Raw genomic sequence first — 114,370 nt, forward strand, 5'->3', positions numbered from 1 at the left:
CTCGCTCGCATCGACCGACGTCGCGGCCGTGCACGCGGGTTACCGGCGCTATCGGCGCGATCTCGTCGAGGCCGGCGTGCGGCTTTACGAGCGGCGCCCGTCCGGCGACAAGAGCATCTCGAAGCGGGTCATCATCGGCTCGTCGCGTGCGTCGCTGCATGCAAAGACGTATGTGTTCGATCGCAAGAGCATCTTCATCGGATCGATGAATCTCGACCCGCGTTCGCTGAACCTCAATACCGAGATCGGCGTTTACTGCGAGAGCCCGGCGATTGCATCCGAAGTCGCGGCGGACCTGGAGCCGCGGCTCGATCGAATCGCGTGGCGAGTCGAAGCGAGGACCGATCCGGGCGGGAAGGGGCGCCTCAAGTGGATTCAGACCGACGCGGACGGGAAGGTGACCGAACTCGATCACGAACCGGAAGTGTCGGCGGCGCGGCGCATGGAAGTGTGGTTTCTCGGCTTGTTTCCGATCGAATCGCAGCTGTGATTTCGCCTGCGCGCGACAGCCGCGGGCGACGTGTGCCGACGGTCGTCGTCGATCGGGACGCGCCGCGTGCACTGTCGCCGACACGGTTCCGGGCGCGCGAAATGACCCGCACCCGGAACCGCACCGCTCATCGCACGATCAGCGCGCGAAATCCGCCGTGCTCTGGATGAACGCGTTCAGCTTCGAGATGTTCACGCTGCCGAAGCCCGTCGTCGCATCCCAGCCGGCCTTCGCCTTGTAGCCGTACGTGCCGCTGCCGTTGTTGCCGGACGTCACGTCGTGCAGCAGCGCCGCATTGCTCGGAAAGTACTTGTAGATGCTCGACGCCGGGAACCCGAGCGCGTTGTTGTTCGCCGATTGCAGCCGCGCCCAGATGCCGGTGAAGATCGGCGCGGCGAGGCTCGTGCCGCCTTCGTTGTTCAGGTAGCCCGAGCCCCACAGCGTGTCGGACGTCTGGCCGTTCACCACGAGGATCGCACCGGTGCGCAGGTCGGCGTCGAAGCCGACGTCCGGCAGCGCGCGCTTGGTCGACCCGGTGAGGCTCGACGATTGCCACGCGGGCGCGGCTTCGTACTTGCTGTAGCCGCCGCCCGTCGACCACACGGTGCCCGGCTGCCAGCTCGGATCGTTCCAGACGATTTCGCTGTTGTACGCATTGGTCGACGTGTTGGTGAACAGCGTCGTGCCGCCCACCGCGATTACGTACGGCGACGTCGCGGGCTCGCTCACGGTGTAGGTCGAGCGCGACGGCGTGCCGCTCGCGCATTCGTACGCACCGTGGTCGCCGGCCGACACGGAGAAGGTCTGCCCCTGCGCGACGGCCTGCTTGAAGATCGTGTCGTCGGTCGCTTGCGAGCCGGTGCTGTACGAGGACGATTCGCACACGCCGAGCGACACGTTGATGACTTTCGCGACATTGTCGCTGACCGCCTTGTTGTACGCGGCGGTGATTGCCGTGAGCGTCATCGACGGTGCCACGTAGAACACGACCTGCTTCACGCTGCCGCCGGCGGCGCCGACGATCGACTGGCTGTCGAGGTTCCATTCGACGGTGCCGGATGTATCGGTGTACGAACTGCCTGACGGACCCGTCGGCACGACGCTGCTGCTGATCGTGCCGAGGCCGTTGTTCGCGGCGAACGTGTTGAGGTCGCTGACGGTCTGCGACAGGTCGCCTTCGGCGATGATGCCGACCGTGGTCTGCGAGGCCGTCGGCGTGCCGTCGCCGCCGTAGAGCGACGAGAATTCCGTCGGGTTGTGCGGCACCGCGGATGCGCCCGCGGGGATCGTCAGGTTGCTGGTGTTGCCTTGCGGCTTGCTGCCCGCGCCGGTGTGCATGAGTTCGACGTTCTGCAGACCCAGCACCGCGCCGACGATGCCGCCGATCGTGTTCGGCACCTGCGCGGCATCGGTGTTCGCGTAGACGCTGCGGCCGTTGCGCGTGAAGCGCTTGAGCGTCGTGCGGAACGCTGACTTGATCGTTGCCGCGGTGCCGGAGGCGGACACGAGCAGGCGGTTCGGCGCAACCACGATGTTGACGAAGCCGGCCTGGCGCAGGTGCGCGACGACGGAGGCGACCTGCTGGTCGGTCGGCGCGTACTGCGCGGCGAACTGCGCCGGCGTGAGGAACTGCTTGTAGTGCGGCGAGCCGGGCGTATGCAGGTCGTGCAGGTACTGGTCGAGTTGCGCTTCGTTGCGCAGGTTCAGCCCGAGCACGATGTCGACCGATTCGCCGGGCGCCATCTCGGTGGCAGCCGCGGCAGCGGCGGCGGTGCTGGCCGCCGGCGCGCCGGCGGTACTGCTGCTTTCACCTTGCTGGACGAGCGGCAGGAAGCCCTTGGTGCGCGTTTCCGTCCAGCCGGCGGCCGGTGCGGCATGGACGCTCGCCATGCCGAACGAAGCGGCTGCCGCGGCGGCGAAGGCGAGCTTGACGATGCGGATGTGCTTTTGTTTCTTGTCTGCAACCTGATTCATGTTGAATTACCCCTCCGGTTGAACATCGAACGGCGCGAACAACAACGGTCGACAGCGGCGCGGATCGTGCGCCGCCGATATCCGCCGCGCTCGCGCGGATGGCGCGGACGCGACGGGGCCTTTCGCCCGGTCCGCAAGGGTGGTGATCCTCCGGGGGCGAAATGCTGGAATGCTCGGCAATGGAGGCGCTGCGCCGCGAAGCAGGGCGGCCGCGCCAGCGGGTTTGATGCAGGCGGGATGACTAGAGCAACAGTTTCGGTGTCCTGCTCATTCGGTTCGATCCTTCGGCCCGCTGCCGGACGGCAGCTGCCCAATCAATTGCATCGGGATGTTGCATGCGCCAACGGAAGAAGAGGCGGTCGGCGGCGAGAACTTCGGTGCGGCGCAAGCGCAATGCGTCGAGCGGAATCGATTGCGTGGTGGACAATTCGTCAGATTGCTTGAATCGGACGGTATCAAGAACGAAAGTTCGATGTCAAACTTTTTCTGATTATATGAAACAAAATTAAATTGAATAAGCTGAAATGATTTTGAAAAATTGCGGGGTATTTTGTAATTTTCAAAGACGATTTCGGATGTAATGACGGATCGGAGCGCCGGATAATTGACGATTCCATTCGTAATGAGCGAATGGTTGTGGAGGAAACATTCGAGCCGTAGACACCGGCTGAGCCGGTCATGCGTCGCGCAGCGCGCTCGCCGGCGAATGCGTAACGCAATCCGGTCTGCCATCCGCACGGAAACTTCAACGGCGCTCCCGTCGCCGAAGCTCGAGCTTCGGCGTGTCGTGCCGCTCGACGGCCTGCAGGTCGTCGACGAGCCGGAACAGGCCGTCGATACAGTGCAGCAGGCGTTCGTCCGGCGCGTCGCCGCTTGCCGACGCAAGTGTCTTGATCTCGTCGAGCCGCGCTTCGAGTTCCGCAAGCGGCGCGCGCACGATGCGGTCCGCATCGGCGGGCGAGATCGTTTCGAAGGTAGTCGCGTGCTTGAGGCGAACGGTCATGGCATTGAAGTCCTCGATGAATTGCGACATGGCGCTCGGGCAACCGTCGCGGTAAGCCGCGCGCACCGAAAGATCGTCGGCGACGATCCGGCCGGCAGCGTGCGCGGCGACGAGCGGGATGCCGGCGCGACGCGGGCCGCGCCGGCGAACGCAGCGAAGTGCGTTCGGCGCGCGAAGAAAACCGCCGCGCGTTGAGCGCGGCTATCCGTCGTTCGATGGCGCGCGCACGGCGCGACCGGCGGTGGTCGCGCCAGCGGCATCCGTACGATCAGTCCGGCTTGCGCGCCGGCGCAACGGGCGGTGGCGGTTCGGCGTCCGGCGTGCCGGCGGCGTGGTCGCTGTTCTCATCGTTCTCGGGCGCAACGGGCCGCGAACCGTCGTCATACGCGACGAGGCTGCGCTGCGGATTCGCGATCCGGATTCCGCGTTCGCGGAACAGCACCGCGATGCGCCGATTGAATTCGCGCTGCACGCCCCAGCGCGCCGAGTCCTTGCACTGGATCTGTCCTGCCAGCGCGATCGCCGCGCCGTCGACCTGGTCGATGCCCCAGTAGCTGAAGTCCGACAGGATGCCGTCCTTGTAATCCGGATCGTCGCGCAACGCGGCGCCGATCTCCTTCAGCGTCGCGATCGCGCGATCGATGTCCTGACCGTAGGCGATGCTGACCTTGACGGCCGCGTTGCCGAGCCCGCGATTCGTATTGTTGACGGTCGTCACCGAGCTGAACGGGATCGTGTACAGCGATCCGTCGCCCGCGCGCAGCCGCACGGTGCGGATCGACAGGTATTCGACCGTGCCCGATACGCCGGCGAGCGTGACCCAGTCGCCCACCTGCATCGCATTCTCCATCAGCAGGAAGATCCCTGTGATGAAGTCCTGCACGAGCTTCTGCGAGCCGAAGCCGAGCGCGACGCCGAAGATGCTGGCGCCGGCGAGCAGCGGACCGATGTTCACGCCGATTTCGCTGAGGCCGGTCAGCACGACGACGAGCGCGATCATGATGAACAGCAGCGAACGCAGCATCGGCAGCAGCGTGCGCAAGCGCGCCGCGCGCACGAGGTTGCCTTCGCGTGTCCACTGCTGCAGGCGGCGCTCGATCGCGATGTTCGCGGCTTCCCAGACGATCAGCGCGACGACGGCTGCAATCGCGATCGTGATCAGCGCCGACGCGAGCCGATGGCCGATCGTGCCGGTCGCGAACGCGTGGAAGATCGGCACGCCCCAGGTCTGCAGCAGCAGCACGACGGTCACGACGGCGATCGCCGCCGACACGACCTGGCGCACCAGCGGGTAATAGCGGTACGCGTGCAGGTGGACGAGCGTGCGGTCGTCGTCGCGGCGCTGGAACACCCGCCCGAGCGCGCCGAACACGACGATCGACACGATCCGCATGCCGATCATCACGGCGATCGAGCGGCCGCCGAGCGTGATCAGCACGCGGTAGCCGTTGTGGACGTCGAGCGCCCACACGAACCACAACGCCATCACGACGAACACGGACACGGGCGCCCACGCGTCGGCGAGCGCATTGCCGACCATCGCGAAGGCCGGCCGATCCTCGCCGGCCGCGCGGATGCGCGCGGCGACCGGCTGGCGGCACCGGAGGATCAGCGCCGAGATCATCAAGTGGCCGACGAGCGCGACCGCCTTCAGCAGCGCGACGTGACCGGCGTCGCTGAGGCCGAAGCTCGCGGCGATCTCGACCGCGGCCGTGCTGGCGCCGACGACCATCACGATCCGCGCGATCGAGCGCTGCGCGAACGCGGCCCATGCGTCGCTGATGTGCAGCAGCCGCAGCTGCCGCGCGTCGGGCTGGAAGAACAGCCGGCTGACGATCGTCACGAGGCGGCAGATCACGTAGATGTCGATCAGCGATTCGAGTGCCGTTTGGGTCGGCGTGCCGGCGCCGTCGAGGACCGACATCGTCAGGCTCGCGATGCCGACGAATACCAGCAGCGGTATCACCCGCAGTGCGAGGCTGACCAGCGCGCGCGGCATCCGGCGCAGCAGCGTGGTGTGGCGCCGCGCATGGCCGCGACCTTGCGACGACGTATCGGGCGTGCCGGTGCCGTCGGCGCGGGCAGCGGCGGCGGCCGGTTCCGGCGTCGAAGTGCGGTCGCCGGGACCGGGCGGTTCGGGTTCAGGTGAATCGGCGTTGGCATCTGCATTGGCATCGGCATCGGCATCGGCATCGGCATCGGCATCGGCCCGGTGCGACGATCCGGTGCGGCGCGCGCTCAGCGCGGCCAGCGCGCGCCGCAGCAGCCGCTTCGCGAACCATTCGACGGCGAGTGCGGGCACGAGCACGGCGAGGATGATCAAGATCGCGCGCGTGAGATCGGTACGTTGGTCGGCGCGTACGAGCCGCTCGTGCCACCAGTTGCCGACCGAGCCGACGTCGAGCAGCGAGCGCAGCGATTCGTTCAGCGCGCCGCCGATTTCACCGGCCCAGTGCGATCCCTGCCGCACGAGCATCGACGCGAGCCCGTTCGTCGTGAGTGCAGCCGGAGCGGTGCCAGCCGATGCTGCGCTGGCCGGCGCCGCGGCGCTCGCCGCAAGCGCGGGCGTGCTCAGCACGCCGACGGCCGCGATCGCGCGCAACGTCGTTTCGACCTGCTGGCGCTCGCGCGGGTTTTGCAGGACGGAGAGGGCCTGCTGCGCCTGCTGCGGCGTCAGCGCGGGCACGGCGCCGGAGGCGGCCGAGGCGGCGGCCGGGGCAGGGGCGGCCGCGTGGGCGGCCGATACGACGGCGGCGAGCAGCCAGCCGAGCAGGAAATATCGCATGGGTAGGCGTGCGGGCGCGCATCGGAACGCGGCCCGCCGGTCTGGACGATGGACGGAAGTTAACATGATTGCCATCGGAACCGGATAGTTCCATCGACGAATATTCGAATCGGGCATGCGGCAGGCGGTGCGGGCGTTTGCGCGCTGCCGTGCGGTTCCTTTCGCGTGGCGGTGTCTCGCGCCGGCCGTTCACGATCCGTGATGCGGGCAGGTCGTCGGGTGTTGGCATGCGGTCCCGCCGCAAGCGAAAGCGCAGGATCGGGAACGAAACGTGCTCGCCGGTGATTCGATGGGTGGCCAACCGTGGCTTCGACTATGGGCTATGGGTGGATAATTCCGGATTCCTGATGAATCAACCCTGATCGTCGTGAAAGACCGGCAATACATGCTCGGCGATTTCCTCGATGACCTCGCGCACGGGCCGGTCCGAGCCGGGATTCAGCGTGACGTGGTGCGTGCCGGCTGCCCGCATGTCCCGCAGGATGTCGATGAGCGCATTCCGACCGGTCGCATAGCCGAGCGGCAGCGCGGTGGGCGGTGCATCGCGATTCGCATCGAGATCGAGCCGCATCGATACGCCGAACGCGCGAAAGCCCGGCGGTGCAAGCCGGTCGACGGCCGCGCGCCACATCGAATAACGCGCGCGCTGCGTGTCCGGGTCGCGATGATAGGTCATCCAGCCGATCGCGTTCCGTGCGATCCAGTCGACGCTCTGTCCGCCGGAGCCGACGGCAAGCATCGGCACCGCGTCGTCGCCGCGCGGCAGCAGCGTGAACTCGGGCGCGTCGGGTGGCGTCTCGTCGGGCAGCACACGGGACGGCACGCCGAGCGCGGCCGCGACGATGTCCCAATGCCGGCGATACCGGTCGCGCCGCGTTTGCGCGTCGACGCCGAACGCCGCATATTCGGGCGGCCGGTCGCCGGAGCCGAGGCCGAGGAGGAAGCGCCCGCCGGACAGCGTCGCGACCGACAGCGCGCCTTTCGCGATATGCAGCGGATGACGCAGCGGCAGCACGATCGCGCCGCTGGCAAGCACGATCCGGCGCGTGCGCGACGCGAGCGCGCCGAGCAGCACCCACGGATCGAGATGCCCGACCGGGTCGGGATAATCGGCGCTGTTGAGCGGCACGTCGCGAACCCACAGTGCGCGAAAGCCGAGCGAATCGGCCAGCGCCGCGAGTTCGAACTGCTCGTTGAAATCCGCGACGGTATGGCCGCTGCGCAGCAGCGGCAGCGTCAGGCCGATCGACAGCCGCTCGGCCGAGAAAACGCGCCGCGCGACGTCGGCGCGGCCGGAGGCGGGCAGGGTCATGTCCATTCCTTGGAGACGAGGCGAAGCCGGTGCGCGCGCCGCACCGTGTCCGAATGCTAACGTGTTTGCGCGCCGCTTGCGGCGCGCGGCGGCATCGGCGGTATTGGCATGATCGGCACCTTCGGTCATCCGGCAATCAATCGGCATGAACGTACGTCAGCGCGTGGTGGCCGGTCTTGCGGCGAGCAGCGTGCTGTCCGTGGTTGCAGGTGGTGCTCACAGGTTAGACGAGCGCGTTCGACCATGCATGCGCGGCCAGGGTCGCGCGACTGTAAGCGGATCGTCGGCATCGAACCGACGCAAACGCGCCGCCGGCGCACGCGTCACATGCGTGCAACACCGGCGTCGCGTCCGGTGCGATCGATCGCGCGGGCCGTTTCCCCTCGTTTCACTTTCGAAACGTTCGCGCCTGTCTGTCGTCGTGCGATTTGCATCGGGGTCGTTTCACGGCCCGCGCGGCCTTGCACGGCGAAGCATGGTGCGCTCCTTGCATGTCTGTATGCGCCGTGAGCGCGATCGCCGGGCGCAGCAAGGGCCCGGCCGTCGCTTCAGTAGGTCGGACGCATCGAAGACGGGGACAAGAGAATGAGAACAGACCGAATCGCAACGTGCCATGTTGCAAACATGAATCGCCGACCTGCCCGTGATTTCGCGTCGCCGTTGATTACGGCGACATGAGCGCGCGGCTTTTCGCTTCATCCGGACCCATCCGGTTCGTTCCGAACGACGACGTGCAGGTATGACGCACGAGGCCGACCCGTGCCGGTCGGCCGTCGGGGATGAACCGCCGGTGCGCGCGGATGGGCGACCATGACTTCCGGATCGTCATGCCGGCGCGCGAAACGCAGGCGCGCCGCACGCGAAGCATGCGTGCGTGTGCCGTGCGCCGTGCCGCGCGGCGATCCTCGCAAACATCAGGGCAATTTCAGGAATTCGAAGGTGTAGTCCCGGGGAAGGTCTGCCGGCGGCGCTGCGGCGGATCCGACGACATTGTGCTGTCAGTTGATCCACTACCCCGATGGATCAATTGTTGATGCGCCCATCGCCATGTGGTCGATGGGCGTCTTTTTTTGCGGCGCCGGTGTCGCGCGCGGACCGCCGGCCGGATCGCGCGGCGTTCTGTATCATGTGCTGGCGCGCCGGCCGCTCGGCCGGCCACCGCGCCCGATCACGCGCCGCCAACATGAACGACATCACCTTGCCCGACCCCTCATCCGCCAGCATCGAACCGGCCGCGCTCGATGCGTTGCACGCGTTCGTCGAGCGCTATCCGCGGCTGCTCGTGCTGACCGGTGCGGGCATCAGCACGGATTCCGGCATTCCCGGCTATCGCGACCGCAACGGTCAATGGATGCGCTCGCCGCCGATCCAGCTCCACGAATTCCTCGGTTCCGACGCTGCGCGCCGCCGCTACTGGGCGCGCAGCATGATCGGCTGGCCCGTGGTGGGCCGTGCGCAGCCGAACCGCTCGCATGTCGCGCTCGCGCGGCTCGGCGGCACCGGCCGGATCGAGCGCCTCGTCACGCAGAACGTCGACGGGCTGCACCAGCGCGCAGGCAGCGGCGACGTGATCGAACTGCATGGCGGCATCAACGGCGTCACGTGCCTCGACTGCGGCGCGCATCACGCGCGCGCGACGATCCAGGCCGTGCTCGAAACGGACAACCCCGAGCTGCTCGGCGCGCACGCGGAACCCGCCGCCGACGGCGACGCGCATCTCGAATGGGCCGCGCTCGACACGTTCCGCATTCCTGCCTGCCCGGCCTGCGGCGGGCTGCTGAAGCCGGCGGTGGTGTTCTTCGGCGAGAACGTGCCGCGCGAGCGCGTCGCGCTGGCGTCGCAGGCGCTCGATGCGGCCGATGCGCTGCTCGTCGTCGGCTCGTCGCTGATGGTGTATTCCGGCTACCGGTTCTGCGTGTGGGCCCAGGCGCAGAACAAGCCCGTCGCCGCGCTGAACCTCGGCCATACGCGCGCCGATCCGATGCTGACGCTGAAGGTCGAGGCGCGTTGCGCGCCCGCGCTCGACGCGCTGAACGCGCGGCTGGGCGTCGCCGGCAGCGCGCCGGAGCACGCATCGTGACCGGGCCGACGTCTTCGTCCGATCCGTCCGCGCGGCTGTCGGCGCCGGCGGCCGAGCGCAATCGCGGGCCGATCCTCGACGTGTTGCGTCGCGTGCTGCCGGCTACCGGCGACGTGCTCGAGATCGCGAGCGGCACCGGGCAGCATGCGGTCCATTTCGCGCAGGCGCTGCCGGGGCTGCGCTGGCAGCCGAGCGATCCCGACGCGCACGCGCGCCGCTCGATCGCCGCGTGGGTCGCGCATGCCGGCCTCGCGAACCTGGCCGAGCCGCTGGCATTCGACGTGCGCGACGCGTCGTGGCCGGCCGCGGCGTTCGACGCGATCGTCTGCATCAACATGATCCACATCTCGCCGTGGGCCTGCACCGACGCGCTGTTCGCCGGCGCGTCGCGCGTGCTGCGTCCGGGCGGCGTGCTGTTCCTGTACGGCCCGTATCGCCGCGCAGGCCGGCACACGGCGCCGTCCAACGAGGCGTTCGACCAGCAGTTGCGCAGCCGCGATCCGTCGTGGGGCGTGCGCGATCTCGAGGCGGTCGTCGCGCTCGGCCTCGACCGCGGGCTCGACTGCATCGAGGTCGTCGACATGCCGGCGAACAACCTGAGCGTCGTGTTCCGGCGCCTGCCGCACGCGGAGCAATGACACGCAAGCGCGCATCGCGGCCGGGTTTCCACTATCCTTTCGCCTGTGCGCGCGGCCCGGCTCGGGTCGCGCCCCGTTTTTTCCGGAGAATTGACTAATGGGCAAACAAGCAATCGGTGTGATCGGGCTGGCGGTGATGGGCCGCAATCTCGCACTCAATATCGAGAGCCGCGGTTACGCGGTGTCGGTGTACAACCGCAGCCGCGAGAAAACCGACGAACTGATCGCCGAATTCCCCGGCCGCAATCTGGTGCCGACCTATACGCTCGAGGAGTTCGTCGCGTCGCTCGAGACGCCGCGCCGGATCCTGATGATGGTGAAGGCGGGCGAAGCGACCGATGCGACGATCGCATCGCTCAAGCCGCTGCTCGAGAAGGGCGACGTGCTGATCGACGGCGGCAATACGCACTTCACGGACACGATCCGCCGCAACCAGGAGCTCGCGCAATCGGGCCTGCATTTCATCGGCACCGGCGTGTCGGGCGGCGAAGAGGGCGCGCTGCGCGGCCCGTCGATCATGCCCGGCGGCCAGCGCGACGCGTACGACCTGGTCGAGCCGATCCTCAAGCAGATCGCCGCGAAGGCGCCGTCTGACGGCGAGCCGTGCGTCGCGTACATGGGGCCGGACGGCGCGGGCCACTACGTGAAGATGGTCCACAACGGCATCGAATACGGCGACATGCAGCTGATCGCCGAGAGCTATGCGGTGCTGAAGGACGTCGCGGGCCTGACCAACGACGAACTCGGCGCGGTCTACACCGAATGGAACCAGGGCGAGCTCGACAGCTACCTGATCGAGATCACGTCGAAGATCTTCGGCAAGAAGGACGAAGAAACCGGCAAGCACCTCGTCGACGTGATCCTCGATCGCGCCGCGCAGAAGGGCACCGGCAAGTGGACCAGCCAGAACGCGCTGGACCTGGGCGTGCCGCTGCCGCTGATCACCGAGTCGGTGTTCGCGCGCGTGCTGTCGTCGCTGAAGACCGAGCGCGTCGCGGCCAGCAAGATCCTGTCGGGCCCGGCCGCCGCGCTATTCGACGGCGATCGTGCCGCGTTCGTCGAAGCCGTGCGCCGCGCGCTGTACCTGAGCAAGGTGATCTCGTACGCGCAGGGCTTCGCGCAACTGCGCACGGCATCCGAAGAGTACGGCTGGAACCTCGATCTCGGGACGATCGCGAAGATCTTCCGCGCGGGCTGCATCATCCGCGCGCGTTTCCTGCAGAAGATCACGGACGCGTACGCGAAGGATCCGGCGCTCGCGAACCTGCTGCTCGACCCGTACTTCAAGGACATCGCCGCGAATTACCAGGCGTCGCTGCGCGACGTGGTGGTGGCCGCGGTGAAGGCAGGCGTGCCGGTGCCGGCGTTCGCGTCGGCGGTCGCGTACTTCGACAGCTACCGTTCCGAGCGGCTGCCGGCGAACCTTGTGCAGGCGCAGCGCGACTTCTTCGGCGCCCACACGTTCGAGCGTACCGACAAGCCGGGCAGCTTCCACGCGAACTGGTCGTAACCGGCAGGCGAGGCCGGTATTGTTGCGAAATTCTATTCTTTGAGTAGGGTTTTTCGTTCCCGGATCCCGCAATTGTTGGTTCCGAGGAAACAGTGTTTTCGCTCTTTCATGGTTTTCCCTAGGTGATCTCGGGGCTAAACTTTGTTCCATCGCTGCAGACATGGTGTGTGCGGCGGAGCAAAAAAATCCCGGAGGTAATCATGAAATCGCTGATCGCAACGTTCGCTGCAGCTGCCGTCCTCGCCGTTCCCGCCGTCTCGTTCGCCCAACAGAACGCCCCCGTCACCCGTGCGCAGGTGAAGGCCGAACTGGCCCAGCTGCAACAGGCCGGCTACAAGCTGGGCAGCGACCGTACCGACTACCCGGCAAGCATCCAGGCAGCTGAAGCCCGCGTGAACCCGCAACAGAACGTCGCTGCTGCCGATACGAGCGGCTACGGTGCGCAACCGGCCGCCCAGCAAGAATCGGGCGCCCCGGCCGCTGCCAAGACCGGCTGGCAGGTCAAGCGCGTGTCGGACGGTGCACCGGTCTACAAGGGTCGTTGATCGTCATCGATCGCCGGCCGCATGGGCGGCCTGATCTGACCCCCGCGCAGTACACACAGCCCATCGTTCCGAATCACGGAACGACGGGCTGTTTTTCATTGGCGGCGCCCGCCGCGTCAGTGCAGCGGCCGCGGGCCGCGGCCGATGTCCCGGAACAGCGCGTCGCCCGGTTCCAGCGCCTGCAGCCATGCTTGGTCGTAGCCGCTCAGCGTGTCGAGCGCGTCGCGCAGCCGCTCGATTGCGAGTACCGGCAGCTCGACGCTGTGCCGGGTAGCGCCGCTCAGGTGCGCGACGCTCGCCAGCTGGACGAGGGCGTCCGCGGCTTCGGCGACGTCCGTCGCGAACAGCAGGTGCCGGTTGAGCAGTTCGACGAGGCCGCTGGAACCGGCGAAATCCTCGGCGTTGAGCTGCACGGACAGAAACGTCGCATTGTTCATGGTTTTCTCCTCGTTATCGCTGGAACGTGCGGTGCTCCTCCGAGTATAGGAGGCGGCCGGCAGCGGCGCGGCGCTCATGGGCGCGATACGGCTGCCCGCCGCGGGACGGGACGGCCGGCCCGAAGTCCGCGGGACACCCTGCGCGGCGTGGCGCGCAGCCCGCCGGCACCCGTTCGTGGCGCCGCAAGATTGTTGCCGGCCGGGGCGCCTGCCGCGGTCCTGACCGCGACAAATGGTATCTTTGCCGGGTCGGGACGACGCAGAAATGGCGCGAAAAAGGGGCCGGTGAGCCCTTTCGCGTCGACGTCCCGCGGTGGAAACTGACGGCCGCGAGAGCGGTCGGATACTGGTTGGTCCGGCCGTTCGGCCGGACATCGTGCGTCGCACGCCGGAGGGCGGTGGGCGGCGCAACGACGCAAATCCGGGAGGACCCTTGAGAAAAACGATTCCGATCCACGATGCGCTGGCGCGCTGGTTACCGCAGGCGGCGTTCGTCGCCGCGGCCGCCGCGCTGACGGGCTGTACGATGACGCCGTGGACCGACAGCTGGCAGCCGGTGCGGCAGTCGACGCCGGCGTCGGTTGCCACGCCGGGCGTGATCGCCGGCTATTACCGCGTGAATCCAGGCGACACGCTCGCCGGCATCGCCGCCGCCTACGGGCAGCGCGTGCAGGACCTGGCCGGCTGGAACCACATGTCGCCGAATGACGCCGTGTATCCCGGCCAGGTGCTGCGCGTCGCGCCGCCGCCTGCGGCGACGTCGCTCGGGCAGCCGTCCGCGGGGGCCGCGCAGCCGGGCTCGCTGGCATGGCCGGCCACGGGCATCGTCGCGACGCCGTTCTCGGCCGGCAAGACGCGCGGCATCGTGATCGCTGCGTCGGGGCCCGACCGTTCGGTGCGGGCCGCGGCCAACGGGCGGGTGGTGTACGCCGGCTCCGGCGTCAAGGCGTATGGCCCGCTCGTGATCCTGAAGCACGACAACGGGCTCATCACGGCCTACGGGCACAATGGCAGGCTGCTCGTCAACGAAGGCGACGCGGTGCGCGCGGGCCAGCCGGTCGCCGAGATGGGCACCGACGCGAGCGGCCGCGCGACGTTCGAGTTCGAAGTCCGGCAGAACGGCAAGGTCGTCGACCCGATGAACTTCCTGCCGCGCAACGGCGGCTGACGCGCCGCTTCACGACGTGTGCGCCGTGCGGCGCACACGCTCCCGCCTTCACCCTTCCTCGAGCGCCGCGGCGTCGGACTGCCTCGCATGATTGCCGAGCCAGCGGATGCCCAGCGCGAGCCCTGCCGCGCCGAGCGCGATCAGCGAGCACTGGATCGCGACCGGCAGGTAGCCGTGCGGCCGCGGATCGACGAACGGATAGGGATACCAGTTCTCCAGCGCGCCGCGCACGAGCGTATAGCCGAGATAGATGACCGGAAAGCCGAGCCACGCGACCGCGCTGCGCCACGGGATCGGCGAGCGCGGCTCCACGTACAGCCAGTCGCACAGCACCACGAGCGGCACGATCCGGTGCAGGACCCAGTTGTTGAGGGCCGGCGTGACGTGGCGCAGCGCATCGAGCCGTGCGAGCAGCAGTTCGTAGACGATCGCGGTGATCAGCACGTAGAGCACGGCGGCGCCGCGCATCGATTCGTAGCGGGCCGAGCCGGGACGCGTGATGCGCGACAGCCCCGCGACCAGCATGGCCGCTGCATACAGGCTGCTCAGTTGGGTGAAGTAGCTGAGGTAGTTGCCGAGATGGAAGGCCGGCAAGCCCCAGTTGCCGGCGACGCTGTGCAGCGTGGTGGACACCGCGAGCAACGCGGCGATCAGCCGGTAGGCCGCAACGAAGATCGCTTTGCTCATGATGCCCGCGCAACGTCGCACCAAAGCTTCATCGTGCCACAGCCGCGCACACGCGCGATGCGGATTTTCCATATGGCGGCACCGTGGAACGGGCCGCGCGGATTCGTCGGATATTTGATCCGGTCGCACAACGCCGGCCACGCGCGAGGCTACAATCGGGGCAGCCGCCGGGCCCCGGCCAGCCCGGCACTGGCCTCCCCGCATACCACACGAGAAACACGAGACAACGCATGAAAAACATCCTCGCGAAACAGACGCGCTACAGCGCGCCCGCAATTTTCTTCCACTGGGTCATCTTCCTGCTGGTGGCACTCGCCTACCTGGCCATCGAGATTCGCGGACCGAAAGGCAGCGACAGCCGCGTGTTCTGGATGAACGTGCACTTGCTGGCAGGCACGTTCGTGCTCGTGCTGTCGGTGCTGCGCGTGCTGTGGCGGATGGTCAGCCGCGTGCCGGAGCCGATTCCGCAGGCGACGCTGCTCAAGTGGCTGTCGATGCTCGCCCATGTCGCGCTGTATGTCTTCATCATCGCGCAGCCGCTGCTCGGCATCATGCTCGTCAACATGGGCGGCAAGCCCGTGTCGCTCGACTGGATCGGCGTGTCGTTCACGCTGTTCGGCCCCGACAAGGCGCTGCGGCCGACGATCAAGGAAGCGCACGAACTGATCGGCAACGCGTTCTACTTCGTGATCGGCCTGCATGCGCTGGCCGCGCTTTACCACCACTTCATCCGGCGCGACGACGTGCTGCGACGCATGGCGCCGTGATCGCCGCGCGCTGAAGCCGCGCAGCATCCGGGGGCGCATGGTTGTTGACGCAACCATGCGCCCCCGATCCGTTTACCCCGATGCGCGGCTGGCCATCGCGGCGAACATTCTGTAACATCTCGGCTGTTTTTACGTTCCGCTTACGCATCGCCGCGCATGCTGCACCGACATCGTCACCTGACCGCCTGGCTCGGCGTGTTCGCGATCTGGCTCGCGATCGCGGCGCCGCTGGTGTCGCAGTGGCGCATCGCGCAGGCGGCGACCCCCGACGCAATCGTCTGTAGTGCAGAGCATGGTGCGCACCGTGCGCCCGATGCAGGCCACGCGCACGATTACGCGCGGCATCTCGATGCGTGCGGCTACTGCGGCTTCTTCGCGCACAGTCCAGCGATCGGCGGCGCGGCCGCCGTATCGTTCGCCTTCGTCCCCGCTCATGCCGTTTCCGCCGCCGCGCCGCATGCCGTCGCGGCGCGCGCCGACCGCTACCCGCGCGCATATCCACGCGCACCGCCCGAGCGCGCCTGACGCGCTGCCTTCCGTTTCTTTCATCGCCGATATCCGTGCGGTCCGTCGAGGCCGCGTGGAGGGCGTCACTCGGGCTTTCGATCATGACCATGCTTTCCTTGCGCGCGCCGAGGGTGTCGCGCCATTCCCGTGTGCGGCGCGTGCCGCGCATGCTGAAACTCACCGTTCCCGCGCTCGCCGTCGGCGCGATGACCGCGGCGGCGGCCGCGACCGAATCCGCACGTGCGTCCGGGGCGCCGACGGACGACGCGGCCACGCTGCTGCCGCCCGTCGAAGTCGTTGCGTCGCCGCTGACGACGCCGCTCGTCGTCGTCACGGATCCGAAGACGCCGCGCCAGCCGCTGCCGGCGAGCGACGGCGCGGACTACCTGAAGACGATTCCCGGCTTCACGTCGATCCGCAGCGGCGGGACGAACGGCGACCCCGTGCTGCGCGGGATGTTCGGTTCGCGGCTGAACATGCTCGCGAACGGGATGCCGACGCTCGGCGCCTGCCCGAACCGGATGGACGCGCCGACCTCGTATATCGCGCCGGAAAGCTATGACAAGGTCACGGTCGTGAAGGGCCCGCAGACCGTGCTGTACGGCCCCGGCGCCTCGGCCGGCACCGTGCTGTTCGAACGCGTGACGCCGCGTTTCGAGCGTCCCGGCATGCGGTTCGACGGCAGCGTGGTCGGCGGCTCGTTCGGCCGCAACGACCAGAACGTCGACGTGACGGCCGGCACGCCGGACGTCTACGGCCGCGTGACCGCGAATCACGCGCATGCGCAGGACTACGACGACGGCAACGGCAATACCGTGCCGTCGCAATGGGACAAGTGGAACGCCGACGCGGCGCTCGGCTGGACCCCCGACGATCACACACGCGTCGAGCTGACGGCGGGCACCGGCGACGGCTATGCGCGCTACGCCGGGCGCGGGATGGACGGCGCGCATTTCCGCCGCGAGACGTTCGGCCTGTCGTTCGACAAGCGGCATCTCGGCGACGTGCTCGACCGGATCGAGGCGCGCGTGTACTACAACGAAGCCGACCACGTGATGGACAACTATACGTTGCGGCAGCCCGACCCGACCAGCAGCATGCCGATGCGGATGGCATCCGAGGTGCGGCGCCGCACGCTCGGCGCGCGGGCGGCGGCGACCTTCCGTTTCGGTGACGACTTCAAGCTCGTGACCGGCGTCGACGCGCAGTCGAACCGGCTCGACGCGCGCTCGGCGATGGGGCGGCAGAACTACGGCGACCAGCCGTGGGATGCGCAGGCGACGATGTGGAACGCCGGTGCGTTCGGCGAGCTGACGTGGTATGCGAGCGATGCGTCGCGCGTGATCGGCGGCGCGCGGGTCGACTACGCGAGCGCGCGCGACAAGCGTGCGACGACGAGCGGGATGATGGCGAGCAAGCCGAATCCGACTTTCGACGACGATCGCGCGCGCGTGCTGCCGAGCGGATTCGTGCGTTACGAGCGCGATCTCGCGTCGCTGCCGGTCACGTGGTACGCGGGGATCGGCCATGCGCAACGCTATCCCGACTACTGGGAGCTGTTCTCCGCGAAGCGCGGGCCCGCCGGCTCGATCAACGCGTTCTCGGCAGTGCAGCCGGAGAAGACCACGCAGCTCGACATCGGCGCGCAGTACAAGAGCGACCGGTTCGATGCATGGGTGTCGGCCTACGCGGGATATGTACAGGACTACATCCTGTTCAACTACGCGGCCGGGATGATGGGAACGACCACGCAGGCAAGCAACGTCAACGCGCAGATCATGGGCGGCGAAGCCGGCGTGTCGTGGCGGCCGGTCGCGCCGCTGCGCGTCGAGACGTCGCTCGCGTATGCGTGGGGGCGCAACGCGACGAGTGGCGATCCGCTGCCGCAGATGCCGCCGCTCGAGGCGCGCTTCGGGCTCGAGTACACGCGCGGCGCATGGTCGGCCGGCGGGCTGTGGCGGGTCGTTGCACCGCAGCATCGCTATGCGATGAACGAGGGCAACGTGGTCGGCAAGGACTTCGGCCCGAGCGCCGGCTTCGGCGTGCTGTCGCTGCATGCGCAGTACAACGTCAGCAAGAAGGTGCAGATCTCGATCGGCGTCGACAACGTGCTGGACAAGGCCTACACCGAGCACCTGAACCTCGCCGGCAACGCGGGCTTCGGCTATCCGGCGAACGCGCCGGTAATGGAGCCGGGGCGCACGGCATGGGTGCGCGTGAGCGCGAAACTGTGACGTGCGGCGCGCGTGTGCGATGCAGCATGCGTGCGCGTGAATGCAGCCCCCGCCCGAACGGGCAGGGCGCGTCAACCGATTAGAGAACCGTATCTAGTCAGGGCGCAAACGTTCGCGACTCGTGATTCACTCCCGCATTCGATGCACACGGTACCCGCGACCGTTCGCGACGTGCCGTGCGCGTCGATCCGATCTCATTCGCACCGGCAGCACAATAATCAGGAGAACATGCATGGCCAGATCGATGCGTTCTAGGATGGTGGCAGGGGCAGTGGCATGCGCGATGAGCGTCGCGCCGTTCGCGGGGACGACCGCGGTGATGACGCTCGCGACGACGCACGCGGCGATGGCGGCAACCGCGCCGGCGGACAATTACGCGGCGACGCGTTACCCGATCATCCTCGTGCACGGGCTCACCGGCACCGACAAGTACGCGGGCGTGCTCGAGTACTGGTACGGCATCCAGGAGGACCTGCAGCAGCACGGCGCGACCGTGTACGTCGCGAACCTGTCGGGGTTCCAGAGCGACGACGGGCCGAACGGGCGCGGCGAACAGCTGCTCGCTTACGTGAAGACGGTGCTTGCCGCGACCGGCGCGACCAAGGTGAACCTGGTCGGTCACAGCCAGGGCGGCCTCACGTCGCGCTATGTCGCGGCCGTCGCGCCCGATCTCGTCGCGTCGGTCACGACGATCGGCACGCCGCATCGCGGCTCGGAGTTCGCCGATTTCGTGCAGGGCGCGCTCGCCTACGATCCGACCGGATTGTCGTCGTCGGTGATCGCCGCGTTCGTCAATGTGTTCGGCATCCTGACGAGCAGCAGCAACAACACGAACCAGGACGCGCTCGCTGCACTGAAGACGCTGACGACCGCCCAGGCCGCCGCGTACAACCGGAATTACCCGAGTGCCGGCCTCGGCGCGCCCGGCAGTTGCCAGACGGGCGCGCCGACGGAGACCGTCGGCGGCAATACGCACCTGCTGTATTCGTGGGCCGGCACGGCGGTCCAGCCGACCGTTTCCGCATTTGGCGTCACCGGCGCGACGGATACCAGCACGATCCCGGTGATCGATCCGGCGAATGCGCTCGACCTGTCGACACTCGCATTGTTCGGCACGGGCACGGTGATGATCAATCGCGGCTCAGGCCAGAACGACGGACTCGTGTCGAAGTGCAGCGCGCTGTACGGGAAGGTGCTGGGCACGAGCTACAAGTGGAACCATCTCGACGAGATCAACCAGTTGCTCGGCGTGCGCGGTGCGTATGCGGAAGATCCGGTCGCGGTGATCCGCACGCATGCGAACCGGCTGCAGCTCGCGGGCGTGTGATCGATGACGACACATGAAGGACGCGCGCCGCTCGCGCGGCGCGTCGTGGTCTACGGCGCGGTGGGGCTGGTGGCGATCGCCGGCGTCGCGATCTGGACCGGTACGGCATCGCATCGCGGCGCCGACGCGACGCATGCGTCGGCGGATGCCGCAGCCCTCGGCGGCGTGAACGCCGCGCCGTCGCAGCCCGCATTGCCGGCGAGCGCTGGCCTGCCGCCGCCGCTCGCCGGCTCCAGTGCGCCGCGGCTGCCGCTCGACACCGGCGGCCACCTCGCGAAGTCGCGCGCGGTGCGCGATTTCTTCGACTACTGCCTGACCGCGCGGAGCGACTTGAGCGCGCCCGCGCTCGATGCGCTCGTCGTGCGCGAGATCGCCGCCCAGCTCGACGGCACGGTCGCGCAATCCGAGGCGCTCGATGTCTGGCATCGATACCGCGCGTATCTCGACGCGCTCGCGAAGCTGCCGGAGGCGGGTGCGGTCAACAAGTCCGATCTCGGCGCGCTGCAACTCGCGCTCGACCAGCGCGCGTCGATCGCGTATCGGACGCTCGGCGACTGGAGCCAGCCGTTCTTCGGCACCGAGCAGTGGCGGCAGCGCTACGATCTCGCGCGGCTGAAGATTACGCAGGACCCTGCGCTGACGGAGGCGCAAAAGGCGGAGCGGCTCGCGGCGCTCGCGCAGCAGATGCCGGCCGACGAACGCGCGGCACGGCAGAAGGCCGACCGGCAGGAAGCCGCGCTCGACCAGATCGCGCAATTACGGAAGAGCGGGGCGACGCCCGATGCGATGCGCGCGCAACTGACGCAGACACTCGGCCCGGAAGCCGCCGCGCGCGTCGCGCAGATGCAGCAGGAGGACGCGTCGTGGCAGAGCCGCTACGCCGACTATGCGGCGCAGCGTGCGCAGATCGGCGCGGCCGGATTGTCGCCGCAGGATCGCGACGCGCAGATCGCCGCGCTGCGTCAGCGCATGTTCACGAAGCCCGGCGAAGCGCTGCGCGCGGCGTCGCTCGACCGCGGCGCGGCTGCCGCGCAGTAATGCGCGCAATCGCGCACGCGCTCATGCCGCGCGCGTGAAGCGCCGCGGCAGATGCCGTTCGATGGTGGCCGCGAGCGTGTCGAACGCGGGGCCGATGCGTTCGTGCGCGACGCACGCGTAGCCGAGCAGCAGCCCGCGCCGCGCGGTGTCCAGGCTGCTGTAGTAGCTGGTCAGCGGGCGCACGATCACGCCCGCGTCGAACGCGCTTTGCGTGACCGCGCGATCGTCGCACGTGTCGGGCAGGCCGAGCACCAGATGGAGACCCGCCTCGTCGCCCATCACGGGCAGCGCGTCGCCGAAGCGCGCATGGATCGCATCGATCAGCAACTGCCGGCGCTCGCCGTACAGCGTGCGCATCCGCCTGACGTGCGAAGTCAGGTGCCCGTCCATGATGAACTCCGCGAGCACGGCCTGCTGCATCAGCTGGCCCTCGCGATACAGCTCCGACAGCCCGGTGCGGAACGTGTCGACCAGATGCTCCGGCACGACCATGTAGCCCATCCGCAGGCCCGGGAACAGCATCTTGCCGAGGCTGCCGACGTAGATCACGCGGCCGCCGTCGTCGAGCCCCTGCAGCGACGCGAGCGGGCGGCTGCCGTAGCGGAATTCGCTGTCGTAGTCGTCCTCGATGATCCAGCAGCGGTGCTGGCGTGCGTACTCGAGCAGCATCCGGCGGCGCGCGAGGCTCATCACCATCCCGAGCGGATACTGATGCGACGGCGTGACGAGCACGAGCCGCGGCGGATGCTGCATGTCGCCCGCGCTCGGATCGAGGCCTTCCTGGTCGACCGGCACCGGCGTGAGCGCGAGGCCGGTCGCCTGCAGCACGCTGCGCACGCCCCAGTAGCACGGTTCCTCGACCCACGCGCGATCGCCGATGTCGGACAGCAGCCGCACCGCGAGGTCGATCGACTGGTGGATGCCGGTCGTGATGATCACCTGGTCCGGCGTGCATTTGACCGAGCGCGCGACGCGCAGGTAGTCGGCGAGCGCGCGGCGCAGCGGCCGGTAGCCGCCGCCCGGCGCATAGGTCAGCAATTCGGGATTCGCTTCCTTCCACAGGCGCGCCTGCAGGCGGCTCCAGGTGCGGCTCGGGAATTCCGACACGTCCGGCACGCCCGGCATGAACGCGCCCCACTGGCGCCGCGACACGCCCGCGTGCTCGATCAGCTGCCGGCCGCGCATCGACAGACCGCCTTGTGCGTCCTGCTGCAGCGCCGCATCGGCATCGGACGGCGGCGGTGCGGCGGCGCCCGGCACGCGGATCGCGGCCGCGTCCGGCCGCGTGTCGGCCACGTAGGTGCCGCTGCCGGTCGTCGTCAGCACATAGCCTTCGGCCGTCAGCTGGTCGTACACGTGCAGCACGGTATTGCGCGCGATCGACAGGTCTGCCGCGAGCGTGCGCGAACTCGGCAGCTTTGTGCCTGGCCCTAATTCTCCGGTGAGAATGGCCTGCTGCATCAGTTGCAGCAGTTGCCGGTACATCGGCTCGGACGAGCCGCGGTCGAGACGGGCCGAGAGCCAGTCGGCCAGGATCACGGTATCCAAAGTGGTCCTACTAGGAATATTGAAATGGTTCCCTAGTATAGAACCGTGCGCGCCGTATAGTGGCTCGCATCTCAAAAACGTTTGTCGCGCAGCAAGGGGACAGCCACGATGAAGTCCGATGATGTGATCGTCAGCTTTCGCGGCGTGCGGAAGACCTACGACGGCGAGACGCTGGTCGTCAAATCGCTCGACCTCGATATCCACCGAGGGGAATTCCTGACGCTGCTCGGGCCGTCCGGCTCGGGCAAGACCACCTGCCTGATGATGCTGGCGGGCTTCGAGTTCCCGACGGGCGGCGAGATCCGCCTCGACGGGGAACTGCTGAACACCGTGCCGCCGCACAAGCGCAATATCGGCATGGTGTTCCAGAACTACGCGCTGTTTCCGCACCTGACGGTCGAGCAGAACGTCGCGTATCCGCTGACGGTGCGCAAGCTCGCGGCCGCCGAGCGCGCGGAGCGCGTCGCGCACGCGCTGAAGATGGTGCAGATGGAGCGTTTCGCGAAGCGCTATCCGGCGCAGCTGTCGGGCGGCCAGCAGCAGCGCATCGCGCTCGCGCGTGCCCTCGTGTTCGAGCCGAAGCTGGTGCTGATGGACGAGCCGCTCGGCGCGCTCGACAAGCAGTTGCGCGAACACATGCAGTACGAACTGAAGGCGCTGCACGAGAAGCTCGGCGTGACCTTCGTGTACGTGACGCACGACCAGGGCGAGGCGCTGACGATGTCCGATCGCGTCGCCGTGTTCGACAAGGGCATCGTGCAGCAGCTCGATACCGTCGACCGCCTGTACGAATCGCCGTGCAACGAATTCGTCGCGAACTTCATCGGCGACAGCAACCGGCTGCGCGGCACCATCGCGCGCGTCGACGGCGAATTCTGCGAATTCCGGCTGGACGACGGCACGCAGCTCGTCGGGCGCCGCATCGGCGACGCGGCCGAAGGCGCGCCGGCCGTCGCGTGCATCCGCCCCGAACGCATGAGCCTCGCGAATGGGCACATGAACGGCAGCACCGCCAACCGCGTCACCGGCGAGGCGCGCAGCCTCATCTATTTCGGCGATCACGTGCGCATGCGCTGCGCGCTGCCGGGCCAGGACGAATGCTTCGTGAAGGTGCCGCTCGGCACGGGCGCGCTCGACGCGTTCTCGCCCGGCGCGCCGGTATCGCTCGCATTCGCGCCCGAGCACCTGCGCGTGTTCGCCTGACACTGGGTTTTCCCGCTTTATCGCTGCACGTCGTCAACAACAACTGCCCACTTCCACCACGAGAGGAGAGGAACCATCATGAACGGAGCAAGCACTACCGCGCGTCGCACCGCGCTCGCACTGGCGCTCGCCGTCGTCGGCGCATCGGCCACGGCGGCCGAACTCACGGTCGTCAACTTCGGCGGCGCGAACGGCGACGCACAGAAGGCCGCATTCAACCAGCCGTTCGAGAAGGCGACCGGCAACAAGGTCACGGCCGTCGAGTACAACGGCGAGCAGGCGAAAGTGAAGGCGATGGTCGAGGCGAAGCACGTCAACTGGGACGTGGTCGAAGTCGAGTCGGGCGACCTGAACCGCGGCTGCGACGAAGGGCTGTACGAGAAGCTCGACTGGTCGAAGATCGCGAAGAAGTCCGACCTGATTCCGGAATCGCCGCAGGTGTGCGGCGTCGGTTTCTTCGTGTGGTCGACCGCGCTGTCGTACAACGCCGACAAGCTGAAGACCGCGCCGACCGGCTGGGCCGATTTCTGGAACGTGAAGAAATTCCCCGGCAAGCGCGGGATGCGCAAGGGCGCGCGCTACAACCTCGAGTTCGCGCTGATGGCCGACGGCGTTTCGACGAAGGACGTATACAAGGTGCTCGGCACGAAGGCCGGCCAGGATCGCGCGTTCAAGAAGCTCGACGAACTGAAGCCGTACATCCAGTGGTGGGAAGCGGGCGCGCAGCCGCCGCAGTTCCTCGTGGCCGGCGACGTCGTGATGTCGACCGCGTACAACGGCCGCATCGACGCAGCGCAGAAGGAAGGCAAGAACCTGAAGGTCGTGTGGAACGGCAGCATCTACGACCTCGACTACTGGGCGATTCCGAAGGGCTCCCCGAACAAGGCGCTGGCCGAACAGTACATCGCGTACACGCTGACGCCGAAGCCGCAGCAAGAGTATGCGCATCACATCGCGTACGGCCCCGCGAACGTCGCGGCGATCAAGTCGCTCGACGCGAAGACGCTCGCGAACCTGCCGAACTCGCCGGCCAACGGCAAGAACGCGGTGCTGGAGGACATCGGCTTCTGGACCGACCACAGCGACGAGCTCGAGCAGCGCTTCGCCGCGTGGGCGACGAAGTAACCGCTACTCAGGTGTCCTGATGCAACCTGCCGCGCGGCGCGTCGAACGCGTCGCGCGGCATTCCGCCGGATCGAGCCCGGCCGGAGAGAACCGTTGAACACGATGACGATCGCTCCTTCCTCGCCGTCGACAGCCGCGCTCAAGCGCGAGCTGAAGGCCGCCGAGGCCCGCAAGCGCACGATGGCGTTGCTGCTGATCGCGCCGCTCGCGATCTTCCTGCTGCTCATCTTCGTCGTGCCGATCGGCACGCTGCTCACGCGCGCGGTGCAGAACCCGGAGATCGCGACCGCGCTGCCGAACACGGTGGCCGCGCTGTCGGGCTGGGACCGCAAGACACCGCCGGCCGATGCCGCGTATGCCGCACTCGCGGCCGACATGACGAAGGTCGCCGACAGCGAGGCGATGGGCGCGCTCGCGCGGCGCCTGAACACTGAGATTCCCGGCTACCGCTCGCTCGTCGCGAAGACGGCGCGCGCGATGCCGCTGAAGGGCGAGGAGGGCGCAGGCACCGCGGCGCTGACACCCGCGCAGACCCGCGCGAAGCTGATCGACCTCGATTCGCGCTGGGGCGAGCCCGCGTACTGGCAGGCGATCGCGAAGAACGGCAGCCAGGTGTCGCCGTTCTACCTGCTCGCCGCGCTCGACCACAAGCAGGACGGCTTCGGCCAGATCGTGCGGGCCGATCCCGACCAGTCGATCTATCTGGCGATCTTCGGCCGCACGTTCGTGATCGGCGTCGCGGTCACGCTGTTCGCGCTGCTGCTCGGCTATCCGCTCGCGTACTGGATCTCGACGCTGTCCGAGCGCCGCGCGAACCTCGTGATGATCCTCGTGCTGATTCCGTTCTGGACCTCGGTGCTGGTGCGCGTCGCCGCATGGATCGTGCTGCTGCAGAGCGAGGGGCTGATCAACACCGCGCTGATCGGCGCCGGGCTGATCTCGCATCCGCTGACGCTGCTGTTCAACCGCGTCGGCGTGTACATCTCGATGACGCACATCCTGCTGCCGTTCATGATCCTGCCGCTGTACAGCGTGATGAAGTCGATCCCGCCGACTTACCAGCGCGCGGCCGTGTCGCTCGGCAGCCATCCGTTCGCCGCGTTCTGGCGCGTGTACGTGCCGCAGACCTATCCGGGCGTCGGCGCGGGCGCGCTGCTCGTGTTCATCCTCGCGATCGGCTACTACATCACGCCCGCGCTGCTCGGCGGGCCGAACGACCAGATGGTCAGCTACTACGTCGCGTACTTCACGAACGTGACGATCAACTGGGGCATGGCGTGCGCGCTCGGCGGGCTGCTGCTCGCGGCGACGCTGGTGCTGTATGCGGTGTACGGGCGCTTCACGCGCACCAACGTGAGCCTCGGCTGAGCGCCGGGGACAGGAAAATGGGAAGGGGAAGCCGACCATGAAACTCGCCAGGCCGCTGTTCGCGCCGCACATGTCGTTCGCCGAGCGCGCGTGGTACGTCGCGTTGCGCGTGCTCGTCGTGCTGACGCTGCTGTACCTGATCCTGCCGGTGCTCGCGATCGTGCCGCTGTCGTTTTCGTCGAGCACGTTCCTCGTCTATCCGATTCCGGGCTTCTCGACGCGCTGGTACGAGAACCTGATCGCATCCGACGAGTGGCGGATGGCCGCGAAGAACAGCTTCATCGTCGCGCCGTCGGCGACCGTCGTCGCGACCGTGCTCGGCACGCTCGCCGCGATCGGCCTCACGAAGGCGGACTTCCGCGGCAAGGGGCTGCTGATGGCCGTGCTGCTGTCGCCGATGATCGTGCCGGTCGTCGTGGTCGGCGTCGGCATGTACCTGTTCTTCGCGCCGCTCGGGCTCGCGAACACCTACACCGGCCTGATCGCCGCGCACGCGGCGCTCGGCGTGCCGTTCGTCGTGACGACCGTGGCCGCGACGCTGCAGGGCTTCAACCAGAACCTGGTGCGCGCGAGCCTGTCGCTCGGCGCGAACCCCGTCACGACGTTCTTCCGCGTGACGCTGCCGGTGATCGCGCCGGGCGTGATGTCGGGCGCGCTGTTCGCGTTCGCGACGTCGTTCGACGAAGTCGTCGTCACGCTGTTCCTCGCGGGCGCGGACCAGACGACGCTGCCGCGCCAGATGTTCACCGGCATTCGCGAGAACATCAGCCCGACGATCGCCGCGCTCGCGACGATCCTGATCATCTTCTCGACGAGCCTGCTGCTCGCGCTCGAATGGCTGCGCGGCCGCAACGCGCGGCGCGCGGTGTCGTAACGGCGGGCGGACGCGTGACGTTGCGTCGGCCGCCGGGCCGGCGATCGTTGCGTTCTCAACGAAGCCGCGCGCCTGACCGGGCGCGGCGAAGCTTTCGTTTCGCTGACTGACGAAGCGGTTGCCTGCACGTTCGATGCGGCTCTGCAACAATACGGCTCGTGGTGCCGCGCGTTCCGTTGCCGTCGCACGCACGGAGCGCCCGTTGCCGCGCCGCTCAATCCGCGACGCCGCGCGTCGCTCGTCAGTCAGCCGAGCCTCATCTTGTCCGAATTCGCATCCCCCGCCGGCACCCGGGAGCCGGCCGTCAACTGGCGCGCGATGTCCGCCGTGCTGCTGGCCGTCGCGCTCGCGACGCTCGACACCGCGATCGCGAACACCGCGCTGCCCGCGATCGCCGCCGACCTGCACGCGTCGCCGGCCGCATCGGTGTGGATCATCAACGCGTACCAGCTCGCGATGGTCGCGACGCTGCTGCCGTTCGCGTCGCTCGGCGACATCGTCGGCCACAAGCGCGTGTATGTCGGCGGCCTCGCGGTATTCACGCTCGCGTCGCTCGGCTGCTCGCTCGCGGCGACGCTGCCGCAGCTGACGGCGGCGCGGATCGTGCAGGGCTTCGGCGCGAGCGCGATCATGAGCGTGAACGTCGCGCTGATCCGCAACCTGTTTCCCGCGCACCGGCTCGGGCGCGGCGTCGGCTTCAACGCGCTCGTCGTCGGCGTGTCGTTCGCGGTGGGGCCGACGATCGCGTCGCTGATCCTGTCGCTGGCCGCATGGCCGTGGCTGTTCGCGGTGAACGTGCCGCTCGGCGTGCTCGCGCTTGCCGTGGCGATTCCGTCGCTGCCGCAGACGGCGCGGGGCAAGCACGCGTTCGATCCGCTCGCCGCGCTGTTCAACGTGATCACGTTCGCGTCGCTGATCTTCGCGCTCGGAGAATTCGCGCAGCGCGGGCCGCTGTCCGTCGTGTTCGCGGCCGCGGCGGTCGCGCTCGCGTTCGGCTGGCTGCTGATCCGCCGCCAGGCCGGGCACCCGGCGCCGATGCTGCCGGTCGACCTGTTTCGCCGGCCCGTGTTCACGCTGTCCGCGCTGACGGCCGTGTGCGCGTTTGCCGCGCAGGGGCTCGCGTTCGTGTCGCTGCCGTTCTACTTCGAAACCGTCCTGCATCGCGACGCGGTCGAGACCGGCTTCCTGATGACGCCGTGGTCGGCGATCGTCGCGCTCGCCGCGCCGATCGCGGGCCGCTTGTCCGACCGTTATCCGCCCGGATTGCTCGGTGCGATCGGACTCGCGTTGCTGAGCGCGGGGATGGTGTCGCTCGCCGCATTGCCGGCAGCGCCGAGCGTCGTCGACATCGGCTGGCGGATGATGCTGTGCGGCGCGGGTTTCGGCTTCTTCCAGTCGCCGAACCTGAAGGCGCTGATGTCGAGCGCGCCGCCCGAGCGCAGCGGCGGTGCGAGCGGGATCATCGCGACCGCGCGGCTGATCGGGCAGGCGACCGGCGCGGCGCTCGTCGCGCTGTCGTTCGGTGTCGCGGGGCGTCACGGGCCGACGCTCGCGCTGATGCTCGGGGCGGGTTTTGCCGGGGCGGCGAGCATGGCGAGCGGGCTGCGGCTCTTCGCGCCATCGCATCGGGCCGGCGCGCCGGTTGCCTCGGTCGCGACGGCAGCGACGACAGCGACGAACGAGCAGGCGACGGAGTAGGGCTCCGCGCCCGCCCGCTGCCCGAATCTTTCCCGGCCGGTGCGCGGCGAACGACCGCCGCGCACCGGCCTTCGCGTCAGGCTCAGAAGCCGCCCGTCTGGATCAGCTTGTTGAGGTTCGCGATGTTCAGGCTGCCGAAGCCGGTCGTCAGATCCCAGCCGGTGCCTGCTCTGTAGCCATACCCCTGATAGCCGTTGTTCCCTGACACGACGTCATAGCGTACGAGCGACGGGTTCGACGGGATGTCCGCATAGAACTTCGCAGCCGGGAAACCGAGGCCGGTGCCGTTCGCCGCGAGCAGACGCGCCCAGAAGCCGGTGAAGATCGGCGCGGCGAGGCTCGTGCCGCCGATCTGCTGCAACTGGCCGTAGTTGTAGATGTACGCGCCCGTGCTTTGCGCGGCATCGAACGATACGTCGGGCAACTGACGATTGCTGCCCGATTGCCACGCCGGCGCCGGCAGCACCGTGCTGACGCCGCCGCCCGTCGCCCACAGCTTGCCGTTGCCGTCGAGGCCTTCGTTCCACACCGTTTCGTTCGAGAACGCACCCGCCGACGTGGTGTACAGCGTCGTGCCGCCGATCGCGAGCACGTGCGGCGACGCGGCCGGCCACGACACCGTGTAGTTCGCGCCGTCCGGATAGCCGCGGTTGTTGCACTCGTACACGCCTTCGTCGCCCGACGACACCGAGAACGTCTGACCCTGCGCGGCAGCCGTCGTGAAGATCTGCTCTTCGGCGTCGATCGTGCCGTCCGCGTTCGCGTCGGTCTCGCACCAGCCGAGCGACACGTTGATCACCTTCGCGGTGTTGTCCGACACCGCGCGGTTGAACGCCTGCGTGAGCCCCGTGTTGCCGGCGGCGTTCAGGTCCGCCATGTAGAACACGAGCTTGCCGACCTGGCCGCCGGCCGAGCCGACGATCGACTGGCTGTCGAGATCCCATTCACCCTGGCCGTCCTGGTCGTCGCTGTAGCTGCCGGTCGTGCCGGTGCCGTTGGTCTTCACGGTCTGGGTTGCGACCGTGCCGTAGCCGTTGCTCGACGTGAACTGCTTCAGGTCTTGCAGCGTCTGCGATACGCCGCCGATCGTGATGATGCCGACGCTCACGCCTGCCGCGGTCGGCACGCCGGTCGCGTTGTAGAGGCCCGGGAATTCCTTCGGATAGTGGCCGGTGGCCGTGCCGGCCGCGAGCGCCTGCGGCTTCGCGACGTTGCCGATGCGCAGCATCGGCCGTGCGCGCGCGACGTTCTGCAGCCCGAGCACCGAGCCGACGACGTCGCCGAGCGCGCGCGGCACCTGCGCGGTCGACGCGTTCGCGAAGCCCGAGCGGCCCGCGTACTCGAAGTGCACGAGCGACGTGTTGAACGCGGTCTTCACCGTGCCGGCCGTGCCGCGCGCGGACACCAGCAGCCGGTTCGGCGCGACCTCGATGTTCACGAAGCCGCTCTTGCGCAGATAGTCGACGACCGATTTCACTTGCGCGTCGGTCGGCGCGTAGCTGGCGAGGAACTGTTCGTGCGTCAGGTACTGGCGGTAATGCGCGTTGCCGGGCCGGTTCACGTCGTGCGCGAGCTGCTTGAGCTGCGCGGCGTTGCGCAGCTTCAGGCTGACGACGATGTCGGCCGTTTCGCCGGCCGCGAGTTCGAGCGAAGGTGCGGCGCTGCGCGCCATCAATTGCGGGCCGGTCAGAAAGGCCTTCGTGTGGGTGTCGACCCAGTCCGTCGCCGCATGTGCCGCGCCGGCGGCGAGCACGAGCGGCCACGCGCACGCGAGGCGGCGCGGCGACGGAAGGGGAAGGGCAAACCAGGCGTTCCTTTTCATCGGGAGTCCTTTTTAGGAGAGACGACGTTGCTGGAAGCCCCGGCCCTTGTGGGGCCGCGAGCGGTGACGAGCGTAGGGCGTCGGTGCCGTTCAGGTAGCTGCCAGTTTCCATAGCTGTCAGTTCTGACATCGGCGTGCTCGCGTGCCGGCGATGCGTCGGTCGTGCATGCGGCAGCGGCCCGCGGCAAAGGGAACCGGTTCGCCACGTGCCGCGCACCGGTCGCTGGCGTTTGCGCGCACGACTCGTTCGTCGTGGCAGCGGAATGCGCGCGATTGCAGAGCGAAGGGCCGTGTGCGAACGGCGCTTTCGATCGCGCGTGAACGCATTGCGCGTTGCAATATGTGGTCAGGCGTTGCCGCGCGGCGGGCGCGATGACGTACGAATGCGCGAATGCACGAAAACGGAACCCGTCGATCGCGCGCGTTTCCCGAACTGTGGAACGACGTGGTGGCGAGTCTTGCAGCATGCTTTCGGTTGGAGCGTCCGGCGAGCGGATTAGAGGAAACGCTCGAATCGGACGGTGGCGCTGCCTCGACGCGCGCGTGATGTTCTTCGCAAGCCGATTCGCCGCCATTCCGTCCGTTCCGGCGAACGTCCCCGCTGCAGGATCGCCTGATGCTTCCTGCGAAATCGCTCCTTGACGTGCATCGATACGTGGATATTCTTGAATCCATAACTATCGGGTTATGAATCAAGCCATGCAAAACGTCCCCGACATGCTGTTCAGGACGCTCGCCGATCCGACCCGCCGCGCGCTCTTCGAGCGGCTGTGCGAGGAGGGCGAGCTGACGGTTGCCGCGCTGACGGCGCACGCAGGCGTGACGCAGCCGGCGGTATCGAAGCATCTGGGGGTACTGAAGCAGGCCGGGCTCGTGAGCGACCGCCACGAAGGCCGGCAGACGCACTACAGCGCGCAGCCGCAAGCGCTGACTCCGTTGATCGACTGGACCAGCCAGATGGCAGGCTTCTGGCAGAACCGGTTCGACGCGCTCGAAGATCTGCTCAAGAGGATGGATCAGTCATGAACCAGGCCACCACTGACACACGCACCGTCGTCGTCGAACGGGAACTGTCGCATCCGCCGGAGAAGGTCTGGCGTGCGCTCACGCAACCGCATCTGATCGAGGCATGGCTGATGCAGAGCGATTTCGAGCCCGTCGCGGGCCGCGCGTTCAGCTTCCGCGCGGACTGGGGTTCGGTCGACTGCACGTTGCTGACGATCGAGCCGCAGCGCGTGCTGTCCTACACGTGGGCCGCGTACGGACTGGAAAGCGTCGTCACCTGGACGCTCACGCCGACGCCGGTCGGCACGCTGTTGCGGATGGAGCAGGCCGGTTTCCGCGCGGATCAGGAGCAGGCGTACCGCGGTGCGCAGCACGGCTGGACGCAGTTCTTCGCGTCGCTCGAGCGGGTGCTCGCGCGCCCCGATGACGACCAGGAGGGCCGTGCATGAGCGCCTCCGACCTGGAACCGTCGGCCCGCATCGACGCGCTGATCGCAGGCATCGCCGACTGGCGCGGCAAGACGTTCGCCGAGCTGCGCGAGACGATCGTCGCCGCCGACGAAGGCATCGTCGAGGAATGGAAATGGATGGGCAGCCCGGTGTGGTCGTGCGACGGGATGATCGCGGTCGCGAACGCGCACAAGGGCAAGGTGAAGCTCACGTTCATGCATGGCGCGCACCTGCCCGATCCCGACGGGCTGTTCAATGCGGGCCTTGAAGGCAATGCGCGGCGTGCGATCGATTTCCTCGAAGGCGACAAGCTCGACAAACGGGCGCTGAAGCGTCTCGTTCGCGCGGCGATTGACTACAACCGCGCGCACCTGAAGAAGAACGCGCGGCCGGCCGCAGGCGGCAGGACGCGCGCCGACAAGGCCGCATGACGCACCGGCGCGCCGGCACACCGCCGCGCAGGCAAAAAAAGCCCGACACGAGGTCGGGCTTCCAAATCGGCCGCAACCGCCGCGAGGCGGCTGCGGCACCTGCAAAAGCAGGACGCTTACGCTGCGAGCAGCGAGCGCAGCACGAACGGCAGGATCCCGCCGTGCTTGTAGTAGTCGACTTCGATCGGCGTATCGATGCGCAGCAGCACCGGCACGCGGGTCGTTTCGCCGTTCTTGCGGTGAATCACGAGCGTGACGTCCTGCTGCGGCTTGAAGTCGTCGCCGAGGCCTTCGATGTCGTAGGTCTCTTCGCCGGTGATGCCGAGCGACTGGATGCTGTCCGCGCCCTTGAACTGCAGCGGCAGCACACCCATGCCGACCAGGTTCGAGCGGTGGATCCGCTCGAAGCTGCGTGCGATCACGGCCTTCACGCCGAGCAGTTGCGTGCCCTTCGCGGCCCAGTCGCGCGACGAGCCCGTGCCGTACTCTTCGCCCGCGAACACGACGGTCGGCGTGTCGGCGTCGACGTACTTCATCGCCGCATCGTAGATCGACAGCTGTTCGCCGCTCGGCTGGTGAATCGTCAGGCCGCCTTCGACGCGCGTGCCGTCCGCCTTCGCCGGGATCATCAGGTTCTTGATCCGGACGTTCGCGAACGTGCCGCGCATCATCACGTCGTGGTTGCCGCGGCGCGAACCGTAGCTGTTGAAGTCGGCCTTCTGCACGCCGTTCTCCTTCAGCCACTTGCCTGCCGGCGAGTCTTCCTTGATCGAGCCTGCCGGGCTGATGTGGTCGGTCGTGACCGAGTCACCGAAGATGCCCAGCGCGCGCGCACCCTTGACCGTCGGGATCGAATCGGCCGGCTCCATCGAGAAGTCGTTGCCGAAGAACGGCGGCTCCGCGATGTAGGTCGACTTCGGCCAGTCGTAGACCTGGCCCGTCTCGCCCTCGATCTTGCTCCAGAGGTCGCCCTTCTTGGTCAGCTTCGAGTAGTTGTCCTCGAACTTCTTCGGGTCGAGCGCGAACTTGAGCAGCGCGTGGATTTCCTCGCTCGTCGGCCAGATGTCGCCGAGGTAGATGTCGTAGCCGTCCTTGCCCTTGCCGACCGGCTCGGTCATCAGGTCGCGCGTGATGTTGCCGGCGATCGCGTAGGCGACGACCAGCGGCGGCGACGCGAGGAAGTTCGCGCGGATGTTCGGGTGGATGCGCGCTTCGAAGTTACGGTTGCCCGACAGCACGGCTGCCGCGACGATGTCGTTCTTCGTGATCGCTTCGTTCAGTTCCGGCGTCAGGTCGCCCGCGTTGCCGATACAGGTCGTGCAGCCGTAGGCGGCGACTTCGAAGCCGAGCTTCGCGAGGTAGGGCAGCAGGCCCGTCTTCGTCAGGTATTCGGTGACGATGCGCGATCCCGGCGCGAGCGAGGTCTTGATGTGCGGTGCGACGGTCAGGCCGGCTTCGACGGCCTTCTTCGCGAGCAGGCCGGCAGCCAGCAGCACGCTCGGGTTCGACGTGTTCGTGCACGACGTGATCGCGGCGATCAGCACGTCGCCGTTCTTCACGTCGACGCCGTTGCTCGTCGTGTACTGCGCGTTCAGGTCGTCCGCCTTCTTCGCGAAGCCGTTTTCCGCGACCGGCTTCGAGAACAGCTCGGTGAACGTCGACTTGACGTTGCCGATCTCGATGCGGTCCTGCGGGCGCTTCGGGCCGGCCAGCGACGGGGCGACGGTTGCAAGATCCAGCGTGACCGTCTTCGTGTAGTCGATGTCGCCGGCCTTCGGAATGCCGAACAGCTTCTGCGCCTTGAAGTAGTTCTCGAACGCGGCGATTTCCGCCTTCGTGCGGCCCGTGCCTTCGAAGTATTCGATGGTCTTTTCGTCGACCGGGAAGAAGCCCATCGTCGCGCCGTATTCCGGCGCCATGTTGCCGATCGTCGCGCGGTCCGGCAGCGACAGCGACTTCGTGCCTTCGCCGAAGAACTCGACGAACTTGCCGACGACCTTTTCCTTGCGCAGCATTTCGGTGATCGTCAGCACCAGGTCGGTGGCCGTCACGCCTTCGCGCAGCTTGCCCTTCAGCTCGACGCCGACGACGTCCGGCGTCAGGAAGTACACCGGCTGGCCGAGCATGCCGGCTTCGGCCTCGATGCCGCCCACGCCCCAGCCGACCACGCCGATGCCGTTGATCATCGTCGTGTGGCTGTCCGTGCCGACGAGGGTATCCGGGTAGTACACGGTGTCGCCGCCGTCCGTCTTCTTGTGGACGCCGCGCGCGAGATATTCGAGGTTCACCTGGTGGACGATGCCGACGCCCGGCGGCACGACCTTGAACGTGTCGAACGCCTGCATGCCCCACTTCATGAACTGGTAGCGCTCGTTGTTGCGCTGGAATTCCAGCTTCATGTTCAGGTCGAGCGCGTCCTTCTGGCGGAAGTAGTCGATCTGGACCGAGTGGTCGACGACGAGATCGACCGGGACCAGCGGCTCGATCTTCTTCGGATTCTTGCCCGAACGCTCCGCGACGCCGCGCATGGCCGCGATGTCGGCGAGCAGCGGCACGCCCGTGAAGTCCTGCAGCACGACGCGCGACACCACGAACGGAATCTCGTCGACGCGCTTCGCGGTCGGCTGCCAGTTCGCGAGCTGCTCGATGTGTTCTTCGGTGATCTTCTTGCCGTCGTAGTTGCGCAGCACGGACTCGAGCACGATACGGATCGACACCGGGAGGCGCTCGATCTTCGTCTTCAGTTCCTTGCCGAGCTGCGGCAGCGAGTAGAACTTGCCTTTGCCGGAACCGCTGTCGAATTCCTTGAGGGTCTTGTGGAGATTGTGGGCCATGGTGATTTTCCTGGGTTTAAGGCTAGGAAACAAAGAGTCCTGTAGATGACGGCTATATCACATACAAGTCGACGTACTCATCGACCGGCATCGCTTCGAGCTTTGCCTGGTCCAGCGACACGTCGAGAATCGCTTGTTGCTGCTTTGCCGGGAAACGGCGGGCGAGGTTGGTCCGGAACTTCTCGACCAGGAGCGGGATGCCGTCCGCACGGCGTCGCTGATGGCCGATCGGGTATTCGACCGCTACTTCGGCAAGCGTGGACCCGTCCGCGAATTCGATCGTCAGCGCATTCGCGATCGACCGCTTGGCCGGGTCATGGTAATCCTTCGTGAACTGCGGATCCTCGACGCACACGGTTTTCGCGCGCAGCGCGTCGATGCGCGGATCGGCGGCGACCGCGTCTTCGTAATCGGCCGCGGTCAGCCGGCCGAACAGCAGCGGCACGGCGACCATGTACTGGATGCAGTGGTCGCGATCGGCCGGATTGGCGAGCGGGCCCTGCTTGTCGATGATGCGGATCGCGGCCGCGTGCGTGCGGATCGTGATCCGGCTGATCTCGTCGGTCGTGCGGCCCGCCGCGGCGAGCTGCGCGTGCAGCTGCAGCGCGGCCTCGGCGGCCGTCTGCGCATGGAATTCGGCGGGGAACGCGATCTTGAACAGCACGTTCTCCATCACGTACGTGCCGTACGGGCGCTGGAAACGGAACGGCTTGCCGTCGAACAGCACGTCGTAGAAGCCCCAGGTTTTGGCGGTGAGCGCCGACGGGTAGCCCATTTCACCCGTTTTCGCGATCAGCGCGAGGCGCACCGCGCGGGACGTCGCGTCGCCGGCCGCCCACGACTTGCGCGAACCGGTGTTCGGCGCGTGGCGGTAGGTGCGCAGCGCGTGGCCGTCGACGAATGCGTTGGACACGGCGTTGATCAGCTCGTCGCGCGTGAGCCCGAGCAGGCGGCCGACGACGGCCGTCGACGCCACTTTCACGAGCAGCACGTGGTCGAGCCCGACTGCGTTGAATGAATTCTCGAGTGCGAGGCAGCCCTGGATCTCGTGGGCCTGGATCATCGCGACGAGCACGTCGCGCATGGCAAGCGGCTTCCTGCCGGCCGCGACGGCCGTGCGGGACAGCCAGTCGGCCGTCGCCAGGATTCCGCCGAGGTTGTCGGACGGATGACCCCATTCGGCGGCGAGCCAGGTGTCGTTGAAGTCCAGCCAGCGGATCATCGCGCCGAGGTCGAAAGCGGCCTGGACGGGATCGAGCTGGAAGGACGTGCCGGGCACCTTCGCGCCGTTCGGCACGATCGTGCCGGGCACGACGGGGCCGAGCAGCTTGGTGCAGGCCGGGTAGGACAGCGCCTCGAGTCCGCATCCGAGCGTGTCGATCAGGCAATGACGCGCCGTCTCCAGCGCGAGCGCGCTGTCGATGCCGGTGTTCAGCACGTAGTCGACGATATCGACGAGTACCGTATCCGGAGCGGGGCGGACGTTGGAGACCGAGGCGGACATCGAGGAGCTCGGGAGAGCGCGCTTAGTTCGTTGCCGGCTTCAGCTCGTTCGATTGCGTCGGAGCCGGCGTGCCTTGCGCCATTTCCGGCGTCACGCATTCGTCGGCGAGACGCTCGCCGCCGTTCGCGTCGCTGAACAGCATCGCCTTGCTCGGGATCACGACCAGCTTGAAGCCTGCTGCCGGATCATAGAACGTGTCGGCGCCCGTCGTCGTGGCCTGACGCGGCAGCTTGTAGTTCTTCTTCGCCCAGTGAACCGTGACGACCTGGTCACGCTTCATGTCGCCGGCGAGGTCGAACGACAGGCCGTCCTTGCACGCCCACTTGACCGCGCCGTCCGGTACCGGATCGACCTTGGCCGCGGCACGCGCCTGCGCCTTCTTGCTGCGCGGAACGATGCGCTTGGCCGGCGCCGGGCGCTTGGCCGTCTTCTTCGCAGTCGTCGCCGTATCCTGGGCGAACGCGCTCGGAGCCGACACCAGCATCGTGGCGGACAAGGCGCCGATGGCGGTAGCGATCAGGAGTTTCTTCATGGAGTCAGAACCTTTCGATAATCAGTTGACAAGGGCCGGCAGCTGACACCGCCGGCCGGTTTGAAACTGCACGCGCCCCGGAAGCGCGCAGCGGCCGCTATTTTCACCTATTTGGCCGCGCACATATCAGGTTTTCGGGCTCCGTTACGTTTTTTGTCGTTTCGCCAACCCGTCTCGGGTTCGCGCCCCGGTGATTCGATGAAATTCGTGTGTCGGGCGCGCGCTCACCGCGCGTCTCCGGCGGCCGGGCCGAACAGCGGCGCGGCCTCGGCCGGCACCGGCTGGCCGGTCGCCCGCGCGCGGCGCAGCACCGACCAGTAATAGCGGTAGCTCGCGCGATCGTGCAGTGTATCGCCGTGGCGCGTCGGGCCCCAGTCGGCGGCCTGCGCCGCCAGCAGGATCTCGGCGGCCAGCGCGACTTCATCGGTGCGCGGCGCGAACGCGTCGACGATCGGGCGGATCTGCGCGGGATGGATGCTCCACATCCGCGTGAACGCGAACTCGTCGCGCGCGCGGCGCGCGTCGCCGGCGACGACGGCCATGTCGCGCACTTCCGTCGTCACGTTGTGCGACGGCGTCTTGCCGTGCGCGTGGCAGGCGGCGGCGATTTCCAGCTTCGCGCGGCGCACGAGCGGATGGTCGAACTGGCCGGGCGAGCGCATCGCCGCATCGGGAATCGCGCCGTGATGCGCGGACACGAAGTCCATCAGCCCGAAGCTCAGCGTGCCGACCAGCGGCAGCGCGGCGAGCGCGGCCGCCTGGGCGAGCGCGCCGTGCGTCTCGACCAGCACGTCCACCGGAATCGGCTGCGCGAGGCCGAGCTCGCGGCGCGTGCCTTCGATGAACGCGACCATCTCGGCCGCGTCGGCGGCGCTCGCGATTTTCGGCAGCGTGACGTAGGCCGGCGCGCGCGCGGCGCGCAGCACGATGCGCACGTCGTCGCGCCAGTGGGGATGGGAAAAGTCGTGGATGCGGACGCCGACCCGCCCGAAGCGGTTCTCGGCGCCGCCGAGGCATTCGGCGACGAGCTGCGCGTGCGCGGCTTCCTGGCCGACGGCCGCGCCGTCCTCGCAGTCGAGCGTGATGTCGAACACGGGGCCGAGTTCGGCCTGGAGCGCGAGCGACTTGCGCATCAGCTTCTCGCTGCCCGCGTAGTGATCGCAGCAGGGCAGGATCGCGGGCGGGGACGCCCCGTCGTACAGCACTTGTGCAGGAGTGAGCGCGGACATCTCTTCTACGTCAAGGAAGCGGGCAACGTGGAGAAAATCGGATTCGGGCACGTTCTGGGCCGCGCGCTGGGCGCCTGGAGCGGCAAAACGTGCCCGGATCGGATCGGGCGGCGGGGCCGGCTGCAGCCCCGCCGCCCGTGCCGTGGCCGGCCCGCCCGGAGGCGGCCCGACCATGCAGCCTGCTTAGTTCTTCAGCAGGTGGGCGACGCCGTCGCGCTCTTCGAGCAGCTCGGCCAGCGTGCCGTCCATCTTCTCGCGCGAGAACGCGTCGATTTCGAGGCCTTCGACGCGCTTGTACTCGCCGTTTTCGCACGTGACCGGCACGCCGTAGATGATGTCTTCGGGGATGCCGTACGAGCCGTCCGACGGGATGCCCATCGTGACCCACTTGCCGTTCGTGCCGAGGACCCAGTCACGCACGTGGTCGATCGCCGCGTTGGCTGCCGACGCCGCCGACGACAGGCCGCGCGCTTCGATGATCGCCGCGCCGCGCTTGCCGACGGTCGGGATGAACGTGTCGCGGTTCCACACGTCGTCGTTGATCAGCTTCAGCAGCGACTCGCCTTCGACGGTCGCGAAGCGGAAGTCGGGGTACATCGTCGGCGAGTGGTTGCCCCACACGGCGAGCTTCTCGATCGACGCGACCGGCTTGCCCGACTTGGCGGCGAGCTGCGACAGCGCGCGGTTGTGGTCGAGGCGCAGCATCGCCGTGAAGTTCTTCTTCGGCAGATCCGGTGCCGACTTCATCGCGATGTATGCGTTGGTGTTCGCCGGGTTGCCGACGACCAGCACCTTCACGTCGCGGCTCGCGACTTCGTTCAGCGCAGCGCCCTGGACCGTGAAGATCTCGGCGTTCGCCGACAGCAGGTCCTTGCGCTCCATGCCCTTCGAGCGCGGACGTGCACCGACCAGTAGCGCGACGTCTGCGTCCTTGAATGCAACCTTCGGATCGTCGGTGATCACGACGCCCGCGAGCAGCGGGAACGCGCAATCGTCGAGTTCCATCACGACGCCTTTGACGGCGGCTTGGGCTTGCGGGAGGTCGAGCAGTTGCAGGATGACCGGCTGGTCCTTGCCGAGCAGGTCGCCGTTCGCGATGCGGAACAGCAGGGAGTAAGCGATTTGACCTGCGGCGCCGGTGACGGCAACGCGCTTTGCGGGCTTAGCCATTGAAAATCTCCAGGACGGGTGAAGCGGTGGACGCTAGGCAAAACGCCATTCTATGCGCGTTACGCGTAGCGTTGCATTGAAGCAGGGCGGAGGATTCGCGAAAGGCAGACGCGGTGAACCTGGAGACGGCCGTGGCACGTAGCCGGGGACGCATTTTGCACCCGCGAACCCTTGCTCGCCCCGGAGTGTAGGAGCCGATGGACCCAAAGTCAAACGGTATCATATGTCTTATATAAGACAGATGTTTTGCGGAATTTGAGTGGACGGAAAAGCGCGGTTTGTGATGAAATGCGCGCCATGACATCGAACCAGGCGAACAACGCGAATCCGACCGGCGCAGGCGGCCCAGGGCAGCCGGGCGCGGGCGATTCCGTGCCGGCGCCTGCGCCGGCCGCTTCGCCGTCGCCGACATTCAGTCCGTTATACCAGCAGATCAAGTCATTGATCACGCAAAGTCTCGAATCCGGTGAATGGAAGCCGGGCGAGATCATCCCGAGCGAAGTGGAGCTGGCTGCCCGTTACAAGGTCAGCCAGGGCACCGTTCGCAAGGCGATCGACGAGCTGGCCGCGGAAAACCTCGTGGTCCGGCGGCAAGGCAAGGGTACTTTTGTTGCGACGCACAATGAGGATCGCGCGCAGTTCCGCTTCCTGCGGCTGCTGGCTGACGACGGCGCCGAGCATCCGCACGTGAGCCGCCTGCTCGAATGCCGGCGCCTGCGCGCGCCGGCCGAGATCGCGCGGCAGCTCGACCTGAAGCCGGCCGATCCGGTCGTGCAGGTGCGTCGCCTGCTGGAGTTCGAGAACGAAGTGACGGTGCTCGACGAGATCTGGCTGCCGGGCGCGATGTTCCGCGGGCTCACGTTCGAGCGGCTGAGCGAGTACAAGGGCCCGCTCTACGCGATGTTCGAGACGGAATTCGGCACGCGGATGATCCGCGCGACGGAGAAGATCCGCGCGGTGGCGGCGGAGCCGGCGGTGGCCGACCTGCTGCACGTGCCGGCGGGTTTTCCGTTGCTGTCGGTCGAGCGCGTGTCCTATACATACGGAGACCGGCCGGTGGAAGTGCGGCGCGGCTGGTATGTCACAACCGGGTATTACTATCAGAATGACTTGAGCTGACGACGGATCGGCACAAGCAGCGTGCACGCGGGTTTCGCATTTTCGCGTAGCACGTTTCGGGCCGCCTTTATTCCCGTTCGCGTAATGATCCAGAGCAGACTTTCGCTGCAGCGCGATATAAAAAGGCGCTAAAATCGCGGATTAGTGTGACAACATAGTAGGGGTCTAGCATGACTGACGCAGTAAGAAAGCCGAGGCCGGAATACCGGAACATCGGAATCGCCGACATCACCTTGAAATATCGCATGCCGCTGGCGGCGACATTGTCGATTCTCCACCGAGTCAGCGGCGCGCTGCTGTTCCTGTTCCTGCCGTTCCTGCTGTTCCTCTTCGACCAGAGTCTCACCTCCGAGCTCAGCTTCGAAGTCTTCAAGGCTTTCCTCTCCAACATCGTCGTCAAGCTGATCGTCCTCGCGCTGTCCTGGGCGTTCCTCCACCATTTCTGCGCCGGCATTCGCCACCTGCTGATGGACGTCAACCACGACGCCGTCTCGAAGGAAGGCGGCAAGCGGACGGCCGTCGTCGTCTTTGTCGTCTCGATCGCGCTGACGATCGCCATGGCACTCAAACTGTTCGGAGCATTCTAAGAAAATGGCAGCCAATAACCGAATCGGCTCGAAGCGCCTCGTCGTCGGCGCTCACTACGGCCTGCGCGACTGGCTCGCGCAGCGCGTCACCGCCACGATCATGGCGGTCTACACGGTCATTCTGCTCGTCCTGTTCTTCGGAGCGCATGACTTCTCGTACGAAGGCTGGGCATCGATCTTCTCCGCGCAATGGATGAAGCTCGCGACCTTCGTGACGCTGCTTTCCCTCTTCTACCACGCATGGGTCGGCGTGCGCGACATCTGGATGGACTACGTGAAGCCCGTCGGTGTGCGCCTGCTGCTGCAATCGCTGACCATCGTCTGGCTGCTCGCATGTGCGGGCTACGCCGCGCAGATTCTCTGGAGAGTGTAAAGAATGGCTGCAATCAAAACTTCCCTGCCGCGCCGCAAGTTCGACGTGGTGATCGTCGGCGCGGGCGGCTCGGGCTTGCGCGCAGCGCTGCAACTGTCGCGCGCGGGCCTGTCGGTCGGCGTGCTGTCGAAGGTGTTCCCGACCCGTTCGCACACGGTGGCCGCACAGGGCGGCATCGGCGCGTCGCTCGGCAACATGAGCGAAGACAACTGGCACTTCCACTTCTACGACACGATCAAGGGTTCCGACTGGCTCGGCGACCAGGACGCGATCGAGTTCATGTGCCGCGAAGCACCGAACGTCGTGTACGAACTGGAACACTTCGGCATGCCGTTCGACCGTAACGCGGACGGCACGATCTACCAGCGTCCGTTCGGCGGCCACACCGCGAACTACGGCGAGAAGCCGGTCCAGCGCGCATGCGCGGCCGCCGACCGTACCGGTCACGCGCTGCTGCACACGCTGTACCAGCAGAACGTCGAAGCGAAGACGCAGTTCTTCGTCGAATGGATGGCGCTCGACCTGATCCGCGACGCGGACGGCGACGTGCTCGGCGTGACGGCCCTCGAGATGGAGACGGGCGACGTCTACATCATGGAAGGCAAGACGACGCTGTTCGCGACGGGCGGCGCAGGCCGGATCTTCGCGGCATCGACGAACGCGTTCATCAACACCGGCGACGGCCTCGGCATGGCTGCCCGCTCGGGCATCGCGCTGCAGGACATGGAATTCTGGCAGTTCCACCCGACCGGCGTGGCCGGCGCGGGCGTGCTGATCACCGAAGGCGTGCGCGGCGAAGGCGGTATCCTGCGCAATGCGAACGGCGAGCGCTTCATGGAACGCTACGCACCGACGCTGAAGGACCTGGCGCCGCGTGACTTCGTGTCGCGTTCGATGGACCAGGAAATCAAGGAAGGCCGCGGCGTGGGTCCGAACAAGGATCACGTGCTGCTCGACCTGTCGCACATCGGCGCCGAGACGATCATGAAGCGTCTGCCGTCGATCCGCGAAATCGCGCTGAAGTTCGCGAACGTCGACGCGATCAAGGAACCGATCCCGGTCGTCCCGACGATCCACTACCAGATGGGCGGCATCCCGACCAACATCCACGGTCAGGTCGTCGGCACGTCGCGCGGCCACAAGGATCCGGTCAACGGCTTCTACGCAGTGGGCGAGTGCTCGTGCGTGTCCGTGCACGGCGCGAACCGCCTCGGCACGAACTCGCTGCTGGACCTCGTGGTATTCGGCCGTGCGGCCGGCAACCACATCGTCGAGCACGTGAAGAACCAGAAGGAACACAAGCCGCTGCCGGCCGATGCAGGCGAATTCTCGCTGGCGCGTCTGAACAAGCTCGACAAGTCGAGCTCGGGCGAGTACACGCAGGACGTCGCGAACGACATCCGCGCGACGATGCAGAAGCACGCAGGCGTGTTCCGCACGTCGGCGCTGCTGAAGGAAGGCGTCGACCAGATGGCCGGCCTGAAGGCCCGCGTGGAAAACATCCACCTGAAGGACAAGTCGAAGGTGTTCAACACCGCGCGCGTCGAAGCGCTCGAGCTGGAGAACCTGATCGAAGTCGCCCGCGCGACGATGGTGTCGGCGGAAGCGCGCAAGGAAAGCCGCGGCGCGCACGCGCACAGCGATTACGAACACCGCGACGACGACAACTGGCTGCGCCACACGCTGTGGTACAGCGAAGGCGATCGCCTCGACTACAAGCCGGTTCAAATGAAGCCGCTGACGGTCGACTCCGTGCCGCCGAAGCCGCGCACGTTCTAAGCCGAGTCAAAGGAATCCGAAATGGCAAAACGCATTTTTGAAGTCTACCGCTACGATCCGGACAAGGACGCGGCACCGCGCATGCAGACGTACGAGCTCGAGATCCAGCATGAGCGCATGCTGCTCGACGCACTGGTCAAGCTGAAGGCCGTCGACGAGACGCTGTCGTTCCGCCGTTCGTGCCGCGAAGGCGTGTGCGGTTCGGACGCGATGAACATCAACGGCAAGAACGGTCTCGCGTGCCTGACGAACCTGAACGACCTGCCGCAGAAGATCGTGCTGCGTCCGCTGCCGGGCCTGCCCGTCGTGCGCGACCTGATCGTCGACATGACGCACTTCTTCAACCAGTATCACTCGATCAAGCCGTACCTGATCAACGACGCGCCGCCGCCGGAGAAGGAACGTCTCCAGTCGCCGGAAGAACGCGACGAGCTCGACGGCGTGTACGAGTGCATTCTGTGCGCGAGCTGCTCGACGTCGTGCCCGAGCTTCTGGTGGAACCCGGACAAGTTCGTCGGCCCGGCCGGCCTGCTGCAGGCTTACCGCTTCATCGCGGATAGCCGCGACACCGCCACCGGCGAGCGTCTCGACAACCTGGAAGACCCGTACCGTCTGTTCCGTTGCCACACGATCATGAACTGCGTCGACGTTTGCCCGAAGGGCCTGAACCCGACGAAGGCGATCGGCAAGATCAAGGAACTGATGGTTCGCCGCGCGGTTTAAAGTTTGATGAGCGACGAATCGCATCAATCCGACCCGCACCGTCGCGCGCGCCTTCGCTGGCGCGCGCGGCGGGGTCTGCTGGAAAACGACATCGTATTCGAGCGTTTCTTCAGCAGATACGAGCATGACCTCACCGATGCAGACGTAGGCGCGTTGTCGCGCCTGCTCGATCTGAGCGACAACGACCTGATGGACTTGCTCCTCGCGCGCAAGGAACCAGAGGGCGACCTAGACAGCCAGGACATTCACCGGCTGTTGGAGATGCTGCGCAACGTGTAACGCCAAGGTGTAACGCGCTGTGCCCGTTATCGAATCCCGTTTCTATTTTCGATTGAGGATGTGCCATGACTCCGTCTGATGTTAAAGCCACGCTATCGTTCAGCGACAACTCGCCGAGCGTCGAACTGCCGATCTACAAGGGCACGATGGGCCCGGACGTGATCGACATCCGCAAGCTGTACGGCCAGACCGGCAAGTTCACGTACGACCCGGGCTTCATGTCGACGGCAGCTTGTAATTCGGCGATCACGTACATCGACGGCGACAAGGGCGAACTGCTGTACCGCGGCTACCCGATCGACAACCTCGCGCAGAACGCCGACTTCCTCGAGTCCTGCTACCTGCTGCTGAAGGGCGAGCTGCCGAACGCGGCGCAAAAGAAGGAATTCGTCGACACCGTCACGAAGCACACGATGGTGCACGAGCAGATGCACTTCTTCTTCCGTGGCTTCCGCCGCGACGCGCACCCGATGGCGATCCTGGTCGCCGCGGTCGGCGCGCTGTCCGCGTTCTACCACGACTCGCTCGACATCAACGACCCGCGTCACCGCGAAGTGTCGGCGATCCGCATGATCGCGAAGCTGCCGACGCTCGTCGCGATGGCGTACAAGTACAGCATCGGCCAGCCGTTCGTGTATCCGAAGAACTCGCTGTCGTACAGCGCGAACTTCATGCACATGATGTTCTCGAACCCGTGCGAAGAGTACAAGGTCAACGACGTGCTCGTCCGCGCACTCGACCGCATCCTGATCCTGCACGCCGATCACGAGCAGAACGCATCGACGTCGACGGTCCGCCTGGCCGGCTCGTCGGGCGCGAACCCGTTCGCGTGTATCGCGGCCGGTATCGCGTGTCTGTGGGGCCCGGCGCACGGTGGTGCGAACGAAGCCGCGCTGAACATGCTCGAGCAGATCGGTTCGCCGGACAACATCCCCGAATTCATCAAGCAGGTGAAGGACAAGAATTCGGGCGTGAAGCTGATGGGCTTCGGTCACCGCGTGTACAAGAACTACGACCCGCGTGCGAAGCTGATGCGCGAAACGTGCTACGAAGTGCTGAACGAACTCGGCCTGCACGACGACCCGCTGTTCAAGCTCGCGATGCAGCTCGAGAAGATCGCGCTGGAAGACGAATACTTCGTGTCGCGCAAGCTGTACCCGAACGTCGACTTCTACTCGGGTATCGTCCAGCGCGCGCTGGGCATCCCGACGTCGATGTTCACGTGTATCTTCGCGATGGCACGTACGGTTGGCTGGATCGCACAGTGGAACGAAATGATCGCGGATCCGGAACAGAAGATCGGCCGTCCGCGTCAGCTGTTCATCGGCGACACGCCGCGCGAAGCGAAGCCGATCAACGCACGTTAAGTCGTGCGCGGCGCGAACGGCCGCAAGGCCGCTCGCGTCCGGCAACCGCAACGCCCCGACACCCCGGTGGGACATCCCGCCGGGGTGTTTTCATTTGCGCGGCCGACGCTGGCCCGAGCCGGCGCGGCGTTCCAGCGACGGCGGGCGTGTGTCGAGCGGCGGCGAGTCGGTGCCGGTGTCGCTGTCGGGCGCGTGGCCGTGTTGCGCGAAGAACTGCCGGTATGCGCCGGGCGTCATCCCGCGCGCGGCGAGGAACTGGCGGTTGAAGTTCGCGGCGTTCGGAATGCCGCAGCGCGCGGCGACCGTCGCGATCGGCCAGTCGGTGCCGACCAGATGGCGGCACGCATGCGCGAGCCGCAGCCGCTGCATGTAGCGGCCGACGCTTTCGCCGAGGTGCCGTACGAACAACCGCTGCAGCGTGCGTTCGGACATGTGCGCGACGGTCGCGAGCGCATCGACGCGCAGCGGCTCGTGGAACTGCCGGTCGATCGCGTCGAGCACGCGATCGAGCCGCTCGGCTTCGGGCGCGGCGGCGTTCGCGGACGGCGACGCTGCATCGGGTTGATCGTAGGCCTGCGCGGTGGCGAGCGGTTCGCCGCCGGCGTCCGCGAGATCGGCGAGCGTGTCGAGTGCGGCCGCGAGGCGAATGCGCGGCGAAGGGTCGAGCAACTGCGGCAGCCGCGCGCGCATCGCACGGGCCGTATCGGCGTCGAATGCGAGGCCGGGCGCCGCGCGCCGCAGCAGCGAGCGCAGCGGCGCGTACTCGGGGCAGCAGTCGGCCACGCGTCGTGCCCAGTCACCGTCGAACCAGACGACGAGCGCGACTTCCGGCGCCGCGCGATCGATGCGCGCATTCGACGACCACGTATGCGGCAGGTTGGGCGGCACGAGCACCAGATCGTCGTCCGCATAGCGCGCGACGTGGTCGCCGATGAAGCGCTGGCCGCGGCTGTTCAGCGTCAGCGTCAGTTCGTACTCGGGATGACGGTGCCATTCGAACGGAATCCGTGCGAGCTGGCGGTGGTACACGCGGATCGAACAGCCGGGGGCGAACGTCACGTGCTCGTACTGCGGTTTCATCGCGGCCTCCGGGCGAGGGCGGGCAGCGCGCCGTGGCATGATCGTGATTGATCGTCACGACGGAGCGATGCCATGTTTTCACATGTTTGCGTGGGCGTCAGCGATACCGCGCGCGCGTACGACTTCTACGCGCCGCTGTTCGCGGAACTCGGGCTGCGGCTGAAGTTCAGCGAGCCGGACGGCTGGTCGGGCTGGATGCCGGCCGACACCGACCGGCCGCTGTTCTTCCTCGGCCGGCCGCTCGACGGCCGCGCGCCCGAACCCGGCAACGGCCATACGATCGCATTCGACGCGCCGACCCGCGCGCAGGTCGACCGCTGCCACGCGCTCGCGCTGCAGCAGGGCGGCACCTGCGAAGGGCCGCCGGGCCTGCGGCCGCACTATCACCCCGACTACTACGGCGCGTATTTCCGCGACCCGGACGGCAACAAGCTGTGCGTGGTCTGCCATCGTCCGGAGTAGCGAGCGGTTTGTCAGGATTGTATCGATAGTTGGCCGGATAGTGTCGATGGCGGCGATGCGTCCGCCGTACGCTGAATGCTCATCACCACACGATTCAGCGAGGAGACGACGATGCACCTGACGATTGACGATCTGCCGGTTGCGATCCGCACGGCGAAAAGGGCGCTGCGTGCCGATCTGCCCGGTTACGCGGCCACGTTCCGCGAACTGGAGGGCGATATCGCGCGGCAGGTCGACGCGATCCGTCGCGCGTACGCGCACGGCCGCGACGTGATCCCGGTGTTGCGATTCGCGGATATCGCGAACGGCACCGTCGATCCGCAGGCGATCGCCGCGATCCGCACGCACGGCGCCGCGGTGATCCGCGGCGTGTTCGACGCGCAGCAGGCGCGCGACTGGAACGACGAGATCGGCGCCTATCTGGATGCGAACCGCTTCGCCGAGCGGCTGCATGCACGCGCCGAGGACCGCTACTTCGGCAATCTCGCATCGGGCAAGCCGCAGATCTACGGCGTCTACTGGTCGAAGCCGCAGGTGGCCGCGCGGCAGTCGCCGGCCCTCACGCAGGCGCGCGTGTTCCTGAACCGCCTGTGGCGTCATGCGGACGCCGCGCGCAGGCATTTCGACCCGGACCAGGTGCCGGCCTACGCCGACCGGATCCGCCGCCGGCCGCCGGGTTCGACGTCGCTCGGGCTGTCGCCGCATGTCGACGGCGGCTCCGTCGAACGCTGGCTCGGCGCGAATTTCCGGCAGGTCTATCGTCACGTGCTGGCCGGCCGCTGGCGCGCTTACGATCCGTTCGACGCGGCGTTCCGCCCCGACGTCGAGGAGATCCCGTCGCCGGCCGTGTGCTCGATGTTCCGCACGTTCCAGGGCTGGACCGCGCTGACGCCGCAAGGGCCCGGCGACGGCACCCTGCAGCTGATTCCGGTCGCGAACGCGATGGCGTATGTCGTGCTGCGCGCGCTGCAGGACGACGTCGCCGACGACGACCTGTGCGGCGCGCGTCCGGGCCGCGCGCTGTCGATCCTGCCCGCATGGCACGCGCCGCTGCTCGACGCGCTGGTGCCGATCCCGCACATGGAGCCGGGCGACGCGGTGTTCTGGCACGGCGACGTCGTGCATGCGGTCGAGGATGCGCATCGCGGCAGCGGCGACAGCAACGTGATGTATATCGCCGCCGCGCCCGGGTGCGCGAAGAACGACGCGTACCTGCAGCGCCAGCGGCTCGCGTTCCTGCGCGGCGACAGCCCGCCGGATTTCCCGGCCGATCATTTCGAGGTCGACTTCGACGGACGCGGCGGCGAGGGCGATCTCACGCCGCTGGGCTGTGCGCAAATGGGGTTCGCGCCCGTCGGCGCATGACGGACGCGCCGCATGCATCGGCCGCATCCGCACCGCGCGGAACGGCCGTTTGCACCGCGCCCGGCGGCTGTCTGCCGAATCCGCTGCATCCCGCCTGCAATTCGACGCGATCGGCTGCGGGCGCGCCCGAATTCGACGCGAATTGCGCAATTTGGCTTCCGATAATGGTCCGGACACAACGCAGCTGCCCCGTGCGTCGCACGGGGGCAGCGTGACCATGGAGGAGTCGATGCAATTCACGCAAGCGATCGTTCGCCGTCCCGCGCCGTCCTGCGGCGCGGGTCTCACCACCGCCGCGCTCGGCGCGCCCGACTACGACAAGACGCTCACGCAGTTCCACGCGTACTGCGACGCGCTGCGCGGGCTCGGCGTCGAGCTGACCGAGCTGCCGCCGCTGGACGCGTTTCCCGATTCGCACTTCGTCGAGGACGTCGCCGTCGTCACGCCCGAATTCGCGGTGATCACGCGTCCCGGCGCACCCGCGCGGCGCGGCGAGACGGTGCACATCGAAGCGGCGCTCGCCGCGCATCGCGACCTGCTGCCGATGCAGGAAGGCCGTCTCGACGGCGGCGACGTGATGCAGGTCGGCAAGCGCTTCTACATCGGCCTGACGGGCCGCACCGATGCCGAAGGCATCGCCGCGTTCGAGTCGCTGGTGGCGCGCTACGGTTATTCGGTCGTCGCGGTGCCGGTCGGCGCGGGGCTGCATCTGAAATCGGTCGTCAACGCGCTCGGCGACGACACGCTGCTCGTGACCGAGGCGCTGGCCGCGCATCCGGCGTTCGCCGACTATCGCCGCATCGCGATCTCGGCCGCCGACGAATACGCCGGCAACACGCTGCGCGTGAACGGCACGCTGATCACGCCGGCCGGCTATCCGCGCGTGCACGACGCGATTCAGTCGCTCGGGATGCCGCTGCACGTGATCGACACGAGCGAGTTCCGCAAGATGGACGGCGGCCTGACCTGCCTGTCGCTGCGGTTCTAGCCGATTGGCGCGCGGCCGCTTCGGCCGGATAATGTGGCCCCCGCGCGGAACCGGAGGAGACGCTCCGCGCACCAGCCACGACCCGACCGGAGCGAACGCGGATGACCGACAAGAAGATGCAGCTCGACAAGATCGATCTCCGGATCCTCGACATCCTGCGTACCGACGGGCGGATTTCCTACCGAAAGCTGTCCGAGCTCGTGAACCTTACGCCGCGGCCCTGCCAGGCGCGCGTGGAGCGGCTCGAGGCGCTCGGCGTGATCGAAGGCTACCGCGCGGTGATCAAGGCGCCGCGCGCGACCAAGCCGATCGTCGTGATCGCGCAGATCGTGCTGGCCGACCACGGGCGTTCGCAGGCGCCGTTCGAGGACGAGATGCGGGCCAATCCGGCCGTGCTCGATTGCTGGCTCGTCAGCGGCACGTTCGATTTTCTCGTGCGGCTCGCGTGCGAGGATCTCGACGAATACCGGCGGATCGCGAACGCGTGGCTGGAAAGCCCGCGGTTCCGGATCGAGAAGATCGTGACGACGGCCGAGCTGCAGGCGATCAAGCGCAGCGTCGTCTGACGCGGCCGTGCGCGTCCGGGCCGCCGGCATCGGACGCGCGACCCGGCGGCAGGACCATTTTTTGACGCGAATAACCGGGCCGATCGATTGGTATTCCGAATCAATTCGAGCGGCCCGAATCCAACAGGGTGAACACTATGGATGCTTTGCAAGCGGCAGCGCAGACGGCCGCGCCGTCCGGAACGGCGCTCAAGCGCCGGCTGCAGAGCCGCCACATCGCGATGATCGCGATCGGCGGCTCGATCGGCACGGGGCTGTTCGTCGCGTCGGGCGCGTCGGTCGCGCAGGCGGGGCCGGGCGGGGCGATCGCCGCGTATATCGCGATCGGACTGATGGTCTACTTCGTCGTCACCGGGCTCGGCGAGATGGCCGCGCTGATGCCGGTGTCGGGCTCGTTCGCGATCTACGGCGAGAAGTACGTCGACGAAGGCTTCGGCGTCGCGCTCGGCTGGACCTACTGGTACAGCTGGGCCGTGACGATCGCGATCGAGCTGGTCGCCGCGCAGATCGTGATGCGCTACTGGTTTCCGGCGGTGCCGGGCGTGTGGTGGGGCGCCGGGTTCCTGGTGCTGATCTTCCTGCTGAACACGCTGTCCGTGCGCGGTTTCGGGGAATCCGAATACTGGTTCTCGCTGATCAAGGTCGTCACCGTGATCGCGTTCATCGCGGCGGGCTTGCTGATCGCGGCCGGCCTGCTCGGCAACGGGCAGCCGGTCGGCTGGCGCAACTTCAGGACCGGCGACGCGCCGTTCGTCGGCGGCGTGCATGCGATGATGAGCGTCGCGCTGATCGCCGGCTTCTCGTTCCTCGGCACCGAGCTGGTCGGGATCACGGCGGGCGAATCGGAAAACCCGCGCAAGACGATCCCGCGTGCGGTGAAGCAGATCTTCTGGCGGATCATGCTGTTCTACGTGCTCGCGATCTTCGTGATCGGCCTGCTGGTGCCGTACACCGATCCGAACCTGCTCAAGAGCGACGTGACCGATATCGGCGTCAGCCCGTTCACGCTCGTGTTCAGCCATGCGGGCTTTCCGCTCGCCGCGGGCGCGATGAACCTCGTGATCCTGACGGCCGTGCTGTCGGCCGGTAACTCGGGCACGTATGCGGCCACGCGGATGCTGTACAACCTCGCGGCGGAAGGCCGTGCGCCCGCGATGTTCGCGACGCTGTCGCCGGGCGGCGTGCCGCGCAACGCGCTGTACGCGACGATGGCGGTGGGCGGGCTGTGCTTCCTCACGTCGCTGACCAACAACCAGAGCATCTATCTGTGGCTGCTCAATACGGTCGGCATCACCGGCTTCATCGCGTGGCTCGGCATCGCCGTCTGCCATTACCGGTTCCGCAAGGGCTTTCTGAAACAGGGCTACCGGCTCGAGCAGCTGCCGTATCGCGCGAAGTGGTTCCCGCTCGGGCCGCTGTTCGCGATCGCGATCTGCATCGTGATCTCGCTCGGGCAGGATTACCAGGCGTTCTTCGCCGCCCGCGTCGACTGGATGGAAGTGCTGTCGATCTATGTGTGGATCCCGCTGTTCGTCGCGATCTGGTGGGCGTATCGCCGCGTGCGCAAGAGCCGGCTCGTGCGCTACGAGGAGATGGAGATCGGGCCGTGGCTCACGCGCTCGGTCGAGGCCGTCGATGCGGCGGTCGCGCGGCACGGTCAACCGCACTGAGCGTGACGCGGCGCATGCGCGGCGACGGGGCCGGCTCGCGCAACGCGGCCGGCTCCGGTGAAGCAGGCGTGACGACGCGCAGCGGCAGCACGCGTTCAGCGCGCGTGCTGCCGCTGCGCCTTCATGAAATCCACCCACGCGGGAGGCGTGGCGCCACTACTTGTCCAGCTCCGGGTAGTGCCGGAAGATGCCCATGTCGTTGAACGGGATGCGGCGCTCCGACTCGAGATAACGCGCGACGGGCGGATGCGCCGCGACGCGGTCGTGCAGCCCGACGAGCCCCGCGACCTTGCGTTCCTCGCGCTTCATCGCCTTCGGGAACGCGTAGCGCAGGCCTTCGATCAGCTGGAAGATCGACAGATCCACGTAACTGAGCGCGCTGCCGGCGATGTGCCCGCCTTTGTGCGGATTCTGCGCGAGCACGCGATCGAAGTAGCCGAGGAATTTCGGCAGCCGGTGTTCGAGAAAATCGGCCGCGCGCTCGGCGGCTTCGGCCTTCTGGTCCTCGTAGAAAAGGCCGCTGCCGATCGGGTGATGCGTGTCGTGGATCTCGGTGACGAAATCGGCGACGGTCAACTGAAGCTGATGCACCCACAGCCGGCCGGCTTCGTCGTCGGGCGCGAGCCCCAGCCGCGCGCCGAGAAACAGCAGGATGTTCGCGGCCTGCCCGACGACCACGTCGCCGGCCTTCAGGAACGGCGGCGCGAACGGCACGCATTCGGCCTTCGTGCTGTCCATCAGCCGCATCATCGCCGACACGCCCATGCCGCGCCCCGATTCGCGCGCGACGTCGACGTAGTCGGCCTCGGCCGCTTCGAGCGCGAGCCGTACGTATTCGCCGCGGCCCTGGATTTCGGGCCAGTAATAGAGTTCGTATCGCATGCAGTGCTCCTGTCCGGTCGATGCGTCGGGCGATGCCAGCATCGTGATGGCGGGAAGGGCGGTCGCGCGCCGCCCGTTGCGAATAGACAGTCTAGGAGATCGTGCGGGAAGTGCGGTGCTTGCCGCGCGTCACGCACCGCGCTCGTCGCGCTCGCCGCCTTCCGGGCCGTAGAAGAACACCCAGGTCGAGAAGTCGTCGGAGAAGCCGGCGAAGCGGTGCGCCGCGAATGCGGGGACGAACAGCACGTCGCCCGTCGCGACGCCGCATTCGCGCCCGTCCACGATGAACCGCGACGTGCCGGCGGCGATCACGTAGACCTCGTCGCGCGTGTGCGGCGTCTGCAGATCCTCGCCGCGCGGCCGGTACAGCTCGATGTCGAGCGTGCCGTGTCGAAACAGCGTGGTGAACAGCGTGCCTTCATCGTCGAGGCGGGCGAGCGATTCGTTGATGCCGAGCTTCATCGTCGTGGGCTCCGGGGTGCGGATCGTGGGAACGAGGGCATGCGCGTTGCACCATCGTAGCGCGAAATCCGCAGCTCGGCCGGCGGTGTGCGACCCTGCCTGCGAATCGCGTCGCGCGCCATCGATGAAACGGCGGCACCACGATCTCACCACTGATGAAACGAATCGGTCCGCCGGTGAAACGGCGCGGCGATCGTCGGCATGTGTGCGACAGCTTCACCGCAATTTAATAAACGCGCACTACGATCGCGCATCGTCAATCGACGGAGCGTCGTGCTGCGTTTCACGCTTCGACGCTGCCGCCCGTCGCGGATCTCCGCGATTCGCCAGATTGCCATTTCCCGTGACCCCGCGAATTGCACCGCCGCGCCATGCCGCCGCATGCGATTCGCATTGTTTCGCATTTCTTATGAATTCGAATGCATCGACTGCTTCACGCAGAAAATTCCTTGCCGCCGCACCCGGCATCGCAGCGGCGCCGCTGTTGAGCGCATGCGGTGGCGACGACGTCGCGTCGGCGCCGCTCACCGATGCGGCGCTGGCCGCGCAGATGTCCGCGAAGCTGAACGCGCAGCTCGGCGATGCGGCGACGGTCGACGCGATCCTTCCCGCGCTGACCGATGTTGGCTTCACCTGGGACCTGCCGACGGTGCCGGCCGCGCAGATCGGCGCGATCGTCGCGTACAGCTTCGGCAATCGCCCGAACGCCGCGAGCGGCAACACGTCGAGCACGGGCGGCAACCAGTCCGCGCTGCCCGATCCGGGGCCCGTCAACGAAGCGCTCGCGGACGTCGTATACCGCATCCGCCAGCTGAAGCCGGTCAAGGTCTACGCGCAGTGGGAAATCGCGCGCTTTCTCGTGTCGAAATACGGGATGGGCGCCGACGTGCTGTCGTCGGTCGAACCGGTGATCGCGAGCGACGGCACGATCGTGTACCTGAGCACGGCCGGCGTCGCGGCCGAGGCGGTTACGCGTGCGGGCGGTGCGGCTGCGATGGGCACCGTCGCGGTGGTCGGCCATCGCGACCATGCGAAGCGCTGCATCCAGACCTCGCAGCAGGCCGGCATGAAGGCGGCCGCCGTCGCCGAGGTGCCGCTCCCGACCGTGTACGACCCGCAATCGGGCCAGCCGTGGACGCGCAACCGCAGCCTCTACCTCGTGCACGACATGTATGCGCAGATGCTGAGCCGCGCGATCGCCGCGACGATGCAGGCGTTTCCGAAGGGCTGACGCCTGCCGCTCTCCACTCGAATCTCATGACCATGACGACCCGCCGCCATTTCCTCGCTTCCTCTTCGCTGCTCGCTGCATCGTGCGCCGCCGTCGCGCCCGCGCGCGCGAGCGGTGCTCCCGTGTCCGATGCGGAACTCCAGCGCCAGATGCTCGGCAAGCTGACCGACGAACTGAACGATCGCGCGACCGCGGCCGACGAGACCGGCTACCTGCTCGACACGTTGTTCTCATGGACGCCGCCGGGCGTCGATGCGGCCGCCATCAACACGATCGCCGCGTTCGGCTTCGGCAGCCGCGCGGGCGCGTCCGGTGCCGCGCCCGTCCCGGGCCCGGTGAACGAGGCGATCGCCGATGCGGTGTTCCAGCTTCGGCAAAAGGCCGCGGCGCCGATTTACGCGCAGCAGGAGGTCGCGAGCGTGCTCGCGTCGAAATACGGGCTGACGGCCGGCGTGACGTCGATCGCGACGCGGGCACCGGCCGCCGGCAGCCCGATCCCGACCCCCGACGGCGTCGTCGCCGCGATCGTCCGACAGGCCGGCTCGGCCGCGGCGCTCGGCAAGGTCGGCATCGTCACGCATCGGGATCAGGCGTCGCTCGCCGTGCGCGTGTCGAGCGCCGCGGGGATGCAGGCCGCGGTGCCGGCCGGGCTGACGCTGCCGGTGTTCTACGACGCCGCCGCGCAATTGCCCGCATTGCGGCGTCGCGATCTCTACCTGCTGAGCAGCGCGGGCGTGCAGCTCGGCATGCTGCGGCTCGCGCTGATCAACCGCGAATACCCGAACGGCTGACGTTCCCCGTTTGGCTGGTAATGCCGATACAGGTATTGGCACTACCAGCCAAACCACTGTTTTTAATGGGTTTTTTCGCGCCGCGCCCGCGCCGCGGCGCGTTCTGCGTGGCATAATCGACCGCATCCGCAAGGCTTGTAGTCACAACGACCCCGCATACCCATGGCACAGACTCTCTACGACAAACTGTGGAATACCCACGTCGTCCACACCGAGGACGACGGCACGGCATTGCTCTACATCGACCGTCAGCTGCTGCACGAAGTCACGAGCCCGCAGGCGTTCGAAGGGCTGAACGTCGCGCACCGCCCGGTGTGGCGCATCAGCGCGAACCTGGCCGTGTCGGACCACAACGTCCCGACCACGGATCGCAGCCACGGCATCGCCGATCCGGTCTCGAAGCTGCAGGTCGACACGCTCGACGCGAACTGCGATGCGTTCGGCATCACGCAGTTCAAGATGAACGACGTGCGTCAGGGCATCGTGCACATCATCGGGCCGGAGCAGGGCGCGACGCTGCCGGGCATGACGATCGTCTGCGGCGACTCGCACACGTCGACGCACGGCGCGTTCGGCGCGCTCGCGCACGGCATCGGCACGTCGGAAGTCGAGCACGTGCTCGCGACGCAAACCTTGCTGCAGAAAAAGAGCAAGAACATGCTCGTGAAGGTCGAGGGCACGCTGCCGCGCGGCTGTACCGCGAAGGACATCGTGCTCGCGATCATCGGCAAGATCGGCACGGCCGGCGGCACGGGCTACGCGATCGAATTCGGCGGCTCGACGATCCGCGCGCTGACGATGGAAGGCCGGATGACCGTCTGCAACATGGCGATCGAAGCCGGCGCGCGCGCGGGCATGGTCGCCGTCGACGACACGACGATCGACTACCTGAAGGGTCGTCCGTTCGTGCCGACCGGCGCGGAATGGAACCAGGCCGTCGAGTACTGGCGCGAATTCAAGTCGGACGAAGGCGCGCAGTTCGACCGCGTCGTCGAGCTGAACGCGGCCGAGATCGTCCCGCAGGTCACGTGGGGCACGTCGCCGGAAATGGTCACGTCGATCGACGGTCGCGTGCCGGACCCCGAGCGCGAGAAGGATCCGGTCAAGCGCGACGCGATGGAGCGCGCGCTGGCCTACATGGCGCTCGAGCCGAACACGCCGATCGAGTCGATCAAGGTCGACAAGATCTTCATCGGTTCGTGCACGAACGCGCGCATCGAAGATATCCGCGCAGCCGCCTACGTCGTGAAGAAGCTGAACCGCCGCATCGCGTCGAACGTGCGGCTCGCGATGGTCGTGCCGGGCTCGGGCCTCGTGAAGGCGCAGGCCGAGCGCGAAGGGCTCGATAAGGTGTTCACGGATGCGGGCTTCGAATGGCGCGAGCCGGGCTGCTCGATGTGCCTCGCGATGAACGCCGACCGGCTCGAGCCGGGCGAGCGCTGCGCGTCGACGTCGAACCGCAACTTCGAAGGCCGGCAAGGCGCGGGCGGTCGCACGCACCTCGTGAGCCCCGCGATGGCGGCGGCGGCGGCGATCGAAGGCCATTTCGTCGACATTCGCCAGCTGGGGTAACGCGTGACGGCATCGAAGCTCATCGCGCGGCTGGTGGCCGCGCTGGCGCTCGCGGGGCTGGGCTTCGGCCTCGCGGGCTGCAATACCGTCCGAGGCTTCGGCCAGGACGTCAACGCCGCCGGCAATGCGCTGCAGCGCGCCGCGGACTGACGCCCACCGAGAATTTGTCGATGTGCGCCGGCTGAATGCCGGCCCTCCAACCGGATAGACGGATCATGGAAAAATTCACTGTACATACCGGCGTCGTGGCGCCGCTCGATCGCGAGAACGTCGACACCGACGCGATCATCCCGAAGCAGTTCCTGAAGTCGATCAAGCGCACGGGCTTCGGTCCGAACGCGTTCGACGAATGGCGTTACCTCGACCACGGCGAGCCGGGCCAGGACAACTCGAAGCGCCCGCTGAACCCGGACTTCGTGCTGAACCAGCCGCGCTACCAGGGTGCATCGGTGCTGCTGGCACGCAAGAACTTCGGCTGCGGCAGCTCGCGCGAGCACGCGCCGTGGGCGCTGCAGCAGTACGGCTTCCGCGCGATCATCGCGCCGAGCTTCGCCGACATCTTCTTCAACAACTGCTACAAGAACGGGCTGTTGCCGATCGTGCTGACCGAGCAGCAGGTCGATCACCTGTTCAACGACACGTATGCGTTCAACGGCTATCAGCTGACGATCGACCTCGATGCGCAGGTCGTGCGCACGGGCGACGGCCGCGAGTATGCGTTCGACATCACCGCGTTCCGCAAGTACTGCCTGCTGAACGGTTTCGACGACATCGGCCTGACGCTGCGTCACGCGGACAAGATCCGCCAGTTCGAAGCCGAGCGGCTCGCGAAGCAGCCGTGGCTCAACAACAAGCTGGTCGGCTGAGATTGCCTTCGGGCGGGCGCGCGTGACGTGCGCCCGCCGACCTGCCACCCATACCTATCCAGTCAGGAATAACGCATGAAGATTGCAGTGCTGCCCGGCGACGGCATCGGTCCGGAAATCGTCAACGAAGCGGTCAAGGTGCTGAACGCCCTCGACGAGAAGTTCGAGCTCGAGCAGGCGCCGGTCGGCGGCGCGGGCTACGAGGCGAGCGGTCATCCGTTGCCGGACGCGACGCTGAAACTCGCGAAGGAAGCGGACGCGATCCTGTTCGGCTCGGTCGGCGACTGGAAGTACGACTCGCTCGAGCGCGCGCTGCGCCCCGAGCAGGCGATCCTCGGGCTGCGCAAGCATCTCGAGCTGTTCGCGAACTTCCGTCCGGCGATCTGCTATCCGCAGCTCGTCGATGCGTCGCCGCTGAAGCCGGAACTGGTCGCGGGCCTCGACATCCTGATCGTGCGCGAACTGAACGGCGACATCTACTTCGGCCAGCCGCGCGGCGTGCGCGCGGCACCGGACGGCCCGTTCGCCGGCGCGCGCGAAGGCTTCGACACGATGCGCTACTCGGAACCGGAAGTGCGCCGCATCGCGCACGTCGCGTTCCAGGCCGCGCAAAAGCGCGCGAAGAAGCTGCTGTCGGTCGACAAGTCGAACGTGCTGGAGACGTCGCAGTTCTGGCGCGACATCATGATCGACGTGTCGAAGGAATACGCGGACGTCGAGCTGTCGCACATGTACGTCGACAACGCGGCGATGCAGCTCGCGAAGGCGCCGAAGCAGTTCGACGTGATCGTGACCGGCAACATGTTCGGCGACATCCTGTCGGATGAGGCGTCGATGCTGACGGGCTCGATCGGCATGCTGCCGTCGGCGTCGCTCGACAAGAACAACAAGGGTCTGTACGAGCCGTCGCACGGTTCGGCGCCGGACATCGCGGGCAAGGGCATCGCGAATCCGCTGGCGACGATCCTGTCGGCCGCGATGCTGCTGCGCTACTCGCTGAATCGCGCGGAGCAGGCCGATCGCATCGAGCGCGCCGTGAAAACGGTGCTCGAACAAGGCTATCGCACCGGCGACATCGCGACGCCGGGCTGCCAGCAGGTCGGCACGGCGGCGATGGGCGACGCGGTGGTCGCGGCGCTGTAAGCGCGCAGCAAGGCAACGGGCAGTCAAGATGGAAAAGGGCGCGAACCGGCCGCGAAATCGGCCGGTTCGCGCGCGGTTGGCCGTTGTGCGGGCAACCGGCTTTGTGTAGACTCGAACGATGGCGCTGATTTCCCTGATCTCCCCGGTCCTGAAACTCCACGGCAACACTGCCCGTGCGGGTGCGCGCGCCATCGTCATCACGAAAACCATTACCACGAAAACGATCATTAAACGCTGATCGCCGTCGTGCCCGCCTGTTTCCCCGCGCGGTCACGCGGGGACGGAAATGGCGGGGAAGCTCCATTCAAGCAAAGGGTTAGTCATGAACGTAGGTCTCGTAGGTTGGCGCGGCATGGTCGGCAGCGTGCTGATGCAGCGCATGCAGGAAGAAGGTGATTTCGACCTGATCGAACCGGTGTTTTTCAGCACCAGCAACACGGGCGGCAAGGCGCCGTCGTTCGCGAAAAACGAGACTACGCTCAAGGACGCGACCAACGTCGACGAGCTGAAGAAGTGCGACGTGATCATCACGTGCCAGGGCGGCGACTACACGAACGACGTGTTCCCGAAGCTGCGCGCGGCCGGCTGGAACGGCTACTGGATCGATGCGGCCTCGTCGCTGCGGATGAACGACGACGCGGTCATCATCCTCGATCCGGTCAACCTCGACGTGATCAAGGACGCGCTCGTCAAGGGCACGAAGAACTTCGTCGGCGGCAACTGCACGGTCAGCCTGATGCTGATGGCGCTCGGCGGCCTGTTCCGCGAGAACCTCGTCGACTGGATGACGGCGATGACCTACCAGGCCGCATCGGGCGCGGGCGCGCAGAACATGCGTGAACTGCTGTCGCAGATGGGCACGCTGCACGGTTCGGTGCAGGAACAACTCGCCGATCCGGCTTCCGCGATTCTCGACATCGACCGCCGCGTGCTCGCGACGATGAACAGCGACGCGATGCCGACGAGCCACTTCGGCGTGCCGCTCGCCGGCTCGCTGATCCCGTGGATCGACAAGGATCTCGGCAACGGGATGTCGAAGGAAGAGTGGAAGGGCGGCGCGGAAACCAACAAGATCCTCGGCAAGCCGGCCATGGGCGAGCCGGGTTCGATCCCGGTCGACGGCCTGTGCGTGCGGATCGGCGCGATGCGCTGCCACTCGCAGGCGCTGACGATCAAGCTGAAGAAGGACGTCCCGCTCGACGAAATCAACGGCATCCTCGCGTCGGCGAACGACTGGGTGAAGGTCGTGCCGAACGAGCGCGAAGCGTCGATGCGCGACCTGTCGCCGGCGAAGATCACCGGCACGCTGACGGTGCCGGTCGGTCGCCTGCGCAAGCTCGCGATGGGTGGCGAATACCTGTCGGCGTTCACGGTCGGCGACCAGCTGCTGTGGGGCGCGGCCGAGCCGCTGCGCCGCATGCTGCGCATCCTGCTCGACAAGTAAGTCGGGCCGCGCCGCGCGCGGTGCGCGCGTGACGCGAAACGCCTGCCAGCCCTTCGCGGGGCGGCAGGCGTTTTTTTTGTCCGGCGTCAGGTCTTGTGCGGACCGCCCATTGCGCGAAAGTCCCGAACCGCTCGCGCGGCCGGGGCTTTTCCTGCATCGCCATCCTTTGGCACGAGAAATCGATGCGACGCGAAGTACAAGGAGGGGCCGAATTCGTTCCGGAACCCGATGCCGTCGTCCGGTTTTTCATCGATTGATGATCCTCTTTTGACAAAACCGGCGCGTGCGATTCAGTGCCCGGATCGGCGATGCCTTCGCGCGATTCGCGCACCGACGGCCCGACGCGGTCGGCCGTAAGGTCGCGGCGCAGGCGCGGACGGCCGCATCCGCAGGCGACGAATTCGGCCGGAACGCGATCGTGTGAAGTAAACTATGCGGTTACGACGCGCAGAGCCGCCCAAAGCGTCGCGTTCTGCGCGACGCTTTTGCATTTCTGCGGCGACTTTATTGACGCTTCCCTACGCGAATCCGAGCCGCGCCCGCGCGCGGCGATAGAGCCTACGATGTCCCGAATTTCCTTGTTTCCGCGTCAGTCCCGTCTGGCGCGCGCCCTGCGTGGCGCGCTGGCGATCCTGGCGCTCGGCGCGGCCGCTTCGGCCTGGGCGGCCGGTTCCGGCGAGCTGCCGGCGTCCGCCGCCGGCGGTGCCGCGCCGCTCAACGTGACGGTCCAGCCGGGCCAATCGTTGAACGACCTCGCGAAAGCCGCGACGCAATCGCACGATCCGGGCGTGCTCGCGCGCGCCGGCCGCGCGCTGTTCGACGCCAATCCGCAGGCGTTCATGAAGCACGACCCGAGCCGCCTGAAAGTCGGCGCGACGCTGACGGTGCCGGCGCTCGATGCGACCGGCGCGGCGCTCGTGCCGGCTGCTGCGTCGGGGGCATCGGCTGCGTCCGCGCCGGTTGCCGCGTCGGGCACGGCGGCGGTCGCGCAGCATGGCGCGTCCGCGCCGCATCCGGGGTCGGCCGTGCAAACCGCGCCGGCCGTATCGGCCGCGCATACGGCGCCGGTCAGCGGGGCGAGCGTCACGGTCGCAGCCGGGGCAGCGGCAGGCGAGTCGGCTTCGAGCGGCGCGTCCGCCGCGCACGGCGCGTCCGCCGCGCACGGCGCGTCGACGGTCGAATCCGTCCAGTCGCCAGCGGCTGCGGCCGGCGCAAGCGGGCCGCACGTGTGGAACGGCGCGATCCAGTCCGCACCGTCGTCAGCGAGCGAAGCCGTGATGCAGTCCGGACCGGGCGGTGCAGCTCAAGGGATGCACGAACCGTCTGCAGCAGCGCCCGTCGCGGGTGCGTCGCAGCCGCGGCCGTCGAGCCTGCAGCAATTGCTCGCGCTGAAGAACCGCGTGCTGATGGAACTGCAGAAGCACGGGATCGGGAAGCCGGCCGCCACGAACAACGTTGCACCGGCGCCGGCGCCCGCTGCGCCGCGTCCCGCTGCGAACGGCACGAACGGCGCGAACGGCGCGAACGGCACGAACGGCACGAACGGCACGAACGGCACGAACGGCACGAACGGCACGAACGGCACGAACGGCACGAACGGCGCGAACGGCGCGAACGGCGCGAATGATGCGGCGGCGTCAGCTGCCGCGTCGTCGTCGGCTGCGAGCGAAGCGGCGTCCGGCGTGGCCGCGAGTGCGGTGCAGCCGGCATCGGCGCCCGTGCAGCCGGCCGTGCCGGCGGCGACCACTGTGCCTGCACGCGGTTCGGAACAGATCGACTGGCGTCCGGCCGCCGCGGCCGGCGCCGCCGTGGTCGTGCTGGCGGCCGGTTTTGCGTGGCGCAAGCGCCGGAAAGCGCGGCCGACCGACGAAACCGCACCGGCATCCGGCGGGACGGCTGTTGCCGACGACGATGCATCTTCGTCGCCGGTCGCATCCACCGAGCCAGTGCCGCCGATTCTCCCCGAGACGCCGTTGGCCCGCGACGCGGCCGCCGATCTGAGTCTGGTCACGGCCGCCGCCGCAGCGGCGGAGACGTTCGAGACGCACGAACCCGAAATCCCGTCGCCGTCGGAAACGGCGAAGCCGCACGACGTTCAGGCGGAAGTATCGTCCGCGCACGTCGCACCCGACAGCGACGCAACGCCGGCCCCGCACGACGAGAAGCCTGTCGCGGAACCGGCCGCGGACGAGCCGCTCGTCACGCCCGCCGCACCCGCGACGAACGACGCCCAGCACGCAGCGCTGATGCAGAACGCGATCAGCGCGCTCAACAGCCTCGACATGCCGCTGCCGCCGCGTACGGCCGATGAGCCGCCCGCACGCGAAGGGCAAGCCGAAGGTGTGCAAATCGCAACTAACGGTCAATCGGCCACACACCCGCCAGTTGGCGCGACCGATCCGTCCCCGGAACATCCGGCCGACCACGACGACGAGTTCGACTGGGATCCGGACGCGGCAACGCCTGCCTCTCACGCGGGCGGTGCCGCCGCGCCGTCGTCGCTGCCGCCGCTCGGCGTCGCGCAGTTCGGCGCGCTGAAGCTCGATTTCGATCTCGACCTGCCGTCCGCGCCGGGTGCCGCGCTGCCCGCGCTGACGCCGGAGGAACTCGCCCGCATCGCGCGCAACAAGCTGGATCTCGCGTCGGAGTACGTGCAACTGGGCGATCTGTCCGGCGCGCGCACGCTGCTGCAGGAAGTGGTCGACGCGAACGACGCCGCCACGCGCGACGATGCGCGTGCGCTGCTCGCGAAACTCGCGGAAGAGGCGTGATGCGGATCGCGCTCGGGATTCAGTACGACGGCGCCGCGTTCTGCGGCTGGCAGGCGCAGCCGCACGGCAAGACCGTGCAGGATGCGCTCGAGCGTGCACTCGGCGCGTTCGCATGCGTGCCGCTGCACACGACGGTCGCGGGGCGGACCGACACGGGCGTGCACGGGCTCGGACAGGTCGTGCATTTCGATACGGCGCTCGATCGCGCGGATTTCTCGTGGGTGCGCGGCACCAACGCATTTCTGCCGCCGACCGTGTCCGTGCAGTGGGCGAAGCCGATGCCGGACGCGTTCCACGCGCGTTTCTCGGCGTTCGAACGCACGTACTACTATGCGCTGTACGTGCATCCCGTGCGCTCGCCGATGCTGGCCGGCCGCGCGGGCTGGATCCACACGCCGCTCGACGACGACGCGATGCGCGCGGCCGCCGCGCATCTGATCGGCGAGCACGACTTCTCGTCGTTCCGGTCGTCGGAATGCCAGTCGAAGACGCCGGTCAAACACCTGTACCAGATCGACGTGCGGCGCGCGGGCCACTTCATTCATTTCCGCTTCCGCGCGAACGCGTTCCTGCACCACATGGTGCGCAACCTGATGGGCTGCCTCGTCGCGGTGGGGCGCGGCCGCTATCCGGCCGACTGGCTCGCCGACGTGCTGGCCGGGCGCGATCGCAATCTCGCGGCGCCCACGTTCATGGCCGACGGGCTGTACCTTGCCCATGTCGGCTACCCGGCGGAATTCGCCGTCCCGCCCGCGCAGCTCGGCAGCGTGCCGTGGAGCAGCGTCTGGGCCGATCTGGATCCACAACCATGACGGATCACGCCGTATCTTCTTCGACCTCCGCCGCGGCCGGCCTCGCGCCGCGCACGCGCATCAAGCTGTGCGGCCTGTCGCGTCCCGAGGACGTGCTGCATGCCGCCGCGCTCGGCGCCGACGCGATCGGCCTCGTGTTCTATCCGAAGAGCCCGCGCGCGGTGTCGATCGCGCAGGCGGCCGAACTCGCGAGCCTCGCGCCGCCGTTCGTGTCGGTGGTCGGGCTGTTCGTGAACGCGACCGAAGCCGAGATCGAGGCGGTCGTGCGCGACGTGCCGCTCACGATGCTGCAACTGCACGGCGACGAGACGCCCGAGCAGTGCGACGCCCTCGGCCGCGCGGCGCGCCTGCCGTGGTTGCGCGCAGTGCGCGTCGGCCCCTCGACGCAGCCGGCCGATTTGGTAGAATCGGCTCTTCATTATTCGAAAGCGCGCGGCCTCCTGTTCGACACCCTGGTGCCGGATTACGGCGGTAGCGGCAAGGTCTTCGATTGGTCACTTATTCCCGCAGAGCTCGCGCATCGGGCCGTTTTGAGTGGTGGCTTGAACGCGCAAAACGTCGGTGATGCGATCCGCCAGTTGCGTCCGTTTGCTGTCGATGTCTCGAGTGGCATCGAAGTGGAGGGCGCGAAGGGCGTGAAGGATCATGCCCGAATGGCGGCGTTCGTACGCGCGGTGCGCGAAGCGGACGCCGGGTGATGCAAGAAGGTGCGGCCCCGACAGCGGGCGCACCGACCGATCGAGAGTGACACCATGTACAACCTTCCTGATGATCGCGGCCACTTCGGCCCGTATGGCGGCGTGTTCGTCGCCGAAACGCTGATTCACGCGCTGGACGAACTGCGCACGGCGTATGAAAAATTCCGGAACGACCCCGATTTCGTCGCGGAGTACGAGCGCGAACTGAAGTACTTCGTCGGCCGTCCGTCGCCGATCTATCACGCGCAGCGCTGGAGCGAGACGCTCGGCGGCGCGCAGATCTACCTGAAGCGCGAGGACCTGAACCACACCGGCGCGCACAAGATCAACAACGTGATCGGCCAGGCGCTGCTCGCGAAGCGGATGGGCAAGAAGCGCGTGATCGCCGAGACCGGCGCCGGCCAGCACGGCGTCGCGACCGCGACGATCTGCGCGCGCTTCGGCATGGAGTGCATCGTCTACATGGGCGCCGAGGACGTGCGCCGCCAGGCCGCGAACGTCTACCGGATGAAGCTGCTCGGCGCGACGGTCGTGCCGGTCGAATCGGGTTCGCGCACGCTGAAGGACGCGCTGAACGAAGCGATGCGCGACTGGGTCACGAACATCGAAAGCACGTTCTACATCATCGGCACGGTGGCGGGCCCGCACCCGTATCCGGCGATGGTGCGTGACTTCCAGCGCGTGATCGGCGACGAGTGCAAGGTGCAGATGCCGGAACTCGCCGGCCGGCAGCCGGACGCGGTGATTGCGTGCGTCGGCGGCGGCTCGAACGCGATGGGCATCTTCTATCCGTACATCGACGATGCTTCCGTGCAGCTGATCGGCGTCGAAGCGGCCGGCGACGGCCTCGACACCGGCCGTCACGCGGCGTCGCTGATCGCCGGCAGCCCCGGCGTGCTGCACGGCAACCGCACGTACCTGCTGCAGGACGACAACGGCCAGATCATCGAGACGCATTCGGTGTCGGCCGGCCTCGACTATCCGGGCGTCGGCCCCGAGCACGCATGGCTGAAGGACAGCGGCCGCGCGCAGTACGTGCCGATCACCGACGACGAGGCGCTGAAGGCGTTCCACGACTGCTGCCGGATCGAGGGGATCATCCCCGCGCTCGAGTCGAGCCACGCGATCGCGTACGGCGTGAAGCTCGCGCCGACGCTGCCGAAGGACAAGATCCTGCTCGTCAACCTGTCGGGCCGCGGCGACAAGGACATGCACACGGTCGCCGAGCGATCGGGCATCGCGCTCTGACCCCGACCGATGCGTGACCTGATCGAACAACCGGGCGGCGGCGCCGCGAGCGAAGCGGAGGCGGTGCAGCCTGCCGTCGCCGTGCCGCGCGCACGGCCGTCCGGGATCGAGCTGCACAACCGCGATTTCATGACCGAAGCCGCGCGCCTGCCGGATGCGTCGATCGACCTGATCGTCGCCGATCCGCCGTACGGGCTCGGCAAGGACTACGGCAACGACTCGGACAAGCGTTCGGGCGACGATTTCCTCGCGTGGACGCGCGAGTGGCTCGAGCTCGCGATTCCGAAGCTCAAGCCGAGCGGGTCGATGTACATCTTCTGCACGTGGCAGTACGCGCCGGAAATCTTCAGCTTCCTGAAGACGAGGCTCACGATGGTCAACGAGATCATCTGGGACCGGCGCGTGCCGAGCATGGGCGGCACGACGCGCCGTTTCACGTCGGTGCACGACAACATCGGCTTTTTCGCGGTTTCCAAAGCGTATTACTTCGATCTCGATCCGGTCCGCATCCCGTACGACGCCGACACGAAGAAGGCCCGCTCGCGCAAGCTGTTCGAAGGCAGCAAGTGGCTGGAGATGGGCTACAACCCGAAGGACGTCTGGTCGGTCTCGCGCCTGCACCGGCAGCACGCGGAGCGCGTCGATCATCCGACCCAGAAGCCGCTGGAAATCATCGAGCGGATGGTGCTCGCAAGCTGCCCGCCGGGCGGCCGCGTGCTCGATCCGTTCATGGGCAGCGGCACGACCGCGGTGGCCTGCGCACGGCAGGGGCGCGACTTCGTCGGCTACGAGATCAACGAAAGTTATTGCGCGATCGCGCACGAGCGCGTGAGCGCGCTCGTCGCGCCGGCGTGCGCGTGAGTCGCGCCGCCGAGTCGCCGATCGCATCAAGGAAAATTGCCATGTCCTCCCGTATCCAGCAGACCTTCGCCGCACTCGCCGAACAAGGCCGCAAGGGCCTGATCCCGTTCATCACGGCCGGCGACCCCGATCCCGCGAAGACCGTCGAATTCATGCACGCGCTCGCCGAAGGCGGCGCCGACGTGATCGAGCTCGGCGTGCCGTTCTCGGACCCGATGGCCGACGGCCCCGTGATCCAGCGCTCGTCGGAACGCGCGCTCGCGCGCGGCGTCACGCTCAAGAGCGTGCTCGCCGACGTGAAGCGCTTCCGCGAGACCGACCAGAAAACCCCCGTCGTGCTGATGGGCTATGCGAACCCGATCGAGCGGATGGGCGTCGACGCGTTCGCGGCCGAAGCGCAGGCGGCCGGCGTCGACGGCGTGCTCGTCGTCGACTATCCGCCCGAGGAAGCGGGCGTGTTCGCCGAGAAAATGCGTGCCGCGCAGATCGATCCGATCTTCCTGCTCGCGCCGACGTCGACCGACGAACGCATCGCCGACGTGGGCAAGATCGCGAGCGGCTACGTGTACTACGTGTCGCTCAAGGGCGTGACCGGCGCCGGAAATCTGGATGTTTCGAGCATTGCGGGTAAAATCCCGGCCATCAAGTCGCGCGTGCCGGTTCCGGTGGGCGTCGGCTTCGGCATCCGCGACGCCGAAACGGCGCGCGCGGTGGCCGAAGTGTCGGACGCCGTCGTGATCGGCAGCCGCCTGGTGCAGCTGCTCGAGAGCGCCGCGCCGGAGGGCGCCGCCGCCGCGCTGAAGACTTTCATCGCCGAGCTGCGCGCCGCCCTGGACGGCGCCGGCAACACGGCGCGATAAACACAACACAGGAAGCGGGAACGGGCCGGTCGGCCCGCCCCGCCACGGAACAGGAAACCATACGATGAGCTGGCTCGACAAACTGTTGCCGCCGAAGATCAAGCAGACCGACCCGAAAAGCCGCAAGGGCATTCCGGAAGGCCTGTGGGTCAAGTGCCCGTCCTGCGAGGCCGTGCTGTACCGCAACGACGTGGACGCGAACCTGCACGTGTGCCCGAAGTGCGATCACCACATGCGCATCGGCGCGCGCGAGCGCCTCGACGGGCTGCTGGATCCGGAAGGCCGCTATGAAATCGGCCAGGAAATCGTGCCGGTCGACTCGCTGAAGTTCAAGGACAGCCGCAAGTACCCCGATCGTCTGAAGGAAGCGATGGACGAGACGGGCGAGACCGACGCGATGGTCGTGATGGGCGGTGCGATCCACACGCTGCCCGTCGTCGCGGCCTGCTTCGAGTTCTCGTTCATGGGCGGCTCGATGGGCTCGGTCGTCGGCGAGCGCTTCGCGCGCGGCGCGCAGAACGCGCTGGAGCAGCAGGTGCCGTTCATCTGCTTTACCGCTTCGGGCGGCGCCCGGATGCAGGAAAGCCTGCTGTCGCTGATGCAGATGGCCAAGACCACCGCGATGCTGACCAAGCTGGCCGAAGCCAAGCTGCCGTTCATTTCGGTGCTGACCGACCCGACGATGGGCGGCGTGTCGGCGAGCTTCGCGTTCCTCGGCGACGTCGTGATCGCCGAGCCGAAGGCGCTGATCGGCTTCGCCGGCCCGCGCGTGATCGAGCAGACGGTTCGCGAAAAGCTGCCGGAAGGCTTCCAGCGCGCGGAATTCCTGCTGAAGACGGGCGCGATCGACATGATCGTCGATCGCCGCAAGATGCGCGACGAGATCGCGCAACTGCTCGCGCTGCTGCAGCGACAGCCGGCCGACGCGCTGGCCTGATTGGCGCGGCGTTGTGAACTGCGCGCGTCGCCCGGCTGAACCGCCGGGCGGCGCGTTTCGTTTTTTGGCGTAGTGGCGGTACCGATTCAGATTTGATCCGATGAGCACTTTTCCCACTCTCGACGCGTGGCTTTCGCATCTCGAACGCGCGCACCCGGTCGGCATCGACATGGGCCTCACCCGCATCGGGCAGGTCAAGGCGGCGTTGCAACTCGAATTCGCGTGCCCCGTGATCACGGTCGGCGGCACGAACGGCAAGGGTTCGACCTGCGCGTTCCTCGAGGCGATCCTCGTTCACGCGGGCTACAAGGTCGGCTGCCACACGTCGCCGCACCTGCTCGAATTCGGCGAGCGTGCGCGCGTGAACGGCCAGCAGGTCAGCGACGCCGAGCTGCTGCCGCACTTCGAAGCCGTCGAAGCGGCGCGCACGTCGCTGCCGGAGCCGGTGTCGCTCACGTACTTCGAATTCACGACGCTCGCGATCCTGCACCTGTTCGCGTCGCGCGGGCTCGATGCGGTGATCCTCGAAGTCGGGCTCGGCGGCCGGCTCGATGCGGTCAACATCATCGATGCCGATTGCGCGATCGTCACGAGCATCGACATCGACCATACCGAATACCTCGGCGACACGCGCGAGAAGATCGCGTTCGAGAAGGCGGGGATCTTCCGCGCGGGCAAGCCGGCGATCTGCGGCGATCCCGCGGTGCCGAACACGCTGGTCGAGCATGCCGAAGCGATCGGCGCCGACCTGTGGCTGGTCGGCCGCGATTTCCGCTACGAAGCGCAGCCGGGCGCGGAGCGCCAGCAATGGAGCTACCTCGGCCGCGAAAAGCGCTATCCGGCGCTCGCGTACCCGGCGCTGCGCGGTGCGAACCAGCTGATCAATGCATCGGCCGCGCTGGCCGCGCTCGAGGCGCTGCGCCCGGTGCTGCCGGTGTCCGCGCAGGACATCCGGCTCGGGCTCGCGAACGTCGAGCTGCCGGGGCGCTTCCAGGTGCTGCCGGGCAAGCCGGCGATCGTGCTGGACGTCGCGCACAACCCGCATGCGGCGGCCGTGCTCGAGCAGAATCTGGGCAACATGGGCTTCTTTCCGTACACGTACGCGGTGTTCGGTGCGATGCACGACAAGGACATCGACGGCGTGCTGCGGCACCTGAAGGGCGAGATCGACCACTGGTGCGTGACCGACCTGCCGCTGCCGCGCGCGGCGAGCGCGGAGCAGCTCGAAGCCGCGCTGCGCAAGGCCGGCGTGGAGGACGGGGCCGATTCGAGCGTGACGCGGTACGCGTCGCCCGCCGAAGCGTTTCGCGATGCACTAAAAAGAGCATCCGAGAATGATAGAATCGTGGTTTTCGGCAGTTTCCATACGGTGGCGGGTGTGATGGCCTACCGGAAATCGCAGCAACACTGACTGAAGGGCAGTTTCGGACTCAGCCATTCATGGGAATTTTCTCGTTCGGCAAGAAAGACGACGACGCGCCCCCGCGGCGCGGCGGTCGTACCGGGGCCTCCCGGAACGTGCGCACGGAGCGCACTGAACGCGTCGAGCGGCGCACGCGCCGCACCGAGCGTCCGGAATCGGACGCGCTGCTCCTCGATCCGACCCTTCCTGAAAAGCAACGCGCCCGCCGGCGCCTCGTCGGCGCGATCGCGCTCGTCGTCGCCGCGGTGATCGTGCTGCCGATGGTGCTCGATTCGCACCCGAAGCCGGTGACGGACGACATCGCGATCGACATTCCGAACCGGCCCGCACATCAGGCGGTCGCGCCGCGTGACGACGACGCGTCCGACGTGCAGGCGGGCGTCGCGCACGACGAGCCGCCGGCCTCCGACGCCGCGGTGGCGGCCGTTCCGGCCCCCGCGGAGAAGGACACGGCCAAGCCGGCCGCGAAGCCCGAACCCTCGACGACCACGGCGAGCGTGACGCCGCCGAAGCCCGCTGCGAAGCCGGCCGCGGCCGCACCCGCGCCGAAGCCGGCCGCGCCGAAGCCGGCGCCCGCGGCGGTCGCGAACGCCGACGCCGCGGCCGACAGCGGCGATGCGTCGTCGCCTGCGTCGCCGGCCGGTGCGCGCTTCGCGGTGCAGCTCGGCTCGTTCAAGGACGACGCAACGGCCCGTTCGTGGGCCACCAAGTTGAAATCGGCGGGCGTGCCCGCATATGTCGAGCATCGCAAGCAGGCGGACGGCAGCACGGCTAGCCAGCTGCGTGCCGGCCCGTTTGCGGATCGCGCGGCGGCGTCCGCCGCGATCGCGAAGGTGCGCGAAGCCGGACTCACGCAGTAACGTGCGATGCTGACGGCTTTCGACTACGCTGTATTGGCGGTGATCGCGTTGTCTGCGCTGCGTGGCGCGTGGCGCGGTTTCGTCTCCGAGATTTTCGGGCTGATCGGCTGGATCGCGGCGATCGCGATCGCCGCCCGCTATGTCGGACTGGTCGTGCCGTATATCCCGGCGAACTGGCCGGGCGGCGCGCTGACGCAGTGGGTGATCGCGTTCGCGCTGATCGTGATCGGCGTCGTGTTCGTCGCGGGTGTCGCGAACGCGCTGTTGTCGCGGATCGCGCAGGCGACGGGCCTCGGCGGGGTCGATCGCTCGCTGGGCATGATGTTCGGGCTCGTCCGCGGCTGCGTGCTGGTGGTGCTGCTGGTCGCGGCGGCCGGGCTGACCGAATTGCCCAAACAGGATTTCTGGCGCAATGCGCTATTGCGTCCTTTCGCCGAACAGGGCGTGCACGAGCTGAAGCAGCTCCTGCCCGACGGCATGGCCCAGTATGTACGCGTGTGACGACGCGGCCGGGCAGGACGGAACCGATTTTGTCATCTTGAAGGACATGCCATGTGCGGCATCGTAGGTGTTATCTCCCAAGCCCCCGTCAATCAGCTGATCTATGACAGCCTGCTGCTGCTGCAGCATCGCGGTCAGGACGCAGCGGGCATCGCGACGGCGGACGGCAGCAATTTCCACATGTACAAGGCGAACGGCATGGTGCGCGACGTGTTCCGCACGCGCAACATGCGCAGCCTGCCCGGCACCTTCGGCATCGGCCAGGTCCGCTATCCGACGGCCGGCTCGGCGTCGAGCGAAGCCGAGGCGCAGCCGTTCTACGTGAACGCGCCGTTCGGGATCATCCTCGCGCACAACGGCAACCTGACGAACTGGGAACAGCTGAAGGACGAGATGTTCCGGATCGACCGCCGGCACATCAACACCAATTCCGACAGCGAAGTGCTGCTCAACGTGTTCGCGCACGAGCTGCAGCTGTCGACGACGGGCCTCGAACTCGATCCGGCCGCGCTGTTCAAGGCGGTCGAGGGCGTGCATCGCCGCCTGCAGGGCTCGTACGCGATCGTGTCGCTGATCGCCGGCTACGGCCTGGTCGCGTTCCGTGATCCGTTCGGCATCCGCCCGCTCTGCATCGGCAAGCTCGAGACCGAACACGGCACCGAATGGATGGTCGCGTCGGAGTCGGTGGCGGTCGAAGGCATCGGCTTCGAATTCGTGCGCGACGTGCAGCCGGGCGAAGCGATCTTCATCGACAAGGCCGGCAACTTCCACAGCCAGCAGTGCGCGGAGAACCCGACGCTGAATCCGTGCATGTTCGAATACGTGTATCTTGCACGTCCGGATTCGTGCCTCGACGGCGTGCCGGTCTACAACGTGCGCCTGCGCATGGGCGACTACCTCGCCGAGAAGATCAAGCGCGAGCTGCCGAACGTGCCGATCGACGTCGTGATGCCGATTCCCGATTCGTCGCGTCCGGCTGCGATGCAGGTCGCCGCGAAGCTCGGCGTCGAGTATCGCGAAGGCTTCTTCAAGAACCGCTACGTCGGCCGTACCTTCATCATGCCGGGCCAGGCCGTGCGCAAGAAGTCGGTGCGCCAGAAGCTCAATGCGATGAGCATCGAGTTCAAGGACAAGCACGTGCTGATCGTCGACGATTCGATCGTGCGCGGCACGACCTCGCACGAAATCGTGCAGATGGCGCGCGATGCGGGCGCGAAGTCGGTGATCTTCGCGTCGGCGGCGCCGCCCGTGAAGTTCCCGAACGTGTACGGCATCGACATGCCGACGCGCGGCGAGCTGGTCGCACACGGCCGCACGGACGAGGAAGTCGCGAAGATCATCGGTGCCGACCACCTGATCTATCAGGACGTCGACGACCTGCGCCGCGCGGTGCGCGACATCAACCCGAAGCTCGAGGGCTTCGAGGCGTCGTGCTTCGACGGCAACTACATCACCGGCGCCGTGACGCCCGAGTACCTCGATGCGATCGAGCGCGCCCGTCTCGCACCGGCGTCGCAGGCCGATCGCGACACGGCAGGCGACACCGCGCGTTCGCAGATGAACCTGCAGCTGTCGGTCGAGTGATGCCGGCGCACGCTTCGGATGAAGCGTGATAGGATGTGGCCTTGCGTCGATTTGATTCAGCTTGCGGACGCGGGGCGACTTCCCAAAACAGCTAAAGCGAAGGCCGGCGGCAGCCGGCCCGAGTCGATCGCTGTCGTACCGCACCGAAGCCCGCTGATGCCGACGCATAGCGGGCTTTTTGTTTTGGCCTGATTTTGTGGCTGGGCGCGCGCCCGATGCACGACCGTCGGCGCGACCCTCGAATACGGATAACGGAACATGGACGACTCCCTCAACTTCGACACGCTCGCCGTGCGCGCGGGCACGCTGCGCAGCAGCGACTTCAACGAGCACTCGGAAGCGCTGTTCCTCACGTCGAGCTTTTGCTTCACGAGCGCGGCCGAGGCAGCCGAGCGCTTCGCGAATTCGGAAGACTACTTCACCTATTCGCGCTTCACGAACCCGACCGTCACCATGTTCCAGGATCGTCTCGCCGCGCTCGAAGGCGGCGAGGCCTGCATCGCGACGGCGTCGGGCATGGCCGCGATCATGTCGGTCGTGATGTCCGCGCTGCAGGCGGGCGATCACCTCGTCAGCTCGCGCAGCCTGTTCGGCTCGACGCTCGGGATGTTCTCGCAGATCTTCAGCAAGTTCGGCATCACGACGACCTTCGTCGATCCGACCGACCTGAACGCCTGGCAGGAAGCGGTGCGGCCCGAGACGAAGATGTTCTTCCTCGAAACGCCGTCGAACCCGCTGACCGAACTCGCCGACATCGAGGCGATCGGCAAGATCGCGAAGGCCGCGAATGCGCTGTTCGTCGTCGACAACTGTTTCTGCAGCCCGGTGCTGCAGCAGCCGCTGAAGCTCGGCGCGGACGTCGTGATGCACTCGGCGACGAAGTTCCTCGACGGCCAGGGCCGCGTGCTCGGCGGCGCGCTGGTCGGCTCGAAGGAATTCATCATGGGCAAGGTGTTCCCGTTCGTGCGCAGCGCGGGCCCGACGCTGTCGGCGTTCAACGCGTGGGTGCTGCTGAAGGGGATGGAGACGCTGTCGCTGCGCGTCGAGAAGCAGTCGGCGAACGCGCTGGAAATCGCGCGCTGGCTCGATTCGCATCCTGCGGTCAAGCGCGTGTTCTATCCGGGGCTCGAATCGCATCCGCAGCACGAACTCGCGAAGCGTCAGCAGAAGGCGGGCGGCGCGATCGTATCGTTCGAGCTGAAGGGCGACACGCCGGAGCAGCAGCGCGCGAACGCGTGGCGCGTGATCGACAGCACGAAGCTGGTCTCGATCACCGGCAACCTCGGCGACACGCGCACGACGATCACGCATCCGGCGACGACGACGCACGCGCGCATCACGCCCGAAGCGCGTGCGGCCGCGGGGATCACCGAAGGGCTGATCCGCCTCGCGGTCGGCCTGGAAAACGCGGGCGACCTGCGCAACGATCTCGCGCGCGGCCTCGAGGGCTGAGCGCGGCGGCACTGATTTCAGGGCCGGCATGACGACGGGCCGCTCGACATGAACTGCACCCCAAAAGTTGGACTAGATCCAATCTTTGGGGTGCAGTTCAGGACGGCCCGTTTTCTTTTCAGTCGGCGACGAACGCGTGTTGCGTTGCCGGAATCAGCCGGCCCGCGCGTCGCGCATCGCGTCCATCATCCAGCGCAAGGTTTCGTCGAGCGGCGTCACGGGCAGCTCGCCCACCGCGCGCCGCAGCTTGTCGCGCGACCCGCTCAGGCTCTTTACTTCGTTATGCCGAACGAAGCGCGGATCGATCGTCACGTCGATCACGTAACCGGCGATTCGCGACAGCATCGCCAGCACTTCCTTCAGCGAATACGCGCGCTCCGAGCAGATGTTGAACGTCTCGCCGGCCGGCGCGGCTTCGAGCAGCTTCAGATAGGCGGCTGTCACGTCGCGCACGTCGGAGAAATCGCGGCTCACGTCGAGATTGCCGAGCGAGATGCGCGGCGCGTTGCGCGCATAGTGCGATACCAGCTTCGGCAGCAGATAGGCATCGTCCTGGCCGACGCCCGTGTAATTGAACGGCCGCGCGATCACGATCGGCAGGCGGTCGGCCCACAGCTTCGCCGCGTATTCCATCGCGAGCTTGCTGACCGCGTAGTCGTTCGCGGGCGCGGGCGCGACGCTTTCGTCGAGCACGCCGGCCGTCGAATTGCCGTAGATGTTCGCGCTGCTGGCGAGCAGCACCGCCGACGGGCGGCGGTCGAGGCCCGCGAGCGCGGCCAGCAGGTTGCGCGTGCCGACGATGTTGACCGCGTAGGTCTGCGACGGCTCGTCCTGCGCGACGTGCGCGCGCGCGGCGAGGTGCACGACCGCATCGGGCCGCGCATCGGCGAGCGCCGCACGGGTCGCGTCTGCATCGAGCAGGTCGACCGGCAGCAGCGTGCAGTGGGCGAGCGCCGGATCGTCGGGCCGCGCCGCGCCGGGCGCCACGGTGCCCCACACGTCGTAGCCGGCCGCAGCGAGCCGCTGCGCCATGTAGCGGCCGGTGAAGCCCGCCAGGCCCGTGACGAACGCCCGGCGCGACGGGCGCCTGGCTTCAGTACGTGTCATGGTGCCGGTTCCGCGTCAGATCCGCTTCGACCATCATCTGGCAGAGCTGTTCGAGCGTCGTCTCCGGCGCCCAGCCCAGCTTGGCTTTCGCTTTGTCGGCGGAGCCGATCAGCAGGTCGACTTCGGCAGGGCGGTAGAACTTCGGATTCACTTCGACGAGCACGTCGCCGTTCGATGCGTCGAGGCCGCGTTCCTGCTCGCCCTTGCCGGTCCATTCGATCTGGTAGCCGGCGGCCGCGAACGCCATCTGCACGAAGTCGCGCACGGTCTCGGTGCGGTTGGTCGCGAGCACGTAGGTGTCGGGCTCGTCGGCCTGCAGCATCCGCCACATCCCTTCGACGTATTCGAGCGCGAAGCCCCAGTCGCGCTTCGCGTCGAGATTGCCGAGCTCGAGCCGGGTCGCCTTGCCGAGCTTGATCTTCGCGACGGTGTCGGTGATCTTGCGCGTGACGAACTCGCGGCCGCGCAGCGGCGATTCGTGATTGAACAGGATGCCGCTGCAGCCGAACAGGTCGTAGGACTCGCGGTAGTTCACGGTCATCCAGTGCGCGTACAGCTTCGCGACGCCGTACGGGCTGCGCGGGTAGAACGCGGTGGTTTCCGTCTGCGGGATCGCCTGCACCTTGCCGAACATCTCGGACGTCGACGCCTGGTAGAAGCGCGTCTTCGGGCTCACCACGCGGATCGCCTCGAGCAGGTTCAGCGGGCCGACGCCCGTGACCTCGGCGGTCGTCGCCGGCTGGTCGAACGACACGCCGACGAAGCTCTGCGCGGCCAGGTTGTACAGCTCGTCGGGCTGCGTGCGTTCGAGCAGCCGCAGGCTGGAGCCGGCATCCGTCAGGTCGTGCTCGACGAGCGACAGGTTCGGGTGCGTGTCGACGCCGAGCTCGGCGATGCGCCAGAAGTTGACCGAGCTGGTGCGGCGGTAGGTGCCCGTGACTTCGTAGCCCTTGTCGAGCAGCAGCTTGGTCAGGTAGGCGCCGTCCTGCCCGGTGATCCCCGTGATGATGGCCTTCTTGCGAGTTTGGCTCATGGCAATGTCCTGGTCGAAACGATGGATTGAGAAAGTCAGGCGGTCGTGCGCGCGGCGGCGGGTACCGTGCTGTGCGCGGGGCCGCGGGTCAGGCGCCGCTCGAAGCCGTACCAGCTCACGGTGGCGTATACGAGCGTGATGGCCAGCGCGAGCGCGGCCGTGACGAAGCGGTTCAGGTGCAGCGGCCACAGCGCGTACAGCACGCTCAGGTGAATCAGGTAGACGGTGTAGCTGACGGTGCCGACGTACACGAGCAGCGGGTTCGTCAGCACGCGCTGCACGACGCCGCGTCCGCGCAGCGCGATCACGACGATCGACGTGCACAGCAGCAGCGAGATGCTGTAGAGCGCGGCGTTCGACAGCGGCGTGTTCGCGGCGCGGAAACGCGGGAACGACAGGTGCAGCCAGCCGAGGATCGCGAGCGACACGAGTGCGCCGACGATCGCGAGCGGATAGAACGGCTCCAGCGCGCGCCGGTCGCGGCGCAGCACGATCGCGAGCAGCGCGCCAGCGGCGAGCAGGTCCATCCGGAACGGCGTCAGGTAGTAGATCGGCCAGAACGAATCGAACCACGGCGTCGCGATCGCGCGCAGCACGGGCGCCGCGACGATCAGCGCGGCGGCGATCCACAGCAGCGCGCGCTCCGAACACCACAGCACGACGAACGGCCAGAAGATGTAGAACTGCTCCTCGACGGCGAGCGACCACAGCACGTTCAGGCTGTCGTGGCCGATGCTGCCGAGCGACAGCCCGATGTTGGTCGAGAAGAACGCGAACCACGGCCAGTGCGGCAGCCAGCTCGCGCCGAACAGCAGCGTCGACACGACCAGCAGCAGCACGTACGGCGGCAGGATCCGGCGCACGCGGCGCGCGTAGAAGTGGCTGAAGTACGACTGTCCGCGCGCCTTGCGCTCGAGCAGGATGCCGGTGATCAGCAGGCCGCTCAGCACGAAGAACAGGTCGACACCCATCCACAGCGGCGCCTTCAGCGCGTGTTGCAGGAACACGGCGCCGACGGCGATCGCGCGCAGCCCGTCGAGCTGCACGATGCGGCCGTGTTGCGGCGGGGCGAGGTCGGCGGTGCGCGAGATGCCCGTCATCGCGCCACTCCTTCGCGACGCGCGGCCGATGCCGACGCGCGCCGCGTATTCGATGCGTGAACGTAATGCATGCGTTTAAAGGAAATATTGATTCGAAATCGATTCTAGGGAAAAGAAATCGGCAAAAAAACGCATGTCATTTATTCGGCTGAAAACATTCAAATGCCGATCGTTTCAATCGCGAGATGAAAGATTTGCAGGCCAGGTAGCCCGTCGGACGGGCCGGAGCGGAATTTTCTACGGATCGTCGCGTGAAAGGCGGTCGTTATTTCCGCTTCGCAGGGGCTATTCCGGACGATTCCGGTTCAATATTTCAGGTGGAAACATCCCCAAATATTTCCAAATTTCTTGTGATTATTTTTGCTTGTAACCTGCCTCGCGACGTTTGAAACCCACACGCGACAGGTCATCCAGGCACGCAGCACGCCGCGGGCGCCGGTCGCTTTTGCATCGAGTCTGGAGAGCGCATTGCGACGTCTGATTCTGGTTGGCATGACGGTATGCGCGGCGCTGTCCGCGAGCGCCGCACCGGCTGAAACCGTGTTGCCCGCGACCACGTCGTGGATCGGCAACACGTTCGGTTATGGCGACGGCAGCTGGACGCAGATCGACATTCGCGCGATCGCGGTGACGCCCGACGGCAAGGTGTATACGAACGCGCCGTGGGACGAGAGCGGCGCCGAGGCGAGCGTCTACCAGGACGGGAAAATGCTCGGCTTCGCCGGCGGCACGCATGGCTGGGGCAATCTCGGCGGCAACGCGGTCGCGGTGAACGGCAAGTATGCGTACGTCGCGATCGGCGTCGGCAACGAGCGCGGCCATCTGCAGTCGCCCGGCATCTGGCCGGACAAGGGCAAGCAGTGGTACGGCATTTCGCGGCGCACGATCGGCGACATGAAGCAGCCCGCGCCGTTCCGCGCGGCGCCGCAGGTCGCGCCCGGCGGGCGCGCCGATGCCGGCCGGGCGCGGATGGCCGCGAGCTTCATGGTGATGAACGAGGTGGCGGCACCGGCGCGGTCGGAGGTCGGTGAGCTGAAGGCGGAAGTGGGCGGCCTCGCGGCCGACGACAAGACGTTGTTCGCGACGAATCCTTCGCATGACGAAGTCGACGTGTACGACGCCGAAACGATGCAGAAGAAGGGCACGTGGAGTGCGCATGAGCCGGGCCGCATCGCGCTCGCCGGCGACGGCACGCTGTGGCTGCTCACCGATACGCTCAATCGGCCCGCGCACCTCGTGCACGTGCGCGCGGACGGCCGCAAGCTCGACGACGCGCCCGCGCTGCCCGAGGGGACCGATGCGGTGGACGTGGCGGTCGACGCGAAAGGGCGCGTGCTGGTCGCGGACAACGGCCCGCGCCAGCAGGTGCTGATTTTCTCGAAAGGCGGCAACGGCTATGCGCCGTCCGGCACGCTCGGCGAGCGCGGCGGGATCTTCGCGGGCCCGGTGCCGGGCCGCCCCGGGCCGCAACGTTTCAACGGGCTGACGGGTGTGGGCGTCGATCGCGCGGGCAACGTGTACGTGTCGATGAACGGCATCGGGCCGCGCCACGACACGATCGGGGCGGGGCTCGGCGCGGTGCTCGAGAGCTACACGCCGGACGGCAAGCTGCGCTGGCAGGTGCAGGGGCTGCTGTTCGTCGACGGCGCGTGGCTCGATCCCGCACGGCCGAACAGCGTGTACACGGGCAACAAGCGCTTCGAGCTCGACCTGTCGAAGCCGCCCGGCCAGGACTGGAAATACGCCGGCTTCCTGTCGAACCGCTTCAAGTATCCGGACGATCCCGTGTTCCACACGGACCAGTACCCCGGCATGCCGTTCGCGCGGCGCGTCGACGGCCGCACGTTCCTGTACCTGACCGACATGTACGCCGATCACCTGAAGATCTACCGCTTCGACGCGAAGCGCGACGGCGAGGTCGCGATTCCGTCGGGCCTGATCGCGGGCCGTGCGCGGCCGGTCGACAAGGTGCCGAACAAGCCGCCGGGCGGCGACTGGATCTGGCGCGACGCGAATGGCAACGGCCGGCTCGACGAGGACGAGTTCACGACCAACACGACCGGCAAGGCGAAGGCGGGCGGCTGGGGCTGGTGGGTCGACACGAAGGGCGACATCTGGCGCACGAGCGACGTGCGCGGGATTCATCGCTTCGGCTACGGCGGCGTCGACAAGGCCGGCAACCCGATCTATTCGTACGACAAGGTCACGACCTATCCGATGCCGCAGCCGTTCACGCAGCTGCGCCGCGCGATCTACGAGCCGCAGACGGACACGCTGTACGTGACGGGCTACACGGCCGACGCGCCGCCGCAGCCCGGCATCAACAAGGAAGTCGGCCGCGTGCTGGTGCGCTTCGACAAGTGGTCGAGCGGCTCGCCGGTGGTGCGCTACACGGTCGCGCTGCCGTGGCAGCTCGACGCTAAGCCGATCCTCGATCTGATCGGCATCACGGTCGAGGGCCGCTACATCTTCACGGTGGAACCGGTCGGGAAGATCCACGTGTACGACAAGGAAACCGGCAAGGAGGTCGGCGTGATGAGCCCGGGCGCCGAGGTCGGCAAGGCGTCGGGCTGGGTCGACGTGCCGTTCGGCATCAGCGCGTTCCGGCGCGAGAACGGCGAATACCTGGTGTTCGTCGAGGAAGACGCGCGCGGCAAGGTGCTGATGTATCGCTGGAAACCGTGACGGGCGGCGCACCGTCGTTGCAGTCGCCGTCACACAAGGCAGAAGCATGGACAAAGGCATACTCAAGAACGTTTCGATCAACTTCATCGGGCTGATCCTGCCGACCTTCGTGTCGCTGGTGACGGTGCCCGCGTATATCCACGCGCTGGGCGTCGAGCGCTACGGCGTCGTCAGCCTCGTGTGGACGCTGATCGGTTATTTCGGGATCCTCGATCTCGGGATGAGCATGGCCGCGCAGAACCACATCTCCAAGGCGCTCGCGAGCGGCGACGCCGACGAAAGCGCGCGCGTGTTCTGGAGCGCGTTCTGGCTGAATCTCGGCACCGGCGTCGTCGGCGGGCTGCTGATCTATTTCGGCGCGTTCATCTACACCGAGTACTTCACGAAGGTGTCGGCGGCGATGCAGCACGAGGTGTATCTCGCGCTGCCGTGGCTCGCGCTCGCGATTCCGCTCGCGAACGTGTCGTGGGTGTTCGCCGGCGCGATCAACGGCGCCGAACGGTTCGGCGTGTTCAACACGAACCAGACGATCGGCACGTTCCTGTTCCAGCTGCTGCCGCTCGGCGCCGCGTGGTGGATCGCGCCGAACCTGCAGACGGTGCTCGCCGCCGCGGTCGTCGCGCGGCTGATCGCGGCGGTGATGCTCGGTCACGCGAGCATCAAGGTGCTCGGGATCCGGCGCATCGACCCGCCGCAGTGGGGCACCGCGAAAGGGCTGTTCAACTTCGGCGGCTGGATGCTGATCGCGAGCATGGCGAGCATGGTCGCCGATACGCTCGATCGCGTGATGCTCGGCGCCGGCATGGGCGCGAAGTTCGTCACCTACTACACGGTTCCGCAGAACCTCGTCACGCGGCTGAACATGCTGCCGAACGCGCTGGTGCGCACGCTGTTCCCGCGCCTGTCGGCGGTCGGCCGCGATCACGCGGACACGCTCGCGCGCCAGTCGCTCGAATTCCTGAACGGCGTGTTCACGCCGGTCGGCATCGTCGCGATCTTCGCGCTCGCGCCGTTCCTCACGCTGTGGGTCGGCGCCGATCTCGCCGCGCATTCCGCGCCGGTCGGGCGCGTGCTGGTGATCAGCGTGTGGCTCGTCGGACAGGCGAGCGTCACGCGGATCCTGATCCAGTCGCAGGTCAACCCGGCGCGCGCCGCGTTCGCCGGGCTCATCGAGATGCCGTTCTTCGTCGGCGGCCTGTGGTTCGGCATTCATCACTTCGGGCTGATCGGCGCGGCGGTGGTCGTCGCGACCCGCGCGCTGGTCGACTACGGCGTGCTGCTGTACCTGTCGGCGATCCGGATGCGCGCGATCGTGCTCGACATGCTCGCGCATCTCGCCTTCCTGCTCGCGAGCCTGTTTCTCGCGCAAGCGTGGTCGGGGCTCGGCGAGTCGATCGGCCTCTGCGCGGTCGTGCTGGTGCTGAACCTGGCGTGGTCGTTCACGATGACGCCGGCCTTGCGGGCGCTGGTGCGTGACTTGTTCGTCCGTCTCAATGCGAGGAAAACCGTATGAATCGCGATCTGGCGGAACACGCCATCCTGAACCTCGCCACGGCCGATGCCGCCGCGGCCGAAGCCGGTGACGCCGCCACGCTGCGCCGGGGCAAACCGGCCGGGCAGGCGAGCGCACGCGATGCGTCGCGCCCGCTGCGCGTGGCGATCGTCCACGACTGGCTCGTCACGTACGCCGGCGCCGAGCGCGTGCTCGAACAGATCGTCGCGTGCTTTCCCGACGCGGACCTGTTCAGCCTCGTCGATTTTCTCGACGACCGCGCGTTCGTGCGCGGCAAGCCGGTGACGACCTCGTTCATCCAGAAGCTGCCGTTCGCACGCACCAAGTACCGCAGCTACCTGCCGCTGATGCCGCTCGCGATCGAGCAGCTCGACGTGTCGGACTACGACCTCGTGATCTCCAGCAGCCACGCGGTCGCGAAGGGTGTGCTGACCGGGCCGGACCAGATGCACATCAGCTACGTGCATTCGCCGATCCGCTACGCGTGGGACCTGCAGCACCAGTATCTGGAACAGTCGAACCTGACGCACGGGCCGAAGTCGCTGCTCGCGCGGATGATCCTGCATTACATCCGCAACTGGGATACGCGCACCGCGAACGCGGTGGACGGCTTCGTCGCGAACTCCGCGTTCATCGCGCGCCGCATCCGCAAGGTGTATCACCGCGACGCGGCGGTGATCTTCCCGCCGGTCGACGTGGACGGCTTCTCGCTGAACGAGGTGAAGGACGATTTCTACCTGACCGCGTCGCGGATGGTGCCGTACAAGAAGATCGACCTGATCGTCGAAGCGTTCTCGCGCACGCCGGAGCGCAAGCTCGTCGTGATCGGCGACGGCCCGGAGATGCAGAAGATCCGCGCGAAGGCCGGCCCGAACGTCGAGATCATGGGCTACCAGCCGTTCGCGGTGCTGCACGACCGGATGCGGCGCGCGAAGGCGTTCGTGTTCGCGGCCGAGGAGGATTTCGGGATTTCGGTGGTCGAGGCACAGGCGTGCGGCACGCCCGTGATCGCGTACGGCAAGGGCGGCGCGCTCGAGACCGTGCTCGAGCCGCGCTCGCACGCGCAGCCGACCGGGCTGTTCTTCGACGAACAGACGCCGCATGCGATCGTCGCGGCGGTCGACGATTTCGAGCGCGCGCCGCAGCGCTTCACGGCGCACGCGTGCCGCGCGAATGCGGAGCGCTTTTCCGCCGACACGTTCCGGCGGCGCTTTCTCGATTATGTGGAGACGGCGCTGCCCGGCTCGACCGCTCAGCGCGGCACGGCCGTCGCGCCGATGCCGGCCGCGCGCGGCCCGGCGACGCTCGTGCTGGACCAGAGCGGCGTGCTCGGCGGTGCGGAGCTGTCGCTGCTGGAGATCATGAAGCACATGCGCGCGAACGCCGATGTGCTGCTGTTCGACGACGGCCCGTTCCGCGCGGCGCTCGACGAAATCGGCGCGCGCGTCGACGTGCTCGACCAGGGCGCGCTCGCCGGGGTGCGCAAGCAGGGCGGCGTGTCGGCCGGCGCGTTGAAGCAGCTGGTCGCGCTCGTGCGCGACGTCGCGCGGCGCGCACGCCGCGCCGAGGTGATCTACGCGAACACGCAGCGCGCGATGGTGGTCGCCGCGCTGGCCGGGCGGCTCGCGCGCAAGCCGGTGGTCTGGCACCTGCGCGACATCGTCAGCGGCGACCATTTCGGCAGCAAGCAACTGATGGCGATCAAGTACTGCGCGCGGCTCGGCGTCACGCGCGTGATCGCGAACTCCGACGCGTCCGCGCAGGCATTTCGTGCGCTGACGGGCTTCACGCCGCAGCACGTCGACGTCGTGTTCAACGGCATTTCGGCCGAACCGTTCGACGCGCTGGACCATGCGAGCCAGGCCGCGCTGCGCGCGCGCTTCGGGCTGCCCGAGCACGCATGGCTGGTCGGCTCGTTCAGCCGTCTCGCGCACTGGAAGGGGCAGCACCTGCTGCTGGAGGCCGCGGCTCGCCATCCCGGCATGCACGTGGTGCTGGTCGGCGCGCCGCTGTTCGGCGAGGACGAATACGCGGCGCAGCTGCACGAGATCGTCGCGCGTCACGGGATGGACGACCGTGTCCATTTCCTCGGCTTCCAGCGCGACGTGGCCGCGTGCATGAAGGCGGTCGACGTGGTCGCGCATACGTCGATCACGCCGGAGCCGTTCGGGCGCGTGATCGTCGAGGGCATGCTTGCGCGGCGGCCGGTGGTCGCGGCCCGCGCGGGCGGGGTCGTCGAGATCATCGAGGACGGCGAAAACGGGCTGCTCTGCGAGCCGGGCAACGCGGCCGCGCTGGCCGACGCGCTGGGCAGGCTGCAGCGCGACGCCGCGCTGCGCGAGCGGCTCGTCGTGAGCGGGCGGTCGACCGCGGTGCGCCGGTTCGGCACCGAAACCTATGTGGCGCGGGTCGAGAAGATCCTCGCGGATACGGCGAAGGCTGCGAAGGCGAAGAAGCGGTAGGTGATTGGCGGCGGCATGTGAAGCGTGTCGTCGTGAACCGGCGGAACCGGGCCCCCATGCGGTGATGCGCTGCATGGGGGCTTTGCGCTTTGGGCGGGGCCGAGCCTGTCGCGCAGCGGGCACGCCGCACGTGACGAATCCGTAATCTGCGCAAAGCCGAGCGATTGCGTGAGCGTGAGCGGCGGAATGCGGGGCCGGCCCGGGTCGCGGGATGCGGGCTGCAACGACGATGCGCTCGGGCGGCGGAGCGATGCGTCGCAGCGGGCGTGAATCCGGCCGCCGCCGGGTTCGTAATCGCTTCGCGGGACGCCAGGAGCGGCGCCGTGTGGTCCTGCCGCGGATCGCGTGAGGGGTCGGGCGACGCGACCGCCGTTCAGCCGCCCAGGCGGCGCATGACGCCGCGGCTTGCGCACTTCGGTACGTCGTGCCCGCCGCGTCGCGACGCGCAAATGCATCCTCGCGCCGTCCTGCCCGTAAAAAAGCCCCCGCGCAGCCTGACGCCGGGCGGGGGCCGCGAGCGCGCGAACGGCGCCGTTCAGGCGGCCCGTTCGGGGGCCGGTGCGACGACGCGGGCGGTGCGGGTCGGCTTCAGGCTGGCCGCCCACATCATCGCCGGGCGTTCGAACAGCCGGTAGAACACGTAGGCGACCGGAATCGCGGCAGCCATGAACGCGATCGACGGCCAGATCGACAGTTGCAGTTCGGAGTGGAACAGCACCGAGCCGAGGCAGACGAACAGCGGCAGATGGATCAGGTACAGCGAGTAGCTGAAGTCGCCGAACCAGCCGAGCACGCGCAGCAGCGGCGTCGGGCGCGGCGGGCAGGCGAGCGCGCGGTACAGGAAGCACGCGAAGCCGGCCGCCCACAGCTGGAACGCGCCGTACTGGCCGAAATGGAACGCGCCGCAGCCTGCGGCCAGCAGCACGGCCGCCGCGAGGTACCACGCGCGCGACGGCACGGCGGCCGTGCCGCGCACCGGCTGCGCGCGCACGTCGGCGATCCACGCGCCGACGGTCCAGGACAGCCAGTACGACGTGAAGAACTGCAGGTCGTGCCGTTCGAGCAGCCACGCCGACGCGACGTTGACGAGCGCGACGGCCGCGACGATGGCCGGCATGCCGATGCGCCGGCGCAGTGCGAACAGCAGAGGGTAGATCGCGTAGAACTGCACTTCGAGCGACAGCGTCCACAGTGCGCCGTTCGACCCGTACGTGTAGCCGGCGACGCCTTGCAGCGAGAACAGGTTCACGAGGAACGCGGTGATGCCGACGTCGCGGATCTTGTGGCTGACCGGCGCGATCTGCAGGCTGACCGCGTCCATTGCGAGCGTGAACAGCAGCGCGGCGAGCAGCACCGGGTAGATGCGCGCGAAGCGGCGCGCCCAGAAGTTCGGCGCGTCGAGCCGGTACGCGGGGTTGGCCGCGAGCTTGAGCGCTGCATTGCGGTGGATGCAGTAGCCGCTGATCACGAAGAAGATCGGCACACCGGCGGAGCCCCATGCGAACGGGAAGGTCAGGTAGCCGGCGATCGCGCTCGGGCTCAGCGCATGACCGTAAGCGTGATGGAAGCTCTGCATGCCGACCCAGACGACCTGGCGGCAGTGGAAATAAGCGACGAGCAGCGCCGCGAACCCGCGCATCGCGTCGATCACGTGTTCCTTGTGGTCGGCGACGGGCGGCGCAGCCAAAGACGATCCGCTGAAAGCTTGCATGCGATTCGATTCCTTGCGACGGATGAAGGGGATGGTCCAATCGTAATGCGCAAGAATTCGCTCGAATCAATAAAAAAATCGCGCCGGGAAATAGTGCTATTTCAGATAGTGGTGTTATTCCGGTCTGAAAGCGGTTTCGACGCCGCCACAATTATTTGCCGATTTTTTTCTGATAGTTTGAAGCTCCAGTTGATTGATGCAAGGAGCGGCAAGATGGACATGCATTGGATCGCGAGCGCGGCAGTACTGCTGGTCATGGCCGTGCTGTCGGCGTACCGCGAGGCGCTGAAGAACGAGCCGATTCGCCCGGGGCTCGAGCGGGGCGGCGTCCCGTATATCGAGGAATTCGAATCGTAAGAATTTGTATCCGGAAAATCGGTAATTTGTTTCTGTATCGGTGCCGGGTTCGGCAATATCGACCGGATGCGCAGATTATCTCTTTTCCGAAAAACCTGGGCAATCGGTCCATATCGAAAATGAGCGGAGTGGAATTGGCCGTGCCGCCGGTTCTCGATATGCCGTTCGGAAAACAATCGCGCCACGTCGTCCAGCGACGCGGCGCAGTCAACGCAATCAGGATGCGAACATGTTGAAAGTCACCAAGGCCGTGTTCCCCGTCGCCGGTCTCGGCACGCGGTTCCTCCCGGCAACGAAGGCGAGCCCGAAGGAAATGCTGCCCGTCGTCGACAAGCCGCTGATCCAGTACGCGGTCGAGGAAGCGATCAACGCCGGTATCACCGAGATGATCTTCGTGACCGGGCGCAGCAAGCGCGCGATCGAGGATCACTTCGACAAGTCGTACGAGATCGAGGCCGAACTCGAGGCGCGCGGCAAGGAAAAGCTGCTCGAACTCGTGCGCGGCATCAAGCCGAGCCACGTGAACTGCTTCTACGTGCGCCAGCCGGAAGCGCTCGGCCTCGGCCATGCGGTGCTGTGCGCGGAGAAGCTCGTGCACGGCGAGCCGTTCGCGGTGATTCTCGCCGACGACCTGCTGCATGGCGAACAGCCGGTGCTCAAGCAGCTCGTCGACGTGTTCGACCACTATCACAGCTCGGTGATCGGGGTCGAGACGATCCCGCGCGAGGACAGCCGCTCGTACGGCGTCATCGAAGGCCGCGAGTGGGAAGAGGACATCATCAAGCTGTCGGGCATCATCGAGAAGCCGGCGCCGGAAGACGCGCCGTCGAACCTCGGCGTGGTCGGCCGCTACGTGTTCATGCCGACGATCTTCGATCACCTGCGCAAGCTCAAGCCGGGCGCGGGCGGCGAACTGCAGCTCACCGACGCCGTCCAGTCGCTGCTCGCGAACGAACAGGTCCTCGCGTATCGCTACTACGGCACGCGTTTCGATTGCGGCAGCAAGATCGGCTACCTCAAGGCGACCGTCGAACTCGCGCTCCAGCATCCGGAAGTGAGCCGCGAATTCGAGGCGTACCTGCGTACCTGCCTGCCCGCGCTGGCTGCTGTCGCATAAGCAGCCGCGCTGCTCCGCTGTTTCAGGTGGTGGTTGTTCCGTTGGCCCCGGCTGCCTTGTGCGCCGGGGCTTTTTTGCGTGCATTCGCCGCGCAGGCGTGGGGCGGCGGGTGATCGGCGGTGCTGAATCCGGGCGGCGTCGAACAGGTGCGTGCGCGACGATTCAGGTGCTCCGCTCAGCGCGGCGACGTGCCCGGCCGTGCGACGAAGTACCGGGCCAGCATCGCGGCGATCGGCTTCTTGAAGTCGAGCAGGCGTTTTTCCAGATAGCGCCACGACAGATGCGCGAGCAGCACGGCGAGCGCGAACTGCAGCAGTTCCGGCAGCACGTCCCGGGCGATTGCGGGCATCGGCACGCGCGCGAACAGCGTCGGCATCTCGCCGAGACGTGCCGGAATCAGGTTGTGGAACAGGTAGAAGCCGTAGCTGATCGTGCCGAGATAGACGAGCGGCGCCCAGTCGAGCAGTGCGACGGCCGGGTGGTCGGGTTCGGTGACGATCCACAGCATCAACGCGCCGAGCGACGCGGACAGGCCGAGATCCGTGAGCCCCGTGACGACGTCCGGCAGCGTCGTGAGCGCGGGCAGCGCGAGGAAGAACGCGACGCCGGCGGCGCCGAGCCAGCCGGGCGGAATGCGGCGGACGACGTCCTTGCCGCGATCGGCGAGCGCCATTGCGCCGACGCCGCCCAGCGCGATCAGCGCGAAATTCCACGGGGAAAACGCGTAGATCAGCACCGGCGATGCGTCGAGCGCGTAGAGCGCGAGATGCGCGAGCGCGCACAGCGCGACGGCCGCGACGCCGAGCGCGACGTGGCGCGCGGCCGGCACCGCGAGCAGCGTGAGCGGCGCGATCAAATAGAACTGCTGCTCGACCGCGAGGCTCCAGAAGTGCGACGTGGAGCCCGGCCAGCCGTCCTTGACGACGCCGATCCAGTAGTTCGACAGGAACGTGGCGTGCCACGCGAGCCCGAGATTGACGCCGCGCTGGTAGAACAGCGCGTGCGCGATCGCGAGCGCGGCGAGCAGCAGGTAGTAGACGGGAAAGATCCGCAGCGCGCGCTTCGCGAGGAACAGCGCCAGCGCATGGCGGCGCGTCATCGTGCCGCTCTCGATTGCCTGACGGTTGCGATGCAGTTCGCCGACGATCAGGAATCCGCTGATGAAGAAGAACGTCCACACACCGAGCTTGCCCACGTCGACAGCGAGGACGTGGCCCTTGTGGGACAGGAAAACGAGGATGACGGCGAGGGCTCGCAGGCCGTCGAGTCCTTTGACGTATCTGACTTCGCGCATGAAGGCATCCGGGGCACTGAGCGAGGTCAGTATAGGTGCGCAAATATCGAACGTAATTCGCGTTCGGACGCGTTTCGACGTATACGTGAAGGCGTTTTTCGTTGCTCGAGCGTCGGCGAAGTCGGTCGCGCGCAACAAAACCTGCGGGAAACCCCGCGAAAACGCATAAAAGTACTGCACGAAGCGTCACGGCGCTTGTAGAATCCGGCGTTGAAGCGCGCGCGTTGCACGCTTCGTGTATCCAACGACCACACCTGGTAGGAGAAACATGGCGACTTCCGCAAAAAAGGTGGCCAAGAAGGCTGCCGCACCGGCCACCAAGAAAGTGGCTGCCAAAAAGGCTGCGCCCGCGAAGAAAGTAGTGGCCAAGAAGGCTGTCGCGAAGGCAGCACCGGCCGCTCCGACGCCGCTGAAGGACAAGTTCACGAAGGCATCGCTCGCAACGCACATCGCTGAGCGTGCAGCTGTCGAAGTGAAGGCGGTCAAGGCAGTGCTCGTCGCGCTCGAGAACGTCGTGCTGGGCTCGGTCCACAAGAAGGGCGCAGGCGAGTTCACGCTGCCGGGTCTGCTGAAGATCACGGCGCAAGTCGTGCCGGCGAAGAAGAAGCGCTTCGGCAAGGATCCGTTCACGGGCGAAGAGCGCTGGTTCCCGGCAAAGCCGGCCAGCGTGCGCGTGAAGGCACGTGCGCTGAAGAAGCTGAAGGACGCGGCTGCGTAATGCCGCGTAACGGTCGCCGATTGCAGGTCGGCGGCCGTTGCGATGTCCGACGATCCCCGTACGCGAAAGCGTACGGGGATTTTTATTGCGCCGCGTAAATCGCGCGGCCGCTTCGGCATCGCACTGCGCGGATACGGCATGATATGACGCGCATCCTGTGTCGCGGGCCGCTTGCGCCGATGGCCGGATCGTCGTGTTCGTGCCGGCGCGCGGTCTTGCATCGCTGCGCATTGCGCGTGTGTCGCGCGAGTCATCGCGTGATGAACGCAGCGATCGTTCCCGTCGGGATCGCCGACCAGGCGACTGCCGCGTGTGCGGCGATCGAGCGGCATCCCGGCGCGATGCCGCAGGCGACGCATCGGTTCGGGTTCGGCTCGGCACGCGACGGCGCGCAGCGACATCGACCTGCGGGTGACGGTCGCCGCGTTCGTGCGCTACGCGCGACGGATTGTCGAAGCGATGCTGTCGAAGTAGCGTCGCACGAGCGCCCGCTGCCCGCGATTGCGTCGCGGCGCGATGCAATCCGGTGGACAACCGCGGTCGTGCGCGAACCGCGCGCGCTGCACATGCGTGCTGCCCGCGCGAAGGGCACGCAGCGTCCGTGACTTCGTCAGCCCGCCGTGCCGGCGTATGCGGCCTTCAGCGCGGCGACGTCGAACTTCGTCATCTGCATCATGGCAGCGGCCACGCGCGCCGCCTTGACCTCGTCGCGGTCGGCCATCATCGGAATCAATGCGTCGGGCACGATCTGCCACGAGACGCCGAAGCGGTCACGCAGCCAGCCGCAGCCGTCGGCCGTGCCGCCGTTGTCGAGCAGCGCGCTCCAGTAGCGGTCGAGTTCCGCCTGGTCGGCGCAACTGATCATCAGCGAGATCGCATGGTTGAACGTCTCGGTGCGCGGGTGGCTCATCGCGATGAACGGCTGCCCGAACAGCTCGAACTCGACCATCCGGGTGCCGCTGGTGCCGGCGACCGCCGTGACGCGCACGACGCGCGAGTCCGGGAAAATGCCCGCATAGAAGGCCGCGGCTTCTTCGGCTTCCGTCGAGTACCAGAGGAACGGCGTGATCTTCTGAATCGTCATGGAGCGTCTCCTGTCGGGTGTGTCGGTGAGGAACGGGGCAATCTGCGTGCCGCCATCGATACGACGGACGAAGGCCGTCGAAATCGACACGTCGAAGCATAGTGCTTCGCGTCGCGGTAGCGAAATCGGCAGGGTGGACACACATGCGTCCGTTGCGACGCCGGATCCTCCAGGCGCGCGTCAGCAGGAACATGGGAGCGCGGTGGTAGCCAGTGCGGCATGCGCCTGACCGGCCGTATGCCGCGGTCCGACAATGCAGGGTATCCGGATCCTCCGGACACGCTTCCGGCGCGCGACAGGCGGCCCAGGCGCCGCTCCCGGCCGGTTGCCGTACCCACGGGTGCCGGCCACGGTCGCCGCTCGCCACGGCGCCGCCGGCAACGGACGAAAAAAAACCAGCCACGGCCGAAACCGGTGACTGGTTTTGCAGTTCGGCGGCACGGCGTCGGAGACGCCGTGCACACCGGAAACGTACTTCTTAGAACTTGTGGCGAATGCCGAGTGCGACCAGTTCGGCCGAGCTCTTGCCGGCGAAGCCGTACGAAGCGATCGACGCTTGCGCGCTTTGCTGCACGCCGTCGACGAGCTGCGTGCCGCTCGCGTGCTGGTATGCGCCAACCAGGTAGATGTCCGTGCGCTTCGACAGCGAATAGTCCGCGCCGATGCCGACCTGGTGGTACTTCGCGCTCGTGTCGCCGGTTGCCTTCGTGTACGAGTAGCCGAGGCCCAGCAGCAGCGGCGGCGTGACCTGGTACGTCACGAACGCGCGGCCCGTGTTGTACTTTTCGGTCGAACCGAAGCCCGAGAATGCGTCCGGCTTGTACTGTGCGTTGCTGTAGCCGAGGCCGAACGTCACCGGGCCGAGTGCGTACTGGCCTGCGACTTGCGCGATCGCGATCGACTTCGCCGTTGCGTAACCCGAGTTGATCGGGCCGTCGAAGATCGCGTCGGACGTCGTCGAACCCCAGCCTGCGCGGCCGACAGCCGTCGTCGGCGACGGGTTGGCTGCGTAGAAGTAGCCTGCTGCAACGCCGACCGGGCCGTTGTTGTAGGCAGCTGCGACCGACCACGTCTGGCCCGAGCCCGTCTTGCCTGCGACGCCGCCGAGGGCGTACATGCCTTCGACCTGGAAGCCTGCCCAGACCGGCGACGTGTACTTGATTGCATTGCTGACGCGCAGCGAGTTGTCGTTGTTGTCGACGTCGCCCGGCGTTGCCATCACGCTGCCGAAGTAGTTGTCAGCCGTGACTGCCTGGACCAGGTCGACCAGCGGGTCGTACTGGCGGCCGAGCGTCAGCGTACCGTACTGGGCGCTCTCGAGGCCGACGTATGCCTGACGACCGAACATGCGACCGCCCTGGTTCAGGTGGCCCGTGCCCGGATCAAAACCGTTTTCCAACTGGAAGATCGCCTTCAGGCCACCGCCGAGGTCTTCAGCACCTTTCAGGCCCCAACGGCTGCCTTGCAGGTTGCCCGACAGCATTTGCCACGAGTTGTTGGCTTGGCCGTCGTTGCCGTGGACCCATGCGATCGACGTATCGATCACGCCGTACAGCGTCACGCTCGACTGAGCGTGAGCAGCGCCAGCGGCGCCCAGCAGGGCGAGCGAGAGGGTCGAGAGTGCGAGTTTCTTCATCGTTGAGTATCTCCACGCAAATGATTCGTCATTCATTATTTGTTGCGGATTGGAGAATAGCTCAGTGCCATACCTGCAAGAAAGCTTAAAAAATAAAGTGTCTCGAAAAGGTAACAGCGAGAAAAAGTCTATATATATCAAGCACATCAAGGACTGTTCCTCTTTTTGAAATAGTTGACAATTGCTGCGCCGCGATTGTTGCAGCGGTTGGTGCGTTCGGCGGCAGAGGGGCGCGTTTGGCCGGTTGGCGCACGGAAATCGACGCGTGCAAACGTTTGCCGTTGCAGGTCGCATCGCGCGCTGATGCAAAGAACGCATCAACGCGCGGCGGCCGGGTGGGTTGCGGAAGCGAAGGCAGTCGCGTAGGGCGACGATGCGGCGCGCGCGTCGCGCGGCCGCGCGGGAAAAAATACGTGGGGATTCAGTTGCCGCCTGAGCGATCGGCGGTGCGATCCGTCGGCGCGGCCGCAGCCGGGACGTTGCGGTTGCGGCGATGCGCATCGCCGCGCGCGGCCGCGAATTCCGCGCCGAGCAGCAGCACGGCCGCCGAGAAGTACAGCCACATCAGCAGGACCGCGAACGATCCGGCCGCGCCGAACGCACTGGCCGTGCCCGCGTGCGCGAGATACAACGCGAACAGTTTCTTGCCGCCGGAGAACAGGATCGCGGACACGATCCCGCCGATCGTCGCGTCGTGCCATGCGACGCGCGCATCGGGCAGGAACTTCATCAGCGCGGCGAACGCGCCCGCGAGCACCGCGATGCCGACGAAGAACTGCAACAGGTTGGTGATCGCGACATACGGTGAATCGCCGAGCAGCCAGGTGCCGATGAACGTGATCGCGGTATCGAGCACGAGCGACACGATCAGCAGGAACGCGACGCCGAGCACGAGCCCGAACGAAATGAGCCGCACGCGCACGAGCCCGAGCATGCTCGACCAGCGGCTTTCCGTACTCGGCCAGATCACGGAGAGCGCGGTGTTCAGCGACGCGAACGTCGCCGACGCGCCGATCGCGAGCGCGGCGAACGAGATCAGCGTCGCGATGCCGCCGCGCTGGCCCGCGCGATGCGCGTTCTGCACGATCGTCTGGATGCTGGCCGCCGCATCGTCGCCGATCAACTGGTGGGCCTGCTCGAACACCTGGCCGCGTGCGGCATCGTCGCCGTAGAACCAGCCGGCCACGGCGATCACCATCACGAGCGTCGGCGCGAGCGAGAACGCCGAGAAGAACGCGATGCTCGCGGCCATCGCCGAGCAGCGGTCGGAGGAGAAGCGCCTGAACGCGTTGAGTGCCCAGTTGGCCTGTTGTTGCGCGAGGCGGGTCGCCTCGGACGTGATCTGTCGTTTCATGACGGTTCGGTTGTGCGTTGAACGCAGGACATCGGTGGATCGGCAAATCGGTATTGATCCGACGAATCGATCATAGTTGCCTGAACTGTCTATAATTCCTTTCAGTTTCACCCCACCCCACAAAAACGCCGAGACCATCATGCTACAAATGTCCCGGCGCCAGTTCCTGAAGGTGACGGCCACGTCGCTTGCCGGATCGAGTCTTGCCCTGCTGGGCTTTTCTCCAACGGAAGCGCTCGCCGAGGTCCGACAGTACAAGCTGGCGCGCACAGTCGAAACGCGCAACACCTGTCCTTATTGTTCAGTGGGTTGCGGCATCCTGATGTACAGCCTCGGTGACGGCGCGAAGAATGCGCAGCCGAGCATCATCCATATCGAAGGCGATCCCGACCATCCCGTCAATCGCGGCACGCTGTGCCCGAAGGGTGCGAGCCTGATCGATTTCATCCACAGCCCGAACCGCCTGACGCACCCCGAGTATCGTGCGCCCGGCTCGGACAAGTGGGAACCCATCTCTTGGAACGACGCGCTCGACCGGATCGCGAAGCTGATGAAGGCCGACCGCGACGCGAACTTCGTCGAGACGGCGGAAGACGGCGCGAAGGTCAACCGCTGGCTGACCACCGGCATGCTGGCTGCGTCGGCGGGCAGCAACGAAGTCGGTTATCTCACGCACAAGACTGTCCGCAGTCTGGGGATGCTCGCATTCGACAATCAGGCGCGTGTCTGACATGGCCCGACGGTGGCAGGTCTTGCCCCGACGTTTGGCCGTGGAGCGATGACGAACCATTGGGTCGACATCAAGAACGCGGACGTGATTCTCGTGATGGGCGGCAATGCAGCCGAGGCCCATCCGTGCGGTTTCAAGTGGGTGACGGAGGCGAAGGCGCACCGCAAGGCGCGGCTGATCGTCGTCGACCCGCGCTTCACGCGTACGGCCTCGGTGGCCGACTACTACGCGCCGATCCGCACCGGCACCGACATCGTCTTCCTGGGCGGTGTGATCAACTATCTGCTGACGAACGACAAGATCCAGCATGAGTACGTGAAGAACTACACGGACTTCTCGTTCATCGTGCGCGAGGATTTCGCGTTCAACGACGGCATCTATTCCGGCTACGACGCCGAGAAGCACGCGTATCCGGACAAATCGAGCTGGGACTACGAGCAGGGCGACGACGGCTTCGCGAAGGTCGACCCGACGCTGCAGCATCCGCGCTGCGTGTACAACCTGCTGAAGCAGCACTACGCGCGCTATACGCCGGACATGGTCCAGCAGACCTGCGGCACGCCGAAGGAGAAATTCCTGAAGGTGTGCGAGATGCTCGCGACGACGGCCGTGCCAGGCCGCGCCGGCACGATCCTGTACGCGCTCGGCTGGACCCACCATTCGGTCGGCGCACAGATGATCCGCACCGGCGCGATGGTGCAGCTGCTGCTCGGCAACATCGGCATCGCCGGCGGCGGGATGAACGCGCTGCGCGGCCACTCGAACATCCAGGGCTTGACCGACCTCGGGCTGATGTCGAACCTGCTGCCGGGCTACATGACGCTGCCGATGCAGGCCGAGCAGGATTTCGACGCCTACATCAAGAAGCGCGTGCAACTGCCGCTGCGGCCGAACCAGCTGAGCTACTGGAAGAACTACAAGGCGTTCCACGTCAGCTTCATGAAGTCGTGGTGGGGCGACGCCGCGACCGCCGAGAACAACTGGGCCTACGACTACCTGCCGAAGCTCGACAAGCAGTACGACCTGCTGCAGGCGATCGAGCTGATGAATGCTGGCAAGATGAACGGCTACATCTGCCAGGGCTTCAACCCGCTCGCGGCGGCGCCGTCGAAGGTGAAGACGGCGGCCGGCCTCGCGAAGCTGAAGTGGCTCGTGATCATGGATCCGCTCGCGACCGAGACATCCGAGTTCTGGAAGCATCACGGCGACTACAACGACGTCGATGCGTCGAAGATCCAGACCGAGGTGTTCCGGCTGCCGACCACGTGCTTCGCGGAGGAAAACGGCTCGCTCGTCAGTTCGAGCCGCGTGCTGCAATGGCACTGGAAGGGCGCGGAGCCGCCGGGCGACGCGAAGAGCGACCTCGAGATCATGTCGGGGCTGTTCCTGCGCATGCGCAAGATGTATCAGGCGGACGGCGGCAAGTATCCGGACCCGATCGTGAACCTGACCTGGCCGTACGCGAACGCGGAAAGCCCGACGCCCGAAGAGCTCGCGATGGAGTTCAACGGCCGTGCGCTCGCCGACCTGCCCGACCCGAAGGATCCGGCCAAGACGCTCGTGAAGAAGGGCGAGCAGCTCGCCGCGTTCGCGCAGCTGAAGGACGACGGCACGACCGCGAGCGGCTGCTGGATCTTCTGCGGCGCCTGGACGCAGGCCGGCAACCAGATGGGGCGGCGCGACAACTCGGACCCGACCGGCATCGGCCAGACGCTGAACTGGGCGTGGGCCTGGCCGGCCAACCGGCGGATCCTGTACAACCGCGCATCGTGCGACGTCGCCGGCAAGCCGTTCGACCCGACCCGCAAGCTGATCGGCTGGAACGGCAGCGCGTGGAAGGGCCCCGACATTCCGGACTTCAAGGCGGACGAATCGCCCGAGAACGGGATGGGGCCGTTCATCATGAACCCGGAAGGCGTCGCGCGCTTCTTCGCCCGCGCGGGGATGAACGAAGGTCCGTTCCCCGAGCACTACGAACCGTTCGAGACGCCGCTCGCGGCGAACCCGCTGCACCCTGACAATCCGCAGGCGCTGAACAACCCGGCCGCCCGCGTGTTCCCGGACGACCGCGCGTCGTTCGGCAAGGCATCGGAGTTCCCGCACGTCGCGACGACGTACCGGCTGACCGAGCATTTCCACTACTGGACCAAGCATGCGCGGCTGAACTCGATCATCCAGCCCGAGCAATTCGTCGAGATCGGCGAAGACCTCGCGAAGGAAGTCGGCGTCGCGCACGGCGATCGCGTGAAGGTGTCGTCCAAGCGCGGCTACATCGTCGCGGTCGCGCTCGTCACGAAGCGGATCAAGCCGCTGACGATCGAGGGCAAGAAGGTCCAGACGGTCGGCGTCCCGTTGCACTGGGGCTTCAAGGGTCTGACGAAGCCCGGCTATCTCGCCAATACCCTGACTCCGTCCGTAGGCGACGGCAACTCGTACACACCGGAATTCAAGTCGTTCCTGGTGAAGGTCGAAAAGGCGTAAGGGGGAAGAGATGGCATTGCAATCGCTGGATATCAAGCGCGTCTCGGCCACCACGACGCCGCCGCCCACGGCGCGCGAACCGGTGACCGGGAGCGTCGCGAAGCTGATCGACGTATCGAAATGCATCGGCTGCAAGGCATGCCAGACGGCATGCATGGAGTGGAACGACCTGCGCGACGAGGTCGGCACCAACGTCGGCGTGTACGACAACCCGGCCGACCTGTCGGAGCACTCGTGGACGGTGATGCGCTTCGCCGAATACGAGAACCCGGCGGGCGACCTCGAGTGGCTGATCCGCAAGGACGGCTGCATGCACTGCGAGGATCCGGGCTGCCTGAAGGCGTGTCCGTCGCCGGGCGCGATCGTGCAGTACAACAATGGGATCGTCGATTTCCACGAGGAGAACTGCATCGGTTGCGGCTATTGCGTGACCGGCTGCCCGTTCAACGTGCCGCGGATCTCGAAGAAGGATCATCGCGCGTACAAGTGCACGCTCTGTTCCGACCGCGTCGCGGTCGGCCAGGAACCGGCCTGCGTGAAGACCTGCCCGACCGGCGCGATCGTGTTCGGCACCAAGGAGGACATGAAGCAGCACGCGGCCGAGCGGATCGAGGACCTGAAGGAGCGCGGCTTCGAGCATGCGGGGCTGTACGACCCGCAGGGCGTCGGCGGCACGCACGTGATGTACGTGCTGCACCACGCCGACAAACCGTCGCTGTACCACGGGCTGCCCGACAATCCGTCGATCAGCCCGATGGTGAGGCTGTGGAAGGGCATCGCGAAGCCGCTCGCGGTCGCCGGCCTCGCGCTGACCGCGCTGGCCGGGTTCTTCCACTACACGCGGGTCGGTCCGAACGAGGTCAGCGAGGAAGAGGAAGCCGCCGCCCGCGACGAGGCGCGACGCATCAAGGAGGACGCAAAATGAAGCACGACGACCCCAACCTGATCGTCCGCTACACGCCGAACGAGCGCACGAACCACTGGATCACCGCGATCACGTTCGTGCTGCTCGCGCTGTCCGGGCTCGCGCTGTTCCATCCGTCGATGTTCTGGCTCACCGCGCTGTTCGGCGGCGGCCAGTGGACGCGGATCCTGCATCCGTTCGTCGGTCTCGTGATGTTCGTGTCGTTCGCGATTCTCGTGGTGCGCTTCTGGCATCACAACACGCTCGACGCGGACGACCGCCAATGGCTGAAGCAGATCGGCGACGTGCTGACCAACCAGGAAGACAAGCTGCCGCCCGTCGGGCGCTATAACGCCGGACAGAAGCTGCTATTCTTCACGTTGGTGGCGTGCCTGCTGCTGCTCCTGCTGTCGGGGATCGTGATCTGGCGGCGCTACTTCTCGTTCTACTTCCCGATCGGGGTGATCCGCGCGGCCGCTGTCGTGCATGCCGTGGCGGCCTTCGTGCTGATCGCGAGCATCATCGTGCACATTTACGCGGCGTTGTGGGTGAAGGGCTCGATCGGGGCGATGGTGCGCGGCACCGTCACGCTGGGCTGGGCCCGCAAGCATCACCCGAAGTGGTTCCGTGAAAGCGTGAAATAACGCACTGGAGCGGGGCGGCTCGCCGATCGCGGCGGGCCGTTCCGTCAGCCGTCGGAATCGCCTGAAGCGCCGACCTGTCGGCGCTTGTTTATTTGGAAGACATTTTCGTGACACAACGCATTCTCGAACCGACCGAGATTTCGGCGCTCGATCATTCGGCCATTCCGCGCTTTCGCCTGCCGGAGCGCGGCACCGCGTTCGCCGCGCGTGCCGCCCGGCTGCGCAAGCTTGCCGACCTGAACCCGATCAGCGGCTACCTGCGGCTGATGGCGACCGTTGCCGACGCGCAGCACGCGACGCTGCAGGCGCTGGAACTGCCGATGCCGTCGCCCGAAGCGATCGCACGCGCGCAGCAGCATTCGATGCCCCTCGTGCCGGCGCTCGACGGCGAGCGCAACCCGCAGTGGCGGGCCGTGCTGTACGAACTGCTCGATCGCGTCGAAAGCGCCGGGCTCGTCAATCCGTCGCTCGCGAAGCTGCTCGACCGGCTGCGCCTGATGGCGCCCGCCGAACTCGACGCGCAGGCCGACGCGATCCTCGCGTTGCGCTTCGCCGAAGTCGACCCGGCCACCGCGCCGTTCCTGATGGCCGCGCTGCAGGTCGTCTGGACCGATCTCGCGACCCGCGTGGCACCGGCCGACGTCCCGTATCTCGACCAACCGGGGCTGTGCCCCGTGTGCGGCACGCATCCGGTCGCGAGCGTCGTGCGCGTCGGCGGCCAGTACCAGGGCTACCGTTTCCTGCAGTGCGGGCTGTGCACGACCGAGTGGCACATGGTGCGCACGAAATGTTCGCACTGCGATTCGACCAAGGGCATCGCCTACCACGGGATCGAAGGCGGCAGCGAAGCCGTCAAGGCCGAGTCGTGTGACGAATGCAAGACCTATCGCAAGATCGGCTACCAGGAGAAGGACTACGAGTTCGAGCCGCTGGCGGACGATCTCGCGAGCCTCACGCTCGACCTGCTGATGAACGAAGCCGGCTACCAGCGCAGTTCGCCGAACCCGCTGCTGTGGCCGGACATGTCGCGCGAAGCGGAATGACGGTACGGAGCCGGGGCGCGCGCGAGCGCCTGCGCCGGCTGCCTGCCGCGCATGGAATTGGAGCCACCATTACGTGACCGAACCGGGTTTGAATGAACTGAATGCCGTCCTCGCACGCGTGCCGTCGGTGGAGCGCGTGCTGACGTCGGCGCCGCTGCAGCCGCTGCTCGCCGACTATGGACGTACGCGCGTGCTGAACGCGGTGCGCGCCGAACTCGAACGCTGGCGCACCGCCGCGCAGCAGGATCCGCCGGCGGCCGGGCCGCTCGACGAGCCGCGCATCGCGGCGGCCGTCGCCCGCACGCTGGCCGCGCAGAGCGCGGGCACCGTGCGCGCGGTGTTCAACCTGACCGGCACCGTGCTGCACACGAATCTCGGGCGCGCGCTGTTGCCCGACGACGCGGTGCGCGCGGTGGTCGACGCGCTCACGCAACCCATCAACCTCGAATTCGACCTCGCCACCGGCCGTCGCGGCGACCGCGACGACCTGATCGACGATCTGCTGTGCGAACTGACCGGCGCGGAAGCCGCGACCGTCGTCAACAACAATGCCGCGGCCGTGTTGCTCGTGCTGTCGGCGCTTGCGCCGAAACGAGAAGTGATCGTGTCGCGCGGCGAACTCGTCGAGATCGGCGGCGCGTTCCGCATTCCCGACATCATGAGCCGTGCGGGTGCGAAACTGCGCGAGGTCGGCACCACCAACCGCACCCATCTGCGCGACTACGCGGACGCGATCGGTCCGCGCACGGCGATCCTGATGAAGGTGCACTGCAGCAACTACGCGATCAGCGGCTTCACCAAGGAAGTGACGCTGGCCGAACTCGCGCCGCTCGCGCGCGAGCACGGGCTGCCGGTGGCGGTCGACCTCGGCAGCGGCACGCTCGCCGATCTGTCGCAATGGGGCCTGCCGCACGAGACGACCGTGCAGGAAACCGTCGCGGCCGGCGCGAACCTCGTCACGTTCAGCGGCGACAAGCTGCTCGGCGGGCCGCAGGCCGGGCTGATCGTCGGCGATCGCGCGCTCGTCGCGAAGATCAAGAAACATCCGCTCAAGCGCGCGCTGCGCGTCGGCAAGCTGACGCTCGCCGCGCTCGAACCCGTGCTGCGGCTGTACCAGGCGCCGGAATTCCTGCGCGAGCGGCTCACCACGCTGCGTCTGCTGACGCGGCCGCAGCGCGAGATCGCAGAGGCCGCCGAGCGTGTGCGTCCGGCGTTGCAGGCCGCGCTCGGCGGCGGCTTCGACGTGCAGGTCGAGCCGATGTTCAGCCAGATCGGCAGCGGTGCGTTGCCGGTCGACCAGTTGCCGAGCGCCGGGCTTGTCGTGCGCACGCCGGACGGCAGGCGCGGCGGCCGTGCGCTCGCGCAGCTCGAGAAACGGTTGCGCGAATGGCCGCGCCCGGTGATCGGCCGCATCGCCGACAATGCGCTGCGGCTCGACCTGCGCTGCCTCGAAGCGGCGGACGAAGCGGCATTCGTCGCGCAATGCGCGCAGGTCGCGGGGCCGGCTGCATGATCGTCGGTACCGCGGGACACATCGATCACGGCAAGACGACGCTCGTGCGCGCGCTGACCGGCGTCGACACCGACCGCTTGAAGGAAGAGAAGGCGCGCGGCATCTCGATCGAGCTCGGCTATGCGTATACGCCGCTCGAGAACGGCGACGTGCTCGGCCTGATCGACGTGCCGGGCCACGAGAAGCTGATTCATACGATGGCGGCCGGTGCGAGCGGGATCGACTTCGCGCTGCTCGTGATCGCCGCCGACGACGGCGTGATGCCGCAGACCCGCGAGCACCTCGCGATCCTGCAACTGCTCGGCGTCGCGCATGGTGCTGTCGCGCTGACGAAGTGCGATCGGGTCGACGCCGCGCGCCTGTCGGCGGTGCGCGACGAGATCGCCGCGTGGCTGCACGGCTCGACGCTCGATGGCGCGCCGATCTTCGAGACCTGCGCGACGCGCGAGGACGATCCGGGCGTCGCCGCATTGAAGCGTCATCTCGCCGATGCGGCACTCGCGTGGCGTGCGCGCCGCGACGACGGCCTGTTCCGGCTCGCGGTCGATCGCGTGTTCACGCTCGCCGGGCAGGGGACCATCGTGACGGGCACCGCGTTCGCGGGCCGCGTGGCGACCGGCGACACGCTCGCGGTCGTGCGCACCGGCGGCGCGGCGCGCGTGCGCAGCATCCATGCGCAGAACCGGCCGGTCGACGCGGGCCGCGCGGGCGAGCGCTGCGCGTTGAACCTGGCCGGCGTCGACCGTGCGGACGTCGAGCGGGGCGACACCGTCGCGGATGCGCGGCTCGTCGCGACGTCGCCGCGTCTCGACGTCGAACTGACGCTGCTGGCCGATGCGGGGCTCACGCTGACGCACTGGGCGCCGGTGCACGTGCATCTCGGCACGCTGCATCGCGTCGCGCACGTCGCGCTGCTCGACGGCGATACGCTCGCGGCGGGCCACACGATGCGCGTGCAACTGGTGTTCGACGAACCGGTGTTCGCGCTGCCGGGCGATCGCTTCATCGTCCGCAATCCGCAGGCGACGCGCACCGTCGGCGGCGGTCGAGTGCTCGATCCGTTCGGTCCCGCCCGCAAGCGTCGCACGCCCGCGCGCCGCGCATGGCTCGACGCATTGGCCGCGTGGCTCGACGAAGGGCGGCTCGATGCGCTGCTCGCGCAGGCGCCGCTCGGTATCGCACGCGCGATGCTCACGCACCTGACGGGCTTCGCGCCCGACGTGCTGGCGTTGCCGGACGACGCACTGGCGATCGGCCAGCGCGAGCGCGCGTCGAACGACGGCACGGTGATCGCGCGGGTGCATTGGGACGCGCTGCAGGCGCGGGCGATCGATACGCTGCGCGCGTATCACGAACGCGTGCCGGACGAGCAGGGGCTCGATGCGGCGCGCCTGCGGCGGATGGCGGCGCCGCTCGTCGGCGATGCGCTGTGGCGTGCGTTGGTCGATGCGCTGGTGGACGGCGGGGAGGTGGTGCGAAGCGGGCCGTGGCTGCATCTGCCGTCGCATTCGGTGAGTTTCGATGCGCGCGAGGAAGCGCTGGCGCAGCAATTGCTGCCGCTGATTCATGCGGGGCGTTTCGATCCGCCGTGGGTCCGCGATCTGGCGCGCGACACGGGCGCGCAGGAGGAGGCCGTGCGCACGCTGCTGCGCAAGCTCGCGCGGCGCGGCGACGTGCATCAGGTCGTGCGCGACCTGTTCTATCACGCGGATGTCGTGCGCGAGCTGGCCGGGCTGGTCGCGCATCTCGCGCCGACGCGCGGCGGCGGGCTCGACGCGGCGACGTTTCGCGATGCGACGGGGCTCGGCCGCAAGCGCGCGATCCAGATTCTCGAGTTCTTCGATCGGGTTGGGTATACTCGCTTCCACCGCGATCTTCACTTCCTGCGGCCTGACAGCGGTTGGGTGGGTGTACAGGCGTAGGCGCTCGTTGTTCTTTGGTTTTTTTCCCCACGGAAGGCATTCGTATCCGGTGGTACGGCCGGGCTTCAAACCCGGTTGGGGGTGTCAGACACTCCCGGGTCGGTTCGACTCCGGCTGCCTTCCGCCATTCCGCCACCATGCCCGTCATGCAGCGACCATGAAAAAGGCCCGCAAAATACGCGGGCCTCGTGCAATCAGCAATTGCCTTTCTTCGCCTGTCCGGGCGGGCAGAACCCGTTCCCCGGCCCGCCCTGCGGTGCCACGACGACCGGCGGACCCGGCACGTATGCGACGCACCCGCTGAGCGCGCCGACCACGCTCGCCGCGGCGAGCAATGCGATAACCCCTTTCTTCACTTCGTTCTCCCGTTTATTGAGGAAAGGGCCGCGCGGCCCTTTCGATGATGCTGCCGACGCGTCAGAAGCTGAAATTGACGTTCGACTGGCTGGTCGTCGCGTTGACGTTCGTCGATTGCGTTGCGCCCGACGCTGCGTCCGCTTCGATCGTGTATTGTGCCGCGGCGGTCGGCGACGCGGCCAGCGCGACCGGCAGCGAGCCCGAGTACGTGCCGACGATCGGCGCGGCCGTGGGCACGTTGAGCGCATACGTACCCGTATCCAGATTCGCGTTGATCGACGTGATCTCGTACGCGTTCGCAGCGACGGTCTGCAACGCGCGCACGAACGCGTTGGCGCTTGCCGTCACCGTGCCGCCGACCGTGCTCATCGTCGATGCCGGCAGCGTGATCGGGGCAGTCGACGCCGACACGGCCGTGGTCGTGTTCACCACGACCGGGACCGAGCGGACGATGCCGGACGCGAAGTTGTTCTGCACGATCACGACGTCGTAGTTGCCTTGCGTCGAGCTCTGGATCAGCGGCGACAGCACGAATTTTCCGGTGTTGTCGGCAACCGTGCCGCGGACCACCTTGCCGCCTTGTTCCGCATACACGGTCGCGCCGGCTTCGGCCGAGGCGACATAGCCGGAGATCGCGCCGCTCACGACGGTCGGGATCGCGGTGACGACCGGCTTCAGCGCATACGTGCCGTTGCCGCGCTGGACGATCGACTTGCACGCGTTGAAGTCGAGCACGAGGTCGACGAGCGTGTTCGGCTGGACCGTGAAAGGCTGGATGATCTTGTAACCGCTTTGCGTCGCGCTCGGCGTCGCGAGCGCCTGTTCCGTGCCGCCCGTCGGGACGACCGAGTTCGCGAGGGTGTTGCCCTGGTTCGGCGCGAGAACGAGGCGAATCTGCTGATACTGGCCGGCCGGCAAGGCGGTCTGGCCGATATCGGCGAGCACGCCGTTGGTCAGCGACAGCAGGTCGATCTTCTGCGGTGTCGCCAGCGTGATGGTCGACCAGCCGGCGTCGTTATTGGAAGCATTCCCATTCGCATTGACGCGGACCTGAGAAACGGTCACGAATACGTGATCGAAGCCGCATGACGGTGCATCGGTCATCGCGACATGCAGCGTGCCGGTTTGCGGGCTGCCGCCATCGTCGCCGCCGCCGCATCCTGCGAGTGCGAACGGCACCGCTGCCGCGCATAGTGCGGCCTTCCAGAATGTGTTGTTCATTGTTTTGTCCCCCTTCGAGGTTATTGTGCGTGCAACGAAGCATAGCCGCGGGGAACGCCCACAGTATGAGCAGCTTTGAAACGAACCGTAAATCCTGCGTCGGAGCGTAAGAACCGCTGCCCGTCGATCGATATTCGCGACGCAATGGCAGGCAATAAGGCCCACAGCGAAGGAATCCTGTCCGGATCGATCGAGCAGGGCATGAGTCGCCGGGACACGGCATGTTCGCGATCGGCAAAAACTTGATCGGTGAAAGCACTAAATCCGCGCTGATTATTTCGCCGCTATAGTCGAATCACGAATGGTAGATGCGAGCGCCATGCGCCGCCGCCATTCAGGCAAAGACTGTAGACGGGTGCTGTATGAAAAACACAATCGAAAAGACCACCGGACCGGTGTGGGGTGTGGCGGCAGGCGTGTTTCTGGCTGTCGCAGGACTGAGTCTCGGCATCTTCCCGAAATCGCTGAACAGCACGGGAACCGTAAACGACTTCCTGGCGTCCGGCGTCGCGATGCTCGGTATCTTCCTCGCCGTCTATTCCACACACGAACTACGACGAAAGCGCCTGCACTGAGCGCCGGCACGCGCGCGCTCCGCAAAACGCCGCAAAGATGATCCCGGGCCGATCGACGGCTCAGGAATGCGCGCGTCCTTTTGCCTGGCCCGTATCGACCAGCAGATCGTCGACGAGGATTTCGCCGGCCGCGCGGCCTGCGCGCAACGCATTGCGGGTGTTGCGGAACAGGTGGCCGCCGTCGTCGGCGAGACGAATCGGTCCGAGCAGGCGCGGCACGCTGGCGGCCGAGCGCACCTGCACGACCGCGACGAACCCGAACCGCAGCGGGGCGGGCGGCGCGTGGTCGCGCGATTCGTCGAGCCGGAATTCGCAGCGGATATCGATTGTGTATCCGCGGTAGGTGTACGCACTGTTCATCTGCAGCTCGCTCGGAAGGGAACGCGGTGATGGACCGTGGGCGCATCATATCGGCTCGCGCGAGCCGGCGGGGGTGGGGTGTCTACCTACTCGAGGATTTCGTGCTCGTAGACGAGCTCGACGATGCGTTTCGTCGGGATGCTCGCGCGCAGTTCGTCGACGTTGTCGATGCGAAACCACTTGCACTTCTCGATCTCGTTGCTCGCCTGGGCCGTGTGCTCCGGGCCGACTTCGGCGAAGAACACGTGATGCACCTTCGCGAGCCCCGTGAACTGCATCGAATAGACCAGGTCCTGGCCGGTGATGCCGGTCTCTTCCTGCAGCTCCCGATGCGCGGCTTCGAGCGGCGTCTCGCCGCGCTTGATCGTGCCGCCGGGCAGCGCCCAGCGCGACGATGCGCGCGCGACGAGCAGGACCTGCCGTTCGCGGTAGCAGACGACGGTCGCGCGTTCCTTGACGGGAACCGCACTGGCTTCCGGCGCATTCGTGGAGATGGGGGCTTGAGGCATGAACCGATTCTAGCGAGAGTCGGGCGCCCGGCCAAGCCGGGCTCGTCGAGCGCGACGCGACCCGTCGGCCGGACCGCGTCGTCACGGAGTCCGTAGCGTTACTTCTGTTCCGGCAGGAACCAGTTCATCACGAGCGCGCAGATGCCGCCCGTCGCGACACCCGACTCCAGCACGTTCTTCAGTGCATGCGGCAGGCTGTTCAGGATGTCCGGCACTTGCGACACGCCGAGGCCGAGCGCGAGCGACACTGCGATGATCAGCAGCGCGCGGCGATCGAGCTGGACGCCGGACAGGATGTTGATGCCCGACGCGGCCACCGCGCCGAACATCACCATCGCCGCACCGCCGAGCACGGGCTCCGGCACGGCCTGCAGCGCGCCCGCGACGACCGGGAACAGGCCGAGCACCACGAGCATGCCCGCGATCCAGATGCCGACGTAGCGGCTCGCGACGCCGGTGATCTGGATCACGCCGTTGTTCTGCGCGAACACGGAGCTCGGGAACGTGTTGAACACGCCGGCCAGCAGCGAGTTCGCGCCGTTCACGAGCACGCCGCCCTTGATCCGCTGCATCCACACCGGCCCTTCGACCGGCTCCTTCGAGATCTTGCTGGTGGCGGTGACGTCGCCGATCGCTTCGAGCGACGTGACGAGGTAGATGATCAGCATCGGCACGAACAGCGACCATGAGAAGCCGATGCCGAAATGCAGCGGCGTCGGGACCTGGAACAGCGCGGCCTGGTGCACGCCGGTGAAGTCGAGGCGGCCGAGCACGGCAGCCGCGGCATAGCCGATCACGAGCGCGATCACGAGTGCGGTGCTGCGCACCCACACGATCGGCACGCGGTTCAGCAGGATGATGGTGCCGAGCACGAGGCACGACAGCGTCAGGTTCTGGGCGCTCGCGAACGTGCCGTTGGCCATCGCGCCGTAGCCGCCGCCCATGCTGATGAGGCCGACCTTGATCAGCGTGAGGCCGATCAGCAGCACGACGATGCCGGTGACGAGCGGCGTGATCAGGCGCTTCACGAACGGCAGGATGCGCGACACGCCCATCTCGACGAACGAACCGGCGATCACGACGCCGAAGATCGCGGCCATCACGGTCTCGACCGGCGTGCCTTGCTTGACCATCACGCTGCCGCCGGCGATCAGCGGGCCGACGAAGTTGAAGCTGGTGCCCTGCACGATCAGGAGGCCGGCGCCGAGCGGGCCGAAGCGCTTGCACTGCACGAAGGTCGCGATGCCGGAAATCACCAGCGACATCGATACGATAAGGGTCGTATCCCGGCTCGATACGCCGAGCGCCTGGCAGATCAGCAGGCCGGGCGTGACGATCGGCACGATGATCGCCAGCAGGTGCTGCAGCGCGGCGACGAAGGCGACCATCGGCGCGGGCCGGTCGTCGGGACCGTAGACGAGATCGTGCGACAGGTCTGCATCGTCGGCGCCGTGGGCGGCGGATCGGGCGTGGGAAGCGGGTTGCATGGCGAGCGGGCCGGACAAGGTGGAAAGTGCGGCATTTTAGCCGAAGGGCCCACCGGCGCCGCCCGGGGGCGATGCAATAGCCGGAATTCGGAAAGCGGTGCCGGATCCGTGATGTAGAGCGCGCGGGCATCGCCGGCAAGCTGGCCGACACCGATCCGGATCACCTGCTCGCCGCGCTGCAGGAGCGTATTGCCGGGCCGGTCCATGCGATCCGCGCCGCGTTGCCGCTGATGCCCGCGACCGGCTCGATCGTGCTCACCGGCGGACAGCTGGCGGACCGTCCGTCCGGGCAAGGCACGTCGGTCATTGCGGCCGCCGTGCGCGGCGTCGAAGCACTGGCGCAGTCGCTTGCGCTGGAGCTCAAGCCGATTCGCGTGAACGTCGTCGCGCCCGGTTTCGTCGACACGCCGCTGTACGACGCATTCGGCCCGGAAGCGCGCGACGCGATGCTCGGCCAGGCCGCGGCGGCGCTGCCCGGCGGACGCGTCGGTCGCGCCGACAAAGTCGGCGGAGCGATCGCGTTCCTGCTGGGCAACGGCTTCGTGAATGCCGAAATCCTGCATGTCGACGGGGGCGGCCGGCTGGTGTGACGCGCGGGCATTCGACGGCCCTGCCGTGAACCCTTCGCGCGAAGCATGCCGTCGCATGCATGACGCGTGCGCGGCGCAAGCGGCACCGATTCAATACAATGCGACGACGAGGCGTCGGCACCGTGTCGGGCCGCCGACTGCCGCCTTCGACGAGCGACCGCGCATGGTCGAATGACGCCCCGTCTTGACGGGCCGCTGGCGAATACGGAGCGCAGCATGAACGAACCTTACCTGCAGGTCATCGCCCATTTCTTCGCGAAACCCGGCAACGGCGACCGCGTGATCGAATTGCTCGCGGAACTCGCGCCGGCCACGCGGGCCGAGCCGAAGAACCTCGACTATGCGTACTTCCGCTCGCCGGTCGATCCCGACCACATCGTGATCCTCGAGCGTTACCGGGATGCCGACGGCCTCGACGTGCATCGGGATACGCCGCATTTCCAGCGGATCGCTGTCGGCGCGATCATTCCGTTGCTCGATCGCCGCGACGTGACGCGCTACATGGTGCAGCCGGACACCGGCACGGCGACGCCACCGGGAGGCACCCGATGAACCCGTTTCAATTCCGTACCGTGCCGACGCAGATCGTCGAATTCGGCGCCGCGCGCCGGCTCGGCGCGCTGTTGCGCGAACGCTTTCCGGCGCTCGCGCGGCTGTGCGTCGTCACCGACGCGTTCCTGCATCGCAGCGGCGTGCTCGCGCCCGCGCTGGAGAGCCTCGCCGCGCACGGCTGGCAGGTGACCGTGATCGACGACGTGATCGCCGATCCGCCCGAGCACGTCGTGCTCGAGGCGACCGCGCGGGCGGTGGCGGCCGATGCCGAGATCGTGCTCGGCCTCGGCGGCGGTTCGTCGATGGACGTCGCGAAGCTGATCGCGGTGCTCGCGCCGGGGCGGCAGGCGCTGGCCGACATGTACGGCGTCGACAAGGTTGCCACGTCCCGGCTGCCGCTCGTGCAGATGCCGACCACGGCCGGCACCGGCTCCGAAGTGACGGCCGTGTCGATCGTCACGGTCGGCGAGGCGCGCAAGATGGGCGTCGTGTCGCCGCAGCTGTTCGCGGACGTCGCGATCCTCGACGCCGAGCTGACGCTCGGGCTGCCGCGCGCGGCAACCGCCGCGACGGGCATCGACGCGATGGTGCACGCGATCGAAGCCTATACGTCGTCGCGGCTGAAGAATCCGGTGTCCGACATGCTGGCCGTGCACGCATTGACGCTGCTGTCGCGCAACCTGCTGAAGGCATGCGACGACGGCAACGATCGCCGCGCGCGCGAAGCGATGCTGGTCGGCGCGATGTTCGCCGGCCAGGCGTTCGCGAACGCGCCGGTCGCGGCCGTGCATGCGCTGGCCTATCCGGTCGGCGGCATGTTCCACGTGCCGCACGGGCTGTCGAACGCGCTCGTGCTGCCGCACGTGCTGCGCTTCAATGCGCCGGCTGCCGCGCCGCTGTATGCGGAACTCGCGGCGATCGTCGCGCCGTCGGCCGCGGGGAGCGACGAAGCGAGGACGCAGGCGCTGATCGACGAGATCGATCGCCTGATCGTCGCGACGGGCATTCCGCGCACGCTGCGCGAGGTCGGCATCGGTGAGGGCGACCTGCCGAGGATGGCGTCGGATGCGATGCTGCAGACGCGCCTGCTCGTGAACAATCCGCGCGAGGTGACGGAAGCCGACGCGCTGGCGATCTATCGGCAGGCGTGGTGACGCGGCGCGCGTGACTGCGTGGCGGCTGCACGGGCAACGACGCGACGGCGCCGGCAAACGCGTGGCCGCATGGAATCGAATCGGATCGAATCGACGGACGGGTTTCGAGGCGAGGCTTCGGTGATCCGGAAAGCAGACGGTGCCGCTCGGGCGGGTGCGCGCGCTCAGGGTTTGCTTCTGTCCAAAAGCGCCGGAATCTCCTTCTTCAGCAGATCGACGACGACCCGCACGCGCGGCGGCAGCGGCCGTTGCGCCTGGACCAGCGCGTTGAGCGCGAATGCGGGAATCGTGTATTGCGGCAGGATCTCGACGAGCTTGCCGTGCGCGAGCGCATGGGCGCAGGCCGGCGCCTGCACGACGCCGATGCCGCCGCCGGCCAGGATCGTGTCGAACATCGGGCGCCAGTGGCTCGTCGTCATCACCGTCTGGATCCGCGCGTATTCGAGCGTCTTGTCTTCACTCCGCAGCGGCAACTGCTCGTTCGCGAAGATGCCCTTGACGCGGATGAACGGGTGGTTCGCCAGATCGGCCTTCGTGTCGATCGGGCCGTGGCGGTCGAGATAGGCGGGCGCGGCCACGAGCACGCGGTCGACCTGGCCGAGCGGATGCGCGACGAATCCGCCGTCGTCGAGCTGGCCGAGGCGGATCGAGATGTCGACGCCTTCCGTGACCGGATCGACGATGTTGTCGTTCAGCACCAGGTCGATGTGCAGTTGCGGATACGCGGTGCGGATATGCATCAGCGCCTGCGGAATCACGACCTCGCCGAAGCATTGCGGCGCGGCGAGCCGGATCGTGCCGCCGAGCGTGTTTTCCGTTTTCGATACCGATGCGATCGACGCTTCGGCCGCTTCGAGCAGCGCCTTGCTGTGTTCGTAGAAAATGCGGCCTTCGTCGGTGCACGTGAGCGTACGTGCACTGCGCATCAGCAGACGTGTGCCGAGACGTTTTTCGAGCTTGTCGATGCGCTCGCTGACGGCCGGTTGGCCCATGTCCAGATCCCGTGCCGCGCCCGACATCGTGCCGCGCTCGACGACCCTCACGTAGATGCGCATCGTCGCCAGCAAATCCATGAAATCACGCCCCTTGTCCGGTTCGGGTGATGCCGAGCGGTGATGGTACCAAAGCAGGACCGGTACCGAAGGTGCGCGACGAGCCGATACTCGGTATCGGTACGAAGGCACGCGCCAGACAAAGGCCGTGAGATCATCGACGCCGTGAGCGAAAATCCGGCTCATGCGATCGACGGGAGCCGACATGACACAACGGGACGAAGCGGCGCGCACGCGCTGCGTCGCATGGCAGATCGCGCAGACCTGGCAGGCGGCCGAATGGTGCCGGCTCGCCGAGGCGCGTGCGGGCATCGACCTGTCGGGCGCGGTGGCGGGCGCGATCGACGGCACGCCGTTTCGCATCGACTATGCGATCGTATGCGGCGCCGACTGGCTGACGCGCTCGGTGCGCGTGACGTACTGGCTGGGCGCCGCGCCGCCCCGGCAACTCGCGATCGAATGCGACGCGGGGCACTGGACGATCGACGGCGGCGCAGCGCCGGCCCTCGCGGGCGCGACCGACATCGATCTCGGCTTCAGTCCGTCGACCAATACGCTGCCGATCCGGCGTCTCGGGCTGGCGGTCGGCGCATCGGCCGTCATTCATACCGCGTGGCTGCGTTTTCCGTCGTTCGAGATCGTGCGAGGCGAGCAGCGCTATGCGCGCACGGCGGAGCACGTGTACCGCTACGAGAGCGGCGCGTATGCGGCCGATATCGCGGTCGACGACGCGGGTCTCGTCACCGATTACGACGAATGGCGGCGGATCGGCGCGACGCGTTCGCCGTAACGCGTCGCGGCAGCGGTGCGTCAGCGCGCGTTGGCGACGGTCACCTTGCCGGGAATCAGCTTCAGCGTGCTGAACGCGTCGGCGATGCCCTGCTGGTACGCCAGCGTCGCATCGGAGACGGGCTGCACGCCGTAGCCGGCACGCTTGAGCGCGACTTCGAGCGTCGGCGCATCGAGGCCGACGAGCGGCGACAGTTGCGCGGCGACTTCCGGAACATGGTCGCGTCCCCAGCGATCGACCGCGTCGACTTCCTCGAGCAGCGTGCGCAGCACCTGCGGCTGCGCGGTCGCATACTTGCGCGCGGCGAGGTAGTACTGCGTGTTGCGCACGAGCCCGTCGCCGTCCGCGACCACGCGCGCGCCGAGCTGCCGTTCGGCCGCGGCCAGGTACGGATCCCAGATCACCCACGCGTCGACGTTGCGCTGCACGAACGCGGCGCGCGCGTCGGCGGGCGTCAGGTAGATCGGCTGGATGTCGGCATACGTGAGGCCCGCATGCTCCAGCGCCTTCACGAGCAGGTAGTGGACGTTCGAACCCTTGTTGAATGCGACCTTCTTGCCGCGCAGCTGCGCGACGGTGCGGATCGGCGAATCGGGCAGCACGACGATCGCCTCGCCGTGCGGCGCGGGCGGTTCGTTGCCGATATAGACGAAATCGACGCCCGCGGCCTGCGCGAAGATCGGCGGCGTTTCGCCGACCGTACCGACGTCGATCGCGCCGGCGTTCAGCCCCTCGAGCAATTGCGGACCGGCCGGGAATTCGAGCCACTGGACCGCCACGCCCTGGCTTGCGAGCCGCTTCTCGAGCGTGCCGCGCGCCTTGAGTATGACGAAGTTGCCGTATTTCTGGAAACCGATGCGCAGCCGCTTGTCGCTGCCCTGAGCCAGTGCAGGCATGCCCGCGAGCGGGCCGAGCGCGAGCCCGGCCAGTCCGGCGGCCGCGCCGTGCAGCCACTGGCGGCGGCGCGGGTTTGCCGGGGTCGTTTCAAGATCTGCGTGCGGTAAGTCGTTCATCGAGGCGTCCTGCTGGCGGGTTCACGGGTCGCGCGGGCTGGCGGCGCGACCGGCACGGGACGCAGCCGGATGCGGTCGATGCGCGCGACCGGCCGCGCCCGCGCCGGATGGACGACGATACGGCCGCGCGGGCCGGCGGCCAACCAACGAATCCGCATATGCAAATCAGCGGGCCGACAATACGTGAACGCCGCCGCGCTCAATCGGTGCCGAGCGGGCTTTCCTCGATCGCGTCGACACGGTCCGGATAGAACGCGAGGTGCGCGCGGATCGATTCGACGGCCGGGTTCGGATGCTCGTACGTCCACACCGCGTTGGTCGAGCGTTCGCCGCCGGCGGGAATCGAGTAGTACGCGCAATCGCCCTTGTACGGGCAGTACGTCGCATGGTCGGTGCGTTGCAGCAGCGCCATGTCGGCATCCTCGCGCGGAACGTACAGCACGGCCGGATAGCTGGCTTCGCGCAGCGCCAGCGCACGGCGCGTATCGGCGACGATCTTGCCGGCCACCTTGACCACGACGCGCGACGGGTGCGGTTCGATCGTGATCGGATGATCGGGGCCCGGCGACTTCACGGGACGAGAGGGCGTAGCGGGGTTGAGCGACATCGTGGGTCCTCCAGGAAGGGGCGGCGCGCCGGAACGCGTGCGCCGGGCGTATCCCCGCGCACCGCTGCCGGCGTTGACCAACCGATACGATGCGCCCATTCCGGAGAACCTGCAGGGGGCCGGAAGGACGGGTCGCGAACGGCGTCGATGCACGACGTGGGGCGGGCCGCTGCAGCGGCATTCGCACGCATGTCCCCGGTGCTCGCGCGGACGTTTCCATGCGGCGGCAGCGGGATGCATCCGCGGCGATAAGCAACGCGGAATTAATTGGTAAGCGATCGGCGGGCGGCGCGCGAAGATCGGCGGTCGTCATTCGCATGACAGTCCTTTCCTGACCGCCACCATGAAGATTCCATTCGTTTCATCGGCCGCGCATCGTGCGCGGCATACGTCCGTTGCCGTTGCAGTGCTGCGCGGCGTGGCCGCATCGCTGCTGCTCGCCGGCACGGTCACGCACGCGTTCGCGGCGCCGGCCGGCAAGACGCTCGTGTACTGCGCCGAAGGCAGCCCGGCCGGCTTCGATCCGGGCCAGCACACGACCAGCACCGATTTCGACGCGAGCACGTACACGGTCTACAACGGGCTCGTGCAGTTCAAGCGCGGCACGCTCGATCTCGTGCCATCGCTCGCGACGAGCTGGGACGTGTCGTCCGACCAGCGCGTCTACACGTTCCACCTGCGGCGCGGCGTGAAGTTCCAGACGACCGCGTGGTTCACGCCGACGCGTCCGTTCCAGGCGGACGACGTCGTGTTCACGTTCCGCCGGATGCTCGATCCCGACGATCCGTTCCGCAAGGCCTACCCGGTCAGTTTCCCGTACTTCAGCGACCTCGGGTTCGACCGCAACATCGAACGCATCGAAAAGCTCGACGACGATACGGTGCGCTTCGTGCTGAAGCAGCCCGACGTCGTGTTCGTGCGCAATCTCGCGATGGCGTTCGCGTCGATCCTGTCGGCCGAATATGCGTCGCAGTTGACGGCACGCCATCGCGAAGCCGACATCAACCAGCTCCCGGTCGGCACGGGGCCGTTCCAGCTGCGCGCGTACCAGAAGGACGCCGTGATCCGCTACGACGCGAATCCCGACTACTGGAAGCCGGACGACGTGAAGCTCGCGCATCTCGTGTTCGCGATCACGCCCGATCCGGCCGCGCGCCTGCAGAAGCTCACGGCCGGCGAGTGCCAGGTGTCGGTGTTCCCGCGGCCGGCCGATCTCGAGACGGTGCGGCGCGATCCGAAAATAACGCTGTTTTCGGGGACGGGCTTCAACGTCGGCTTCGTCGCGTACAACACGCAGCATCCGCCGCTCGATCGCGTCGACGTGCGGCGCGCGCTCGACATCGCGATCGACAAGACGGCGATCATCAAGACCGTGTTCAACGGCGACGCGACGATCGCGACGAACCCGATGCCGCCCGCGCAATGGTCGTACAACCCGCGCCTGAAGGATGCGCCGCGCGATCCGGCAGCCGCGAAGGCGCTGCTCGCGCAGGCGGGATTCCCGAACGGCTTCGACCTGACGCTGTGGGCGATGCCGGTGCAGCGCCCCTACAACCCGAACGCGCAGCTGATGGCGCAACTGATCCAGCAGGACTGGGCGAAGATCGGCGTGCGCGCGAAGATCGTCAGCTACGAGTGGGGCGAA

General features: G+C 67.2%; 101 protein-coding genes and 1 tRNA gene (2 of these 102 running past the window's edge). 71 read left to right on the forward strand and 31 right to left on the reverse strand.

What is annotated here, in order from left to right; translation table 11 throughout:
- On the forward strand, positions 1-490 hold the final stretch of the coding sequence (locus tag U4Z31_RS06670) for a phospholipase D family protein (protein ID WP_321809789.1). Its footprint begins 1,061 nt before the window's first position; only the last 490 of its 1,551 coding nucleotides appear in the window; the start codon falls outside the window, past its left edge; it ends in the stop codon at positions 488-490.
- Between the two features lie 138 nt (positions 491-628).
- On the opposite strand, the gene U4Z31_RS06675 is transcribed toward U4Z31_RS06670, so the two are convergent.
- Complete coding sequence (locus U4Z31_RS06675) at positions 629-2,464, reverse strand: S53 family peptidase (protein ID WP_321809790.1); 1,836 nt, start codon at positions 2,462-2,464, stop codon at positions 629-631.
- 745 nt (positions 2,465-3,209) lie between these two features.
- Positions 3,210-3,467, reverse strand: coding sequence for a hypothetical protein (locus U4Z31_RS06680; protein ID WP_321809791.1), 258 nt, complete (start codon positions 3,465-3,467; stop codon positions 3,210-3,212).
- Between U4Z31_RS06680 and U4Z31_RS06685 the strand changes: the two genes are divergently transcribed.
- Complete coding sequence (locus tag U4Z31_RS06685) at positions 3,447-3,662, forward strand: hypothetical protein (protein ID WP_321809792.1); 216 nt, start codon at positions 3,447-3,449, stop codon at positions 3,660-3,662. The genes U4Z31_RS06680 and U4Z31_RS06685 overlap by 21 nt on opposite strands.
- Before the next feature lie 73 nt (positions 3,663-3,735).
- Here the strand turns inward: U4Z31_RS06685 and U4Z31_RS06690 are convergent, their stop codons facing one another.
- A complete protein-coding gene (locus U4Z31_RS06690) occupies positions 3,736-6,252 on the reverse strand; it encodes a mechanosensitive ion channel domain-containing protein (RefSeq protein ID WP_321809793.1) in 2,517 nt (838 codons plus the stop codon).
- Positions 6,253-6,604: 352 nt separating this feature from the next.
- Positions 6,605-7,564, reverse strand: a complete 960-nt coding sequence (locus tag U4Z31_RS06695) for an LLM class oxidoreductase (protein ID WP_321809794.1) — start codon at positions 7,562-7,564, stop codon at positions 6,605-6,607.
- 1,183 nt (positions 7,565-8,747) lie between these two features.
- On the opposite strand from U4Z31_RS06695, the gene U4Z31_RS06700 reads away from it, so the two are divergent.
- The 4 genes from U4Z31_RS06700 to U4Z31_RS06715 all read left to right on the forward strand — a co-directional run bounded on the left by U4Z31_RS06700 (position 8,748) and on the right by U4Z31_RS06715 (position 12,337).
- On the forward strand, positions 8,748-9,644 hold the full coding sequence (locus tag U4Z31_RS06700; RefSeq protein WP_321809795.1) for an NAD-dependent protein deacetylase: 897 nt from the start codon (positions 8,748-8,750) through the stop codon (positions 9,642-9,644).
- Complete coding sequence (locus tag U4Z31_RS06705) at positions 9,641-10,282, forward strand: DUF938 domain-containing protein (protein WP_124570558.1); 642 nt, start codon at positions 9,641-9,643, stop codon at positions 10,280-10,282. The genes U4Z31_RS06700 and U4Z31_RS06705 overlap by 4 nt, the downstream gene beginning before the upstream one ends.
- Before the next feature lie 97 nt (positions 10,283-10,379).
- Positions 10,380-11,792 carry an NADP-dependent phosphogluconate dehydrogenase gene (gene gndA, locus U4Z31_RS06710; RefSeq protein ID WP_321809796.1) on the forward strand — a complete coding sequence of 471 codons (1,413 nt, stop codon included), beginning with the start codon at positions 10,380-10,382 and terminating at the stop codon, positions 11,790-11,792.
- Between the two features lie 200 nt (positions 11,793-11,992).
- Positions 11,993-12,337, forward strand: a complete 345-nt coding sequence (locus U4Z31_RS06715; RefSeq protein ID WP_044845294.1) for a DUF4148 domain-containing protein — start codon at positions 11,993-11,995, stop codon at positions 12,335-12,337.
- Positions 12,338-12,453: 116 nt separating this feature from the next.
- Here the strand turns inward: U4Z31_RS06715 and U4Z31_RS06720 are convergent, their stop codons facing one another.
- The gene (locus U4Z31_RS06720; protein ID WP_321809797.1) at positions 12,454-12,774 is read right to left on the reverse strand and encodes a hypothetical protein; all 321 of its coding nucleotides are present in this window, start codon (positions 12,772-12,774) and stop codon (positions 12,454-12,456) included.
- A gap of 433 nt (positions 12,775-13,207) precedes the next feature.
- Between U4Z31_RS06720 and U4Z31_RS06725 the strand changes: the two genes are divergently transcribed.
- Positions 13,208-13,942 (forward strand): peptidoglycan DD-metalloendopeptidase family protein, encoded by a 735-nt coding sequence (locus U4Z31_RS06725; protein ID WP_321809798.1) that lies wholly within the window; start codon positions 13,208-13,210, stop codon positions 13,940-13,942.
- 48 nt (positions 13,943-13,990) lie between these two features.
- On the opposite strand, the gene U4Z31_RS06730 is transcribed toward U4Z31_RS06725, so the two are convergent.
- Entirely contained in the window at positions 13,991-14,629 is a 639-nt protein-coding gene (locus tag U4Z31_RS06730; protein WP_321809799.1) for a Pr6Pr family membrane protein, read from the reverse strand.
- A 230-nt stretch (positions 14,630-14,859) separates the two neighbouring features.
- Here U4Z31_RS06730 and U4Z31_RS06735 point away from each other — a divergent pair, with 230 nt between their 5' ends.
- The 5 genes from U4Z31_RS06735 (at position 14,860) to U4Z31_RS06755 (ending at position 20,502) form a co-directional block, all read left to right on the forward strand.
- Positions 14,860-15,396 (forward strand): cytochrome b, encoded by a 537-nt coding sequence (locus U4Z31_RS06735; RefSeq protein WP_044845297.1) that lies wholly within the window; start codon positions 14,860-14,862, stop codon positions 15,394-15,396.
- A 156-nt stretch (positions 15,397-15,552) separates the two neighbouring features.
- Entirely contained in the window at positions 15,553-15,921 is a 369-nt protein-coding gene (locus U4Z31_RS06740; RefSeq protein WP_321809800.1) for a DUF2946 domain-containing protein, read from the forward strand.
- Between the two features lie 83 nt (positions 15,922-16,004).
- Entirely contained in the window at positions 16,005-18,137 is a 2,133-nt protein-coding gene (locus tag U4Z31_RS06745; RefSeq protein ID WP_321809801.1) for a TonB-dependent copper receptor, read from the forward strand.
- Positions 18,138-18,369: 232 nt separating this feature from the next.
- Entirely contained in the window at positions 18,370-19,464 is a 1,095-nt protein-coding gene (locus U4Z31_RS06750) for a triacylglycerol lipase (RefSeq protein WP_321809802.1), read from the forward strand.
- Between the two features lie 3 nt (positions 19,465-19,467).
- A complete protein-coding gene (locus U4Z31_RS06755; protein WP_321809803.1) occupies positions 19,468-20,502 on the forward strand; it encodes a lipase secretion chaperone in 1,035 nt (344 codons plus the stop codon).
- Between the two features lie 21 nt (positions 20,503-20,523).
- Here the strand turns inward: U4Z31_RS06755 and U4Z31_RS06760 are convergent, their stop codons facing one another.
- Positions 20,524-22,050, reverse strand: coding sequence for a PLP-dependent aminotransferase family protein (locus U4Z31_RS06760; RefSeq protein WP_321809804.1), 1,527 nt, complete (start codon positions 22,048-22,050; stop codon positions 20,524-20,526).
- A gap of 108 nt (positions 22,051-22,158) precedes the next feature.
- Between U4Z31_RS06760 and U4Z31_RS06765 the strand changes: the two genes are divergently transcribed.
- From U4Z31_RS06765 to U4Z31_RS06785, 5 genes are all read left to right on the forward strand, one after another.
- Positions 22,159-23,253, forward strand: coding sequence for an ABC transporter ATP-binding protein (locus U4Z31_RS06765; protein ID WP_044845303.1), 1,095 nt, complete (start codon positions 22,159-22,161; stop codon positions 23,251-23,253).
- A gap of 78 nt (positions 23,254-23,331) precedes the next feature.
- Positions 23,332-24,378, forward strand: coding sequence for an ABC transporter substrate-binding protein (locus tag U4Z31_RS06770; protein WP_044845304.1), 1,047 nt, complete (start codon positions 23,332-23,334; stop codon positions 24,376-24,378).
- Between the two features lie 93 nt (positions 24,379-24,471).
- Entirely contained in the window at positions 24,472-25,746 is a 1,275-nt protein-coding gene (locus U4Z31_RS06775; protein WP_044845305.1) for an ABC transporter permease, read from the forward strand.
- A 37-nt stretch (positions 25,747-25,783) separates the two neighbouring features.
- The gene (locus tag U4Z31_RS06780; RefSeq protein ID WP_044845306.1) at positions 25,784-26,620 is read left to right on the forward strand and encodes an ABC transporter permease; all 837 of its coding nucleotides are present in this window, start codon (positions 25,784-25,786) and stop codon (positions 26,618-26,620) included.
- A 261-nt stretch (positions 26,621-26,881) separates the two neighbouring features.
- The gene (locus U4Z31_RS06785) at positions 26,882-28,318 is read left to right on the forward strand and encodes an MFS transporter (RefSeq protein WP_321809805.1); all 1,437 of its coding nucleotides are present in this window, start codon (positions 26,882-26,884) and stop codon (positions 28,316-28,318) included.
- Positions 28,319-28,400: 82 nt separating this feature from the next.
- On the opposite strand, the gene U4Z31_RS06790 is transcribed toward U4Z31_RS06785, so the two are convergent.
- A complete protein-coding gene (locus U4Z31_RS06790; protein ID WP_321809806.1) occupies positions 28,401-30,140 on the reverse strand; it encodes a S53 family serine peptidase in 1,740 nt (579 codons plus the stop codon).
- A 699-nt stretch (positions 30,141-30,839) separates the two neighbouring features.
- Between U4Z31_RS06790 and U4Z31_RS06795 the strand changes: the two genes are divergently transcribed.
- The 3 genes from U4Z31_RS06795 to U4Z31_RS06805 are packed head-to-tail and all read left to right on the forward strand — an operon-like array spanning position 30,840 to position 32,025.
- The gene (locus U4Z31_RS06795; protein WP_044845308.1) at positions 30,840-31,166 is read left to right on the forward strand and encodes an ArsR/SmtB family transcription factor; all 327 of its coding nucleotides are present in this window, start codon (positions 30,840-30,842) and stop codon (positions 31,164-31,166) included.
- Complete coding sequence (locus U4Z31_RS06800; protein WP_321809807.1) at positions 31,163-31,594, forward strand: SRPBCC domain-containing protein; 432 nt, start codon at positions 31,163-31,165, stop codon at positions 31,592-31,594. Before U4Z31_RS06795 ends, U4Z31_RS06800 begins: the two co-directional genes overlap by 4 nt.
- Positions 31,591-32,025, forward strand: coding sequence for a DUF1801 domain-containing protein (locus U4Z31_RS06805; protein ID WP_321809808.1), 435 nt, complete (start codon positions 31,591-31,593; stop codon positions 32,023-32,025). Before U4Z31_RS06800 ends, U4Z31_RS06805 begins: the two co-directional genes overlap by 4 nt.
- Positions 32,026-32,141: 116 nt before the next feature.
- Here U4Z31_RS06805 and acnA read toward each other — a convergent pair whose 3' ends face one another.
- The 5 genes from acnA to U4Z31_RS06830 form a co-directional block, all read right to left on the reverse strand.
- A complete protein-coding gene (gene acnA / locus U4Z31_RS06810) occupies positions 32,142-34,859 on the reverse strand; it encodes an aconitate hydratase AcnA (RefSeq protein WP_044845311.1) in 2,718 nt (905 codons plus the stop codon).
- A 52-nt stretch (positions 34,860-34,911) separates the two neighbouring features.
- Positions 34,912-36,363, reverse strand: coding sequence for a bifunctional 2-methylcitrate dehydratase/aconitate hydratase (locus U4Z31_RS06815; RefSeq protein ID WP_124521921.1), 1,452 nt, complete (start codon positions 36,361-36,363; stop codon positions 34,912-34,914).
- A 22-nt stretch (positions 36,364-36,385) separates the two neighbouring features.
- Positions 36,386-36,895 carry a hypothetical protein gene (locus tag U4Z31_RS06820; protein ID WP_175906459.1) on the reverse strand — a complete coding sequence of 170 codons (510 nt, stop codon included), beginning with the start codon at positions 36,893-36,895 and terminating at the stop codon, positions 36,386-36,388.
- A gap of 224 nt (positions 36,896-37,119) precedes the next feature.
- Entirely contained in the window at positions 37,120-38,124 is a 1,005-nt protein-coding gene (locus U4Z31_RS06825) for an HpcH/HpaI aldolase/citrate lyase family protein (protein WP_321809809.1), read from the reverse strand.
- Between the two features lie 183 nt (positions 38,125-38,307).
- Entirely contained in the window at positions 38,308-39,294 is a 987-nt protein-coding gene (locus tag U4Z31_RS06830; RefSeq protein ID WP_044843799.1) for a malate dehydrogenase, read from the reverse strand.
- Between the two features lie 288 nt (positions 39,295-39,582).
- Here U4Z31_RS06830 and U4Z31_RS06835 point away from each other — a divergent pair, with 288 nt between their 5' ends.
- The 7 genes from U4Z31_RS06835 (at position 39,583) to gltA (ending at position 45,521) form a co-directional block, all read left to right on the forward strand.
- Positions 39,583-40,413 (forward strand): GntR family transcriptional regulator, encoded by an 831-nt coding sequence (locus U4Z31_RS06835; RefSeq protein WP_082088449.1) that lies wholly within the window; start codon positions 39,583-39,585, stop codon positions 40,411-40,413.
- A 170-nt stretch (positions 40,414-40,583) separates the two neighbouring features.
- Positions 40,584-41,000 carry a succinate dehydrogenase, cytochrome b556 subunit gene (gene sdhC, locus U4Z31_RS06840; protein ID WP_321809810.1) on the forward strand — a complete coding sequence of 139 codons (417 nt, stop codon included), beginning with the start codon at positions 40,584-40,586 and terminating at the stop codon, positions 40,998-41,000.
- A gap of 4 nt (positions 41,001-41,004) precedes the next feature.
- Entirely contained in the window at positions 41,005-41,373 is a 369-nt protein-coding gene (sdhD, locus tag U4Z31_RS06845; RefSeq protein WP_006399546.1) for a succinate dehydrogenase, hydrophobic membrane anchor protein, read from the forward strand.
- Between the two features lie 3 nt (positions 41,374-41,376).
- Positions 41,377-43,152 carry a succinate dehydrogenase flavoprotein subunit gene (gene sdhA / locus U4Z31_RS06850; protein ID WP_044843800.1) on the forward strand — a complete coding sequence of 592 codons (1,776 nt, stop codon included), beginning with the start codon at positions 41,377-41,379 and terminating at the stop codon, positions 43,150-43,152.
- A 21-nt stretch (positions 43,153-43,173) separates the two neighbouring features.
- Positions 43,174-43,875, forward strand: coding sequence for a succinate dehydrogenase iron-sulfur subunit (locus tag U4Z31_RS06855; RefSeq protein WP_011658352.1), 702 nt, complete (start codon positions 43,174-43,176; stop codon positions 43,873-43,875).
- 6 nt (positions 43,876-43,881) lie between these two features.
- Positions 43,882-44,154, forward strand: a complete 273-nt coding sequence (locus tag U4Z31_RS06860) for a succinate dehydrogenase assembly factor 2 (protein ID WP_321799995.1) — start codon at positions 43,882-43,884, stop codon at positions 44,152-44,154.
- 65 nt (positions 44,155-44,219) lie between these two features.
- Entirely contained in the window at positions 44,220-45,521 is a 1,302-nt protein-coding gene (gltA, locus tag U4Z31_RS06865; RefSeq protein ID WP_014899964.1) for a citrate synthase, read from the forward strand.
- A 90-nt stretch (positions 45,522-45,611) separates the two neighbouring features.
- On the opposite strand, the gene U4Z31_RS06870 is transcribed toward gltA, so the two are convergent.
- Entirely contained in the window at positions 45,612-46,601 is a 990-nt protein-coding gene (locus tag U4Z31_RS06870; RefSeq protein ID WP_321809811.1) for an AraC family transcriptional regulator, read from the reverse strand.
- A 72-nt stretch (positions 46,602-46,673) separates the two neighbouring features.
- Between U4Z31_RS06870 and U4Z31_RS06875 the strand changes: the two genes are divergently transcribed.
- The 5 genes from U4Z31_RS06875 (at position 46,674) to U4Z31_RS06895 (ending at position 51,652) form a co-directional block, all read left to right on the forward strand.
- A complete protein-coding gene (locus tag U4Z31_RS06875) occupies positions 46,674-47,063 on the forward strand; it encodes a VOC family protein (protein ID WP_124521913.1) in 390 nt (129 codons plus the stop codon).
- A gap of 111 nt (positions 47,064-47,174) precedes the next feature.
- Entirely contained in the window at positions 47,175-48,428 is a 1,254-nt protein-coding gene (locus tag U4Z31_RS06880; RefSeq protein ID WP_321809812.1) for a DUF1479 domain-containing protein, read from the forward strand.
- A gap of 229 nt (positions 48,429-48,657) precedes the next feature.
- Positions 48,658-49,416: a dimethylarginine dimethylaminohydrolase family protein gene (locus U4Z31_RS06885; RefSeq protein ID WP_044843999.1), complete on the forward strand. Its 759-nt coding sequence runs from the start codon at positions 48,658-48,660 to the stop codon at positions 49,414-49,416.
- A gap of 101 nt (positions 49,417-49,517) precedes the next feature.
- Positions 49,518-49,982, forward strand: coding sequence for an Lrp/AsnC family transcriptional regulator (locus U4Z31_RS06890; RefSeq protein WP_044843805.1), 465 nt, complete (start codon positions 49,518-49,520; stop codon positions 49,980-49,982).
- 137 nt (positions 49,983-50,119) lie between these two features.
- On the forward strand, positions 50,120-51,652 hold the full coding sequence (locus U4Z31_RS06895; RefSeq protein WP_321809813.1) for an amino acid permease: 1,533 nt from the start codon (positions 50,120-50,122) through the stop codon (positions 51,650-51,652).
- A gap of 156 nt (positions 51,653-51,808) precedes the next feature.
- On the opposite strand, the gene U4Z31_RS06900 is transcribed toward U4Z31_RS06895, so the two are convergent.
- Both U4Z31_RS06900 and U4Z31_RS06905 read right to left on the reverse strand, forming a co-directional pair.
- On the reverse strand, positions 51,809-52,534 hold the full coding sequence (locus U4Z31_RS06900; RefSeq protein WP_321809814.1) for a glutathione S-transferase: 726 nt from the start codon (positions 52,532-52,534) through the stop codon (positions 51,809-51,811).
- A 129-nt stretch (positions 52,535-52,663) separates the two neighbouring features.
- On the reverse strand, positions 52,664-52,996 hold the full coding sequence (locus U4Z31_RS06905) for a cupin domain-containing protein (protein ID WP_321809815.1): 333 nt from the start codon (positions 52,994-52,996) through the stop codon (positions 52,664-52,666).
- A 409-nt stretch (positions 52,997-53,405) separates the two neighbouring features.
- On the opposite strand from U4Z31_RS06905, the gene U4Z31_RS06910 reads away from it, so the two are divergent.
- The 20 genes from U4Z31_RS06910 to U4Z31_RS07005 all read left to right on the forward strand — a co-directional run bounded on the left by U4Z31_RS06910 (position 53,406) and on the right by U4Z31_RS07005 (position 74,050).
- Positions 53,406-54,227 (forward strand): hypothetical protein, encoded by an 822-nt coding sequence (locus tag U4Z31_RS06910; RefSeq protein WP_321809816.1) that lies wholly within the window; start codon positions 53,406-53,408, stop codon positions 54,225-54,227.
- A gap of 32 nt (positions 54,228-54,259) precedes the next feature.
- A complete protein-coding gene (locus U4Z31_RS06915; protein WP_321809860.1) occupies positions 54,260-55,018 on the forward strand; it encodes a Tat pathway signal protein in 759 nt (252 codons plus the stop codon).
- A gap of 162 nt (positions 55,019-55,180) precedes the next feature.
- Positions 55,181-56,590 (forward strand): 3-isopropylmalate dehydratase large subunit, encoded by a 1,410-nt coding sequence (leuC, locus tag U4Z31_RS06920; protein WP_044843810.1) that lies wholly within the window; start codon positions 55,181-55,183, stop codon positions 56,588-56,590.
- A 3-nt stretch (positions 56,591-56,593) separates the two neighbouring features.
- The gene (locus tag U4Z31_RS06925) at positions 56,594-56,740 is read left to right on the forward strand and encodes an entericidin A/B family lipoprotein (RefSeq protein WP_011658379.1); all 147 of its coding nucleotides are present in this window, start codon (positions 56,594-56,596) and stop codon (positions 56,738-56,740) included.
- 65 nt (positions 56,741-56,805) lie between these two features.
- The gene (leuD, locus tag U4Z31_RS06930) at positions 56,806-57,456 is read left to right on the forward strand and encodes a 3-isopropylmalate dehydratase small subunit (protein ID WP_044843811.1); all 651 of its coding nucleotides are present in this window, start codon (positions 56,806-56,808) and stop codon (positions 57,454-57,456) included.
- A 75-nt stretch (positions 57,457-57,531) separates the two neighbouring features.
- Positions 57,532-58,599, forward strand: coding sequence for a 3-isopropylmalate dehydrogenase (gene leuB, locus U4Z31_RS06935; protein ID WP_321800014.1), 1,068 nt, complete (start codon positions 57,532-57,534; stop codon positions 58,597-58,599).
- Positions 58,600-58,717: 118 nt separating this feature from the next.
- Entirely contained in the window at positions 58,718-58,837 is a 120-nt protein-coding gene (locus U4Z31_RS06940) for a hypothetical protein (protein WP_006756675.1), read from the forward strand.
- 84 nt (positions 58,838-58,921) lie between these two features.
- Positions 58,922-60,043, forward strand: a complete 1,122-nt coding sequence (gene asd, locus U4Z31_RS06945; RefSeq protein WP_057923940.1) for an aspartate-semialdehyde dehydrogenase — start codon at positions 58,922-58,924, stop codon at positions 60,041-60,043.
- Positions 60,044-60,606: 563 nt separating this feature from the next.
- Entirely contained in the window at positions 60,607-62,814 is a 2,208-nt protein-coding gene (locus tag U4Z31_RS06950) for a FimV/HubP family polar landmark protein (RefSeq protein ID WP_321809861.1), read from the forward strand.
- Positions 62,814-63,626, forward strand: a complete 813-nt coding sequence (gene truA / locus U4Z31_RS06955; protein WP_257774899.1) for a tRNA pseudouridine(38-40) synthase TruA — start codon at positions 62,814-62,816, stop codon at positions 63,624-63,626. Before U4Z31_RS06950 ends, truA begins: the two co-directional genes overlap by 1 nt.
- Positions 63,623-64,324 (forward strand): phosphoribosylanthranilate isomerase, encoded by a 702-nt coding sequence (locus U4Z31_RS06960; RefSeq protein ID WP_044843816.1) that lies wholly within the window; start codon positions 63,623-63,625, stop codon positions 64,322-64,324. The genes truA and U4Z31_RS06960 overlap by 4 nt, the downstream gene beginning before the upstream one ends.
- 54 nt (positions 64,325-64,378) lie before the next feature.
- Positions 64,379-65,572, forward strand: a complete 1,194-nt coding sequence (trpB, locus tag U4Z31_RS06965; RefSeq protein ID WP_044843817.1) for a tryptophan synthase subunit beta — start codon at positions 64,379-64,381, stop codon at positions 65,570-65,572.
- A gap of 9 nt (positions 65,573-65,581) precedes the next feature.
- Positions 65,582-66,433: a DNA-methyltransferase gene (locus U4Z31_RS06970; RefSeq protein ID WP_044843818.1), complete on the forward strand. Its 852-nt coding sequence runs from the start codon at positions 65,582-65,584 to the stop codon at positions 66,431-66,433.
- 41 nt (positions 66,434-66,474) lie between these two features.
- Entirely contained in the window at positions 66,475-67,293 is an 819-nt protein-coding gene (trpA, locus tag U4Z31_RS06975; protein ID WP_044843819.1) for a tryptophan synthase subunit alpha, read from the forward strand.
- A gap of 64 nt (positions 67,294-67,357) precedes the next feature.
- A complete protein-coding gene (accD, locus tag U4Z31_RS06980; protein WP_044843820.1) occupies positions 67,358-68,230 on the forward strand; it encodes an acetyl-CoA carboxylase, carboxyltransferase subunit beta in 873 nt (290 codons plus the stop codon).
- Between the two features lie 100 nt (positions 68,231-68,330).
- Positions 68,331-69,641 carry a bifunctional tetrahydrofolate synthase/dihydrofolate synthase gene (folC, locus tag U4Z31_RS06985; protein ID WP_321809817.1) on the forward strand — a complete coding sequence of 437 codons (1,311 nt, stop codon included), beginning with the start codon at positions 68,331-68,333 and terminating at the stop codon, positions 69,639-69,641.
- Positions 69,642-69,670: 29 nt separating this feature from the next.
- On the forward strand, positions 69,671-70,513 hold the full coding sequence (locus U4Z31_RS06990) for an SPOR domain-containing protein (protein ID WP_124521346.1): 843 nt from the start codon (positions 69,671-69,673) through the stop codon (positions 70,511-70,513).
- A 6-nt stretch (positions 70,514-70,519) separates the two neighbouring features.
- Complete coding sequence (locus tag U4Z31_RS06995) at positions 70,520-71,014, forward strand: CvpA family protein (RefSeq protein WP_044843823.1); 495 nt, start codon at positions 70,520-70,522, stop codon at positions 71,012-71,014.
- Positions 71,015-71,065: 51 nt separating this feature from the next.
- A complete protein-coding gene (purF, locus tag U4Z31_RS07000; protein WP_044843824.1) occupies positions 71,066-72,598 on the forward strand; it encodes an amidophosphoribosyltransferase in 1,533 nt (510 codons plus the stop codon).
- Positions 72,599-72,856: 258 nt separating this feature from the next.
- A complete protein-coding gene (locus U4Z31_RS07005; protein WP_044843825.1) occupies positions 72,857-74,050 on the forward strand; it encodes an O-succinylhomoserine sulfhydrylase in 1,194 nt (397 codons plus the stop codon).
- A 153-nt stretch (positions 74,051-74,203) separates the two neighbouring features.
- On the opposite strand, the gene U4Z31_RS07010 is transcribed toward U4Z31_RS07005, so the two are convergent.
- The 3 genes from U4Z31_RS07010 to U4Z31_RS07020 are packed head-to-tail and all read right to left on the reverse strand — an operon-like array spanning position 74,204 to position 77,290.
- Positions 74,204-75,157: an NAD-dependent epimerase/dehydratase family protein gene (locus tag U4Z31_RS07010; RefSeq protein ID WP_124521895.1), complete on the reverse strand. Its 954-nt coding sequence runs from the start codon at positions 75,155-75,157 to the stop codon at positions 74,204-74,206.
- Positions 75,144-76,190, reverse strand: coding sequence for a GDP-mannose 4,6-dehydratase (gene gmd, locus U4Z31_RS07015; RefSeq protein ID WP_321809818.1), 1,047 nt, complete (start codon positions 76,188-76,190; stop codon positions 75,144-75,146). The genes U4Z31_RS07010 and gmd overlap by 14 nt, the downstream gene beginning before the upstream one ends.
- A 35-nt stretch (positions 76,191-76,225) precedes the next feature.
- A complete protein-coding gene (locus U4Z31_RS07020; protein ID WP_321800030.1) occupies positions 76,226-77,290 on the reverse strand; it encodes an acyltransferase in 1,065 nt (354 codons plus the stop codon).
- A gap of 492 nt (positions 77,291-77,782) precedes the next feature.
- Here U4Z31_RS07020 and U4Z31_RS07025 point away from each other — a divergent pair, with 492 nt between their 5' ends.
- The 3 genes from U4Z31_RS07025 to U4Z31_RS07035 are packed head-to-tail and all read left to right on the forward strand — an operon-like array spanning position 77,783 to position 83,950.
- Entirely contained in the window at positions 77,783-79,975 is a 2,193-nt protein-coding gene (locus tag U4Z31_RS07025; RefSeq protein ID WP_321809862.1) for a hypothetical protein, read from the forward strand.
- Positions 79,976-80,021: 46 nt separating this feature from the next.
- Positions 80,022-81,488 carry a flippase gene (locus U4Z31_RS07030; RefSeq protein WP_321809819.1) on the forward strand — a complete coding sequence of 489 codons (1,467 nt, stop codon included), beginning with the start codon at positions 80,022-80,024 and terminating at the stop codon, positions 81,486-81,488.
- Positions 81,485-83,950, forward strand: coding sequence for a glycosyltransferase family 4 protein (locus U4Z31_RS07035; RefSeq protein WP_321809820.1), 2,466 nt, complete (start codon positions 81,485-81,487; stop codon positions 83,948-83,950). The genes U4Z31_RS07030 and U4Z31_RS07035 overlap by 4 nt, the downstream gene beginning before the upstream one ends.
- Before the next feature lie 535 nt (positions 83,951-84,485).
- On the opposite strand, the gene U4Z31_RS07040 is transcribed toward U4Z31_RS07035, so the two are convergent.
- On the reverse strand, positions 84,486-85,661 hold the full coding sequence (locus U4Z31_RS07040; protein ID WP_321809821.1) for an acyltransferase: 1,176 nt from the start codon (positions 85,659-85,661) through the stop codon (positions 84,486-84,488).
- Between the two features lie 213 nt (positions 85,662-85,874).
- Here U4Z31_RS07040 and U4Z31_RS07045 point away from each other — a divergent pair, with 213 nt between their 5' ends.
- On the forward strand, positions 85,875-86,018 hold the full coding sequence (locus tag U4Z31_RS07045) for a hypothetical protein (protein WP_006479318.1): 144 nt from the start codon (positions 85,875-85,877) through the stop codon (positions 86,016-86,018).
- Positions 86,019-86,247: 229 nt separating this feature from the next.
- Complete coding sequence (gene galU / locus U4Z31_RS07050) at positions 86,248-87,135, forward strand: UTP--glucose-1-phosphate uridylyltransferase GalU (protein ID WP_124486375.1); 888 nt, start codon at positions 86,248-86,250, stop codon at positions 87,133-87,135.
- A gap of 175 nt (positions 87,136-87,310) precedes the next feature.
- On the opposite strand, the gene U4Z31_RS07055 is transcribed toward galU, so the two are convergent.
- Complete coding sequence (locus U4Z31_RS07055) at positions 87,311-88,429, reverse strand: acyltransferase (RefSeq protein ID WP_321809822.1); 1,119 nt, start codon at positions 88,427-88,429, stop codon at positions 87,311-87,313.
- 268 nt (positions 88,430-88,697) lie between these two features.
- Between U4Z31_RS07055 and U4Z31_RS07060 the strand changes: the two genes are divergently transcribed.
- Positions 88,698-89,147, forward strand: coding sequence for an HU family DNA-binding protein (locus tag U4Z31_RS07060; protein ID WP_011548077.1), 450 nt, complete (start codon positions 88,698-88,700; stop codon positions 89,145-89,147).
- Positions 89,148-89,757: 610 nt separating this feature from the next.
- Here the strand turns inward: U4Z31_RS07060 and U4Z31_RS07065 are convergent.
- From U4Z31_RS07065 to U4Z31_RS07075, 3 genes are all read right to left on the reverse strand, one after another.
- The gene (locus U4Z31_RS07065) at positions 89,758-90,231 is read right to left on the reverse strand and encodes a VOC family protein (protein WP_044843835.1); all 474 of its coding nucleotides are present in this window, start codon (positions 90,229-90,231) and stop codon (positions 89,758-89,760) included.
- Between the two features lie 478 nt (positions 90,232-90,709).
- Complete coding sequence (locus U4Z31_RS07070; RefSeq protein ID WP_044843836.1) at positions 90,710-91,867, reverse strand: porin; 1,158 nt, start codon at positions 91,865-91,867, stop codon at positions 90,710-90,712.
- A gap of 421 nt (positions 91,868-92,288) precedes the next feature.
- Positions 92,289-93,221: a YihY/virulence factor BrkB family protein gene (locus U4Z31_RS07075; RefSeq protein ID WP_321809823.1), complete on the reverse strand. Its 933-nt coding sequence runs from the start codon at positions 93,219-93,221 to the stop codon at positions 92,289-92,291.
- Between the two features lie 139 nt (positions 93,222-93,360).
- On the opposite strand from U4Z31_RS07075, the gene fdnG reads away from it, so the two are divergent.
- The 7 genes from fdnG to U4Z31_RS07110 all read left to right on the forward strand — a co-directional run bounded on the left by fdnG (position 93,361) and on the right by U4Z31_RS07110 (position 102,585).
- Positions 93,361-96,432, forward strand: coding sequence for a formate dehydrogenase-N subunit alpha (gene fdnG, locus U4Z31_RS07080; RefSeq protein ID WP_321809824.1), 3,072 nt, complete (start codon positions 93,361-93,363; stop codon positions 96,430-96,432).
- Positions 96,433-96,442: 10 nt separating this feature from the next.
- Positions 96,443-97,357 carry a formate dehydrogenase subunit beta gene (gene fdxH, locus U4Z31_RS07085; RefSeq protein ID WP_124521880.1) on the forward strand — a complete coding sequence of 305 codons (915 nt, stop codon included), beginning with the start codon at positions 96,443-96,445 and terminating at the stop codon, positions 97,355-97,357.
- Positions 97,354-97,980, forward strand: coding sequence for a formate dehydrogenase subunit gamma (locus U4Z31_RS07090; protein ID WP_044843841.1), 627 nt, complete (start codon positions 97,354-97,356; stop codon positions 97,978-97,980). Before fdxH ends, U4Z31_RS07090 begins: the two co-directional genes overlap by 4 nt.
- A 107-nt stretch (positions 97,981-98,087) precedes the next feature.
- Entirely contained in the window at positions 98,088-99,023 is a 936-nt protein-coding gene (gene fdhE, locus U4Z31_RS07095; RefSeq protein ID WP_321809825.1) for a formate dehydrogenase accessory protein FdhE, read from the forward strand.
- A gap of 73 nt (positions 99,024-99,096) precedes the next feature.
- Positions 99,097-100,536 (forward strand): L-seryl-tRNA(Sec) selenium transferase, encoded by a 1,440-nt coding sequence (gene selA, locus U4Z31_RS07100; RefSeq protein ID WP_321809826.1) that lies wholly within the window; start codon positions 99,097-99,099, stop codon positions 100,534-100,536.
- Complete coding sequence (selB, locus tag U4Z31_RS07105; protein ID WP_321809827.1) at positions 100,533-102,458, forward strand: selenocysteine-specific translation elongation factor; 1,926 nt, start codon at positions 100,533-100,535, stop codon at positions 102,456-102,458. The genes selA and selB overlap by 4 nt, the downstream gene beginning before the upstream one ends.
- 31 nt (positions 102,459-102,489) lie before the next feature.
- A tRNA-Sec gene (locus U4Z31_RS07110) sits at positions 102,490-102,585 on the forward strand.
- A gap of 290 nt (positions 102,586-102,875) precedes the next feature.
- Here U4Z31_RS07110 and U4Z31_RS07115 read toward each other — a convergent pair.
- Positions 102,876-104,036, reverse strand: coding sequence for a DUF4382 domain-containing protein (locus U4Z31_RS07115; RefSeq protein WP_321809828.1), 1,161 nt, complete (start codon positions 104,034-104,036; stop codon positions 102,876-102,878).
- A gap of 362 nt (positions 104,037-104,398) precedes the next feature.
- On the opposite strand from U4Z31_RS07115, the gene U4Z31_RS07120 reads away from it, so the two are divergent.
- Positions 104,399-104,611 (forward strand): hypothetical protein, encoded by a 213-nt coding sequence (locus U4Z31_RS07120; RefSeq protein WP_321809829.1) that lies wholly within the window; start codon positions 104,399-104,401, stop codon positions 104,609-104,611.
- A gap of 60 nt (positions 104,612-104,671) precedes the next feature.
- On the opposite strand, the gene U4Z31_RS07125 is transcribed toward U4Z31_RS07120, so the two are convergent.
- The 3 genes from U4Z31_RS07125 to U4Z31_RS07135 all read right to left on the reverse strand — a co-directional run bounded on the left by U4Z31_RS07125 (position 104,672) and on the right by U4Z31_RS07135 (position 106,967).
- Positions 104,672-104,971, reverse strand: a complete 300-nt coding sequence (locus U4Z31_RS07125) for a hydrogenase maturation factor (protein WP_321809830.1) — start codon at positions 104,969-104,971, stop codon at positions 104,672-104,674.
- Positions 104,972-105,057: 86 nt separating this feature from the next.
- Complete coding sequence (locus tag U4Z31_RS07130) at positions 105,058-105,480, reverse strand: NUDIX hydrolase (protein ID WP_124521180.1); 423 nt, start codon at positions 105,478-105,480, stop codon at positions 105,058-105,060.
- Positions 105,481-105,578: 98 nt separating this feature from the next.
- On the reverse strand, positions 105,579-106,967 hold the full coding sequence (locus tag U4Z31_RS07135) for a uracil-xanthine permease family protein (RefSeq protein ID WP_321809831.1): 1,389 nt from the start codon (positions 106,965-106,967) through the stop codon (positions 105,579-105,581).
- Positions 106,968-107,095: 128 nt separating this feature from the next.
- On the opposite strand from U4Z31_RS07135, the gene U4Z31_RS07140 reads away from it, so the two are divergent.
- The 3 genes from U4Z31_RS07140 to U4Z31_RS07150 all read left to right on the forward strand — a co-directional run bounded on the left by U4Z31_RS07140 (position 107,096) and on the right by U4Z31_RS07150 (position 109,263).
- A complete protein-coding gene (locus U4Z31_RS07140) occupies positions 107,096-107,557 on the forward strand; it encodes an SDR family oxidoreductase (RefSeq protein WP_321809863.1) in 462 nt (153 codons plus the stop codon).
- Positions 107,558-107,773: 216 nt separating this feature from the next.
- Positions 107,774-108,109 (forward strand): putative quinol monooxygenase, encoded by a 336-nt coding sequence (locus U4Z31_RS07145; RefSeq protein ID WP_321802294.1) that lies wholly within the window; start codon positions 107,774-107,776, stop codon positions 108,107-108,109.
- A complete protein-coding gene (locus U4Z31_RS07150; RefSeq protein WP_124668452.1) occupies positions 108,106-109,263 on the forward strand; it encodes an iron-containing alcohol dehydrogenase in 1,158 nt (385 codons plus the stop codon). The genes U4Z31_RS07145 and U4Z31_RS07150 overlap by 4 nt, the downstream gene beginning before the upstream one ends.
- A gap of 164 nt (positions 109,264-109,427) precedes the next feature.
- Here U4Z31_RS07150 and U4Z31_RS07155 read toward each other — a convergent pair whose 3' ends face one another.
- Positions 109,428-110,336 carry a LysR family transcriptional regulator gene (locus U4Z31_RS07155; RefSeq protein ID WP_321809832.1) on the reverse strand — a complete coding sequence of 303 codons (909 nt, stop codon included), beginning with the start codon at positions 110,334-110,336 and terminating at the stop codon, positions 109,428-109,430.
- Positions 110,337-110,520: 184 nt separating this feature from the next.
- Between U4Z31_RS07155 and U4Z31_RS07160 the strand changes: the two genes are divergently transcribed.
- Entirely contained in the window at positions 110,521-111,105 is a 585-nt protein-coding gene (locus U4Z31_RS07160; protein ID WP_321809833.1) for a putative glycolipid-binding domain-containing protein, read from the forward strand.
- 20 nt (positions 111,106-111,125) lie between these two features.
- Here U4Z31_RS07160 and U4Z31_RS07165 read toward each other — a convergent pair whose 3' ends face one another.
- Both U4Z31_RS07165 and U4Z31_RS07170 read right to left on the reverse strand, forming a co-directional pair.
- On the reverse strand, positions 111,126-112,118 hold the full coding sequence (locus U4Z31_RS07165; protein WP_321809834.1) for a sulfonate ABC transporter substrate-binding protein: 993 nt from the start codon (positions 112,116-112,118) through the stop codon (positions 111,126-111,128).
- A 199-nt stretch (positions 112,119-112,317) separates the two neighbouring features.
- Complete coding sequence (locus tag U4Z31_RS07170) at positions 112,318-112,725, reverse strand: DUF427 domain-containing protein (RefSeq protein ID WP_257774924.1); 408 nt, start codon at positions 112,723-112,725, stop codon at positions 112,318-112,320.
- 343 nt (positions 112,726-113,068) lie between these two features.
- On the opposite strand from U4Z31_RS07170, the gene U4Z31_RS07175 reads away from it, so the two are divergent.
- On the forward strand, positions 113,069-114,370 hold the 5' portion of the coding sequence (locus U4Z31_RS07175; RefSeq protein WP_321809835.1) for an ABC transporter substrate-binding protein. It continues 360 nt past the right edge of the window; 1,302 of the gene's 1,662 nt are visible here — the first part of the coding sequence; it begins with the start codon at positions 113,069-113,071; its stop codon lies off the right edge, out of view.

Source organism: Burkholderia sp. BCC1985, from assembly GCF_905339915.1.
GTDB lineage: Bacteria > Pseudomonadota > Gammaproteobacteria > Burkholderiales > Burkholderiaceae > Burkholderia.

Excerpts from the sequence above, each read along its gene's own strand:
- U4Z31_RS07010 (WP_124521895.1), bottom strand. The coding sequence starts at position 75,157 with ATGACACGTACTGAAGCCAGGCGCCCGTCGCGCCGGGCGTTCGTCACG.
- U4Z31_RS07090 (WP_044843841.1), top strand. The coding sequence starts at position 97,354 with ATGAAGCACGACGACCCCAACCTGATCGTCCGCTACACGCCGAACGAG.
- leuB (WP_321800014.1), top strand. The coding sequence starts at position 57,532 with ATGAAGATTGCAGTGCTGCCCGGCGACGGCATCGGTCCGGAAATCGTC.
- U4Z31_RS06700 (WP_321809795.1), top strand. The coding sequence starts at position 8,748 with ATGAACGACATCACCTTGCCCGACCCCTCATCCGCCAGCATCGAACCG.
- U4Z31_RS06750 (WP_321809802.1), top strand. The coding sequence starts at position 18,370 with ATGGCCAGATCGATGCGTTCTAGGATGGTGGCAGGGGCAGTGGCATGC.
- gmd (WP_321809818.1), bottom strand. The coding sequence starts at position 76,190 with ATGAGCCAAACTCGCAAGAAGGCCATCATCACGGGGATCACCGGGCAG.
- U4Z31_RS06950 (WP_321809861.1), top strand. The coding sequence starts at position 60,607 with ATGTCCCGAATTTCCTTGTTTCCGCGTCAGTCCCGTCTGGCGCGCGCC.
- U4Z31_RS07040 (WP_321809821.1), bottom strand. The coding sequence starts at position 85,661 with ATGCAAGCTTTCAGCGGATCGTCTTTGGCTGCGCCGCCCGTCGCCGAC.
- U4Z31_RS07170 (WP_257774924.1), bottom strand. The coding sequence starts at position 112,725 with ATGTCGCTCAACCCCGCTACGCCCTCTCGTCCCGTGAAGTCGCCGGGC.
- U4Z31_RS06800 (WP_321809807.1), top strand. The coding sequence starts at position 31,163 with ATGAACCAGGCCACCACTGACACACGCACCGTCGTCGTCGAACGGGAA.
- U4Z31_RS06825 (WP_321809809.1), bottom strand. The coding sequence starts at position 38,124 with ATGTCCGCGCTCACTCCTGCACAAGTGCTGTACGACGGGGCGTCCCCG.
- U4Z31_RS07025 (WP_321809862.1), top strand. The coding sequence starts at position 77,783 with ATGACGGTATGCGCGGCGCTGTCCGCGAGCGCCGCACCGGCTGAAACC.
- U4Z31_RS07165 (WP_321809834.1), bottom strand. The coding sequence starts at position 112,118 with ATGAACGACTTACCGCACGCAGATCTTGAAACGACCCCGGCAAACCCG.
- U4Z31_RS06730 (WP_321809799.1), bottom strand. The coding sequence starts at position 14,629 with ATGAGCAAAGCGATCTTCGTTGCGGCCTACCGGCTGATCGCCGCGTTG.
- U4Z31_RS06795 (WP_044845308.1), top strand. The coding sequence starts at position 30,840 with ATGCAAAACGTCCCCGACATGCTGTTCAGGACGCTCGCCGATCCGACC.
- U4Z31_RS07155 (WP_321809832.1), bottom strand. The coding sequence starts at position 110,336 with ATGGATTTGCTGGCGACGATGCGCATCTACGTGAGGGTCGTCGAGCGC.
- sdhC (WP_321809810.1), top strand. The coding sequence starts at position 40,584 with ATGACTGACGCAGTAAGAAAGCCGAGGCCGGAATACCGGAACATCGGA.
- U4Z31_RS07150 (WP_124668452.1), top strand. The coding sequence starts at position 108,106 with ATGAACCCGTTTCAATTCCGTACCGTGCCGACGCAGATCGTCGAATTC.
- folC (WP_321809817.1), top strand. The coding sequence starts at position 68,331 with ATGAGCACTTTTCCCACTCTCGACGCGTGGCTTTCGCATCTCGAACGC.
- U4Z31_RS06855 (WP_011658352.1), top strand. The coding sequence starts at position 43,174 with ATGGCAAAACGCATTTTTGAAGTCTACCGCTACGATCCGGACAAGGAC.
- sdhD (WP_006399546.1), top strand. The coding sequence starts at position 41,005 with ATGGCAGCCAATAACCGAATCGGCTCGAAGCGCCTCGTCGTCGGCGCT.
- accD (WP_044843820.1), top strand. The coding sequence starts at position 67,358 with ATGAGCTGGCTCGACAAACTGTTGCCGCCGAAGATCAAGCAGACCGAC.
- U4Z31_RS07125 (WP_321809830.1), bottom strand. The coding sequence starts at position 104,971 with ATGAACAGTGCGTACACCTACCGCGGATACACAATCGATATCCGCTGC.
- U4Z31_RS06915 (WP_321809860.1), top strand. The coding sequence starts at position 54,260 with ATGACGACCCGCCGCCATTTCCTCGCTTCCTCTTCGCTGCTCGCTGCA.
- U4Z31_RS06765 (WP_044845303.1), top strand. The coding sequence starts at position 22,159 with ATGAAGTCCGATGATGTGATCGTCAGCTTTCGCGGCGTGCGGAAGACC.
- U4Z31_RS07130 (WP_124521180.1), bottom strand. The coding sequence starts at position 105,480 with ATGCCTCAAGCCCCCATCTCCACGAATGCGCCGGAAGCCAGTGCGGTT.
- U4Z31_RS07005 (WP_044843825.1), top strand. The coding sequence starts at position 72,857 with ATGGACGACTCCCTCAACTTCGACACGCTCGCCGTGCGCGCGGGCACG.
- U4Z31_RS07045 (WP_006479318.1), top strand. The coding sequence starts at position 85,875 with ATGGACATGCATTGGATCGCGAGCGCGGCAGTACTGCTGGTCATGGCC.
- U4Z31_RS07065 (WP_044843835.1), bottom strand. The coding sequence starts at position 90,231 with ATGACGATTCAGAAGATCACGCCGTTCCTCTGGTACTCGACGGAAGCC.
- U4Z31_RS06735 (WP_044845297.1), top strand. The coding sequence starts at position 14,860 with ATGAAAAACATCCTCGCGAAACAGACGCGCTACAGCGCGCCCGCAATT.
- gltA (WP_014899964.1), top strand. The coding sequence starts at position 44,220 with ATGACTCCGTCTGATGTTAAAGCCACGCTATCGTTCAGCGACAACTCG.
- U4Z31_RS07145 (WP_321802294.1), top strand. The coding sequence starts at position 107,774 with ATGAACGAACCTTACCTGCAGGTCATCGCCCATTTCTTCGCGAAACCC.
- U4Z31_RS06905 (WP_321809815.1), bottom strand. The coding sequence starts at position 52,996 with ATGAAGCTCGGCATCAACGAATCGCTCGCCCGCCTCGACGATGAAGGC.
- U4Z31_RS07070 (WP_044843836.1), bottom strand. The coding sequence starts at position 91,867 with ATGAAGAAACTCGCACTCTCGACCCTCTCGCTCGCCCTGCTGGGCGCC.
- selB (WP_321809827.1), top strand. The coding sequence starts at position 100,533 with ATGATCGTCGGTACCGCGGGACACATCGATCACGGCAAGACGACGCTC.
- U4Z31_RS07030 (WP_321809819.1), top strand. The coding sequence starts at position 80,022 with ATGGACAAAGGCATACTCAAGAACGTTTCGATCAACTTCATCGGGCTG.
- U4Z31_RS07075 (WP_321809823.1), bottom strand. The coding sequence starts at position 93,221 with ATGAAACGACAGATCACGTCCGAGGCGACCCGCCTCGCGCAACAACAG.
- trpB (WP_044843817.1), top strand. The coding sequence starts at position 64,379 with ATGTACAACCTTCCTGATGATCGCGGCCACTTCGGCCCGTATGGCGGC.
- fdxH (WP_124521880.1), top strand. The coding sequence starts at position 96,443 with ATGGCATTGCAATCGCTGGATATCAAGCGCGTCTCGGCCACCACGACG.
- U4Z31_RS07060 (WP_011548077.1), top strand. The coding sequence starts at position 88,698 with ATGGCGACTTCCGCAAAAAAGGTGGCCAAGAAGGCTGCCGCACCGGCC.
- U4Z31_RS06720 (WP_321809797.1), bottom strand. The coding sequence starts at position 12,774 with ATGAACAATGCGACGTTTCTGTCCGTGCAGCTCAACGCCGAGGATTTC.
- U4Z31_RS06910 (WP_321809816.1), top strand. The coding sequence starts at position 53,406 with ATGAATTCGAATGCATCGACTGCTTCACGCAGAAAATTCCTTGCCGCC.
- U4Z31_RS07120 (WP_321809829.1), top strand. The coding sequence starts at position 104,399 with ATGAAAAACACAATCGAAAAGACCACCGGACCGGTGTGGGGTGTGGCG.
- U4Z31_RS06900 (WP_321809814.1), bottom strand. The coding sequence starts at position 52,534 with ATGCGATACGAACTCTATTACTGGCCCGAAATCCAGGGCCGCGGCGAA.
- U4Z31_RS06880 (WP_321809812.1), top strand. The coding sequence starts at position 47,175 with ATGCACCTGACGATTGACGATCTGCCGGTTGCGATCCGCACGGCGAAA.
- U4Z31_RS06755 (WP_321809803.1), top strand. The coding sequence starts at position 19,468 with ATGACGACACATGAAGGACGCGCGCCGCTCGCGCGGCGCGTCGTGGTC.
- U4Z31_RS06680 (WP_321809791.1), bottom strand. The coding sequence starts at position 3,467 with ATGACCGTTCGCCTCAAGCACGCGACTACCTTCGAAACGATCTCGCCC.
- trpA (WP_044843819.1), top strand. The coding sequence starts at position 66,475 with ATGTCCTCCCGTATCCAGCAGACCTTCGCCGCACTCGCCGAACAAGGC.
- U4Z31_RS06690 (WP_321809793.1), bottom strand. The coding sequence starts at position 6,252 with ATGCGATATTTCCTGCTCGGCTGGCTGCTCGCCGCCGTCGTATCGGCC.
- truA (WP_257774899.1), top strand. The coding sequence starts at position 62,814 with ATGCGGATCGCGCTCGGGATTCAGTACGACGGCGCCGCGTTCTGCGGC.
- U4Z31_RS06740 (WP_321809800.1), top strand. The coding sequence starts at position 15,553 with ATGCTGCACCGACATCGTCACCTGACCGCCTGGCTCGGCGTGTTCGCG.
- U4Z31_RS06715 (WP_044845294.1), top strand. The coding sequence starts at position 11,993 with ATGAAATCGCTGATCGCAACGTTCGCTGCAGCTGCCGTCCTCGCCGTT.
- U4Z31_RS06970 (WP_044843818.1), top strand. The coding sequence starts at position 65,582 with ATGCGTGACCTGATCGAACAACCGGGCGGCGGCGCCGCGAGCGAAGCG.
- U4Z31_RS06995 (WP_044843823.1), top strand. The coding sequence starts at position 70,520 with ATGCTGACGGCTTTCGACTACGCTGTATTGGCGGTGATCGCGTTGTCT.
- U4Z31_RS06860 (WP_321799995.1), top strand. The coding sequence starts at position 43,882 with ATGAGCGACGAATCGCATCAATCCGACCCGCACCGTCGCGCGCGCCTT.
- U4Z31_RS06990 (WP_124521346.1), top strand. The coding sequence starts at position 69,671 with ATGGGAATTTTCTCGTTCGGCAAGAAAGACGACGACGCGCCCCCGCGG.
- U4Z31_RS07160 (WP_321809833.1), top strand. The coding sequence starts at position 110,521 with ATGACACAACGGGACGAAGCGGCGCGCACGCGCTGCGTCGCATGGCAG.
- U4Z31_RS06790 (WP_321809806.1), bottom strand. The coding sequence starts at position 30,140 with ATGAAAAGGAACGCCTGGTTTGCCCTTCCCCTTCCGTCGCCGCGCCGC.
- U4Z31_RS07135 (WP_321809831.1), bottom strand. The coding sequence starts at position 106,967 with ATGCAACCCGCTTCCCACGCCCGATCCGCCGCCCACGGCGCCGACGAT.
- U4Z31_RS06820 (WP_175906459.1), bottom strand. The coding sequence starts at position 36,895 with ATGAAGAAACTCCTGATCGCTACCGCCATCGGCGCCTTGTCCGCCACG.
- gndA (WP_321809796.1), top strand. The coding sequence starts at position 10,380 with ATGGGCAAACAAGCAATCGGTGTGATCGGGCTGGCGGTGATGGGCCGC.
- U4Z31_RS06870 (WP_321809811.1), bottom strand. The coding sequence starts at position 46,601 with ATGAAACCGCAGTACGAGCACGTGACGTTCGCCCCCGGCTGTTCGATC.
- U4Z31_RS06885 (WP_044843999.1), top strand. The coding sequence starts at position 48,658 with ATGCAATTCACGCAAGCGATCGTTCGCCGTCCCGCGCCGTCCTGCGGC.
- acnA (WP_044845311.1), bottom strand. The coding sequence starts at position 34,859 with ATGGCCCACAATCTCCACAAGACCCTCAAGGAATTCGACAGCGGTTCC.
- asd (WP_057923940.1), top strand. The coding sequence starts at position 58,922 with ATGAACGTAGGTCTCGTAGGTTGGCGCGGCATGGTCGGCAGCGTGCTG.
- U4Z31_RS07115 (WP_321809828.1), bottom strand. The coding sequence starts at position 104,036 with ATGAACAACACATTCTGGAAGGCCGCACTATGCGCGGCAGCGGTGCCG.
- sdhA (WP_044843800.1), top strand. The coding sequence starts at position 41,377 with ATGGCTGCAATCAAAACTTCCCTGCCGCGCCGCAAGTTCGACGTGGTG.
- U4Z31_RS06960 (WP_044843816.1), top strand. The coding sequence starts at position 63,623 with ATGACGGATCACGCCGTATCTTCTTCGACCTCCGCCGCGGCCGGCCTC.
- U4Z31_RS06770 (WP_044845304.1), top strand. The coding sequence starts at position 23,332 with ATGAACGGAGCAAGCACTACCGCGCGTCGCACCGCGCTCGCACTGGCG.
- purF (WP_044843824.1), top strand. The coding sequence starts at position 71,066 with ATGTGCGGCATCGTAGGTGTTATCTCCCAAGCCCCCGTCAATCAGCTG.
- U4Z31_RS07035 (WP_321809820.1), top strand. The coding sequence starts at position 81,485 with ATGAATCGCGATCTGGCGGAACACGCCATCCTGAACCTCGCCACGGCC.
- leuC (WP_044843810.1), top strand. The coding sequence starts at position 55,181 with ATGGCACAGACTCTCTACGACAAACTGTGGAATACCCACGTCGTCCAC.
- U4Z31_RS06835 (WP_082088449.1), top strand. The coding sequence starts at position 39,583 with ATGCGCGCCATGACATCGAACCAGGCGAACAACGCGAATCCGACCGGC.
- leuD (WP_044843811.1), top strand. The coding sequence starts at position 56,806 with ATGGAAAAATTCACTGTACATACCGGCGTCGTGGCGCCGCTCGATCGC.
- U4Z31_RS07055 (WP_321809822.1), bottom strand. The coding sequence starts at position 88,429 with ATGCGCGAAGTCAGATACGTCAAAGGACTCGACGGCCTGCGAGCCCTC.
- U4Z31_RS06830 (WP_044843799.1), bottom strand. The coding sequence starts at position 39,294 with ATGGCTAAGCCCGCAAAGCGCGTTGCCGTCACCGGCGCCGCAGGTCAA.
- U4Z31_RS07020 (WP_321800030.1), bottom strand. The coding sequence starts at position 77,290 with ATGACGGGCATCTCGCGCACCGCCGACCTCGCCCCGCCGCAACACGGC.
- U4Z31_RS06745 (WP_321809801.1), top strand. The coding sequence starts at position 16,005 with ATGACCATGCTTTCCTTGCGCGCGCCGAGGGTGTCGCGCCATTCCCGT.
- U4Z31_RS06875 (WP_124521913.1), top strand. The coding sequence starts at position 46,674 with ATGTTTTCACATGTTTGCGTGGGCGTCAGCGATACCGCGCGCGCGTAC.
- U4Z31_RS06780 (WP_044845306.1), top strand. The coding sequence starts at position 25,784 with ATGAAACTCGCCAGGCCGCTGTTCGCGCCGCACATGTCGTTCGCCGAG.
- U4Z31_RS06940 (WP_006756675.1), top strand. The coding sequence starts at position 58,718 with ATGGCGCTGATTTCCCTGATCTCCCCGGTCCTGAAACTCCACGGCAAC.
- U4Z31_RS06890 (WP_044843805.1), top strand. The coding sequence starts at position 49,518 with ATGACCGACAAGAAGATGCAGCTCGACAAGATCGATCTCCGGATCCTC.
- galU (WP_124486375.1), top strand. The coding sequence starts at position 86,248 with ATGTTGAAAGTCACCAAGGCCGTGTTCCCCGTCGCCGGTCTCGGCACG.
- U4Z31_RS06895 (WP_321809813.1), top strand. The coding sequence starts at position 50,120 with ATGGATGCTTTGCAAGCGGCAGCGCAGACGGCCGCGCCGTCCGGAACG.
- U4Z31_RS06805 (WP_321809808.1), top strand. The coding sequence starts at position 31,591 with ATGAGCGCCTCCGACCTGGAACCGTCGGCCCGCATCGACGCGCTGATC.
- U4Z31_RS06695 (WP_321809794.1), bottom strand. The coding sequence starts at position 7,564 with ATGACCCTGCCCGCCTCCGGCCGCGCCGACGTCGCGCGGCGCGTTTTC.
- U4Z31_RS06815 (WP_124521921.1), bottom strand. The coding sequence starts at position 36,363 with ATGTCCGCCTCGGTCTCCAACGTCCGCCCCGCTCCGGATACGGTACTC.
- U4Z31_RS06675 (WP_321809790.1), bottom strand. The coding sequence starts at position 2,464 with ATGAATCAGGTTGCAGACAAGAAACAAAAGCACATCCGCATCGTCAAG.